This window comes from Pleomorphomonas sp. NRK KF1, assembly GCF_023721755.1.
Taxonomy (GTDB): domain Bacteria; phylum Pseudomonadota; class Alphaproteobacteria; order Rhizobiales; family Pleomorphomonadaceae; genus Pleomorphomonas.
In genome coordinates this window covers 113508-228850 of the sequence record NZ_JAMDLH010000001.1, presented here as the reverse complement: position 1 = coordinate 228850, position 115343 = coordinate 113508, and the positions used below count along the sequence as shown (strand labels likewise).

At 63.5% G+C, this 115343-nt stretch carries 91 protein-coding genes (2 of these 91 cut by a window edge); 32 read left to right on the top strand and 59 right to left on the bottom strand.

Annotated elements, in window-relative coordinates; genetic code table 11:
* The 5 genes from gap to pflA all read left to right on the top strand — a co-directional run.
* A protein-coding gene (gap, locus tag M4J39_RS01000; RefSeq protein ID WP_251725768.1) for a type I glyceraldehyde-3-phosphate dehydrogenase crosses the window boundary here: on the top strand, positions 1-558 show its 3' portion. The gene continues 453 nt to the left of window position 1, outside the view; the window shows 558 of its 1011 coding nt (coding positions 454-1011); its start codon lies beyond the left edge, outside the window; the stop codon is at positions 556-558.
* A 233-nt stretch (positions 559-791) separates the two neighbouring features.
* Complete coding sequence (pyk, locus tag M4J39_RS00995) at positions 792-2255, top strand: pyruvate kinase (protein ID WP_254004737.1); 1464 nt, start codon at positions 792-794, stop codon at positions 2253-2255.
* A gap of 239 nt (positions 2256-2494) precedes the next feature.
* On the top strand, positions 2495-3406 hold the full coding sequence (locus M4J39_RS00990; protein WP_251725766.1) for a formate/nitrite transporter family protein: 912 nt from the start codon (positions 2495-2497) through the stop codon (positions 3404-3406).
* A 562-nt stretch (positions 3407-3968) separates the two neighbouring features.
* The gene (pflB, locus tag M4J39_RS00985; RefSeq protein WP_251725764.1) at positions 3969-6254 is read left to right on the top strand and encodes a formate C-acetyltransferase; all 2286 of its coding nucleotides are present in this window, start codon (positions 3969-3971) and stop codon (positions 6252-6254) included.
* On the top strand, positions 6238-7062 hold the full coding sequence (gene pflA / locus M4J39_RS00980) for a pyruvate formate-lyase-activating protein (RefSeq protein ID WP_251725763.1): 825 nt from the start codon (positions 6238-6240) through the stop codon (positions 7060-7062). The genes pflB and pflA overlap by 17 nt, the downstream gene beginning before the upstream one ends.
* Positions 7063-7141: 79 nt before the next feature.
* Here the strand turns inward: pflA and M4J39_RS00975 are convergent, their stop codons facing one another.
* The 7 genes from M4J39_RS00975 to M4J39_RS00945 form a co-directional block, all read right to left on the bottom strand.
* The gene (locus M4J39_RS00975) at positions 7142-9214 is read right to left on the bottom strand and encodes an elongation factor G (protein ID WP_251725761.1); all 2073 of its coding nucleotides are present in this window, start codon (positions 9212-9214) and stop codon (positions 7142-7144) included.
* 397 nt (positions 9215-9611) lie between these two features.
* Positions 9612-10967: an alpha-glucosidase/alpha-galactosidase gene (locus tag M4J39_RS00970; RefSeq protein WP_251725760.1), complete on the bottom strand. Its 1356-nt coding sequence runs from the start codon at positions 10965-10967 to the stop codon at positions 9612-9614.
* 170 nt (positions 10968-11137) lie between these two features.
* Positions 11138-12802 carry an ABC transporter ATP-binding protein gene (locus M4J39_RS00965; protein ID WP_251725759.1) on the bottom strand — a complete coding sequence of 555 codons (1665 nt, stop codon included), beginning with the start codon at positions 12800-12802 and terminating at the stop codon, positions 11138-11140.
* Positions 12803-12813: 11 nt separating this feature from the next.
* Complete coding sequence (locus tag M4J39_RS00960; protein WP_251725757.1) at positions 12814-13941, bottom strand: ABC transporter permease; 1128 nt, start codon at positions 13939-13941, stop codon at positions 12814-12816.
* Positions 13941-14951, bottom strand: coding sequence for an ABC transporter permease (locus tag M4J39_RS00955; protein WP_251725756.1), 1011 nt, complete (start codon positions 14949-14951; stop codon positions 13941-13943). The genes M4J39_RS00960 and M4J39_RS00955 overlap by 1 nt, the downstream gene beginning before the upstream one ends.
* A 319-nt stretch (positions 14952-15270) precedes the next feature.
* Positions 15271-17337 carry an ABC transporter substrate-binding protein gene (locus M4J39_RS00950; RefSeq protein WP_371875360.1) on the bottom strand — a complete coding sequence of 689 codons (2067 nt, stop codon included), beginning with the start codon at positions 17335-17337 and terminating at the stop codon, positions 15271-15273.
* A gap of 227 nt (positions 17338-17564) precedes the next feature.
* Positions 17565-19025 carry an alpha-glucosidase/alpha-galactosidase gene (locus tag M4J39_RS00945; protein WP_251725754.1) on the bottom strand — a complete coding sequence of 487 codons (1461 nt, stop codon included), beginning with the start codon at positions 19023-19025 and terminating at the stop codon, positions 17565-17567.
* 198 nt (positions 19026-19223) lie between these two features.
* Here M4J39_RS00945 and M4J39_RS00940 point away from each other — a divergent pair, with 198 nt between their 5' ends.
* Positions 19224-20123 carry an AraC family transcriptional regulator gene (locus M4J39_RS00940; protein WP_251725752.1) on the top strand — a complete coding sequence of 300 codons (900 nt, stop codon included), beginning with the start codon at positions 19224-19226 and terminating at the stop codon, positions 20121-20123.
* Between the two features lie 19 nt (positions 20124-20142).
* Here M4J39_RS00940 and M4J39_RS00935 read toward each other — a convergent pair whose 3' ends face one another.
* The 15 genes from M4J39_RS00935 to panC all read right to left on the bottom strand — a co-directional run bounded on the left by M4J39_RS00935 (position 20143) and on the right by panC (position 38580).
* Positions 20143-21336 (bottom strand): urate hydroxylase PuuD, encoded by a 1194-nt coding sequence (locus tag M4J39_RS00935; RefSeq protein WP_251725750.1) that lies wholly within the window; start codon positions 21334-21336, stop codon positions 20143-20145.
* Positions 21337-21561: 225 nt separating this feature from the next.
* Complete coding sequence (locus M4J39_RS00930; protein ID WP_251725749.1) at positions 21562-22632, bottom strand: BMP family ABC transporter substrate-binding protein; 1071 nt, start codon at positions 22630-22632, stop codon at positions 21562-21564.
* Positions 22633-22734: 102 nt separating this feature from the next.
* On the bottom strand, positions 22735-23649 hold the full coding sequence (locus M4J39_RS00925; protein ID WP_251725748.1) for an ABC transporter permease: 915 nt from the start codon (positions 23647-23649) through the stop codon (positions 22735-22737).
* Complete coding sequence (locus tag M4J39_RS00920) at positions 23642-24730, bottom strand: ABC transporter permease (protein WP_251726762.1); 1089 nt, start codon at positions 24728-24730, stop codon at positions 23642-23644. Before M4J39_RS00920 ends, M4J39_RS00925 begins: the two co-directional genes overlap by 8 nt.
* Positions 24730-26274: an ABC transporter ATP-binding protein gene (locus M4J39_RS00915; RefSeq protein ID WP_251725747.1), complete on the bottom strand. Its 1545-nt coding sequence runs from the start codon at positions 26272-26274 to the stop codon at positions 24730-24732. Before M4J39_RS00915 ends, M4J39_RS00920 begins: the two co-directional genes overlap by 1 nt.
* A gap of 121 nt (positions 26275-26395) precedes the next feature.
* Positions 26396-27427 (bottom strand): xanthine dehydrogenase accessory protein XdhC, encoded by a 1032-nt coding sequence (gene xdhC, locus M4J39_RS00910; RefSeq protein WP_251725745.1) that lies wholly within the window; start codon positions 27425-27427, stop codon positions 26396-26398.
* Complete coding sequence (xdhB, locus tag M4J39_RS00905; RefSeq protein ID WP_251725743.1) at positions 27424-29751, bottom strand: xanthine dehydrogenase molybdopterin binding subunit; 2328 nt, start codon at positions 29749-29751, stop codon at positions 27424-27426. The genes xdhC and xdhB overlap by 4 nt, the downstream gene beginning before the upstream one ends.
* On the bottom strand, positions 29751-31241 hold the full coding sequence (gene xdhA / locus M4J39_RS00900) for a xanthine dehydrogenase small subunit (protein WP_251725741.1): 1491 nt from the start codon (positions 31239-31241) through the stop codon (positions 29751-29753). The genes xdhB and xdhA overlap by 1 nt, the downstream gene beginning before the upstream one ends.
* Before the next feature lie 4 nt (positions 31242-31245).
* Positions 31246-31608, bottom strand: coding sequence for a hydroxyisourate hydrolase (gene uraH, locus M4J39_RS00895; RefSeq protein ID WP_251725740.1), 363 nt, complete (start codon positions 31606-31608; stop codon positions 31246-31248).
* A gap of 257 nt (positions 31609-31865) precedes the next feature.
* Positions 31866-32633: an amino acid ABC transporter ATP-binding protein gene (locus M4J39_RS00890; RefSeq protein WP_251725739.1), complete on the bottom strand. Its 768-nt coding sequence runs from the start codon at positions 32631-32633 to the stop codon at positions 31866-31868.
* Between the two features lie 45 nt (positions 32634-32678).
* Entirely contained in the window at positions 32679-33821 is a 1143-nt protein-coding gene (locus tag M4J39_RS00885; RefSeq protein WP_251725738.1) for an amino acid ABC transporter permease, read from the bottom strand.
* A gap of 11 nt (positions 33822-33832) precedes the next feature.
* Positions 33833-35032: an amino acid ABC transporter permease gene (locus M4J39_RS00880; protein ID WP_251725736.1), complete on the bottom strand. Its 1200-nt coding sequence runs from the start codon at positions 35030-35032 to the stop codon at positions 33833-33835.
* Between the two features lie 225 nt (positions 35033-35257).
* Complete coding sequence (locus M4J39_RS00875) at positions 35258-36289, bottom strand: amino acid ABC transporter substrate-binding protein (RefSeq protein ID WP_251725735.1); 1032 nt, start codon at positions 36287-36289, stop codon at positions 35258-35260.
* Positions 36290-36865: 576 nt separating this feature from the next.
* On the bottom strand, positions 36866-37687 hold the full coding sequence (gene panB / locus M4J39_RS00870; RefSeq protein ID WP_251725734.1) for a 3-methyl-2-oxobutanoate hydroxymethyltransferase: 822 nt from the start codon (positions 37685-37687) through the stop codon (positions 36866-36868).
* Between the two features lie 38 nt (positions 37688-37725).
* Positions 37726-38580 (bottom strand): pantoate--beta-alanine ligase, encoded by an 855-nt coding sequence (gene panC / locus M4J39_RS00865; protein WP_251726761.1) that lies wholly within the window; start codon positions 38578-38580, stop codon positions 37726-37728.
* 364 nt (positions 38581-38944) lie between these two features.
* Here panC and M4J39_RS00860 point away from each other — a divergent pair, with 364 nt between their 5' ends.
* Entirely contained in the window at positions 38945-40165 is a 1221-nt protein-coding gene (locus M4J39_RS00860) for a pilus assembly protein TadG-related protein (protein ID WP_251725733.1), read from the top strand.
* 57 nt (positions 40166-40222) lie between these two features.
* Here the strand turns inward: M4J39_RS00860 and M4J39_RS00855 are convergent, their stop codons facing one another.
* The 11 genes from M4J39_RS00855 to proS form a co-directional block, all read right to left on the bottom strand.
* Entirely contained in the window at positions 40223-41854 is a 1632-nt protein-coding gene (locus M4J39_RS00855; RefSeq protein ID WP_251725731.1) for an alpha-D-glucose phosphate-specific phosphoglucomutase, read from the bottom strand.
* A gap of 44 nt (positions 41855-41898) precedes the next feature.
* Positions 41899-44013: a glycogen debranching protein GlgX gene (gene glgX / locus M4J39_RS00850; RefSeq protein WP_251725729.1), complete on the bottom strand. Its 2115-nt coding sequence runs from the start codon at positions 44011-44013 to the stop codon at positions 41899-41901.
* A 6-nt stretch (positions 44014-44019) separates the two neighbouring features.
* Complete coding sequence (gene glgA, locus M4J39_RS00845; RefSeq protein ID WP_251725727.1) at positions 44020-45471, bottom strand: glycogen synthase GlgA; 1452 nt, start codon at positions 45469-45471, stop codon at positions 44020-44022.
* 288 nt (positions 45472-45759) lie between these two features.
* Positions 45760-47028: a glucose-1-phosphate adenylyltransferase gene (glgC, locus tag M4J39_RS00840; protein WP_251725726.1), complete on the bottom strand. Its 1269-nt coding sequence runs from the start codon at positions 47026-47028 to the stop codon at positions 45760-45762.
* A 271-nt stretch (positions 47029-47299) separates the two neighbouring features.
* Complete coding sequence (locus M4J39_RS00835; protein ID WP_371875358.1) at positions 47300-47914, bottom strand: L,D-transpeptidase; 615 nt, start codon at positions 47912-47914, stop codon at positions 47300-47302.
* 178 nt (positions 47915-48092) lie between these two features.
* Entirely contained in the window at positions 48093-49493 is a 1401-nt protein-coding gene (gene hflX, locus M4J39_RS00830; RefSeq protein ID WP_251725724.1) for a GTPase HflX, read from the bottom strand.
* Positions 49494-49601: 108 nt separating this feature from the next.
* Positions 49602-49844, bottom strand: coding sequence for an RNA chaperone Hfq (gene hfq, locus M4J39_RS00825; RefSeq protein WP_026791804.1), 243 nt, complete (start codon positions 49842-49844; stop codon positions 49602-49604).
* Between the two features lie 196 nt (positions 49845-50040).
* On the bottom strand, positions 50041-50904 hold the full coding sequence (locus M4J39_RS00820; protein ID WP_251725722.1) for a D-amino-acid transaminase: 864 nt from the start codon (positions 50902-50904) through the stop codon (positions 50041-50043).
* A gap of 39 nt (positions 50905-50943) precedes the next feature.
* Positions 50944-51657, bottom strand: coding sequence for an ABC transporter ATP-binding protein (locus tag M4J39_RS00815; RefSeq protein WP_251725721.1), 714 nt, complete (start codon positions 51655-51657; stop codon positions 50944-50946).
* A complete protein-coding gene (locus M4J39_RS00810; protein ID WP_251725720.1) occupies positions 51657-52925 on the bottom strand; it encodes a lipoprotein-releasing ABC transporter permease subunit in 1269 nt (422 codons plus the stop codon). The genes M4J39_RS00815 and M4J39_RS00810 overlap by 1 nt, the downstream gene beginning before the upstream one ends.
* 198 nt (positions 52926-53123) lie before the next feature.
* Positions 53124-54446, bottom strand: coding sequence for a proline--tRNA ligase (proS, locus tag M4J39_RS00805; protein WP_251725719.1), 1323 nt, complete (start codon positions 54444-54446; stop codon positions 53124-53126).
* A gap of 676 nt (positions 54447-55122) precedes the next feature.
* On the opposite strand from proS, the gene M4J39_RS00800 reads away from it, so the two are divergent.
* Entirely contained in the window at positions 55123-56046 is a 924-nt protein-coding gene (locus tag M4J39_RS00800; RefSeq protein WP_251725718.1) for a pirin family protein, read from the top strand.
* An 87-nt stretch (positions 56047-56133) separates the two neighbouring features.
* On the opposite strand, the gene rpsI is transcribed toward M4J39_RS00800, so the two are convergent.
* The 4 genes from rpsI to M4J39_RS00780 all read right to left on the bottom strand — a co-directional run bounded on the left by rpsI (position 56134) and on the right by M4J39_RS00780 (position 58691).
* Positions 56134-56610 (bottom strand): 30S ribosomal protein S9, encoded by a 477-nt coding sequence (rpsI, locus tag M4J39_RS00795; protein WP_251725715.1) that lies wholly within the window; start codon positions 56608-56610, stop codon positions 56134-56136.
* A gap of 3 nt (positions 56611-56613) precedes the next feature.
* Entirely contained in the window at positions 56614-57075 is a 462-nt protein-coding gene (rplM, locus tag M4J39_RS00790; RefSeq protein WP_251725712.1) for a 50S ribosomal protein L13, read from the bottom strand.
* Between the two features lie 222 nt (positions 57076-57297).
* Entirely contained in the window at positions 57298-58245 is a 948-nt protein-coding gene (gene fabD, locus M4J39_RS00785) for an ACP S-malonyltransferase (protein ID WP_251725711.1), read from the bottom strand.
* Between the two features lie 92 nt (positions 58246-58337).
* Complete coding sequence (locus M4J39_RS00780; RefSeq protein ID WP_251725709.1) at positions 58338-58691, bottom strand: DUF423 domain-containing protein; 354 nt, start codon at positions 58689-58691, stop codon at positions 58338-58340.
* Between the two features lie 94 nt (positions 58692-58785).
* On the opposite strand from M4J39_RS00780, the gene M4J39_RS00775 reads away from it, so the two are divergent.
* The gene (locus tag M4J39_RS00775) at positions 58786-59589 is read left to right on the top strand and encodes an RNA methyltransferase (protein ID WP_251725707.1); all 804 of its coding nucleotides are present in this window, start codon (positions 58786-58788) and stop codon (positions 59587-59589) included.
* A gap of 76 nt (positions 59590-59665) precedes the next feature.
* Here the strand turns inward: M4J39_RS00775 and M4J39_RS00770 are convergent, their stop codons facing one another.
* The 5 genes from M4J39_RS00770 to M4J39_RS00750 form a co-directional block, all read right to left on the bottom strand.
* Positions 59666-60961 (bottom strand): cyclopropane-fatty-acyl-phospholipid synthase family protein, encoded by a 1296-nt coding sequence (locus tag M4J39_RS00770; protein ID WP_251725704.1) that lies wholly within the window; start codon positions 60959-60961, stop codon positions 59666-59668.
* A gap of 328 nt (positions 60962-61289) precedes the next feature.
* The gene (locus M4J39_RS00765; protein WP_251725702.1) at positions 61290-61457 is read right to left on the bottom strand and encodes a hypothetical protein; all 168 of its coding nucleotides are present in this window, start codon (positions 61455-61457) and stop codon (positions 61290-61292) included.
* 201 nt (positions 61458-61658) lie between these two features.
* On the bottom strand, positions 61659-63476 hold the full coding sequence (locus tag M4J39_RS00760) for a phosphoenolpyruvate carboxykinase (GTP) (RefSeq protein ID WP_251725699.1): 1818 nt from the start codon (positions 63474-63476) through the stop codon (positions 61659-61661).
* Positions 63477-64080: 604 nt separating this feature from the next.
* A complete protein-coding gene (locus M4J39_RS00755; protein ID WP_251725696.1) occupies positions 64081-65685 on the bottom strand; it encodes an ABC-F family ATP-binding cassette domain-containing protein in 1605 nt (534 codons plus the stop codon).
* Positions 65686-65843: 158 nt separating this feature from the next.
* Positions 65844-66752 (bottom strand): LysR family transcriptional regulator, encoded by a 909-nt coding sequence (locus M4J39_RS00750; protein WP_251725694.1) that lies wholly within the window; start codon positions 66750-66752, stop codon positions 65844-65846.
* A 110-nt stretch (positions 66753-66862) separates the two neighbouring features.
* On the opposite strand from M4J39_RS00750, the gene M4J39_RS00745 reads away from it, so the two are divergent.
* Positions 66863-68062 (top strand): MFS transporter, encoded by a 1200-nt coding sequence (locus M4J39_RS00745; RefSeq protein WP_371875388.1) that lies wholly within the window; start codon positions 66863-66865, stop codon positions 68060-68062.
* A 10-nt stretch (positions 68063-68072) separates the two neighbouring features.
* On the opposite strand, the gene M4J39_RS00740 is transcribed toward M4J39_RS00745, so the two are convergent.
* Entirely contained in the window at positions 68073-69050 is a 978-nt protein-coding gene (locus M4J39_RS00740) for a hypothetical protein (RefSeq protein WP_251725691.1), read from the bottom strand.
* A gap of 531 nt (positions 69051-69581) precedes the next feature.
* On the opposite strand from M4J39_RS00740, the gene M4J39_RS00735 reads away from it, so the two are divergent.
* From M4J39_RS00735 to gtfA, 6 genes are all read left to right on the top strand, one after another.
* Positions 69582-70607 carry a LacI family DNA-binding transcriptional regulator gene (locus tag M4J39_RS00735; protein ID WP_251725689.1) on the top strand — a complete coding sequence of 342 codons (1026 nt, stop codon included), beginning with the start codon at positions 69582-69584 and terminating at the stop codon, positions 70605-70607.
* Positions 70608-70697: 90 nt separating this feature from the next.
* Positions 70698-72020, top strand: coding sequence for an ABC transporter substrate-binding protein (locus tag M4J39_RS00730; RefSeq protein ID WP_251725688.1), 1323 nt, complete (start codon positions 70698-70700; stop codon positions 72018-72020).
* A gap of 349 nt (positions 72021-72369) precedes the next feature.
* On the top strand, positions 72370-73488 hold the full coding sequence (locus M4J39_RS00725) for a carbohydrate ABC transporter permease (RefSeq protein ID WP_251725686.1): 1119 nt from the start codon (positions 72370-72372) through the stop codon (positions 73486-73488).
* Positions 73488-74579, top strand: a complete 1092-nt coding sequence (locus tag M4J39_RS00720) for a carbohydrate ABC transporter permease (protein WP_251725683.1) — start codon at positions 73488-73490, stop codon at positions 74577-74579. The genes M4J39_RS00725 and M4J39_RS00720 overlap by 1 nt, the downstream gene beginning before the upstream one ends.
* Before the next feature lie 85 nt (positions 74580-74664).
* The gene (locus tag M4J39_RS00715; protein ID WP_305884111.1) at positions 74665-75762 is read left to right on the top strand and encodes an ABC transporter ATP-binding protein; all 1098 of its coding nucleotides are present in this window, start codon (positions 74665-74667) and stop codon (positions 75760-75762) included.
* A 172-nt stretch (positions 75763-75934) separates the two neighbouring features.
* On the top strand, positions 75935-77398 hold the full coding sequence (gene gtfA / locus M4J39_RS00710; RefSeq protein ID WP_251725681.1) for a sucrose phosphorylase: 1464 nt from the start codon (positions 75935-75937) through the stop codon (positions 77396-77398).
* 73 nt (positions 77399-77471) lie between these two features.
* Here the strand turns inward: gtfA and M4J39_RS00705 are convergent, their stop codons facing one another.
* Positions 77472-78179: a transcriptional regulator gene (locus M4J39_RS00705; RefSeq protein WP_251725679.1), complete on the bottom strand. Its 708-nt coding sequence runs from the start codon at positions 78177-78179 to the stop codon at positions 77472-77474.
* A gap of 416 nt (positions 78180-78595) precedes the next feature.
* On the opposite strand from M4J39_RS00705, the gene M4J39_RS00700 reads away from it, so the two are divergent.
* Positions 78596-80032 carry a tryptophanase gene (locus M4J39_RS00700; protein ID WP_251725676.1) on the top strand — a complete coding sequence of 479 codons (1437 nt, stop codon included), beginning with the start codon at positions 78596-78598 and terminating at the stop codon, positions 80030-80032.
* Positions 80033-80160: 128 nt separating this feature from the next.
* Positions 80161-81525: an amino acid permease gene (locus M4J39_RS00695; RefSeq protein ID WP_251725674.1), complete on the top strand. Its 1365-nt coding sequence runs from the start codon at positions 80161-80163 to the stop codon at positions 81523-81525.
* 74 nt (positions 81526-81599) lie between these two features.
* Here the strand turns inward: M4J39_RS00695 and M4J39_RS00690 are convergent, their stop codons facing one another.
* The 6 genes from M4J39_RS00690 to M4J39_RS00665 form a co-directional block, all read right to left on the bottom strand.
* Positions 81600-82898 (bottom strand): NAD(P)/FAD-dependent oxidoreductase, encoded by a 1299-nt coding sequence (locus tag M4J39_RS00690; protein WP_251725672.1) that lies wholly within the window; start codon positions 82896-82898, stop codon positions 81600-81602.
* 174 nt (positions 82899-83072) lie between these two features.
* Positions 83073-85571, bottom strand: a complete 2499-nt coding sequence (locus tag M4J39_RS00685) for an FAD-dependent oxidoreductase (protein ID WP_251725670.1) — start codon at positions 85569-85571, stop codon at positions 83073-83075.
* A gap of 215 nt (positions 85572-85786) precedes the next feature.
* Positions 85787-86737, bottom strand: a complete 951-nt coding sequence (locus M4J39_RS00680; protein ID WP_251725667.1) for an AEC family transporter — start codon at positions 86735-86737, stop codon at positions 85787-85789.
* A 118-nt stretch (positions 86738-86855) separates the two neighbouring features.
* Positions 86856-87443: an acetate uptake transporter gene (locus M4J39_RS00675; RefSeq protein ID WP_251725664.1), complete on the bottom strand. Its 588-nt coding sequence runs from the start codon at positions 87441-87443 to the stop codon at positions 86856-86858.
* A 140-nt stretch (positions 87444-87583) separates the two neighbouring features.
* Positions 87584-87826 carry a hypothetical protein gene (locus M4J39_RS00670; RefSeq protein ID WP_251725661.1) on the bottom strand — a complete coding sequence of 81 codons (243 nt, stop codon included), beginning with the start codon at positions 87824-87826 and terminating at the stop codon, positions 87584-87586.
* 115 nt (positions 87827-87941) lie between these two features.
* Positions 87942-88886 carry a lysylphosphatidylglycerol synthase domain-containing protein gene (locus M4J39_RS00665; protein ID WP_251725660.1) on the bottom strand — a complete coding sequence of 315 codons (945 nt, stop codon included), beginning with the start codon at positions 88884-88886 and terminating at the stop codon, positions 87942-87944.
* A 224-nt stretch (positions 88887-89110) separates the two neighbouring features.
* Between M4J39_RS00665 and M4J39_RS00660 the strand changes: the two genes are divergently transcribed.
* The 4 genes from M4J39_RS00660 to M4J39_RS00645 all read left to right on the top strand — a co-directional run bounded on the left by M4J39_RS00660 (position 89111) and on the right by M4J39_RS00645 (position 92589).
* Entirely contained in the window at positions 89111-89485 is a 375-nt protein-coding gene (locus M4J39_RS00660; protein WP_251725657.1) for a hypothetical protein, read from the top strand.
* A gap of 40 nt (positions 89486-89525) precedes the next feature.
* Positions 89526-90053, top strand: a complete 528-nt coding sequence (locus tag M4J39_RS00655; protein WP_251725654.1) for a YcnI family protein — start codon at positions 89526-89528, stop codon at positions 90051-90053.
* 49 nt (positions 90054-90102) lie between these two features.
* The gene (locus tag M4J39_RS00650; protein WP_251725653.1) at positions 90103-91686 is read left to right on the top strand and encodes a copper resistance protein CopC; all 1584 of its coding nucleotides are present in this window, start codon (positions 90103-90105) and stop codon (positions 91684-91686) included.
* A 93-nt stretch (positions 91687-91779) separates the two neighbouring features.
* Positions 91780-92589, top strand: coding sequence for a Ku protein (locus M4J39_RS00645; RefSeq protein WP_251725651.1), 810 nt, complete (start codon positions 91780-91782; stop codon positions 92587-92589).
* A gap of 6 nt (positions 92590-92595) precedes the next feature.
* Here the strand turns inward: M4J39_RS00645 and ligD are convergent, their stop codons facing one another.
* The 5 genes from ligD to M4J39_RS00620 form a co-directional block, all read right to left on the bottom strand.
* Positions 92596-95145 carry a DNA ligase D gene (gene ligD, locus M4J39_RS00640; protein WP_251725649.1) on the bottom strand — a complete coding sequence of 850 codons (2550 nt, stop codon included), beginning with the start codon at positions 95143-95145 and terminating at the stop codon, positions 92596-92598.
* 2 nt (positions 95146-95147) lie between these two features.
* Entirely contained in the window at positions 95148-95981 is an 834-nt protein-coding gene (locus M4J39_RS00635) for a Ku protein (protein WP_251725646.1), read from the bottom strand.
* 456 nt (positions 95982-96437) lie between these two features.
* Positions 96438-96917, bottom strand: coding sequence for a GNAT family N-acetyltransferase (locus M4J39_RS00630; protein ID WP_251725644.1), 480 nt, complete (start codon positions 96915-96917; stop codon positions 96438-96440).
* Between the two features lie 220 nt (positions 96918-97137).
* Complete coding sequence (locus tag M4J39_RS00625; protein WP_251725643.1) at positions 97138-97440, bottom strand: hypothetical protein; 303 nt, start codon at positions 97438-97440, stop codon at positions 97138-97140.
* Between the two features lie 328 nt (positions 97441-97768).
* Complete coding sequence (locus M4J39_RS00620; protein ID WP_251725641.1) at positions 97769-101473, bottom strand: vitamin B12-dependent ribonucleotide reductase; 3705 nt, start codon at positions 101471-101473, stop codon at positions 97769-97771.
* Positions 101474-102135: 662 nt separating this feature from the next.
* Between M4J39_RS00620 and M4J39_RS00615 the strand changes: the two genes are divergently transcribed.
* The 4 genes from M4J39_RS00615 (at position 102136) to M4J39_RS00600 (ending at position 105220) form a co-directional block, all read left to right on the top strand.
* Positions 102136-102864 (top strand): PleD family two-component system response regulator, encoded by a 729-nt coding sequence (locus M4J39_RS00615; protein WP_251725639.1) that lies wholly within the window; start codon positions 102136-102138, stop codon positions 102862-102864.
* Between the two features lie 123 nt (positions 102865-102987).
* Positions 102988-103380: an NADH:ubiquinone oxidoreductase subunit NDUFA12 gene (locus M4J39_RS00610; protein ID WP_251726758.1), complete on the top strand. Its 393-nt coding sequence runs from the start codon at positions 102988-102990 to the stop codon at positions 103378-103380.
* 191 nt (positions 103381-103571) lie between these two features.
* Positions 103572-104516, top strand: coding sequence for a nucleoside hydrolase (locus M4J39_RS00605; protein WP_251725637.1), 945 nt, complete (start codon positions 103572-103574; stop codon positions 104514-104516).
* Between the two features lie 98 nt (positions 104517-104614).
* A complete protein-coding gene (locus M4J39_RS00600; protein ID WP_251725636.1) occupies positions 104615-105220 on the top strand; it encodes a DUF2155 domain-containing protein in 606 nt (201 codons plus the stop codon).
* Positions 105221-105311: 91 nt separating this feature from the next.
* On the opposite strand, the gene aat is transcribed toward M4J39_RS00600, so the two are convergent.
* Positions 105312-105995 (bottom strand): leucyl/phenylalanyl-tRNA--protein transferase, encoded by a 684-nt coding sequence (gene aat, locus M4J39_RS00595; RefSeq protein WP_251725633.1) that lies wholly within the window; start codon positions 105993-105995, stop codon positions 105312-105314.
* A 350-nt stretch (positions 105996-106345) separates the two neighbouring features.
* On the opposite strand from aat, the gene M4J39_RS00590 reads away from it, so the two are divergent.
* The 3 genes from M4J39_RS00590 (at position 106346) to M4J39_RS00580 (ending at position 109171) form a co-directional block, all read left to right on the top strand.
* Positions 106346-107218 carry a GNAT family N-acetyltransferase gene (locus M4J39_RS00590; RefSeq protein WP_251725631.1) on the top strand — a complete coding sequence of 291 codons (873 nt, stop codon included), beginning with the start codon at positions 106346-106348 and terminating at the stop codon, positions 107216-107218.
* Between the two features lie 132 nt (positions 107219-107350).
* Positions 107351-107908: a menaquinone-dependent protoporphyrinogen IX dehydrogenase gene (gene hemG, locus M4J39_RS00585; RefSeq protein ID WP_251725628.1), complete on the top strand. Its 558-nt coding sequence runs from the start codon at positions 107351-107353 to the stop codon at positions 107906-107908.
* A gap of 129 nt (positions 107909-108037) precedes the next feature.
* Positions 108038-109171 (top strand): tlde1 domain-containing protein, encoded by a 1134-nt coding sequence (locus M4J39_RS00580; protein WP_251725625.1) that lies wholly within the window; start codon positions 108038-108040, stop codon positions 109169-109171.
* Between the two features lie 21 nt (positions 109172-109192).
* Here the strand turns inward: M4J39_RS00580 and M4J39_RS00575 are convergent, their stop codons facing one another.
* Both M4J39_RS00575 and M4J39_RS00570 read right to left on the bottom strand, forming a co-directional pair.
* On the bottom strand, positions 109193-110062 hold the full coding sequence (locus M4J39_RS00575) for a lipid kinase (RefSeq protein ID WP_251725623.1): 870 nt from the start codon (positions 110060-110062) through the stop codon (positions 109193-109195).
* Positions 110063-110068: 6 nt separating this feature from the next.
* Positions 110069-110695, bottom strand: coding sequence for an exopolysaccharide biosynthesis protein (locus M4J39_RS00570; protein WP_251725622.1), 627 nt, complete (start codon positions 110693-110695; stop codon positions 110069-110071).
* 365 nt (positions 110696-111060) lie between these two features.
* Here M4J39_RS00570 and M4J39_RS00565 point away from each other — a divergent pair, with 365 nt between their 5' ends.
* Together M4J39_RS00565 and M4J39_RS00560 are read left to right on the top strand one after the other, a co-directional pair.
* Entirely contained in the window at positions 111061-112464 is a 1404-nt protein-coding gene (locus M4J39_RS00565) for an amino acid permease (RefSeq protein ID WP_251725620.1), read from the top strand.
* Positions 112465-112575: 111 nt separating this feature from the next.
* A complete protein-coding gene (locus M4J39_RS00560; protein WP_251725618.1) occupies positions 112576-113586 on the top strand; it encodes an LLM class flavin-dependent oxidoreductase in 1011 nt (336 codons plus the stop codon).
* Positions 113587-113595: 9 nt separating this feature from the next.
* On the opposite strand, the gene M4J39_RS00555 is transcribed toward M4J39_RS00560, so the two are convergent.
* Positions 113596-114591 (bottom strand): aldo/keto reductase, encoded by a 996-nt coding sequence (locus M4J39_RS00555; protein WP_251725617.1) that lies wholly within the window; start codon positions 114589-114591, stop codon positions 113596-113598.
* Between the two features lie 191 nt (positions 114592-114782).
* Here M4J39_RS00555 and M4J39_RS00550 point away from each other — a divergent pair, with 191 nt between their 5' ends.
* Positions 114783-115343, top strand: the 5' end (the start) of a protein-coding gene (locus M4J39_RS00550; RefSeq protein ID WP_251725615.1) for an iron-containing alcohol dehydrogenase. 597 nt of this gene lie beyond the right edge of the window; only the first 561 of its 1158 coding nucleotides appear in the window; its start codon is at positions 114783-114785; its stop codon lies beyond the right edge, outside the window.

Genomic DNA, 115343 nt, shown 5'->3' with positions numbered 1-115343 from the left:
TCGTGCACGACCAACTGCCTCAGCCCGGTCGCCAAGGTGCTCAACGACGTCATCGGCATCGACACCGGCTTCATGACGACGATCCACAGCTACACGGGCGATCAGCCGACGCTCGACACGCTGCACAAGGATCTCTACCGCGCCCGCGCCGCCGCCCTCTCCATGATCCCGACCTCCACCGGCGCCGCCAAGGCCGTCGGCCTGGTGCTGCCGGAGCTCAAGGGCAAGCTGGACGGCGTCGCCATCCGCGTGCCGACCCCGAACGTGTCGGTCGTCGACCTGGTCTTCAATGCCAAGCGCGCCACCTCGGTCGCCGAGATCAACGAGGCCATCAAGGCCGCCGCGACCTCCGGTCCGCTCAAGGGCGTCCTCGGCTTCACCGACCAGCCGAACGTCTCGTCCGACTTCAACCACGACCCGCATTCGTCGATCTTCCACCTCGACCAGACCAAGGTCATGAACGGCACCCTCGTCCGTATCCTCTCCTGGTACGACAACGAGTGGGGCTTCTCCAACCGCATGGCCGACACCGCCGTCGCCATCGCAAAGACCCTCTGAAAGATCGGCTGATTTCCAGCCACATGGACCCCGCCCGCAAAGGCGGGGTCTTTTTTTTGCCGCCGTCACGGTTCGCAAAGCAGAGTTGCGACAACACGACGGAAGCGGCGCTTCCCCTCGCCGCGCCCTTGCGTGTATACGAGGGCAACGCTGGCAAGGACTTTTCCTTAGGGCTAAACCCGAGGGATTCTCCGGCCGGACGATTCACGGTCGACAGACGTCAAGGAGCAGACATGAGCGCGCCGGCAACATCGCGAACGGACAGCAATCCCAAGATCCGCCGGCGCCAGACCAAGGTGGTCGCCACGCTTGGCCCCGCCTCCGGGACCATCGACGTGATCCGCGAGCTGGTCGCGGCCGGAGCCGACGTGTTCCGGCTCAACTTCAGCCACGGGACCCATGACGAGCATCGCGCCCGCTTCGACATGCTGCGTCAGGTCGAGGCCGAAACTGGTCGACCGATCGCTGTTATGGCCGACCTCCAGGGGCCGAAGCTGCGCATCTCCACCTTTGCCGACGGCCCGATCGAACTCGTCGAGGGCCAGACCTTTCGTCTCGACCTTTCCACCGAACCCGGCGACGCCAATCGCGTCGGCCTGCCGCATCCGGAAATCTTCGCCGCTCTCAAGCCCAATACCGACGTGCTGCTAGATGACGGCCGCGTCCGCCTGCATGTGGTGAGCTGTGGCAGCGATCATGCCGTCACCACGGTGGTCAGCGGTCGGGCGCTGTCCAACCGCAAGGGCGTCAACGTGCCGGATGTGGTTCTGCCACTTTCCGCCCTGACGCCGAAGGATCGCAAAGATCTAACCTTTGCGCTGAAACTCGGGGTGGACTGGGTCGCCCTTTCGTTCGTTCAGCGGCCGGAAGACCTCATTGAGGCACGCGGGTTGATCGGCGATCGGGCGGCGTTGCTTGCCAAGATCGAGAAACCCCAGGCGATCGACAGCCTGAGTGCCATCATCGAACTCGCCGACGGTGTCATGGTGGCGCGTGGCGATCTCGGCGTCGAGATGCGCCCGGAGGACGTGCCGACGCTGCAGAAGCGCATCGTTCGCGAGGCGCGCCAGGCCGGCAAGCCGGTGATCGTTGCCACGCAGATGCTGGAATCGATGGTCACCAACCCTGCCCCGACCCGCGCCGAGGCCTCCGACGTCGCCACCGCCGTGTTCGATGGCGCCGACGCCGTGATGCTCTCCGCCGAAACCGCCGCCGGCGCCTATCCGGTCGCCGCCGTGTCGATCATGGACAGCATCGCCCAGCGCGTCGAGCACGATCCGCTCTATCGCCAGATCATCGAAGCGCAGCGTCTTCCCTTCGGGCCGGAAAGCTCTTCGGACGCTATCACGCACGCCGCCAAGCAGATCGCCGGCGCGTTGGCCGCAAAGGCGATCATCACCTTCACCGCCACCGGCTCGACCACACTGCGCGTCACGCGCGAGCGACCGGGCGTGCCCGTTCTCTGCGTCACGCCGGACCTCATCAAGACCCGCAAACTGATGCTCGCCTACGGCGTGCTTGTGATTCCGAGCCAGCAACACCGCCGGTTCCAGGACAAGGTCAACAGCGGCGTGGCCCTGGCCCGCGAGCTGGGCATCGCCAAGCTCGGCGATACCCTGGTGGTGACCGCGGGCGAAGGCGTCCCCGGCTCGACCAATCTGCTGCGTATCGTCACGGTCGGCGAAGCGTCCTTCTGATCGACCCAAGACCTTGTTCCGCCCGGTGCGATGCGGCTTGCAACAGCCGACGATCGCCGGGAAAAACGGCCTCACATCCCGCTGGCGTCACGCGCCGCTGGCGGGACGCACGATGTCATTGGCACAGAAGCCGCCGGGCCACCGCCGGCACGACGAAAGCTGCGTAATTCCCTCCTCTTTACATTTGCCCATCTGGCGGTATCGCTGGCGGCGAAAAAGTTGAACCGGAGACACCCCAAATGGCGAACACCGCGCCCGGACAGGCCAACACAATCCTCGGCCTCGATGCCTACGCGCCAGCCGAGATCCAGGACAAGGTCGAGAAGCTCGGCGTCAAGAAAGCGCGCATGCCGGCCCTGGCCAGCGCGGCTCTGGCGGTCGTCGCAGGCGGATCGATCGGACTTGGCGCGGTGTTCTTCGGAGTCGTGCTTGCGGATTCGACGCTCGGCTTTGCCGCCCAGCGCCTTCTCGGCGGCCTCGTCTTCACCCTGGGCCTGGCCTTGGTCATGATCGGCGGCGCGGAGCTGTTCACGGGCAACTGCCTGATCGTCATGGCCTGGGCCAACCGTCAGCTCGGCACCCTTGAGGTGCTTCGCAACTGGGCGATCATCTGGCTCGGCAACCTGGTCGGCGCGCTCGGCCTCGTCTTCCTGATCTACATGGCTCACACATCGGCACTGAACAACGACGGCTTCGGCGCCGGGCTCATCAAGCTGGCCGCCGGCAAGGTGGCGCCCGATGTGGTCACGATCTTCTTCAAGGGCGTGCTCTGCAACATACTGGTCTGCCTTGCCGTCTGGCTCAGCTACGCCGGCCGGTCGGTGACCGACAAGCTGTTCGGCATGGTCCTGCCGGTCACGGCCTTCATCGCCGCCGGATTCGAACACTGCGTCGCCAACATGTTCATCCTGCCTTACGCCTGGATCCTCGTTCAGACCGGCCACGCTCCCGAAGGCGTGGATGCGTCGGTGCTGACCCTCGGCGCGATCGCCCACAACATCATCCCTGCCACGCTCGGCAACATTGTCGGCGGCGCGGCCTTCGTGGGCGGCATCTACTGGCTGGTCTATCGCAAGGCACTGGGCGGCCTGACCCCGCTGCCGAAGGCAGAACCGCGCCGAGTGCAGGGCAGCCCTGCCCGAAACGGATAACCATTTGGAATTGTTCGACCGCGTGGCGCTGCATCGCATGCAACGCTGCTCCGCAGGCCTGCATGGCTCGGACACGACAACAGAATGAACAACGGAAGGCCCCATCGGGGCCTTCTCTTTTTAGTTGTCCACCTCCAGCCTGCGAAAGACGCTCTTGCAGCCACCCCGACTCTATTGCGGATCATTCTCAAGCCCTGAAATTTGGCTGATTTTCTTCATGTTTTCAAAAATCGCACTATTTGGCGATTTTCTAAAAGGTTTCAGTTTCCCAACCCAAGCCGCCCGCCTGCGGTGCGATCAACAGCCGCCGAAACTCGACTGCATCCAGAGCGTGTATGCAGTTCACGAAGGGCTGATCTTCAGGCAACGCGCGCCCGGTCTGGAAGCCCGGCAATAGCGCAGGATTACTTACTTAACCTTCGAACTCATATATTACATGAAGGGTGCGAAGCGCTTGCAAATCACCTTGATTTCGCAGGACTACGTAAGTGATTTATGTTATACGTTCTCGGACGCATAACTTTCCGGCCATCGAGCTGGTGATAAAACTGGAGAGAAAGCCATGAATGTCTATGCGCGCGAACCGTTCGACACGATCGACACGGAACTCTCCGCCCAGGACCCCTGGCGCGGCTTTCTTCCGGGCACCTGGACCCGCGAGATCGACGTCCGCAGCTTCATCATCGCCAACGTGACCCCCTTTGAGGGCGACGCCAGCTTCCTCGCCGGCATCACGCCCCGCACCGCCGACCTTTGGGAGAAGCTGAAGCTTCAGCTCAAGGCCGAGCGCGACAAGGGCGGCGTGCTGGACGTCGACGTTTCCACTCCTTCCTCCATCACCTCGCACAAGGCCGGCTATATCGCCGAGGATCTCGAGCAGATCGTCGGCCTTCAGACCGATGCACCGCTCAAGCGCGCCATCATGCCGTTCGGCGGCTACCGCATGGTCAAGAACGGGTTGGAGGCCTATGGCTTCAAGGCTGACGCTTCCCTCGACAAGGTGTTCCCCAAGCTCCGCAAGACCCACAACGACGCGGTCTTCGACGTCTACACCCCCGAAATGCTCGCCTGCCGCAAGTCCGGCGTTATCACCGGCCTGCCCGACGCCTATGGTCGTGGCCGCATCATCGGCGACTATCGCCGCGTCGCCCTCTACGGTGTCAACCGGCTGATCGAGGACAAGCAGACCCAGCTCAAGAGCTTCGAACTCGCCACCATCGACGAGGACGTGCTGCGCGCTCGCGAGGAGACTGCCGAGCAGATCAAGGCCCTCAAGGAGCTCGTCAAGCTCGGCGAGATCTATGGCTTCGATCTCACCCGCCCGGCCGTCAACGGCCGTGAAGCGGTGCAGTGGACCTATCTCGCCTATCTCGCCGCGGTGAAGGAAGCCAACGGCGCCGCCATGTCGCTCGGCCGCGTCTCCAGCTTCCTCGACATCTTCATCCAGCGCGACATCGCCGAAGGCGAACTCAACGAGGCCGAGGCGCAGGAGCTGTTCGACCACTTCGTCATGAAGCTCCGCATCGTCCGCTTCCTGAGGACGCCGGAGTACGACCAGCTGTTCTCCGGCGACCCGACCTGGGTCACCGAGTCGATCGGCGGCATGGCCATCGACGGCCGCCCGCTGGTGACCAAGTCGTCGTTCCGCATGCTGAACACGCTGAACACGCTGGGACCGGCCCCCGAGCCGAACCTGACCGTGCTTTGGTCCGAGCATCTGCCGAAGGGCTTCCGCGACTTCTGCGCCGAGACCTCCATCAGGACCTCGTCGATCCAGTACGAGAACGACGACCTGATGCGTCCCTACTGGGGCGACGACTACGGAATCGCCTGCTGCGTGTCCGCCATGCGCATCGGCAAGCAGATGCAGTTCTTCGGCGCCCGCGCCAACCTCGCCAAGACCCTGCTCTACGCGATCAACGGCGGTCGCGACGAGAAGAGCGGTGCGCAGGTCGGCCCCACCTTCGCTCCCGTCGTCGGCGAGTACCTCGACTACGAGGACGTCAAGGCCAAGCTCATTCCCATGATGGAGTGGCTCGCCCGCGTCTACGTCAACGCGCTGAACTCCATCCATTACATGCATGACAAGTACATGTACGAGCGGATCGAGATGGCGCTGCACGACCGCGACATCCTGAGGACCATGGCCTGCGGCATCGCCGGCCTGTCGGTCGCCGCCGACAGCCTCAGCGCGATCAAGTACGCCAAGGTCAAGATCATCCGCGACGAGCGCGGCCTTGCCACCGACTTCGAGATCGAGGGCGATTATCCCGCCTTCGGCAACAACGACGACCGTGTCGACGACATCGCCGTCTGGCTGACCGAGACGTTCATGGGCTGCATCCGCAAGCACAAGACCTATCGCAATGCCATGCCGACCCAGTCGATCCTGACGATCACCTCCAACGTCGTCTACGGCAAGAAGACGGGCAACACCCCCGATGGCCGCAAGGCCGGCCAGCCCTTCGCGCCGGGTGCCAACCCGATGCACGGGCGCGACAAGAACGGTGCCGTCGCCTCCATGGCTTCGGTCGCCAAGCTGCCCTATGCCCACGCGCAGGATGGCATCAGCTACACCTTCTCGATCGTGCCGTCCGCTTTGGGCTCCACCGAAGAGGATCGGGTGAACAACCTCGACAACCTGCTCAGCGGCTACTTCCTGCAGGGCGGCCATCACATCAACGTCAACGTGTTCGACCGCGAGACGCTGGTCGACGCCATGGAGCATCCCGAGCTCTATCCGCAGCTGACCATCCGCGTGTCGGGCTACGCGGTGAACTTCATCAAGCTGACGCGCGAGCAGCAGCTCGATGTCATCAGCCGGACCTTCCATGGCGCATCAAACTAACCTTCTCGACATCCGGGACGCCCATGGCGGCGCCCCGGTCCATGCCGACGGCGGGCATGCCCACCCTGCCCGCCGGCCGGTCGCCCACGGCTTCGTTCATTCGAAGGAAGCCGGTGGCGCCGTGGACGGCCCCGGCATCCGCTACGTGCTGTTCGTCTCCGGTTGCCCGCTCCGCTGCCTCTACTGCCATAACCCCGACACCTGGCATATGCGCAAGGGCAAGGAGACCTCGGTCCGCGAGATTGTTGCCGAGATGGCCAGCTATTCCAACTTCCTGAAGCGCGCCAAGGGGGGCATCACCATCACGGGCGGCGAGCCGCTCACGCAGGTTGAGTTCACCGCCGAAATCTTCCACGCCGCCAAGGCGATGGGCCTTCATACGGCGCTCGATACCTCCGGCTTCCTGGGCAAGCGCGTCACCGACGAGATGCTCGAGGACATCGATCTGGTGCTGCTCGACATCAAGGCTTTCACCGAGGAAACCTACTTCGAGGTGACCGGCGCCCAACTGCAGCCAACACTCGACTTTGCCCGCCGCCTGTCGGCCAAGGGCAAGAAGATCTGGCTGCGCTACGTGCTGGTTCCGGGCCTGACCGACAAGCTGGACGAGATCGAGGGGCTGGCAGCCTTCGCCGCCGAACTCGGCGTTGTCGAGCGTGTCGACGTGCTGCCCTTCCACAAGCTCGGCGAGTTCAAGTGGAAGGAATGCGGCCGCGAATACAAGCTGGCCGAGACCGAGCCGCCGTCTGGCGAACTGGTCGAAAAGGTCCGCTCGATCTTTCGTGACCACGGCCTGAAGGCCGGTTGAGACGATTGCAGCTCGTTCTGCTCAAAGACTTTGGGGGCGCCTTGGCGCCCCCCTTCTCGTTACAGTCTCCGATGCCGGCTTACGCAGCGGCAAGTTCCGTCTTGCGCTTGTCGACCACCTTCTGCGCCACCGGGCCGGTGATCTCCTGCAGGTGATCGAAGGCCGCCTCGAAGGTGCCGACGCCGGCCGTCGCCGACCTGAGTTCGACGATCAGCATGCCCATCTCCGCCTGCGGGATCAACGCTTCCGTCACATCCCAGCCCTGCCAGCCTTCGCGGCCGTCGAAGCCGAGCAACTGGCCACGCCGGCCGGTGACGATCTGGTTGATGCGAGCGGTAAACTCGCTCGGCCCGTAGAACTTCACCCTGAGGATCGGCTCCAGCAGCACCGGCGAGCATTGTGGCAGTCCTTCGCGCATGCCGATGCCGGCCGCCGTCTTGAAGGCCATGTCGGAACTATCGACGGGGTGGAACGAACCATCGGACAGCGTCACCTTGACGTCGACCAGCGGGAAGCCGAGGGCACCGCGCTTCAGGCTTTCGACGACGCCTTCTTCGATCGCCGGGAAGTAGTTCTTCGGCACGGCGCCACCGGTAACCACTTCAGCGAAAGCGAAGCCCTCGCCGCGCCCCTGCGGCTCGATCGTCAAGACGCAATCGCCGAACTGACCGTGACCGCCCGATTGCTTCTTGTGGCGGCCGCGCACGGTGATCGACGACTTGATGGTCTCCCGGTAGGGAATAACGGGATCGCGCGTCACCACGGCAACGCCGAACCGGTTCTGCAAGCGTTCGAGCTGAACGCGCAGGTGCATTTCCCCCTGCCCCTCGATCCTTGTCTCCGCCGTATCGGCGTCCTGCACCACGACCAGCGACGGATCTTCCTCAGCGAGACGTCCCAGCGCCGTCGACAACTTGACGTCATCCTTGGCTTCCTTGGGAGCCACCACCATGGAGATGACCGGCGACGGAGGAACGAGCGGCACCAGTTCCTTCGGCGGCGTCTTGCCGGACGACAGCGTCAAGCCGGTCTCGGCGGGATCGACCTTGCCGATGCCGACCACAGAGCCGGCGATCGCCTCGGGCACCTTGCTCGGCGTTCCGGTCCCGAGCGCATATAGGCCGGATACACGGCCCGTAGCGCCATCGGCGGCCGTCAACGCCAGGCCATCGGTCAGCTTGCCGGAAAGCACACGAACGATAGAGAGCTTGCCGGCATGCGACGTCTGCACGGTCTTGGCCACCTGAACGATGGCTTCGGCCCCATCGGCGAGCCCAAGTCGCGCTCGCGTTTCCTCGATGCCGGCGGCGTCATGGCGCAACGCCTTCATAAGGCGGGTGATGCCGTTACCCCGCTCCGCCGAGCCGACGAACACCGGCGTGATCTGCCCGGACCGCATTTCCTTGCGCAGATCCTGGAAGATCTGGCTCCGATCGGGAGCGACGTCGGTCAGCAGCTCTTCCATCAGGTCGTCGTCATAGTCGGCGAGGCGCTCCAGCATCTCATAGCGAGCAGCCAGCTCGTCGGCCTGATGATCGGAGGGAATGGGTACTTCCTGGCTTTCGGCGTGTTCGCGGTAGACCAGCGCCCGTTCGAGGGCCAGCTCGATGGTGCCGATGGCCGCGCCATCCTTCCAGATCGGAATCTGGCGCAACACCAACGGCGTGGTCGATGCCGACTGCATCAGCTTCAGGGTGTCGCGAAGCGTGGCGTCGGCCTTGTCGATCTTGTTGACAAACAGCACGTGGGGAACGCCCGCCGCTTCGAGCTGCCGGAGCACCAGTTGCAAGGCCGGGATCTTCTTCTCGTCTGCCTCGCAGACGACCACCGCCACGTCGGCGACGGCCAGGACCGGCTGCATCTCGAATGAGAACTCAACAAAGCCCGGACAGTCGAGGAAGGTGTAGCGGTCGCCCAGGAACTCGGCGTCAGCGGCGTTGAGGTCTATGCCCATGCCGTGGGCGCGCGCTTCCTTGGAACGGTCGCCAACGCTGCTGCCCGCCGCCACGTTGCCGGCCTTCGGAATTGCCCCCGTCCGCTCGAGGATCGCCTCGAGAAGCGTCGTCTTGCCGCTGCCGTGAGGCCCCACGATGGCAACGCAACGGGGGCCGGCTGCTCTGCCGTCGGTGGTGGTTCCGGTATGTCCTGACATGGCTGACCTCCAGATATGTTTCCGTTATGTTCTCGCCCGTCCAATTCCGCAGCCCCCGATTCCCGGGACTGCGGAGCGCTCACTCTCGGGTCGGACACCCCTCCTGCGATGACCGACAAGGCAAGAATGTGCCTGTTTTCAAGGCTTGGCAATACGGGCAAGCGGCAGCCGGCATGGAACCCGACTAAGGGATGAAGGCGTTGCCGGGCTGGCGAGGGGCGCTGTGTGGAAACATCGGCGGAGGAGATGACGGAGCCAAAAACAAACGCGGGACGCCGATCCCACGATGCCGGCGTCCCGCGTCGCTGGAGCCGCCGCCCGCTTCGGGAGGAACTGAAGCAGGCGGCGGGAAGAGGCTCGGGAGCGGACGGTCTCCGCCCCCGATTGCCGGGCGATCTCAGCCGAGACGGGCCCATGCCGGCAGCATGTCGCCATGAGCGCGGCAGAGATCGTCGACCAGCGACCAGATCTGGTCGAGATCGAGTTCGGCAGCCGTATGCGGGTCCATCATGGCCGCGTGGTAGAGGTGCTCGCGGTTCTCGGTCATCAGCGCCGCCACCGTCAGCTCCTGGACGTTGACGTTGGTGCGGATCAAAGCCGTGAGTTGCGGCGGCAGGTCGCCGATATAGGTCGGCTGAATGCCCGAGGCGTCGACGAGGCAGGGAACCTCAGCGGCGCAATAGTCCGGCAGGGAGGTGATGCAGCCGTTGTTGCGGACATTGCCGTAGATCACCGACGGTTCGCCCGTCCAGACCGAATTGATGATCTGCGAGGCATACTCGTGGCTCTCCTTCACCTCGACGGTATCTGAGGCCTTCAGCGCCTCGAGATCCTTCTCCCAGCGGGCGATCTGCTCGACGCAGCGCTTGGGGTACTCGTCGAGCGGGATGCCGAACTTCTCGATCAGGTCGTCGCGGCCTTCCTTGATGAACCACGGCGTATACTCGGCGAAATGCTCGGAGCTTTCGGTGACGAAGTAGCCGAGCCGCGTCAACATCTCGTAGCGCACCTTGTTGGGGCAGCGCGGGTTCCAGCTCGACGGCTTGGGGTAGCGTCCCTCGCGATAGCCGCGCACCAGATCGGGATAAAGGTTGCGATAGCTGCCGTCCGCCTGCCGGTGCTCGAACTTCAGGTAGAAGGCCATGTGGTTGATGCCGGCCGCCCGGTAGCGGATCTCCGAAATCGGGATTTCCAGGTCGCGCGCCAATTCCTCGGCGGTACCCTGCACCGAGTGGCAGAGGCCGACCTGCCTGATCTTCGGATACTTGGCCGAGATCGCCCAGGTGTTGATCGCCATCGGATTGACGTATTGGAGCAGCACGGCGTTCGGGCAGACCTCCATCATGTCGGCGCAGATCGCCCAGAGATGCGGAACGGTGCGAATGCCGCGCATGATGCCGCCAACGCCCAGCGTGTCGGCGATGGTCTGGCGCAGGCCGTATTTCTTGGGCACTTCGAAGTCGGTGACCGTGGCCGGCTTGTAGCCGCCAATCTGGAAGGCCACGACGACGAAGTCGGCACCATCGAGCGCCTTGCGGCGATCGGTGTAGGTTTCGACCTTCGCCGGCGCATCAAGCAGCTTGACGAGACGGCCGACGACCATCTCGCTTTCCGCCAGACGCTTCTCGTTGACGTCCATCAGGGCGATGGTCGCGCCCTTCAGCGCCGGCCGGTGCAGCACGTCGCCGAGGATGTTCTTCATGAACACCGTCGAACCGGCACCGATGAAGGTGATCTTGGGATTGGCCGCCATTTTCCACTATCCTCCAGGCAAACAGATTTCCCGCACGAACCGGCATCGCCGGTCCGCCATCGGGGACAGGTTTGTTGTTTTCTCGTTCAGGGGCCGCCGCTCTCAACGGTTTGCCCCAGTCGGGCTCCGTCGTGCTCACCAGAGCAAGGCGAAGCCCGGAATTCCGCCGCCTAGGCGGCCACTTCGAAGGCCGCCTTCACCAGCTTTTCTGTATAGGCGGTCTTCGGCTTGAACAGGACCTCCTCGACCGGCCCCTCCTCGACGATCTGCCCATGCTGCATGACGATGACGCGATGGCAGAGCGCCCGGACGACCTTGAGGTCGTGGGAAATGAAGAGATAGCTGAGCCCCCGCTCGTCCTGCAGCTTGCGCAGAAGATCGATGATCTGAGCCTGGACCGACAGGTCGAGCGCCGAGGTCGGCTCGTCGAGCAGAATGAACTCAGGCTCGAGCGCGATGGCGCGGGCGATGGCGATGCGCTGTCTCTGGCCGCCCGAGAACTCGTGCGGGAAACGGGACAGAATGTTGGTCGGCAGACCGGCTGCCGTGAGCGCGTCGCGCACCCGATCGAGCCGCTCGGCCCGATTGGCGCCGATGCCGTTGACGATCAGGCCCTCCTCAATGATCTGGCACACCGACATGCGCGGGTTGAGCGAGGAAAACGGATCCTGGAACACCACCTGCATGCGCGACCTGAGCGGCCTCAGCTCCTCCCGGTTCTTGCCGTGGATGGGCTTGCCATCGAAGTAGATCTCGCCGCCATCGGGGTCGGATAGGCGGATCAGCGCCTGGCCGAAGGTGGTCTTGCCGGAGCCGCTCTCGCCGACGATGCCCAGCGTCTCGTGGCGCCGTAGCGTCAGGCTGAGATTGTCGACGGCGACCAGCTCGTGGAACTCGGCGTTGAAGAATCCGCCTTTCTTGAGCATGAAGGCAACGCGAACGTCCTTGCCCTCAAGCATCACCGGTGACTCCGCCGGCAAGGGGTTGGCGTGGCCACGCGGTTCAGACCCGAGAAGATGGCGGGTGTAGGAGTGCCGAGGATTCTCGAACAGCGCCTCGGTGGTGTTGTGTTCCTTCACCTCCCCCTTCTGCATCACGTAGACGTAGTCGGAGAACTTGCGGACCACCGTGAGATCGTGGGTGATCAGGATCACCGCCATGCCATGGCGCTGCTGCAGGTCGCGGATCAGCTGAAGGATCTGTGCCTGGACCGTCACGTCGAGCGCCGTCGTCGGTTCATCGGCGATCAGCACGTCGGGATTGTTGGCAAGCGCCATGGCGATCATCACGCGCTGGCGCTGACCGCCCGAAAGCTGGTGCGGGTACTGGTTGATGCGCGATTCCGGATCGGGAATATGCACCTCCCGCAAGAGCTCGATCGCCTTCTCGCGCGCCTTGGCCTTCGAGAGCTTCTGATGGATACGGATCGCCTCGACGATCTGCGTGCCGATCGAATAGACCGGATTCAGCGAGGATAGCGGCTCCTGGAATATCATGGAGATGCGGTTGCCGCGCAGCACGCGACGGCGCTGCGAGGACCACTTGAGCACGTCGTCGCCGTTGAAGAGAATGCTGGCTTCAGGGGCAACCCGCGCACGCTTCGACAGAAGCCCCATGATGGTTCGCGCCGTCACCGACTTGCCGGAGCCGCTTTCACCGACGACGGCGATGGTTTCGCCGCGATAAAGCTGCATCGACACGCCGCGCACCGCTTCCACTTCGCCGTCCTCCACCTTGAAGCGAACGGCGACGTTTCGGCAGTCGACAATCGGCTCTCCCTTGCGGCTGTCATGATCGAACCGCACGTCCGGAGCGAGGTTTTCGTCTCTGTCCATGAGCGGCTTCCTCAATAGGGGTCAATGGCGTCGCGCAGACCGTCGCCAAGAGCATTGAAGGCGAAGACGGTCGCGAAGACGAAGGCCACGGGCGCAAGAATCCAGGGATAGGAGCCAATGGCCGAGTAGTTGGAGGTATCCTGCAGCATCAGGCCCCAGGAGATCAGCGGAGGTTTCACGGCGAAGCCGAGGAAGCCGAGGAAGCTTTCCAGCAGCACCACGTTGGGAATGGCCAGTGTTACGGCCACGATGACGTGGCTCATCACGTTGGGGAAGATATGCTGGAAGATGATGCGTCGATCACGGGCGCCGATGGCCATCGCCGCGCGCACGTAGTCGATACGGGCGAGCGCCAGCGTCTTGCCCCGTACTTCGCGAGATAGCTGCGCCCAACCGAGGGCCGACATCACGAAGATGACGAAGGCAAGGAACACCGAGGTTGGCGCCGTCACCGGGATCAGCGAGGTCAGCGCCAGATAGAGCGGCAGTTGCGGGAAGGCCAGGACCAGTTCGACGAAGCGCTGGACCCAGACGTCGAAGCGGCCGCCGAAATAGCCGGAGACCATGCCGACCGTCGTGCCGACCACCGTGACGATCGACACCACGGTAAGAGCGATCATCAGCGAGATGCGCGAGCCGTAGAGGGCGCGCGACAGCACGTCGCGCCCAAACTTGTCGGTTCCGAGAAAATGCACCGGCTTGCCATCGGTGGCACCGAAGAGGTGCCGTTCGGCCGGGATCAGCCAGAGCAGCTTGTAGGGTGCGCCCTTGACGAAGAAGCCGAGGTAGCGGGGATTGTCGTAGTCCGGCCCGATCAGCGGCTGATAGGTGATCGGGTCGAGCTCGGCCCCTTCCACCATGGGATAGACGCGGGGCGTGATCGTCCAGCCGCCATCCTTGTCGGCGAAGGAAATGGTCTCCGGTCGGGAATATCCGACATCGGTGAACTTCGGATCGACCGGCGACAGGAAGTCGGCAAACAAGGCGATGAACACCAGCAGGATGACCATCACGAGGCCGGCCATGCCGGTCCAGGAGCGCTTGAGGCGCCGCCAGACCAGGGAGACATAACTCTCGCTGCCGTGCTTCTCGACGATTTCGCCGGCACCGTTCAGGGTGGATTCGCCAGGAACTAGCATCAGTTGGCTCCTCCACCAAGGCGGATACGGGGATCGAGAAGGGCAAGCAGGATATCGGCGATGATGTTGCCGACGATCAGCGTGGCGGAGAGCACGAGCATGAAGGTGGCCGTGACGTAGACGTCGCCGACGGCCATAGATCCGACAATGGCCGGTCCGACGGTCGGAAGGGCGAAGATGATGGCCGTCTCGATTTCGCCGGTCAGCATGTAGGGCAGCACCACGCCCTGGTACATGACGAGGGGATGCAGCGCATTGGGCACGGCGTGGCGCAGGATCACGACACCTTCCGAAAGCCCCTTGGCCCGTGCCGTCTCGACATACTGGGCGTTGAGCGTGTCGAGCAGATTACCGCGCATCACACGCATGTTGTAGGCGAGGCCGCCAAAGGTGGCGATGGCGACCACCGGCCAGACATGTTGCACGAGATTGACGAACTTGCCCCACGACCACGGCGCGCCGCCGTATTTTGGCGAGAAGAAGCTGTTGATTTCACTGACGTTGAAGTGGAACACCAGGATGTAGACGATCACCAGCGCCATGAGAAATCGTGGGACCGTCATACCCAGGAAGGATATGAAAGACAGGAGGCTGTCGACCCAGGAATACTGCTTCGTCGCCGCTATGATGCCGAAGGATATGCCGATGACCGAAGCCAGCAGATGGCATGTCAGCGCCAACAACAGCGTTCTGGGCAGACGCTCAGCCACCACGTCGGCGACCGGACGATTGTAGAAGAAGCTGCGGCCGAAGTCGCCCTCAGTGACCATGCCGACGATCCAGTTGACGTACTGGACCGGGATCGGCTTATCGAGCCCGTGCGTATGGGCATAGGCCTTGGCCTGGGCATCGGCTTGCTCGAAGGAAGCGCCGCCCTGGTTGATCAGCTGCGAGCGGATGAAGTCGCTGTAGTCGCCGGGAGGCGCCTGAATGATGGCGAAGGTGACGACGCTCAGGATGAAGAGAACCGGGATCGCCGAGGCGATGCGGATGAGCAAGAAGCGGAACATGGATCTGAGACTTCCTGACTCTTTGTCATGGATTTTGAAGGACCCATCTCTCGCGAAATGGGCTGGCTTGGATCGCCATCGGCTGGTGGCCGGTGATGGCTGGAGATCTTAGGCTCCCTCGGACTCCCGGACAATTCTGCGGAGGTCTCGGAAGAAGTGTCCCGGCGGCGGGGGGCACCGCCGGGACGCTGCAGCATCCGCCGATCGGGTTGGACCCGATCGACAAGCGGCTGCTCAGCCAGGGACTCGGAAACACTCTTGTGTTGCCGACCAGATCTTCATCTGGTCGGCGAGTGTCCGGGCCGTTCGAGTGGGAAGATTACTCGACGGGGCCCTTTTCACCCGGCTTGCCGGGCAGAGAGTCCGTGGCCAGCTCGTAGTCGCCCTGCTTGTCGGCGGGGACGTAGAGGCGTTCGCGGAGAACCGTGTCTTCAGCCCAGTTGAACATGAAGATCGGAGTTCCCGGAGGAACGTTGGCAAAGCGCTTGTTGATGATCAGAGCACCGGGATACTCGGTCAGACCGACGCTGTTGACGTTGCTCGTCGCGACCTTGTTGTACTCCTTCATCAGCTCGGCGCGTTCGGCGACGTCCTGAGTGGCGATGAACTTGTTGACGATGTCGACGAGCTGCTGCTCGAAGGGCATCAGGTCAAGCTGTCCGCTCTCCGGGGCGCGATGGAACCACGAGGTCTTCGGGCCGACCGGCGCGAGCTGCTCGGTGTTCTGCACGACGGCCGTCAGTTCCGGACCATGCCTGTTGATCGTCCAGTCGAACTTGCCGCCGTAGTTGGCGTTGTCGCGCTGCTTGCCGTCGAGGGCATTGAGGACGACGCGCAGACCGATCTTCTCCATCTGACCGATCACGCCCTCGGCGAGGTTCTTGTCGGTGGAGTAGTCGGCACTGACCAGCAGCGTGATCTCGACGTCCTTGCCCTTCATCGGGCCGTCCGTGTAGTTCACGACGCCGTTGCCGTCGGTGTCCTTGAGGCCGGCCGCTTCAAGCTCCTTCTTTGCCCCGTCGAGATCGAAGGGATAATAGAAGGTGCTCTCGCGGTCATAGAAGCTCGAACCGGAGGAGATGCCGCCGGGATAGATGGCCGTGAACGGACCCTTCACCAGCGCCTCACCGAGCTTATGCCGGTCGAGACCCATGGTCACGGCCTTGCGGAAGTGCTCGTTGCGGTTCAACTCGCGCACCGCCTGGCCACGCTCGTCCGGACCACCCCAGCCGTTGGCCGAGAAGTTCATGTAGAGGTTGTAGCCGATGAGACGCGGGCCGAACTCGAGGCGAGCCGGCGCGGTAGGCTGAGCGGCGCGCTTGAGCGACTCGACGAAGTTCTCGGGCTGCTCGAGGTTGGAGATGTCGCCGGAACCGGCCACGGCCTGCACGTCGCGGTCCGCCCAAGTCGACAACTTGAAGTGGATCTCGTCAAGATAGGGCAGCTGATTGCCGCTCTCGTCGACCTTCCAGTAGTAGGGATTGCGGCGAAGGACGATGATGTCATCCGGACGGTAGAGAACCGGCGACCAGGCGCCCATCACCGGCCAGTTCATGAAATCCGGTGGGAAGGCATTCTTGTACTGCTCATAGGTATTCTTGGAATACTTGGGATGCTGCGGCTTCAGCATGTGAGCGGGGCCGGGGCAGAAGGTGCCGTAGGCCATGTTGTACAGGTACTGCTTGGGGAAGGCGTCCTTGAACGTCCACTCGATGGTGTAGTCGTCGATCGCCTTCAGGGTCGTACCCTCGCCAAAGGTCGCCGCAGTAGCGCCGTTGGTCGGCGAAACGTTAGGATCGAGGACGTTGTCCTCCCAGTAGAACATGACGTCTTCGGAGGTGAAGGGCTCGCCATCCGACCACTTGGCGCCTTCGATGAGGTGCATGGTCAGCTTGTGACCGTCTTCGGACCATTCCCAGCTCTTGGCGAGGTTGGGAAGCGGCTCCATGTCCTCGGCCTTGATCTGGAACAGCTGCGCGGTACGCGTCAGACACTCGTACATGCCGATGTCGATGCCACCCCAGCCCTGCACCTGTCCGGCCTGGTAATTCCAGCCTTCGGGACGACCGCCGATGACATGGCGGAGCACATCGCCGTAAACGCCGGTGCCGTCGGGCATGTTGCCGGTCTTGAAGACAAGCGGCTCTTTCGGCAGACGATCCTTAACCGGCGGCAAGCGTCCCTTGTCGACGAAGTTCTTGGTGATGTACTCGGGTTCGCTATAGGACGGCAGTGCCTTGTACTCGTAAAGGTCGCTGCGTCCGACGTAGTTGACCTTGCCCTGCCCCTGGAACACCGGGGCCTCCGGCACGGCGGTCAGCTCGGACGCAAAGGCCGCCGTCGCAAAGAACGACGCGCCGAGCATCAGAGCCGACGTCAATTTCATCCGATAAGTCATTCCGTCATGTCCTCCCTCGTAAAACCGGCCACCGGCCACGAGCCGGCGGACGAACAATGCGATGGGCAGCGTCGGAACGCATCCCCCCGCGTCTCTTCCCAAGCCAACCGGCCTCCTCAACCGACCGGTCGACTTCCCCACTGCGGCAGCCCATGGTGCCTGCCGCGTCCGGCGCGGTTGTCCACGCCGGACAATTCTCGATGGCGTGCGATCGCTCAGACCTTGGTGCGCGCCTTCTCCTCTCGGATCTCGTCGATGCCGCGCGCCTCGCGACGGGCCGCTCCCTGCCAGTCGCGGGTCTTGACGGTCGACTTGGCGACCCTTTCCTTGGCCGCGTCGATGGCATGGGCATATTGCGGCAGCCAGCGCGCCTGGGCGACCAGCATTTCGTCGACCATCGCCCACACTTCCTCAGGCGTGCAGATGGCGCCGACCAGCGGATCGTGCAGCATGGCGAGCTTCAGGAGATCGACGTCGCCCGTCACCGCCGCATGCACCGACATGCGCTGCACGTTGACCGACGACAGGCAGGTGGCCGCGCAAGCCTCCGGCAGCGCGATGCCGGCCACCATGTTGATGCCGAAGCGGTCGACGAAGCCGGGCGACTCGATGATGCAATCCTCCGGCAGATTGGTGATGACGCCGCGGTTTTTCTGATTGAAGTGACCGCGATAGACCCTGCCCGTTTCCAGCGCCTCGATGATGTGGCTGGCATGCTCGCTCGAACGTCGCGCCGGGTCGATCTTTTCCTCGGCCTCCTTCAGGAACTCGGGGAACTCCGTCTCGAACCAGTTGCGCTGTTCGGTGGTGAAGCGCAGGTAACCGCCCGTCTCGCCATGGATCCAGTCGGACATGTCGATCCAGTTCATGATCTCGCCGGGCCGCTTGCGATACCAGGGCAGGTACTCCGACAGGTGGCCGTTGCTTTCCGTGGAGTAGACGCCGAAGCGCTTCAGCACGTCGATGCGGACCTTCTCCTGCTTGGAGTAGACGGGATGCGCCTCGAAGGCGGCGACGATCTCGTCCTTGGTCACCTTGCGGCCGCGAACGCGGACGTCGACGTACCAGGTCTGGTGATTGATGCCCGAGCAGATGTAGTCCACCTCGTCGTGGCCGACGCCGAAGATGTCCGCGATCTGCTCGCCGCCGTGCTGGACGCCATGGCAGAGGCCGATGGTGTCGACCTTGCCATACTCGATGGCAGCCCAGGTGTTCATGGCCATGGGGTTGGCGTAGTTCATGAACCTGGCGCCGGGCTCGGCAACCTCGCGGATGTCCTTGCAGAAATCGAGGATCACCGGAATGTTGCGCTGCCCGTAGAGGATGCCGCCGGCGCAGATCGTGTCGCCGACGCACTGGTCGACGCCGTATTTCAGCGGAATGCGGATGTCGTCCTGATAGGCGTCGAGGCCGCCGACGCGGACGCAGGAAATCACATAGCGCGCGCCTTCGAGCGCCTTGCGGCGATCGGTGGTCGCGGTCACCTTGGCCGGGAGCTTGTTGACTTCAACGATCTTTCTCAGGATCGTCGCGATCATCGTCAGATTGTGCTCGGAAATGTCGGTCAGCGCGAACTCGACATCGGCAAACTCCGGTACGCACAGAATGTCGGTAAAGAGCTTCTTGGTGAAGCCGACGCTTCCAGCGCCGATGATCGCAACTTTGAAGGCTGCCATGCTGTCCTCGTTCAATCGCCTAAAACGACCGGATAAGGATACTTCCAGACAATACAAAGGTGTTGCGCAAGCGACACTGTCGCGTTGCGCCTTACATCTTGTCCTTGGGGAAGTCCCTGGCTCCGTCCGTTCCGTTCTTCTTGTTGGCTGCATTAAGACGTAATATGGCTGCCAAGGCCAGACGAGGATTGTGCTTCGATGGGTAATTCTGTGCTCGACAAACTGCGACAAAATGGCCCGGGAATGACGACAATGTCATTGCCGCGGGGGCGCAATCTGCTCCATACGATGCCGACCAGCACTGGCTATGATATTCAAACTTCAAAGGAATATTCCTGGGACGGGCGCAAACGCGGACAAACTCCCTTCACGGTTCTCCAGCACACAATTTCAGGGCATGGAAATTTGCGCTACGAGGACAAGCACTATCGCATCGGCGAGGGCGAGGCGATGCTGGTGCTGGTGCCGCATAACCATCGCTACTGGCTGGAAGACGGCGGCCGCTGGGAGTTCTTCTGGATTTCGATGAACGGTGAGGAGGCGCTGCGGCTGCATCGATCGGTCATGGCCGTGACCGGTCCGGTTCTTCACCTTAAGCCGCGCACGGTGGAAACGCTGGCCGACTGCTCTCTTAGAATGATGGAGGGCGAAGGCGAGACGCCGGGCGCCGCATCGGCCCTGGCCTATCGCGCCGCCATGGCGCTTTACGACGACGTGTTCGCCGGCACCTATTCCGATGCTACCCAGGCAAGCCCGATGGCGCCGGTGATCCGGCACATCCTCAACAACCTGCAAAGCGACCTGTCGGTCGACGAACTGGCCGGCGTCGCGGGTCTCAGCCGAGCCCATTTCAGCCGCGTCTTCACCGCCACCGAAGGGCGGCCGCCATCGGAGTATGTGCTGGCCGAGCGGATGCGCCGCGCCGCGAAGTTGCTGGCGGTCAACACGGAGATCTCGGTCAAGGAGGTGGCAACGCTGACCGGGTTCTCCGACCCCAACTACTTCTCGAAGGTGTTCCGCCGCTTCTTCGGCGCCAGCCCGACCGAGTTCCGCACCACCGGCATGTACGCCACGCAAACCATCGGCACCGACCGATAGCGAACCGGCCGAAAAGTCGTCAGCCGCCGTTGGCAGCGATCCAGGCGCCCAGCGCGTCGCGTTCTTCGCGCGTCATGCCCGTTTCGTTGCCAAGCGGCATGACCTCCGAATCGACCGCCTGCATCTTGATGAGCGGCGCATAGCGGCGAATGTGCTCGACATCGGTAAAGACGAGGCCCTTTGGCGGCTCCGTGAATCCTTCATGAGTCGGCTTGGCGGAATGGCACATCACGCAATGCGTCGCGGCGAGGCGAAGCACGTCCGCATCGGTAACGGTCGAGGCATCCGCGACATCGGCAGAGCGCGGCAACGGCACGGTGGCGATGACAGCCAAGGTCAGAGCAACGGCCGCCCCCGGTAGGGCCCACCAGTACTTCCGGAATGGATCACCCGCCTCGTGGCGGTTGAGAAGGTGGCGTACCATGCCGCCGGTGACGAGAATCAGCGCCACCAGAAGCCAGCCGTGCGGGTGGCCGGTGAGCAGAGGATAGTGGTTGGACACCATCATGAGGAGCACCGGCAACGTCAGGTAGTTGTTGTGGATGGAGCGTTGCCGCCCCTGCAGTCCCAGGGTCGGGTCCGGCCTCTCGCCCGCCATCAGCGCGGCGGCGATTTTCTTCTGGTTGGGGATGATCACCCTGAAGACGTTGGCGGCCATGATGGTGCCGACCAGAGCGCCGACGTGGATGAAGGCGCCGCGCCCTGAGAAGACGTTGCTGAACAGCGCGGCGAAGCCGACGATCATCAGGAAGACGCAGAAGACGACCAGGCCGGGATGATCATCGGTCGTGTGCTTCATGAGTCCGTCGTAGGCCAACCAGCCGAGGAGCAGCGACAGAACCGAAATGGCGATCGCCTGCCATGGCGCGAGATCGGCCACGGAGGGATCGATCAGGTAGGCCCGGGCGTTGAAATAGTAGATTGTCGTCAGCAGCAGGAAGCCGGAGACGAAGGTGAGGTAGGCCTCCCAGCGGTACCAGACGAGATCCTCCGGCAGCTCTTCGGGCGCCACCGCGTATTTCTCGACGTTGTAGAAGCCGCCGCCGTGCACAAGCCAGGCCGTGCCGTAGACGCCCGGATTCATCTTCGTCCGTTTGCGAAGGCTGAGATCGAGGGCGATGAAGAAGAAGCTGGTGCCGATCCATCCGATGCCGACCACGAGATGGAACCAGCGGGCCAGAATATGAAGCCATTCAATGGCAAAGCTCAGCATGTGTAGGGCCTGGCGCCTCGTTGCGGACTTCGCCCGGCCTAGCATGTAGGCATGACGCATCCATACGCATTTAGCCGTAATCTAGCCCTTGGGAGCCGACTTGCGCAAGTCGGCTGGCAGATCGAAATGCCAATATTTCCGGCAGGTTGGCGGCTTTCCACAAAGCAGAGAGGCCGCCCGAAGGCGGCCCCGTGCGAGTTCAGCAACAAACAGAACAGCCGAAGCTTACTGCGGCAGCTTGTCGTCGACGCCCTTGACGTACCAGTTCATGCCCAGGAGATCGGCGTCCGGAGCGACGACGCCGTCGGCATAGCGCTCCTTGCCGTCCTGATCGAAGATCGGACCGGTGAAGGGGTTCCAGCCGCCAACGATCTTGGCCTCGGTCTCCTCGGCGAGCTTCTTGGTCTCGTCGGACATGTTGGTGTACTCGGCCATGTGGACGGTACCGTCCTTGATGCCTTCCCACACGTCATCGGCCTTCCAGGTGCCGTCGAGAACGGCCTTGACCGACTTGATGTAGTGCGGACCCCAGTCATCGACGATGGCGGTCATCTGCGCCTTGGGCGCGAACTTGATCATGTCGGACGACTGGCCGAAGCCTTTAAGGCCACGCTCTTCGGCGACCTGGATGGCAGCCGTCGAGTCGGTGTGCTGGACGATGATGTCGGCACCCTGGTCGAACAGAGCCTTGGCGGCGTCGGCTTCCTTGCCCGGATCGAACCAGGAGTTCACCCAGACGATCTTGACCTTGAAGTCGGGGTTGATCGACTGCGCGCCGAGCATGAAGGCGTTGATGCCCATCACCACTTCCGGGATCGGGAAGGAGACGATGTAGCCGGCGAGGCCCTTCTCCGATTCCTTGGCAGCAATCTGGCCGAGGATGTAGCGGCCCTCGTAGAAGCGAGCGTTGTAGAGGCCCATGTTGGGGGCGCTCTTGTAGCCGGTAGCGTGCTCGAATTTAACGTCCGGGAACTTCTTGGCCACCTTCAGCTCGGGATCCATGAAGCCGAAGGACGTACCGAAGATGATGCCGCAGCCTTCGCGGGCGAAGCGCTCGAAGACGCGCTCGGCATCCGGACCTTCGGCGACGTTCTCGACGTAGGCGGTTTCCACCTTGTCGCCGAGTTCCTTCTCGACCGCGAGACGGCCCTGATCGTGCTGGTAGGAGTAGCCGAAGTCGCCGATCGGGCCGGTGTAGACCCAGCAGGCCTTCAGCTTGTCGGCGGCCGAGGCGCCCGAGACGGCGCCGATGGCGAGCGCCAGGGCCGTACCGGCAAGAAGCGCAAGTTTCTTCATGTTCATTCTCCCCTGGTGTGGGTTTTCCCACGGTCTGTCACGGTCTTGAGTGAGGCGCCGGCCGACCGTATCGCCGACGCTTGTCGATGGCCTCTCCCGCCTTTAGCGGTCGGGCACGAAAGATTTGCCCAGACTGCTGGGCGTATTGAACAAGGTCGCCCGCCGGTTGCCGGAGATGGCGACCAGCACGATCACAGTGGCAAGATACGGCAGCATCGCAAGGAACTGCGACGGAAAACCAATGCCGAGCGCCTGGGTATGCAGCTGCAGCACGGTTACCGCGCCGAACAGGTAGGCGCCGATGGCGGCCCGCCACGGTATCCACGATGCGAACACCACCAGCGCCAATGCGATCCAGCCGCGGCCGGCTGTCATGTTTTCCACCCAGAGCGGCGTGTAGGCGACCGACAGATAGGCGCCGCCGAGACCGGCCATGGCTCCGCCGAAGATGACAGCGAGATAGCGCACGCCGATCACCGAATAGCCGAGGGCGTGCGCGGACGTGTGGTTGTCGCCAACGGCGCGCAGGATCAGGCCGGCGCGCGTCCGGTTGAGGAACCAGGAAACGCCGAACACCGCCGCAAAGGACAGGTAGACCAGGAGGTCCTGCCCGAACAGGATCTTGCCGACGAAGGGCAGATCGGTGAGGCCGGGAACATGGAGGCTCTGGAGCTTGATGCCCGGTTGACCGACGAAACTCTCGCCCATCAGGCCGGAGAGGCCGAGACCGAACAGCGTCAGCGCGAGACCGGACGCCACCTGGTTGGCGACCAGCGTCAGCGTCACGAAGGCGAAGATCAACGACACGAGCATGCCGGCGATGGCGCCGCCAACGATGCCGAGCAAGGGACTGCCGGTGGAGATGGTGACGGCGAAGCCGGCAACGGCGCCCATCACCATCATGCCCTCGACGCCGAGGTTCAGAACGCCGGACTTCTCCACGACCAGCTCACCGGTGGCCGCCAGCAGAAGCGGCGTCGCCGCCGTGATGATGGTGAGGATGATGGCCTCAAGCATGGGCGCCCTCCCCTTCGCGACCGGTAACCAAGCGCACCTTGTAGAGGATCAGGGTGTCGGCAGCCAGCACGAAGAACAGCAGCACGCCCTGAATGACCGTGGCGAGCTTGGAGGACATCTGCAGGGACGTCTGGATGGCCTCACCGCCCAAGTAGGACGAGGCGATGACGAGACCGGCAATCAGGATTCCGACCGGATTGAGACGACCAAGAAAGGCAACGATGATCGCCGTGAAGCCGTAGCCCGGAGATATGACCGGCTGCAGCTTGCCGATCTCGCTCATCACCACCATCATGCCAGCAAGCCCGGCCAGCGCACCCGACAGGGCGAAGGCGAAGGCGGTCATCCGGCGGTTGGAGAAGCCGGCGAAGGCGCCTGCACGTGGGCTCTGTCCGAGAACGCGGATTTCAAAGCCCTTCAGTGTCGAGCGCATGACCACAGCCAGGATTACGACTAGGAGCAAGGCGATCGGCGCGGAGAGGTTGAGATAGATGCCCCCGACGTCGACGGCATTCAGCACCGCCCACTCGTGGAAGTCGACGGTGATTGGGAAGTTGTAGCCCTGGGGGCTGCGCCAAGGGCCGCGGACCATCCAGTCAAGAAACAGGTTGGAGCAGTAGACCAGCATCAGACTGGTCAGGATTTCGTTGGTGCCGAATACGGTCTTGAGCTTGGCCGGGATCAGCGCGAACAACGCGCCGCCGGCCATGGCCATCAACAGCATCAGGGGCAGAACCACCGGGTTGACGAAGTCCGGGAAAAGGATCGGCAGGATCGATCCGACGATGGCGCCAATGGTGAGCTGCCCTTCAGCGCCGATGTTCCAGTTGTTGGAGAGGTAACAGACCGAAAGGCCGAGCGCGATGATGACGAGCGGCGTGGCCTTGGTGATCAGCTGCTCGACGCCCCAGAGCGACGTGATGGGCTCCAGGAAGAAATACCAAATGCCGGTGAGAGGGTTATGTCCCTGCGCGGCAAAGACGATGCCGGCGAACACCACGGTCAGGGCCACGGCGACCACCGGCGACAGCACGCTCATCAGACGGCTTTTCTCGCTCCGCTTGACCAGTTCCAGGCGCATCATGCCGCCGCCGCTCCCTTCTTCTCGGCGCCGCCGGCCATCAGCAGGCCAACCTTTTCCGGCGTCAGAGTGTCGGCGTCTTCCGCCTTGGACAAATGGCCGCGCGAGATGACCGCGATACGATCGGCGATCTCGAAGATCTCGTCGAGATCCTGCGAGATGACGAGGATGGCGGCGCCCTTGCGCGACAGATCGATCAACGACTGCCGGATCACCGCCGCCGCGCCTGCGTCGACGCCCCACGTGGGCTGGGCGACGATCAGGATCTTCGGCGTGCGCTCGACCTCGCGCCCGACGACGAACTTCTGCAGGTTACCGCCCGAAAGCGACCGTGCTTCGGGGTCCAGAACGCCCTTTCGGACGTCGAACAGACTCGTCACCGTCTCGACGATGCGACCGGCTTTGCCGAAGCGGGTGAAGCCGCGCCGGGCGATCCCTTCACCGGTGCCATGGCGAGTGAGCACGACATTCTCGGACAACTTCAGCGCCGGCACGGCGCCATGGCCGAGACGCTCCTCCGGAACGAAAGCCGCGCCAAGCAGGCGACGCTCGTTGATGTCCATCAGGCCGGCGGCTTCGCCGGCGAAGATCACCATGTCTTCCTTTTCGAGCGGCTCCTCGCCCGACAGCGCATCGAACAGTTCCTTCTGGCCGTTGCCGGCGATACCGGCGATGGCGACGATCTCACCGGCGCGGACGGACAGGTCGATGTCCTTGAGCGACACGCCGAAGGCTTCCTGCGAGACCTGCGTCAAACCCTTGAGGAGGATGGCCTCCGGGCCGAGCTTGCCTCTTTCTCGAACGACACGCGTTATTTCGTTGCCGACCATCAGTTGGGCCAGCGTATTCACCGTCTCCCTGGCAGGATCGGTCTCGGCCACCACCTTGGCGCGACGCATGATGGTTGCGTGGTGACAGAGCGCCCTCACCTCTTCCAAGCGGTGCGAGATGTAGAGAATGGCGCAGCCCTCGGCAGCGAGACGCCTGAGGGTCACGAACAACTGGTCGGCCTCCTGCGGCGTCAGCACCGATGTCGGCTCGTCCATGATGATCAGTTCGGGGTTCTGCAGCAGGCAGCGAACGATCTCGACGCGTTGCCGCTCGCCCACCGACAGGTCGGCGATGTGGGCGTTCGGGTCGAGCGGCAAGCCATAATTGGCGGAAACCCGGGCTATCGTGTCGGAAAGCTCGCCCGTCGCCCGGCAGTTGGGAAGCGCCAGGGCGATGTTCTCGGCGACCGTCATCGCCTCGAACAGGGAGAAATGCTGGAACACCATGCCGACGCCGAGCGCACGCGCCTCGGCGGGCGAACCGACCGTCACCGGCCGGCCCTTCCAGAAAATACCGCCGCTGTTGGGCTGCAGCGAACCGTAGATGATCTTGACCAGCGTCGACTTGCCGGCGCCGTTCTCGCCAAGCAGCGCGTGGATCTCGCCCGGCATGATCTTCAGCGATACGGAATCATTTGCGGTAAAGCTGCCGAAACGCTTCGTAACGTGACGAACCTCAAGAAGCGGCGTATCGCCCCCCACCCGGCGGAGCATTTCTCCGGTGCTGTCCCCAGTCCCTTCGCCCATCAGAGCCGTCGTCCCCGTTTCACCGCGCTTTGTCTATTTTCTGTGCAACATAGAAGCACGATTTCGCCCGTCGGACGCGCCAAAAGATTCAGCCGGAATGTCCGAATAAATGGGCAGACTGCTTAATTTCTGAGCTGACGGCCGCCTCACCGGCCGCGAACCCTCCGCCCGGGGTCCTACGAAGTTTCTCGTCGACAATCAACAGCTCTGCGACCACGGAGACAGCGATATGCTCCGGTTCTTTCGAGGTTATCCCCGGCACACCAATCGGGCAGGTGAAAGCCCTGATACGGGCTTCCGAGTGGCCGAGCTCGGCGAGGCGATGCTCGAAGCGGGCGCGCTTGGTGCGCGAGCCGATCAACCCGACATAGGGGAATCGGTCTTCTGACAAGGCGGCATGCAGAATATCGAGATCGAGGCCATGATCGTGGGTCATGATCAATACGAAGGCATCGGCGGAAGCGGTCCTGAGCTCCGCCGGCGGCGTGCCGGTGACCACCCGTTCGAGCCGGGCCAATGGCAGGTCGGGAAAGGCGCTCTGCCGGCCGTCGATCCAGCGGACACGGAAGGGCAACGGTGCCAGCGCCAATACCACGGCCCGGCCCACGTGCCCGGCGCCGAACAGCAGCAGGTCGCGCAAGGGTTCGCCGAAGCTCTCGTCGATCCGGCCATCGTCGATGATCGCGGTTGGCTCACGCCGCTCGACACCGATCACGCGCCGGTCGATCGGGGTGGTGCCGGCCCAGTTGCCGGTGGTCTGGAAAGGCCCCGCCGCCTCGGCTTTGGCAAGTTCGGCGACGGAGGCCAACCGGGACACCGTGAAGGTTTCGATCATCAGGCTGACCGCGCCGCCGCAACACTGGCCAATGGACGGGCCGAGCGCGAGATCGAGCCGTTCGCTGCCGTCGCGCCCCGCATGCAGCGCGGCCATGGCGCGCTCCATCGCGTCGAGTTCCAGCCGGCCGCCACCAATGGTGCCGGAGATGGCGCCGTCGATCGAGACGACCATGCGAGCGCCGGCCTCGCGTGGCGTCGACCCCTTCGCCCCAACGATCGTCACCAGTGCCGCAACGCCGTCGCGGCTCAGGAGACGATGAAGCGGGGCGAAGACGTCTTTCATGCCTCGCCTCGCCGCATGACCGCCACCGCCCGCATGATCGACTCCGGCGTCGCCGGCGCGTCGAGCGGCGGCACGGCGCCCGGTTTCAGGCTGGCGACAGCATCGAAGATCGCCGAGAACACCGAGCAGGCGAGCATCAACGGCGGCTCGCCGACGGCCTTCGAGGAATGGATGGTCTCTTCGCGGTTGGCGCCATCCCACAGGCGAGTGTTGAAGACGGTCGGCACGTCCCCGGCCGTCGGGATCTTGTAGGTGGACGGGGCATGCGTCGAGAGCCGCCCCTTGTCGTCCCAAACCAGTTCCTCGGTGGTCAGCCAACCCATGCCCTGGATGAAGGCGCCTTCGATCTGGCCGATGTCGATGGCCGGATTGAGAGACCGTCCGCAATCGTGGAGGATGTCCACGCGATCGACCTTCATCTCGCCGGTCATGGTGTCAATGGTCACCTCGGCGCAGGCCGCGCCGTAGGCGAAATAGAGGAACGGCCGCCCCTCGGCCTTCTGACGGTCCCAGTGGATCTTCGGCGTGGAATAGAACCCGGAGGCGGACAGCTGAACGCGGCCCTCGTAGCAGGACTTGGCGAGATCTGCAAAGGACAGCGAGCCGCTGGCATGACTGACACGACCGTCGGCGAACACCACGCTCTCAGGCGGCGCATTCGTCGTCGCCGCCAGATGGGCGACCATCCGCGCCTTGATCTCGTCGCAAGCGGCGAGCGCCGCCATGCCGTTGAGGTCGGAGCCGGAGGACGCGGCGGTCGCCGAGGTATTGGGCACCTTGGACGTGTTGGTGGCGGTGATGCGGACCCGGTCGAGCGGTATGCCGAAGGCATCGGCCGCAACCTGCGCCACCTTGGTGTTCAGCCCCTGCCCCATTTCGGTGCCGCCGTGGTTCAGATGAACCGAACCGTCGGCGTAAACGTGCACCAACGCGCCCGCCTGATTGAGGTGGGTCAGGGTGAAGGCAATGCCGAACTTGAGCGGCGTCAGCGCGATGCCCTTGCGAAGAATGCGGTTCTTCGAGTTGAAGGCACGACATTCCTGCCGGCGCTTGGCGTAATCGCAGGAGCGTTCGAGGTCGGCGACCAGCTCCGGAAGGATGTTGTCCTCGACCTTCTGGCCATAGGGCGTCACGTCGCGGCCGGGGCCGTAGAAGTTGCGCTTCCTGACCTCCAGCGGATCGATGCCGGTGACGATGGCGAGCGTATCCATGATGCGCTCGGCGGCGAGGATGCCCTGCGGGCCGCCGAAGCCGCGGAAAGCTGTGTTGGTCACCGTGTTGGTCTTGAGCCGCTCCGATTTAAGAGCGACGTTAGGATAGAAATAGGCGTTGTCGGCGTGAAACAGCGTGCGGTCGTTGACGCCGCCCGAGAGATCGGCCGAGTAGCCGCAACGGGCCATGAAGTCGATGTCGGCGGCCAGGATCTTGCCGGAGCTGTCATAGGCGACGGAAAAGGCCGTCGTCATGTCGTGCCGCTTGCCGGTCATCACCATGTCGTCGTCGCGGTCGAGCCGAAGCTTGCACGGCCGCCCGGTAACGCGCGCGCCCAGCGCGGCAAGACAGGCCCACTGGCTCGCCTGGCTCTCCTTGCCGCCGAAGCCGCCGCCCATGCGACGAACCTCCACGGTCACCATGGCATTCGGCAGCCCGAGCATATGGGCGACGCAGTGCTGGACTTCCGACGGATGCTGGGTCGACGAGTAGACGTGCATGTCGCCCGTCTCGCCGGGGATCGCTAGGGCGACCTGCCCCTCCAGATAGAAATGCTCCTGCCCTCCATTGCGGATGACGCCATCGAACCGCCGCTGGGCGCTGGCAAAGGAGCGCGCCACATCGCCGCGACCATAGCCATAATCGTCGAGCACGCGCAGTCCTTTGGCCTTCGCTTCCTCGATTGCGAGAACCGGCGTTTCCGCCTCGCCCTCGAAGAGAGCCAGCCGTGTGGCGCGACGGGCGGCGTCGCGCGTTTCCGCCACGACGCAGAACAGCACTTCACCCCAGAACTCGACCTCCTTGTCGGCGAGGATCGGATCTCCGCCGGTCGAGGTCGACCAGTCGTTGCGGCCTGGGATATCCGCCGCCGTCAGCACGGCGACGACTCCCGGCGCCTGCCGAACGCGGGACAGATCAATGTCGCGGATGCGGCCGCGCGCCATGTCGGGGCAGAAGCCAGGCGCGAGGTGCAGCGTGCCGGTCGGCTCGACCATGTCGTCGATATAGACGGCGCGGCCGGTGACGTGCAGCACGGCGCTGTCATGGGCGGTCGAGCGATGGACGACCCGCTCGACGGCCGCTTCGGAGATCTCGGATTCGGGCGCGTTCATCAGACAACCTCCGCTTCCGGGGCCTCGCGGCGGCCGATGACGCGGGTGCGGCTCGTCGGCGCGCCGGCACATTCGACCAGAGCCTTGGCAAGCAGCGCCTTCGCCGTTTCCATGCGATAGGCCGCCGACGCCCGCATGTCGGAAATCGGCGCGTAATCCTCGCCAAGCGCCTCGATGGCCGCCCCCCAACTTGCCGCCCGCGCCGGTTGGGCGCCTGTCAGCCGCGCCTCGGCGGTGAGGGCACGCTTGGGCGTCGCCGCCATGCCGCCAAAGGCGATGCGCGCTTCGGTGATGACGCCGTCATCTATGGTGAAGCGGAACGCTCCCATCACCGCCGAAATGTCCTCGTCGAACCGCTTGGAAATCTTGTAGGCGCGGAACACCTGGTTCGGCGCCAGCTTGGGCACCAGGAGACCGGCGACGAACTCGCCCGGCTGGCGATCCTGCTTGCCATAGGCGATGAAGTAATCCTCGAGCGGCAGCGCCCGCCCATCCTCGCCATGGGCAAGTTCGAGTGTGGCGCCCAACGCGATCAGGGCCGGCGGCATATCGCCGATCGGCGAGCCGTTGGCGATGTTGCCGCCGATGGTGCCGACGGCGCGCACCTGGCGCGAGCCAACGCGGCGGATGAGTTCGCCGAGGTCGGGATCGAGGTCGGCGAAGGCGGCGGCGGCGTCCTCGTAGGTCGCACCGGCGCCAAGGATCAATGCATCACCGACATCCTCGATCTGCCGCAGCGCCGAAACGCGACCGACGTGGACCACCTGCGAAATCGGCTGCATCCCCTTGGTCACCTTGAGGCCGACGTCAGTGCCGCCGGCAAGAAGCGTCGCCTCTGGGTATTTCATGACCAGTTGCGCCAAGGCCGAAAGATTGGCCGGCGCGGCGAAGAAAGCACTGTTGGAGCCGATGAACACGTCCTGCCCGTCGGCGAGAAACTGCAAGAGACCGGCGGTCTGCGGCATGGCCTCCGTGAACCGATCGGCCGGCGGCTCGGCCATGGCGGCGAGCGCGGCATCCACGATGGGCCTGTAGCCAGTGCAGCGACAGAGATTGCCGGCCAGCGCCGTGATGATCTCATCGCGTTCCGGCGGACCTTCGCGCCCCTCCTGATGGTAAAGCGCGAACAGGCTCATGACGATGCCCGGCGTACAGAAACCGCATTGCGAGCCGTGGGCGTCGACCATCGCCTGCTGGACGGGATGCAACCGGCCTTCGGGCCAGGCGATATCCTCGACGGTGATGATCTCCTTGCCATCCATGGCGCCGAGGAACTGGATGCAGGAGTTGACCGGACGATAGACGACACGGTCATTCTTCCATTCACCGATGACGACGGTACATGCGCCGCAATCGCCTTCGTTGCAGCCTTCCTTGGTCCCGGTTGCACGCTCCCTGAGGCGCAGATAGTCGAGCAGCGTCTCGGTTGGCCTGATGTCGTCGATTTCGACAATTCGCCCGCGGCGGACGATGCGGATGGAGTCGCGCATGAGGTCAGCTCCCGCGATAGGTTGAGTATCCGTAAGGCGAGATCAGCAGCGGCACATGATAGTGGGCCGAGGCATCGGCGATACCGAAACGGATGGGTACGAGGTCGAGAAAGGCGGGGTCGGCAAGGACATGGCCAGCCGCGCGCAAGTAGTCGCCGGCATGGAAGACCAGTTCGTAGGTACCGACGACGAACGTGATGCCGGAGAGCAGCGCTCCATCGATACGACCATCGTCGTTGGTGATCGCCTCGCGGACAAGGTCACGGGAGCCATCCAGGCGAATAGCCCAGAGTTCGATCCTCAGGCCGGCGGCCGGGCGGCCCGCCGCCGTATCGAGCACATGGGTTGTCAGACGCCCCTCAGCCAACGCACAGTCCTTCCTTGTTGGCGCCGGCGCAAAGCCGGCTTCTGTCGCAGACGTTTTGTCTGGCACGACTTGCCGCCTTTAGGAAGGCCCATTCCCTGAAACGGAGCCGTCGACCATAGCTTTTCCAGACGGAAACGACGATCCGCCCGACAGGAATTAGTATGGGCGACCAAACCCGTCGCGCGACTTTTGAAAGTAAGAGATCAGGATATGGATCGGGCGCCGCGGCACAACAGCCAACGGCGCCCGCGAAAAACTCAGTGCAGGATCTGGCCGAGGAACAGCTTGGTGCGCTCGTGCTTGGGATTGGAGAAGAACTCCTCCGGCTCGTTCTGTTCGACGATCTGGCCCTGGTCCATGAAGATCACCCGATTGGCGACCTGACGCGCAAAACCCATTTCGTGGGTCACGCAGATCATGGTCATGCCTTCCTCGGCGAGTCCGACCATGGTGTCGAGCACCTCCTTGACCATCTCGGGATCAAGGGCCGAGGTCGGCTCGTCGAACAGCATGATCTTCGGTCGCATGCAGAGCGAACGGGCGATGGCGACGCGCTGCTGCTGTCCGCCCGACAACTGGCCGGGGTACTTGTGGGCCTGCTCAGGAATCTTGACGCGGGTGAGGAAGTGCATCGCCACCTCTTCCGCTTCCTTCTTCGGCATTTTGCGCACCCAGATCGGCGCCAGCGTGCAGTTCTCGAGGATGGTCAGGTGCGGAAACAGGTTGAAGTGCTGGAACACCATGCCGACCTCGCGGCGCACCTCGTCGATGCGCTTGAGATCGTTGGTGAGCTCGATGCCGTCGACGATGATCTTGCCCTTCTGGTGTTCCTCAAGGCGATTGATGCAGCGGATGGTCGTCGACTTACCCGAACCGGAGGGACCGCAGATGACGATGCGCTCGCCACGTTTGACCGAGAGATTGACGTCGCGTAGGACATGAAACTCGCCGAACCACTTGTTGACGCCGATCATTTCGACGGCGGTCTCGGACTCGGGGGCGGTGGCTAGGGCAGTATCGGCCATGAATAGGGTCCCTTTGGAAGCAAGCGGGGAGCTGAAAAGCGCGGGTTACCGCTTGTGTCCGGTGTTGAGCTTTCTCTCCATGTACATCGAATAGCGTGACATGGAGAAACAGAAAACCCAGAAAACGGCTGCGGCGAAGATCAGACCCGTCGGAGCGATCGACGGCGTCGACCAGTTGGCGTCGGAAAAGTTGCGCTGGATCGAGCCGAGCAGGTCGTAAAGACCGATGATCATCACCAGAGAGGTATCCTTGAACAGCGAGATGAAGCTGTTGACGATGCCGGGGATGACGATCTTCAGCGCCTGTGGCAGGATGATCAGCCGCATCGACTGCCAGTAGCCGAGACCGAGCGAGGCGGCGCCTTCGTACTGCCCCTTGGGTATGGCCTGCAAACCGCCGCGGATGGTTTCGGCCATATAGGCGCCAGTGAACAGGGCGACGCCGATCAGCGCGCGCAACAGCTTGTCGAAGTTGACGCCGGTGGGCAGGAACAGAGGCAACATCACCGAGGCCATGAACAGCACGGTGATGAGTGGAACGCCGCGCCAGATCTCGATGAACACCACCGATACGATCTTGATGAACGGCAGCTTCGAGCGACGACCGAGCGCAAGCAGGATGCCCAGAGGCAGCGACGCCACGATGCCAGTGATGGCCACGACCAGCGTCACCAGAAGACCACCCCAATTGGACGTCTCGACGATCGGCAAGCCGAAACCACCATAAAGGAGCCAGAAGGTGGCGACCGGGAAGACGGTCAACATCAGCCAAACGCCTTCCCGGCGGCGCGGCATCTTCGGCACCGCGATCCAGAAAAGACCGGCAAAGAAGGCGATCATTACCAATGCCGGTCGCCAGCGCTCGTCGGCGGGGTAGGATCCGAAGGTGAACTGGGCCGCCTTGGCGTTGATGAAGGCCCAGCAGGCGCCGACCGTCTCATCGCCCTTGGGCAGACAGGCATCGCGGTTGTCGCCCGTCCAGACGGCATCGACGAACAACCACTTGAAAAGTGGCGGAATGAACCAAACCAGCAGGAACAGCATGGCAAGGCTGACGACGATGTTGAGCGGCGAAGAGAACAGGTTCTTGCGCGCCCAGCCCGGAAACCCGCCGAGTGAGGCCGGCGGCGCCTCCGGCTCGAGAAAGTCGCGACGGACGAAGACGGTATCGGTTTCGATGCGGCTCATGACCGTCTCCCTCAGCGTTCGACCAGCGCCACGCGGGCGTTGAACCAGTTCATCAGCGCAGCGGTGATGAGGCTCAGGGCAAGGTAGACCGCCATGGTGATGGCGATGACCTCGATGGCGTGGCCGGTGATGTTGAGCGTGGAGCCGGCAAACACGGCGACCAGGTCCGGATAGCCGATGGCCAGCGCCAAGGACGAGTTCTTGGTCAGGTTGAGATACTGGCTGGTGAGCGGTGGAATGATGACGCGCATGGCTTGCGGCACGACGATGAGGCGCATGGTCTGGCGCGGGCGAAGGCCCAGCGAGAACGCGGCTTCGCTCTGTCCGGCCGACACCGCGAGGATGCCGGCTCGCACCGTCTCGGCGATGAAGGTGGCTGTATAAAGCGAGATGCCGAGCAGCATGGCGATCAGTTCGGGATGCACGACCATGCCGCCGGCGAAGTTGAATCCCTTGAGCTCGGGAATCTCGAACGACAGCGGCGCGCCGAGGGCCAGGAAGATCACCAGCGGCAACCCGATGACAATTCCGAGCGACGCACGGAACACCGGAAAAGACTGTCCGGTGGTGGCCTGGCGGTTCCTCGCCCAGCGGGCCACGGCCCATGCCAGGGCGACGGCAACCGGCACCGACCACATGACGAACTCGAAGCCGTCACCGGCGATCGGTCGCGGCATGGTCAGGCCGCGGTTGGACAGATTGATGGAAAACGGCAACGCATAGCCCTGCCGCGGACCGGGTAGCACCGAGAGCACCGCCTTGTACCAGAACAGGAGCTGGAGCAGCAGCGGAACGTTGCGCAGCGTCTCGATGTAAACGGTCGCCGCCCTTGCCAGCAGCCAGTTGCTGGACAGGCGCGAAATGCCGACGACAAACCCGACGATCGTCGCCAGGATGATACCGAGCACCGAGACGATGATGGTGTTGAGAAGACCGACCTTGAAGGCCTGGGCGTGCGAGGAATCCAGCGTGTAGTCGATGGGCTTCTGCGAGATGTCGAAGCCGGCCCGCATGTTGAGGAAGTCGAAGCCGAAGGGAATGTTGGCCGCGCGCAGGTTGGCGGCCGTGTTGTGGATCACCCAGATGGCGAACAGGATAAGGCCCAGCAGAACCAGTCCTTGAAAAACCCAGCCACGGATCGTCGCATCATAGAGGACGGCGCGAACCCAGGATCGAGGCGTTTCGTCAGCCGTCTTGTCTCGGAGCGTCATGTCAGGCCTCGAGAGAGGGCGCCAGGCCGGCGCCAAAAGCACGTTTTGTCACAAGGAAGGAGTGCGCCCCGCGATTGCGCCACGCCCGGCGAGGCAATCTGCCAAGCATGCGCACGCACACCCAGCCGGAAGCAAACCGGCCGGACGCGACGTCAGCCGACGCTTCCCATCAATCCGAAGCTGGGGAAGCGCCCCTATCGGACGCCTCCCCTTTCACCTGTCAGATCAGCGGATCGGCGGGGCGTACTGCAGGCCGCCCTTCGTCCACAGAGCATTGAGGCCGCGAGCGATCTTGAGCGGCGATCCTTCGCCGACGTTCCGCTCGAAGGACTCGCCGTAGTTGCCGACGCCCTTGATGATGTTATAGGCCCAATCCTTGGTGAGGCCGATCGGGGTACCGAAATCGACACCCTCGCCAACGCCGAGCAGGCGCTGAACCTCAGGATTCTCGGACGTCTTCATCTCATCGACGTTGGCTTGGGTGACGCCGAACTCCTCGGCGATCAGCATGGCGTAGTGGCTCCAGCGAACGATGGACTCCCACTGGTCGTCGCCCTGGCGAACGGCCGGCCCGAGCGGCTCCTTGGAGATGATTTCCGGCAGAACGATGCTGTCGTCCGGATTGGTCATCTTGAGGCGGATCGAGTAGAGACCCGAAGCGTCAGTGGTGTAGGCGTCGCAACGGCCGGCGTCATAGGCGGCGTCCGCTTCTTCCTGCTTCTCGAACACGACGGCGTTGAAGGTCATGCCATTCGACTTGAAATAGTCGGCGAGATTGAGCTCGGTGGTGGTGCCGGACTGCACGCAGACGGAAGCGCCGTTGAGATCCTTGGCGGAGGAGACGCCGAGCGCCTTCTTCACCATGAAGCCCTGGCCGTCGTAATAGTTGACGCCGGTGAAGGTGATGCCGAGCTGCGTATCGCGGCTCATGGTGTTTGTCGAGTTGCGGGCCAGCATGTCGATTTCCTTCGACTGCAGGGCCGTGAAGCGCTCCTTGGCGGAAAGGCCGGTATACTTCACCTTGGAGGGATCTCCAAACACCGCAGCGGCGACGGCACGGCAAGCGTCGACATCGAGACCCGTCCAGTTCCCGGCGTCGTCCGGCGCGCCAAAACCGGCGAGACCGGCGCCATTGACACCGCACTGCACAAAGCCCTTGGCCTTGACCTCATCGAGAGTGCCGGCCGAAGCGGCAACAGCGCCAGCTCCGATGAAAGCGGCGCCAAGCAGCAGAGTCTTGAATGTATTGGAACGCATGAATGTCTCCCCTGATGACCAAGAGGCACGGCGTGTGGGTGCTTTTGTTCTTGTCGACACCCGCCTCGATCGTCGAGCGCCCGAAGCGCACCCAATCCACCGAGCCTCGCTCGAAGCAACTCCCGCAGGACATCCCATCGCGAACCAAGCCGAGGGATAGAAACCAATGGCAGCCGCTCCACGCCCGCCAAACCGACGGGCTTCTCAACTACTAGATTACAAATTATGCCGATGGTCAATCGCAAAGCGCCTTAAATTGACCACAAACTACACATGCGCAGATGATAATCAAACTATCGCCCACAAAATATGCAAACAGGTTATTTTTTATCCAGTCGCCAGGTTACTTAAGAAAAGCTGGAGCACCTATTCAACACAGAGCGAAAACCGACCCGCGAAAATCTCCAAAAAGGGTAAGGGATAGCCACGTGTTTCCACGTAGACACTCCTAACCTTGGACTTTTACGAGTTGCCGCGCGCTACACGCGTCGACGTTGCGTCGATAACCGCCGCCGACAGAGCCTCAACCCGGCCGTGGCAACTGAGCCTGGAGCTTATCACTTGGTCCAATCGGGCTCAGGCCTTGGGCTGGAAGGTATGCTCCAAGCCAGGAAAGCTGCGGGCCTTGACGTCCTCGGCGTAGGCGGCAGCTGCCTTCGACACTTCGGCCCCCAGATCGGCGAAGCGCTTCACGTGGCGAGGAATGAACTCGTTGTAGAGGCCGAGCATATCCTCGCTGACCAGGATCTGACCGTCGCATTGGGGCGAGGCGCCGATGCCGATCACGGGGATCGGCGCTTCCGCCGTGATCTCTCGCGCCAGCGGTTCCATGGTTCCTTCAAGCACGAAGCCGAAAGCGCCGGCTTCGGCGACGGTCCGGGCGTCGGCCTTGATCTTGGCAGCCTGGAACTGATTGCGCCCCTGCGTCTTGTAGCCACCGTAGACGTTGACCATCTGCGGCGTCAGGCCGATGTGACCGAGCACCGGCACGCCGCGCTCGGTCAGAAAACGGATGGTCTCGCCCATCTCTTCGCCGCCTTCGAGCTTCACCGCTTGAGCGCCTGTCTCGGCGAGAACGCGCGACGCCGAGCGGAATGCCTGCTCGCGTCCTTCCTGGTAGGAGCCGAAGGGCATGTCGACGACCACAAGCGACGTCGTCGAACCGCGCACCACCGCCGCACCGTGGGCGATCATCAGGTCGAGGGTCACCGGCAGTGTCGTTTCGAACCCATAAACCACCATGCCGAGCGAATCCCCGATCAGCAGGAAGTCGACATGCGGATCCAGCAGCGCCGCCATCGGCGCCGTGTAGGCGGTGAGGCTGACGATGGGACGCACGCCCTTCAGGGCCTTGATGTCGGCGACCGAGGTGCGGCGGGAGCGGACGGGTGCACTCATGTCAATACCTCCGGGACCGAGGTCCGGGCTGTCTCTTTTCAGGGAACGGCGACGACGCGCTGATCGATGAGGCGCGTGCGACCGATGCGGACGGCGATCATCAGAGCAATTGCCGAAGGCGGCGCCTTGGGATCAATCGGCTCAAGCGTGTCCGCCGCTGCGATGGCGACGAGATCCGGGTCGGCCAGCGGCTCGGCGTCCAGGACCCTTCGAATGACCGCTTCGATCTTTCCCGGCTCGACGACGCCGGCGCCGATGGCTTCGGCAGCCGCGGCGAGCGAGCGATTGAGCACGGGCGCGGCAGCGCGCTCTTCGGCGGACAGGTAGACGTTACGCGACGACAGCGCGACACCGTCGGCGTTGCGTACCGTCGGCACGCCGACGATCTCCAACTGAAAGGAGAGATCGGCGACCATGCGACGGATCACCTGAAGCTGCTGGTAGTCCTTTTCGCCGAAGTAGGCGCGGTCCGGCTGGACGATGTTGAACAGCTTGCCGACGACCGTGGCGACGCCGCGGAAATGGCCGGGCCTGCGCTCTCCCTCCATGCAGGCCGAAAGCCCTTCCACCTCGATGTGGGTGGCGATGGGACGCGCATACATTTCCTCGACCGAGGGGGCGAACACGATATCTGCCCCGTGAGCGGCGAGCAGCCTGCGATCGGCATCGAGGTCGCGGGGATAGCGAGCAAAATCCTCGTTGGGGCCGAACTGCAGGGGATTGACGAACACCGACGTCACGACGACTTCGTTCTCCGCCCTTGCCCGATCGACGAGCGTCGCATGGCCGCGATGAAGATAGCCCATGGTCGGGACAAGGCCGATGCTCTTCCCGACCCGCCGCGCCGGTTCCAGTCGTTCACGGAGTTCGGCAATGGTGGTTACGGTCTCCAGCGGCAATCTTCCCTCCAGGGCCTTCGCTTGCTGCGCCCTTTTACTGCCGCCAAAATCGCTTTGTCACCCAAGAATTGGGCAGGCTGGCAAAAACCCGATCACTAGGCTCCTTCTTGCCTGCGGCGCCGTGGAGCCAGCGCTTTTTTTGCGCGAGATTGCGTAAAGTCCTAGTCGTTCGCGGCCAGAATTATTCATCTCGTAACGTTCAAGGTGGCACAAATGGCTTTTCCCGGCGACTTTGTGCGCCTGGTTGATAACGATATCCCCAGGTTGCAGGCCGTCGCCGCGGCAGCTGGGAAATGCATGAGGTAGCACGATGTCCGGTCTGCGCATTCCAGAAGGATCATCCGGTAGGTTTTCAGAAGTGCGAGCGCTGGCAAACGACACTCGCGGTTCGATCGCCGTCATCATGGCGATCGCGCTGGTCGTTCTGATTGTGGCGGTCGGTGCGGCGGTCGACCTCGCCCAGGCCCTGCGCGCAAGAGAGATTCTGCAAGGCGCTCTCGACCAGGCAACCATTCGCGCGGCCTTGACCACCGGTTCGGGCTATGTCGAAGCCGGCCGAGCAACGCTGGCCGCAAACCTGACGAACACCGGCATCGCCGAGGAGAACCTGGGTTTCAGCTTCGTCCGCAACTCTGATGGAAGCGTTTCCGGCACAGCGACCGTCACCGTGCCGCTGTCCTTCATGGGGATCATCGGCAAGAACGACACGTCGGTCGGCGTTTCCGCGAAGGCAACGCCGAAGACGTCCACCACCAGCACGGCGGCCGGAACGGTCTGCATCCTGCTCACCTCGAAGAACTCGCAAGCGCTGCTCGTCAACTCCGGCGCCACCGTCAATGCCACCGCCTGCGAGATACATGTGCAGTCGAGCGCAGGCAGCGCGGCCATCTTCAACAATGGCACGACGATCAACTCGAAAAAGATCTGCATCAAGAGCGCCAGCATCATCGACAATGGCGGTACGCATCCCAACCTGGAAAAGGGCTGCTCGCCGGCGAGCGATCCTTATGCTGGCAAGCTGCCGGCCGTCACGGTGGGTGCCTGCAACTACAACAGCCGCAACATCGACGCCGCCACCTATACTTTCCAGCCGGGCGTGCATTGCGGCGGTGTCAACTTCAACAACTCCAAGACCGTCTCGACATTCAGCCCCGGCCTCTACATCATTAAGGGTGGTGACTGGAATATCCAGGGAACGCTGAAGGGCACCGACGTCACGTTCTACTTCGCCGACACGTCGAAGTTCCAGTTCAACTCGGGTGCCGGAACGTATCTCAAGGCACCGACCACCGGCGATTACGCCAATGTGCTCATGTACGAGACGACGGCCAACGTCAATCCGACGCAGTGGCCGTGGAACGACAGCCCGGGACATGAGCTTTCCGGGCTCATTCATCTGCCCAGCCGGCAACTCACCATGAACTCCGGCATGACGGCCTCGCTCGACAAGGTCACGATCGTCGCGGATTCGCTGATCCTCAATCAGACGACCTGGAATCTGGCGCCCGATGCGACGGCCATTCCCAACGGTTCGACGACGACAACGACCACCACCAGCGGCGTCTTCCTGTCGCATTGACGAAAAAGCCCGGAGCTGCGTGCTCCGGGCCTTTCCATTCAGGAAAATCGCTGTCCCTCAGGTGATGACGTCCGGGGCCTGCCGGCCGGTGCGTGCCTTGATCTCGGCCAGCGTGTCGGCGGCCTCGATCACCTTGGCCAGTGCGGCCTGGGCATCCTGGCCGTGCTTGGCAGCGTCCGGCTCGAAGCTTTCGAGATAGACGCGCAGGGTAGCGCCCTCGGTGCCGGTGCCGGAAAGGCGGAACACCACGCGTTCACCGCCTTTGAACAGAATGCGGATGCCCTGCTTCTTGGTCACCGAGCCGTCGACCGGATCGTTGTAGGCGAAATCGTCGGCGCTCGCGACTTCCAGGCCGGCCACCTTGGTGCCGGGCAGCGTCGGCATCATGTCGCGCAGCCTGTTCACCAGCCCTTCGGCAGCGGCCGTGTCCACGGCCTCATAGTCGTGGCGGGTATAGAAGGTACGGCCATACTCGGCCCAGTGCTTCTCCTGGATGTCCTTCAGGCTCTCGCCGCGCACGGCAAGGATGTTGAGCCACAGGAGAACCGCCCAAAGGCCGTCCTTCTCGCGCACGTGGTCGGAGCCCGTGCCGGCGCTCTCCTCGCCGCACAGCGTCACCTTGCCGGCGTCGAGCAAGTTGCCAAAGAACTTCCAGCCGGTCGGCGTCTCGTAGCAGTCGAGGCCCTTCTTCGCGGCGACGCGGTCGACGGCGCCGGATGTCGGCATGGACCGGGCGACACCGGCGAGGCCTTTGGCATAGCCCTTGGCAAGGTGGGCGTTGGCGGCCAGCAGCGCCAAGCTATCCGAGGGCGTCACGACGGCGCCCCGGCCAATGACGATATTGCGGTCGCCATCGCCATCCGAAGCCGCGCCGAAATCGGTCGCCTCGGACGACGCCATGAAGTCGTAGAGTTCCTTGGCGTAGATGGGGTTCGGATCGGGATGACCGCCACCGAAGTCGGGCAGCGGCACCGCGTTGACGACGCTACCGGGAGCCGCGCCGAGCTTGCCTTCGAGGATCGCCTTGGCGTAGGGCCCGGTGGCCGCATGCATGGCGTCGAAGCGCAGCGTGAAACCGGACCTGATCATCGCGGCAATCTTGTCGAAATCGAACAGCTTCTCCATCAGCTCGACGTAGTCGGCGACCGGATCGACCACTTCGATCTCGGTCTCGCCAGCCTTGGAGACGCCAAGACGGTTGAGATCGATGTCAGGGATGTCGGCGACACTGTATTCGATGATGGTCTTGGTCGCCGCGAAGATGGCGTCGGTGACGTTCTCGGGCGCCGGCCCACCGTTCGAGCCGTTGAACTTGATGCCGAAGTCGCCGTCCTCGCCGCCGGGATTGTGGCTGGCCGACAGGACGATGCCACCGAAGGCGCCGAGCTTGCGAATGACATTGGAGGCAGCCGGCGTCGAGAACAGGCCACCCTTGCCGATCACAAGCTTCCGGGCGCCGTGAGCGGCCGCCATCTTGATGATGGTCTGGATGGCCTTGTCGTTGAAGAACCGACCGTCGCCACCGATCACAAGCACCTTGCCGGTGACGCCACCGACTCCGGCGAAGATCGCTTCGACGTAGTTTTCGAGATAGCCCGGCTGCATGAAGACGCGGGTCTTCTTGCGGAGGCCGGAGGTGCCCGGCTTCTGGCCGTCGATCGGCTTGGTGGCGATTGTCTTGATCTGCATTCCCTGTCACTCCCCGAGAGGCAATGTCATCCTATATCAATTTCTCAGGCCTTTACCTCGACGAAAGCGAGGAAGGTGCGCCCAGGCACCTCAACCGCCTGCCATGCGCGACGCGGCGTTGCGGCGGCGGGACGTCCTGTTGGCATGTCGGACGTCAGAATGGGCTTCCAGCTGTGCTCAGCGCGCGTCGGCGGCAGGTGGAACCGCCGGTTGGCGCGATGAGCGTTCAGCATGAGGTAGACGGCCTCGCCATCCGCCTCGACGTGCGGCAACGCCGAGTCGCGCAACAATACGCCAAACGCCTTGCATTCGCGGCTGTTCCAATCACTGCCCGTCATGGGGCGGCCTGAAACAGCGATCCATTCAACGTCGGACAGCTTGTCTTGCGGCCGCGGCGTGCCGTGCAGGAAGCGCGTCTGCCGGAACACCGGGTGGGATTGCCGCAGGCGGACGACGTAGGCCACGAAGTTTGCCAGTTCCGCGTCGTCGGCCTGGTTCCATGTCACCCAGCCGACCGGATTGTCCTGACAATAGGCATTGTTGTTGCCGAACTGGCTGTTGGCCAGCTCGTCACCGGCCAGCAGCATCGGCGTCCCCTGCGACAGAAGCAGCGTGGCAAGCATGTTGCGCATCTGACGCTTGCGCGTGGCGACGATGACCGGATCGGTCGAAGGTCCTTCGGTTCCGTAGTTGGCGGAATGATTGTCGGAATGACCGTCTCGGTTGTCCTCGAGGTTGGCCTCGTTATGCTTGGCCGCGTAAGAAACCAGGTCTCTCAGCGTGAAACCGTCATGCGCGGTGATGAAGTTGACGGAGGCCGACGGACGACGATTGGAACGATCGAAGCGATCGGGCGATCCCAGCAACCGCGCCGCCAGCTCCGGGGCCACCAGTTCGTCGCCGCGCCAAAAGGCGCGCACCGTATCGCGAAAGCGGTCGTTCCACTCGGAGAAGCCCGGCGGGAAATTACCGAGCTGGTAGCCGCCCGGCCCTATGTCCCAAGGCTCGGCGATCAGTTTCACGGTCGACAACAGCGGGTCCTGTCGCAGGGCCGTCAGGAAGCTCCCCTCGGGGTCGAAGCCTTGCGGTTCGCGGCCCACCGAAGTGGCGAGATCGAAACGGAAGCCGTCGACGCCGATCGCCTCGACCCAGTAGCGCAGCGAGTCGAGGATCATCTGGGTCACGCGCGGATGGCCGGCATTCAGCGTGTTGCCGGTGCCGGTGTCGTTGATGTACCAGCGCGGGCGATCGGGGTTGAGCCGATAGTAGCTGGCGTTGTCGATGCCACGAAAGCTCAGGGTCGGTCCGAACTGATCGACTTCGCCGGTGTGATTGTACACGACGTCGAGAAGCACCTCGATGCCCGCCTCGTGCAACGCGCGCACCATGTCGCGCACGCGATCGATGATCGAGACGTCGCGCGCACCGTGATCGTAACGCGGTTCCGGTGCGAAATAGCAGAGCGGCGAGTAGCCCCAGTAGTTGACCAGCCCCTTGCGGGTCAGAAAACCGTCGTCAAGGAAGGCCTGGATGGGCATAAGCTCGATCGCCGTTATGCCGAGCTTGGTGAGATGCTCGATGGTCTCCGGTGCTCCAAGCCCTTCATAGGTACCGGCCTTGGCGCGAGGCAGCCGCGGCATCTGCATGGTCAACCCGCGAACGTGGGCCTCGTAGATGACCGTGTCGCGCCACGGACGTTCCGGTCGGAAGCTGACGCAGGGCGGCACCTTGGAGTCCGTGACCAGCGCCTTCGGCACGACGCGGGCGCTGTCACGGGTGTCGAAGCTGGCATCGTCGAGCGTCACCGGCTGATAGCCGGCCATGAGATCGTTCGAGCGCAACCGTCCGGTCAGGACCTTGGCATAGGGATCGATCACCAGCTTGTGCGGATTGAACCGATGCCCGCGCTCCGGATCGTAGGGACCATGAACGCGGAAGCCATAGGCGGTGCCGATGCCGATGCCGGAAACATAGCCGTGAAAAACCTCGTCGGTACACGCGGGCAGCGTCAGGCGCGCATGCTCGAAACCGGTGAGCGGTTCGAACAGGCAGACGTCGACGCGTGTCGCATTAGCCGAGAAAATGGCGAAATTGACGCCATCCCCGTCGAACTGCGCACCAAGGGGATACGGCCGCCCGGACCGGATCGTCACCGTCATGGGACCTCAGACACCCTCGGTCGTCAGCTCGCGGTAAAGCGCGACATAGTCGGGCGCCGAGTCTTCCCAGCCAACGGGATGGGCCATTGCCCGCGACTGCAGCGCTCGCCAGACTTTCTTGTTGTGGAAGAGATCGAACAGGCGCTCGATGGCGAACCCAAGACCACCGGCAGAAACCGGGGCGAACTGAATGCCGGTCGCGGTCCCCGCCCGGACCGAAGCGTCGTTGGCGTCGATCACCGTATCGGCGAGGCCGCCCGTCCGCGCCACCACCGGAATGGTGCCATAGCGAAGGCCATAAAGCTGCGTAAGGCCACAGGGCTCGAAGCGCGACGGGACGAGGATCGCGTCGGCGCCGGCCTGCATGGCGTGGCTGAGCGGTTCGCTATAGCCGATATGGACGGCGACGGAGCCCGGATTGGCGGCAGCAGCGTCGACGAAGGCGCGCTCCATGCTCTGCTCGCCGGCACCGAGGATGGCAAGCTGCCCGCCGCGGCGCAGGATGCCCTCCAGATTGGGCAGCAGCATGTCCAGCCCCTTCTGGCCGGTCAACCGGCTCACCACGATCATCAGCGGCGCGTCCGGATCGACGCGAAGCCCCATGCGGGTTTGCAGCTCGGTCTTGCAGACCGCCTTGCCGGCCATCTTGCGCGCGCTGTAGTTGGAAGCAATCAGCGGATCGGTCGCCGGATCCCAGCTCTTCGTGTCGATCCCGTTGACGATGCCGCTCAGCACGTTGGCGCGCTCGTTGAGCACGCCTTCCATACCGAAGCCGAACTCCTGCGTGCGGAGTTCGCGCGCGTAGGTCGGACTGACCGTGGTCAAGCGATCGGAGAAAACGAGACCGCCCTTCAGGAAGGAGCAATAGCCGTAATACTCGAGGCCGGCCGGCGTGTAGAAGCTCGACGGCAATCCGAAGGTGTCGAAATCGGCGCGACCGCAGATGCCCTGGAAGGCGACGTTATGAATGGTGAACACGGTCTTCGGTCGCCCCTCGGCCGGTCCGGCCAGAAGGTAGGGGGCCACGAGACCGGCCTGCCAGTCATGACAATGGACGATGGCCGGTTTCCAGTCGCCCACGCCCGATCGGCCCACCGCGGCGCCAATCGCCGACAGCGCGGCGAAGCGGCGGGTGTTGTCCCACCAGTCGTTGCCATCCGGCCCTAGGTAGGGATTGCCGGGGCGGTCATAGAGATGGCCGGCATCAAGCGCCAGCACTTTCAGACCGTCCGCCGTCTCGCCCGCCAGCAGGCGGCCCGGGCCGCCGAAAACATCCGGATAGACGGCGACTTCTTCAACGCCTTGAAGATGGCCGACCACGCCGGGATAGGCGGGCATCAGCACGCGGACGTCACACCCCAGTCCGGCGAGTGCCAGCGGCAGCGCGCCCGCGACATCGGCGAGGCCGCCCGTCTTGATCAGCGGATAGCATTCGGAGGCAACGAATAGGACGCGCACTTGATCACCCCGACAGGTTATGCCAACTCGCCAAGATGCTGACGCATCCGCTCGTTGAAGTCATCACGATTTTCTCATGCCCTTGGCTGGGATGAAAAATCCGGGACAGGAACACCGAGCGCCAGCCTGAGCGATGCCCGATCATGTCCGCGCAAGGCGGAGCGGATTTCGACCGATCCTTTTCGCAAGGAGGCGCCGCCTTCGGCTACGTGCCGGCGGCGACACCATTCCCGAGATCGGATCGGGCGCGGGTTTTGCCACGCCGCCGAGTTGTTTTCAACGCCGCGATCAGAGCTTCAGTCGATCGATCATGTCCTGGGTGATCAGGCAGACGCCACCTTCGCTCCGACGGAAGCGGCTGGCGTCCAACTCCGGATCCTCGCCCACGACGAGACCGTTCGGAATGATCACCCCCTTGTCGACCACGCACTTGGTCAGGCGAGCACCCCGGCAGACAGAAACGTAAGGAAGGACGACGCAATGCTCCACTTCCGAGTAGGAATGGGCATGCACGCCGGTAAACAGCAAGGACTTGTCGACGCGGGCACCTGAAATGATGCAGCCACCCGAGACCAGCGAACTGGTCGCAGTGCCGCGCCGGCCATCTTCGTCGTGGATGAACTTGGCAGGCGGCGTCAGTTCCGTATAGGTCCAGATCGGCCACTTCTTGTCGTAGAGATCGAGTGCCGGCACGAAGTCGGTCAGGTCGATATTGGCTTCCCAGAAGGCGTCGATGGTTCCCACGTCGCGCCAGTAGGGCTCGGCTTCCGACGACGAGCGGACGCAGCTGTCCGAGAACTTGTGGGCGATCGCCTTTCCACCCTTCACGATGGCCGGAATGATATCCTTGCCGAAGTCGTGGCTGGAATTTGGGTCGTCCTGATCCTGACGCAGCAGGTCGATCAGGAAGCTGGTCTTGAAGACATAGATGCCCATGGAGGCGAGCGCGAGGTCCGGATGACCGGGCATGGGCGGCGGGTCGGCCGGCTTTTCGACGAAGTCGATGATCCGGGCGTTCTCGTCGATCGCCATCACGCCGAAGCCGGTGGCTTCCATGCGTGGCACCTCGATGCAGCCGACGGTGACATCGGCGCCGGACGAGACATGCTGGTCGAGCATGATCTCGTAGTCCTGCTTGTAGATGTGATCGCCGGCCAGAATGATGATGTATTCGATGTTGTGCGCTTCGATGATGTCGATGTTCTGCGTCACCGCATCGGCGGTTCCGACATACCACTTGTCCTCGGCGACACGCTGCGAGGCAGGAAGGATGTCGAAGCTTTCGTTGCGTTCCTGACGGAAGAAGTTCCAGCCGTACTGCAGGTGCCGGATGAGGCTGTGCGCCTTGTACTGGGTCGCCACGGATATGCGGCGAATGCCCGAGTTGAGCGCATTGGACAGCGCGAAATCGATGATGCGGCTCTTTCCGCCGAAGTAGACCGCGGGCTTGGCCCTGCGATCGGTCAGTTCCTTGAGGCGGCTGCCCCGCCCACCGGCCAGCACGAACGCCATCGCTTCGCGCGCCAACCGTCGATTAGTGTGAGAATTGTCAATCATGCTGTCCTCCCGACTTCTCCGCCGTCGGCCCGGTTCCGTCGATGGCGCAGCCGGCATTGCCAGCCCGGAACGGAACCAGAGGCGAATCGGCCGGCGCTTCTTCCCCGCCCGCCCGCTCGCCATGATGGCTCGACGCAGAGGTACTATGGCGCGGCAAGGTTAATTTGTCTTCCCCCTATTTCGGCTGCGAAGGAATTCAAACCCTTGATGAAACAGCACTACGACGATTTGCGGACGGCCGCCCCGCATTCGGTGCGAGGCGGCACATGACTCAGACGACGGGCGCCGCCGGACGTTCCAAGACCTTGACGATGGTGCCAACCGGCACGCGTTCGAACAGGTCCATGACATCCTGATTGATGAGGCGAATGCAGCCCGAGGACACGTTGCTGCCGATCGTCCAGGGCTCCACTGTGCCATGAATGCGGTAGAGGGTGTCGACATTGCCCTTGTAAAGATAGTGAGCGCGGGCGCCGAGCGGATTGTCAGGGCCTCCGGGCATGCCACCGGCCCATTTCCGCGCCTTGGGATCGCGCGCCTGCATTTCCACCGGCGGGTGCCAGGACGGCCACTTCGCCTTGCGGCGAATGATCGCGCTGCCGGACCAGGCAAAGCCTTCGCGACCGACGCCGATGCCATAGCGCATGGCCCTGCCGTTGCCGAGCACGAGATAGAGATAGCGAGCCGGGGTATCGATGATGATGGTTCCGGCCGGTTCGTCTGTCGTGTAGCTGACCTCACGACGCAGGAAGGCTGGGTTGACCTGGGTCAGGTCGACAGCCGGGACGGTGAACCTGCCGTCCTGAACCTCGCTGTACATCGCCACGTATTCGGCGGACGGCCGAGGATAGCGTTTCGGCTTGGTCGGGTCGATGAGCGGCGGCATCGCCGGTGTCCCCGGAGCGGAAACGCAAGCAGCGAGAGCGAGGGGAAGCGCGGCGAGAAAGGCTCGCCTGGACGGTAGGTTCATAATCTCCACTTTCTGTCGATTCGGCGGTGACACCTCAGGCAACCCGATGAAAGCGAACTATTCCAGCCGGGTTGATAAACTTATCCAGCACATATCAGTTTTCCGGGATCGGGTGCAGGATCCGCTCGCCGTATCGCCTGTGAAAGGCCGTCATCGACTTGTCGGCAACCCGCACCGTGAGCCGCAGCGTGCCATCCTCGTCATCGTGACGCTCCAGCACCTCACCGTGATCGTAGAGCCAGGCAAGTCCCGCCCCGTCAGATGAATCAAGGGTCAGCTCGTGCACCGGCCGACCGCCGAGGAGTCGCGCCTCGATGACGGCAAGCAACTCGGGAAGACCTTCGCCGGTGACCGCCGAGACCACGCGTCGTTCCTGCCCTCCCGGCGTCTCGGTGTTGGCCTGGGCGAGCAGAACATCTCTCCGCCCCTCGTCGACGAGGTCGATCTTGTTCCAGACCTCGATGATCCGGTCGCGATCCGACGGATCGAGGCCGAGTTGCTTGAGCACCTCGGCCACGTCGCTGGCCTGGGCCTCGGTGTCCTTATGCGAGATGTCGCGCACATGCAGGATGATCGAAGCCTCGATGACCTCTTCGAGCGTCGCCCGGAACGCCGCGACGAGATGGGTCGGCAGGTTTGAAATGAAGCCCACGGTGTCGGACAGTATGGCGTCGGTGCCGTGCGGCAGCTTGATGCGACGCAGTGTCGGATCGAGCGTCGCGAACAACAGATCCTTGGCGAAGACGTCCGCTTCGGTCAGCCGGTTGAACAGTGTCGACTTGCCGGCGTTGGTGTAGCCGACCAGCGCCACGACCGGATGAGGCACCTTGCGGCGCTGGCGTCGGTGCAGGTCGCGCGTGCGCTTCACCTGCTCCAGATCGGCCTCGATGCGGGTGATCTTTTCCTGAAGCTGCCGGCGGTCCGCCTCGATCTGCGTTTCACCGGGACCGCCGAGAAAGCCGAAGCCACCGCGCTGCCGTTCAAGGTGAGTCCACGAGCGGACGAGGCGCGACTTCTGGTACTTGAGGTGGGCAAGTTCCACCTGGAGCCGGCCTTCGCGCGTGCGGGCGCGCTCGCCAAAGATCTCCAGAATGAGACCTGTACGGTCTATGACCTTGGTCTTCCAGGCCTTCTCCAGGTTGCGCTGCTGGATGGGGGTCAGGGCGTGATCGACGATGGCGAGGTCGATCTCCTGTTCCCTCACCGTCTCGCCGATCTCCTCGACCTTTCCGGCTCCGAACAAGGTCGCCGGCTTGGGCTGGCTGACCGGCACGGGAATGGTTGCGTGAACGTCGAGATCGATGGCCTGCGCAAGACCCGAAGCCTCTTCGAGACGCGCCTCAAGATCGCGTTGGGTCGTTGCGGCAGCCTCTTCCCTGGCGCCCCGCTGACGCAAATCCGGGACAAGGACCAATGCCCTTGCCGGCTCTTCGACGCGATCGACACCCTTCTTGCGAGGACGGCCACCCCCTTCAAGATCCTGCTCGTCGTTCACTGCGCCTCCCGAAACCGCGCCGCTGGCGGCCAAAATACGATGGTTTCCGTGGACAGCCCGCCCGAGAGGCGAACCTCCACGGGCGGACACCTACGGAACAAACCGAACTCAGTTCGGTTCCTCGCTACCCTCGAAAAGGGCCAGAGGCTGAGCCGGCATGATGGTGGAAATGGCGTGCTTGTAGACGAGCTGGGAATGCCCATCGCGCCGCAAGAGGACGCAGAAGTTGTCAAACCAGGTGACCACGCCCTGCAGCTTGACGCCGTTAATCAGAAAAATCGTCAGCGAAATCTTGTTCTTACGGACGTGATTGAGGAAAGTGTCCTGAAGGTTCTGGGCTTTGTCCGCCATTTTTTTCGGCCTTTTCGACTTCGTTTTTTTGTGAGGGGCAAACGCCACACCGACGCCACGCGTCGCCCGAACTAATGGTTACGCCGGGCGCGTCCGAAATTACCAGTCCATTTCGGGCCCGCGTCGCCATCGACAGGCTCGTGCTATCCGTGTTTCGACTGGGATGTGACAATTTTGCCAAGCGAGATGCCGGCCGTCAAATCGGCGTGCGTTCCGCGAGGTCATGGAAGCGCTGCCGCAGACGGGCTGCAACACTTCCGGGAACGCCGTTGGCCACCGCCTCGCCGTCCACGCTGACGACCGGACAGAGAATCGCACCCGCTGAAGTCAGGAAAACCTCGCGCGCCGCCTTCATTTCTGCGACGGTGAAACGCCGTTCCACCACCGCCACGCCCTCGGCAGCCGCCACGTCCATCAGCACCGAGCGGGTGATGCCCCGGAGAATGCCGCGATCGGCCGGACGGGTGACGAGCCGCCCTTCCCCGTCGAGCAGCCAGACGTTGGCGGACGAACCTTCGGTCACAAACCCCTCCGCGTCAACGAAGATCGCTTCGAAAGCCCCCGCTTCACGCGCCGCCTGCTTGGCAAGCGCGTTGGGCAGAAGGCCGACAGTCTTGATGTCCACCCGCTCCCAGCGGTTGTCGGGCAGCGTGATGACCGGCACGCCCTTTTCATAGCGAAGCGCCGCGGCAGCGACGTCGAGCGGCTTGGCCGTCGCCGTGAAGGTCGGGTTCACGCCAACGGGGAAGGCATGGTCGCGCGACGCGGCCCCTCGGGAGATCTGCCAGTAGACATAGCCGTTCTCCACCCGGTTGCGTCGGGCGACTTCGCGCAGAACGTGGGTCATGGCCGCCCGGCTCATGGGCGAGGCGATCCTGAGCTCGGCCAGCGATCGGTCGAGCCGGTCGAGATGACGGCGAAGATCGATGATGGCTCCGTCCTTGATCTGGCAAGCCTCATAGACCGCATCGGCGAACTGGTTGCCGCGATCCTCGACGCTGACGACGGCTTCCCTGGACGGAACATAGCGTCCGTTGACGTAAGTGATGCGGGACGTCATGGCCGGATCTCCAGGAACAATGCGACGGGCGATCGCGAACTACTCCAGTTCGACGATCCGCCCTTCATCAAGGGTAATGCGCCGGTCCATGCGTTCGGCCAGCGCCATGTTGTGCGTGGCTATGATCGCGGCGAGGCCGGTAGCTCTGACCAGGGCGGCCAGAGCGTCGAACACGTAGTGCGAGGTCTTGGGATCGAGATTGCCGGTCGGCTCGTCGGCCAGCAGCACCTTCGGTGCGTTGGCAACGGCGCGAGCGATGGCAACGCGTTGCCGCTCACCGCCCGAAAGCTGCGATGGCAGATGGGTTCCGCGTTTCTCGAGGCGCATATAAGCCAAGAGGTCGTTGCCGCGCTTGGCAGCTTCCTTCTTGTCGAGGCCTGCGATCATCTGCGGAATCATCAGGTTCTCGAGGGCGGAGAACTCCGGCAGAAGATGGTGAAACTGGTAGACGAAGCCGATCTCCGTGCGGCGGAGCCGCGTGCGGACCGTATCGTCGAGCTTGCCGCAGGCCCTGCCTCCGATGACCACGTCGCCGGCATCGGGCTTCTCCAGAAGACCGGTGATGTGCAGCAGCGTCGACTTGCCGGCACCGGAGGGAGCGACCAGCGCCGTCAATTCGCCGGCGAACAGGTTGAAGTCGCAGCCACGCAGGATAGGCAGCGTGCCCGAGCCTTCCTTGTAGGACTTCTCGATGCCGACCAGCTTCAGAACCGGGTCTTCGACGCCGGTGATGAGGGTTTCGATAGCCGGCATCACTCGTACCTCAGCGCGTCGACGGGATCGAGACGGGCCGCCTTCCAGGCAGGATAGACGGTAGCGGCGAACGACAACACCAGCGCCATGATGAGCACGGTGACCGTTTCGTGCATCTGCATGTCGGCGGGCAACTGACTGAGATAGTAAAGTTCAGGCGAGAACAGCTCGGTCGAGGTCAGCCAGGACACGAACTGCCGGATCTTCTCGACGTTGAGGCAGACGACGAGGCCGAGGACGAAACCGGCAAGGGTACCGGCGACGCCGATCGCCGAACCAGTGATCAGGAAGACACGCAGGATGGCGCCGCGGCTTGCACCCATTGTCCTGAGAATGGCGATATCGTGGCTCTTGTCCTTCACCAGCATGGTCATGCCGGAGACGATGTTGAGCGCCGCCACCAGCACGATCAGCGTCAAGATCATGAACATGACGTTGCGCTCGACCTCCAGCGCCGAGAAGAAGGTGACGTTGCGCTGCCGCCAGTCGGTGATCAGCACCGGCCGTCCCGCGTCGATCGTCAGCTTTTCCTTGATGGCTCCGATGTCGTCGGGGTTGTTGACGAAGACGTCGATCGCGGTGACCTTGTCCTCCATCATGAAATACTTCTGCGCCTCGGCGATCGGCATGAACACGAAGGTACCGTCGTACTCGCTCATGCCGATCTTGAAGATGGCGGCAACCGGATAGGCCTTGACGCGCGGCGTCGTGCCGAGAGCGGTAACGTTACCCTTGGGGCTGACCAGCGTCACCTTGTCGCCGACCGTAACACCAAGACTCTCGGCGAGCCGCTGACCGATGGCGATGCCGATGCCGTCGTCGAACTTGTCGAAGGAGCCGACCTGGACGGTATCGTAGACGAGGGGCAGCTTCTGGAGGTCGGCGCTGCGCACGCCGCGCACCAGAACGCCAAATGCACCGGACGGGCCGGAGGCCAGGACCTGCCCCTCAACGAAGGGCATGGCGAGCCTGACGCCATCGACGCCGGCAAGGCGATCGGCGACGGAGGCATAATCGGTGAGCGGGCTGTCGATGGGCTGGACCACGGCGTGACCGTTGATGCCGAGGATCTTGTCCATCAACTGGCCGCGAAAACCGTTCATCACCGCCATGACGATGATCAGCGTGGCGACGCCCAGCATGATGCCGACGAAGGAGAAGCCGGCAATCACCGAAATGAAGGCTTCCTTGCGACGGGACCTCAGATAACGGCCGGCCAGTTTCCACTCGAAGGGGGCGAAGGGCCGCCCCGCTTTCGCCTCGCTCATCCAAAGACCTCCAAACGCCGGCCAAACTTAGGAACGCCACACCACCGCCGCGAAGACCGGTGGCCGACTCGGGCGCCACCGGACGGCGACGCGTGAGACTAGCAAATTCCGTCCGCCGACAAGCTGTCCTTTCCGTTTTTTCCAAACGGAATCGGGCAGCCGCAGGGGCGGCATGCGACCGCCCCTCTTCAGCGACAATCAGGCCTTTTCTGTGACGCGGGCGATCGCCGACTCCAGCGACACCAGTTCCTTGTCGCCAGTGGCGCGGCGTTTCAGCTCGACGACACCGTCGGCAAGCCCCTTCGGACCGATGATGATCTGCCAAGGCAGGCCGATCAGATCCATTGAGGCGAACTTGGCGCCCGGCCGGGCGGCGGTGTCGTCGTAGAGCGGATCCTTGCCGGCGGCGGCGAGCTTCGCATAGGCGTCTTCGCAGGCAGCCGTCACGGCCGCGTCGTCCGGGCGAAGGCTGATCACGCCGGCGCCGAAGGGCGCGACGCTCTCCGGCCAGATGATACCGGCGTCGTCATGGCTCGCCTCGATGATGGCGCCGATGAGGCGCGACACGCCGATGCCATAGGAGCCCATGATCACCGGCTGCTCGCTGCCGTCCGCCATGGCCACCTTGGCACCCATCGGCTCGGAATACTTGGTGCCGAAGGAGAAGATGTGGCCGACCTCGATGCCACGCGCCGACACGCGTCGCTCTTCGGGAAGAGCCGCAAAGGCAGCTTCGTCATGCATCTCGTCGGTGGCGGCGTAGCGGCTGGTGAACATGTCGACAACGGGCGAGAGATCGCCATCGAAGTCGACATCCTCTCCGGGAACCGGAAGATCGAGCAGATCCTTGTCGCAGAACACGGCGCTCTCGCCGGTGGAGGCGAGAATGATGAACTCATGGCTGAGCTTGCCGCCGATCGGACCGGTGTCGGCGCGCATCGGAATAGCAGTAAGACCGAGCCGCTTGTAGGTCCTGAGATAGGCGACGAACATCTTGTGGTAGGCGCGCAGCGCACCCGCCTGATCGACATCGAAGGAATAGGCGTCCTTCATCAGGAACTCGCGGCCACGCATCACGCCGAAGCGCGGACGCACCTCGTCGCGGAACTTCCACTGGATGTTGTAGAGATTGAGCGGCAGGTCGCGGTAGGAACGCACGTAGGTGCGGAAGATGTCGGTGACCACCTCCTCGGCGGTCGGGCCATAGAGCATCTCGCGCTCATGGCGATCGACGATGCGCAGCATCTCCTTGCCATAGGCGTCGTAGCGGCCGCTCTCGCGCCAGAGATCGGCAGGCTGGATCGAAGGCATCAGGATCTCGACGGCACCGGACCGGTCCTGTTCCTCGCGGACGATGGCCTCGATCTTCTTCAGGACCTTCAGTCCCAGTGGCAGCCACGAGTAGATGCCGGCGTTTTGCTGGCGCATCATGCCAGCGCGCAGCATCAGGCGATGCGAGACGATCTCCGCCTCCTTGGGCGCCTCTTTTAGAATGGGCAGGAAATACCGGCTGAGACGCATGGAATCCTCTCGGGCGTTGGATGAGCGCGCTACTCAAAGCGCATCGACCCTGAAAAAACAAGACCGATCGGTCACCGATCACCCGAAAGCAACGCGGCGGCACTCCATTCGCTATGACTTTAGTCTATGGGGCAAATCACGGATGAAGCTCCAATTCGGAACCGCTCCAGAACCCTCCGACAACCCATTGATATGGCGATATTTCCCGATCCAGATCGTAAAGTCGGCGAACGAAACGCCCTATGCCGAACAAGCATGCAGCCTATGCACAAATGGATGACAAACCAAAAAACGCAGTGTATGGTACCCGCCATAAATAAGGATGGCACGGCCAAAAGACGAAATGCTTCAGTAAATGAAGCCGTCAAAATAGGCAAAAGTAGAATGCCCTCCAGTTATCGCGGTCTGAGTCTTGGGAGGGAAAACCCATATAGGCGCGGAAAACGCTGCCGCCAGCGGATGGATTGGGAGGTCTTTCTATCTGTAGGCTTTATGGGCTGACACGCGGAACTAGAAAGCAGGGCTTCGGCCCTGCTTTTTTATTTCCTCCTTCAGATGATCCTGCCTGATCTTGGAAACCTCAGTGCGTTCAAGATGAAAACACCGTTCAACAAACGGCTGCTACCGCTCATCCGCAGAAGCCCTTATCCTGTCCGTCAGCAAGAAAGGACGGATCATGAGCATTCCCGGCAAGGGCGGCAACGACCGCATCGAGGAGATCATTCTTCCGAACGTCCGCGACCTCGGCGGCTTCAAGGTACGCCGCGCCCTGCCATCGGCGCAGCGCCGCATGGTCGGGCCGTTCATCTTCTTCGACCAGATGGGGCCGGTCATGTTTGGCGCCGGAGAGGCCGAGGATGTGCGACCACATCCGCACATCGGGCTCTCCACCCTCACCTATCTGTTCGACGGCGAGATGGTCCATCGTGACAGCGCCGGCCACAAGGAAACGATCCGGGCCGGCGAGGTGAACTGGATGACGGCCGGAAACGGCATCGTCCATTCGGAGCGCTTTCCCGCTGCGGTGCATGCCGCCGGAGGCAACCTGTTCGGAACCCAGATCTGGGTGGCGCTCCCCAAGGCGAGCGAGGAGATCGCCCCTCTCTTCAGCCATCACGATAAAGCGGTGCTTCCCGTTTTCTCCGATACCGGCATGCGGATGACGCTGGTGGCCGGTGAAGGCTTCGGCGTACGCTCGCCGGTACCGGTCTATTCCGACCTGATGTATGCCGACGTCCATCTCGAGGCCGGCGCACGCTTCAAGGTACCACCCGATCATGTCGAGCGGGCCGCCTACGTCATCAGCGGCGGCGTCGGCATCGAGGGGCAGGACGGCGTCTTTCCGCCGAACCAGCTCGTCATCTTCCGTCCCGGCGCCGAGGTGATCCTGGCCGCGACGGAGCCGACGCGTCTGGTGCTCATCGGCGGTGAGCCCTTCCCCGAGAAGCGCCACATCTACTGGAACTTCGTGTCATCATCCAAGGAGCGCATCGAGGCGGCCAAGGCCGACTGGCGCGCCCGGCACTTTCCGGAGATCGCCGGCGAGACGGAGTTCATCCCGCTGCCGCCCGACCCGGTGGGGCTGCGGATCAAGGACTGACAGCAGCAGCTTCCCAAGCTGAATACCAAAAGGAAAAGGGCGGCGCCAACGGCACCGCCCTTTCCATATCCCAAATCCGAAACCGGATCAGCGCTTCGAGAACTGGAAGCTCCGGCGCGCCTTGCGCTTGCCGTACTTCTTGCGCTCGACGACGCGGCTGTCGCGGGTCAGGAAGCCGAGCTTCTTGAGCACGCCGCGCAGGCCCGGCTCGTAATAGGTCAGAGCCTTCGAGATGCCATGACGCAGCGCACCGGCCTGGCCCGAGAGACCGCCGCCGGCAACCGTGGCGATGATGTCGAACTGGCCGTCGCGAGCAGCGGCGTAGATCGGCTGCTGGACGATCATCTGGAGCACCGGGCGACCGAAGTAGGCGGTGAACTCCTTGCCGTTCACGACGATCTTGCCGGAACCCGGCTTGACCCAGACGCGAGCGATGGCGTTCTTGCGCTTGCCGGTGGCATAGGCGCGGCCGAACTTGTCGAGCTTCTGAACGTGCACCGGGGCCTCGGCCACCGGAGCGACGTCGGCAGCGCCGAGTTCAGCGAGGGAGGAGAGCTCAGCCATGGATCAAGGCCTCGTGTTCATCTTGTTCATCGACTTGACGTCGAGGACTTCCGGCTGCTGGGCGGCATGGGGATGCTCGGCACCGGCGTAGACGCGGAGGTTGGAAAGCTGGCGACGGCCGAGCGGGCCCTCGGGGATCATGCGCTCGACGGCCTTCTCGAGCACTCGCTCGGGGAAGCGACCTTCGAGGATCTGGCGCGCCTTGCGCTCCTTGATGCCGCCGATATAGCCGGTGTGCCAGTAGTAGGTCTTGTCGGTGTACTTGCGGCCCGTCAGAACCACCTTGTCCGCGTTGATGACGACGACATTATCTCCGTCATCCATGTGCGGGGTGTAGGTGGCCTTATGCTTGCCGCGGAGGCGCATCGCGATCACAGTCGCGAGGCGGCCGACCACGAGGCCTTCGGCGTCGATCAAGACCCACTTCTTCTCGATGTTCGCCGGCTTCGCCGTATAGGTCGTCATGGGCGTTACCGTCTTCCGTTTGGGCCACCCGAAAGGCGGCCGGTTCGTCTTCTCTTCCGCACCGTTGCCGACACGAAAGGGCGGCTCCCGTCGCCGGATGCCGCCGTCGCGTTTGCAATATGGAAATGCCGCCCGTTTGTCAAGCAGACGGAGCGGCATCCAAACAAGCAAAAACAATGACTTATATCATACGGTATTATTATACCGCATGATTTTGACCAATCAGGCCAGACCGAGCAGGGCCTTGACGTCGGCAATGTCGGAGGGCTTGCCGAAATCGATCACGCCCTCGCCCGGCGCAATCCGCTTGATGAGTCCGGACAGGACCTTGCCGGCGCCGATTTCCACGAACTTGTCGACGCCGGCGCCGGCCATGGCCGACACGCTCTCGCGCCAGCGCACGGTGCCGGTCACCTGGGCGACGAGCTGCTGGCGGATCGCCTCGGGATCGGACGTCGGCGCCGCCGTGACATTGGCGAAGATCGGAACGATCGGCGCGTTGATGGTGGCTGAGGCCAGTGCCTCGGCCATGGCGTCGGCCGCCGGCTGCATCAGCCGGCAATGGAAGGGGGCGGAGACGTTGAGCAGCATGGCCCGCTTGGCGCCCTTGCCCTTGGCGATATCCACGGCGCGGATGACGGCGAGCTTGGCGCCCGACACGACGACCTGGCCGGGAGCGTTGTCATTGGCCGCCTCGCAAACATCGCCCTGCGCGGCCTCCTTGGCGACGGCCACAGCCGTTTCGAAATCGAGACCGAGCAGAGCGGCCATGGCGCCCTCGCCCACCGGCACCGCCTTCTGCATGGCGTTGCCGCGCGTCCGAAGCAGACGGGCGGCGTCGGTCACGGACAGCGCACCGGCGGCGGCCAAGGCCGAGTACTCGCCGAGCGAGTGACCGGCAACGAAGGACGCGTTCTGCTTGATGGTGATGCCTTCCGCCTCTAGGGCGCGCAGCGCGGCGAGGCTGACGGCCATCAGCGCCGGCTGGGTGTTGGCGGTCAGGGTCAAATGGTCTTCCGGACCGTTGAAGATGACGTCGGAGAGCTTCTCGCCGAGAGCCTCGTCCACCTCCTCGAACACCGCCCGCGAAGCGGCGTAATGATCGGCAAGGGCCTTGCCCATGCCGATGGCCTGACTGCCCTGACCGGGGAACACGAAGGCGTTGGTCATTTGTTGGCTTTCCTCAATGGTTTTCGGGCGGACACGACCATCTGGCCGCGCAAGAGTCAAGGCCGCGCCACAGGAATCCGGGGAAGACGACGCTACGGCCGCCGTGGCATCAGAGCCCCGACGGCGACCGACAGCCAGCCGAGGATCAGCGCGACACCGCCCGAGGGCGCCGCCATGGGAAACAGGCTCCTCGCCATCGCCGCCTTGAAGACCAGATCGCCCGAGAACAGGAGGCAGCCAGCCACGAACAACAGCGCCGACAGTCCTCTCAGCCGCTGCACGTCGCCATTGGCCAGCGCCAGCAGCGCCGCCGCGTGAAACAGGAGAATGCTTCCGGCAACGTCGAGGTTGGCGCCGGTGACGGCATGGGCGCCGACGGCCAACGTCGCCACGCCGACGGCACCGAGAACTCCGGCAGACAATCCGATCAGTCGTTGATGAGACATCTCGCAATCCTTTGGACGTGCCCCTCTGGAATCCGGGCCTCGCAGCTAATAACGGTGTCCCATGTTCCCCCGTCAAGAAGCGGAAGACAAAGCCATGATCATTCCGGTCACCGATCCGGCCGATCCGCGCCTCGCGCCGTTCATGAACGTCCGCGATCGCGACCTTCGACAGGCCCATGGAGACGCTTTCATCGCCGAGGGGGAAAGCGTGCTCGCCGTTTTCCTGTCCAAGGGCTCGCGCTTTCGGCCGGAAGCCCTTCTGATCGCCCGCAACCGTATCGAAACCGCCCAGGCCTGGTCGCCACCTGACGACTTGCCGATTTTCGTCGCCGACCAAGAGGTGATGGACACGGTTGTCGGCTTTCACATCCATCGCGGCCTCCTGGGCCTCGGCCGGCGCGCGCCCTCCCCGCCGCTCGTCGACCTGCTGGCCGAGCGGCCGCGCGTCGTGGTCGGTCTTGTTGGCATAGCCAATCACGACAATATGGGCGGCATTTTCCGAAATGCCGCCGCCTTCGGCGCGGGCGCGGTGGTGCTCGACGCGACGTCATGCGATCCGCTCTATCGGAAGGCGATCCGCGTGTCGGTCGGCGGCGTTCTGAACGTGCCGTTCACGCGGCTCGACGCAGATACGAGCGTCGCCACCGCCCTCACCGATCTTGGTTATCGAGCCCTGGCGCTGTCACCACGGGGTGCCATGCGGCTCCATGAGGTTCCGACCGATCGGCCGGTGGCCTTGCTCCTGGGGACGGAAGGGCCCGGCCTGCCGGATATCGAAATGGCCAGCGCCGAAACGGTGCGCATCGACATGGCCGGCGGATTCGACAGCCTCAACGTCTCAACAACCAGCGGCATCGCGCTCTACGAGCTGACGCGCAGGATAGCGGCGAAGGATTGAGCGCGTTGAGCGCGCCGGACCTGCCCAACCTCGCTTCCCGAGAAATAGGCTGGACAAGACATAAAGCGACGCCGGCCTATCCGGCCGAGATGACCGTGGCCATGTCCCGCCAGGAGCGCGCCGCCGTCGGCTCGCCCAGCGCCTTCTCGCGAGCGAACAGGGCAGCTTCCCGCTCGGCGATATAATCGCGGGTGATCGGCACAACGTCGTTCCGGTGGGTGAGCTGGAACTGGTAGACGACGACATCGAGGAAGCGGAAAGCCGCTTCGCACATGGCCAGATAGCACTCCCACATCCGGCAGAAGCGTTCGTCGTAGAGCGACAGCGCCTTGTCGCGCCGAGCCATGAAACGAGAACGCCACTCGCGAAGGGTGTCGGCATAGTGATGACGCAGCACTTCCACGTCGGCCATCATCAGTCCGGATTTCTCGACGGCGGTCACCACCTCTGACAAAGCCGGCAAGTGACCGCCCGGGAAGATGTACTTGGTGATCCAGCCGTTGGTCAGCCCCGGCGTCGATGTATGGCCGATGGTGTGCATCATGAACACGCCGTCGTCGGCCAGAAGATCGGCCGCCTTGCGGAAATAGGTGTCGTAGTTCTGGGGCCCGACATGCTCGAACATGCCGACCGAAATGATGCGGTCGAAGGTCCCGCGCGTGTTGCGGTAGTCTTCGAGCTCGAACTTCACATGGTCGTAGCCCTTGTCGCCGGCGCGTTTTCTGGCAATCGCCAGTTGCTCGTCGGACAGCGTGACGCCCTTGACGCGACCAGCCTGCCCGACCTCGGCGAGGTAGAGTCCGAGCCCGCCCCAGCCGGAGCCGATGTCGAGCACGCTCATGCCCGGATCGATCAGGAGCTTGGCGGCGAGGTGCCGGCACTTGGCGCGCTGGGCCTCCTCGAGCGTCATGTCCGGAGCGGCATAGTAGGCGCAGGAATACTGGCGATCGGTATCCAGGAACAGATCGTAAAAGGCTGCGTTGAGGTCGTAGTGATGGACGACGTTGCGGCGCGACCGAAGCAACGTGTTGCGCCCGACCAGTAGGTGCCGGATCTTGCGCGCCATCAGGAACAGCCTGCGACCGGTGAACTGGCGCATGCCCACGCCATGCTGCAGCAACAGCTCGAGAAGCTCGTAGAGCGTGCCTTCCACGATATCGAGCCGACCGTCCATATAGAGTTCGCCGAACCGGACCTCAGGGTCGCGGATCAGCTCAGCCGCGACCTTCCGGTCGGCGATGCGAACCACGACGCGCTTGCCGCTTCCATCGCCGAAGGTCCAGCGCGCTCCGTTGTAGAGTTCAACTTCAAATGAACCCCGCGTCACCAGCTTGTTCAGCAGGCCGCGGAGAATATTTTCCGCCCAGACCATCGCATGGTCCCCCACCTACGTTATCGCGGCGGCATCGGTTCCACGGTCTTCAACAAGGCCGAAATCGCAAACGTCCGATGGCGCCAACTGAAACTGCAACCGAGGCCGGAGAGGATCGTCGCCAATGAAATGAAGTCCGGTCCGGAGCCGGGGTCCGCCAGAGGCGGACGACGGCCCCTTTCGGCGGCCCGTACATAAGTATGATTGAAACCCGAAAAGGTTCCAGAAAAATCCTGAGGTCGTGCTAATTATTGCGATCACGACTGCGCGATCTATCTACTTGATCGATCAGAGATCCACATGAGCAGGATCTCGGAAGCCGCGCGGTTCACCCCTTCCGGTCGGCCGTCTTGTGAAGCGCCAATTGATCGGGAACCGGCAAACCGCGATCGACGAACAGGCGGATCACTCCGGCCGGCATGGCGCGACAGGGACAGTTCGCCGCGTGGCCGGCATGCCAGGCCATGCGCTGCTCAGGCGTCGGATTCTTCGGCATGGGGTTTGCCTCATGCCACGCGCGGTTAAGAATACTCACATCTGCCTCCGTTTGCTTGCCTTATCTGTGCGCCCGGCGATGACAGCAAGCGTCAGCAGGCGATGACATCGGGATTGCGACGTAGGCCATAAAGCAGAACGGCCCCCGTTGCCGAGGGCCGTCCTTCATGTCGTCAGCAAAGCCTAGGGCTTACCGGATAGATCAGTCCTTGAGGGACCAAACGGCCGGCGAACGCTCGAGGCGGGCGACCAGCAGCTGGCGCTCCAGCTCCATTTCCTTGGGCAGGCGATCGCCGAACTTGGCGAAGTGCGATACCTGGTCCTCGGCCTCGGCCAGACCCTTTTCCTTCTCGACCTTGACGATCTCGTCGTACTTGGCCTTCGGGAAATCGACGCCTTCCATGTTCAGGTCCGAGTAGCGCGGAACGAGACCATAGGGGCTCTCGACAGCGGCAGCCGTGCCCTTGACGCGTCCGACGATCCACTCGAGGGCGCGCATGTTCTCGCCGTAGCCCGGCCACATGAACTTGCCGTTCTCGTCCTTGCGGAACCAGTTGACGCGGAAGATGCCCGGGGCAGCCGGCAGCTTGCGGCCGAGGTTCAGCCAGTGCGCCCAATAGTCGGCCATGTTGTAGCCGCAGAACGGCAGCATGGCGAACGGGTCGCGGCGCATGGCGGCCTGACCGACGGCGGCGGCGGTCGCTTCCGAACCCATGGTGGCGGCGAGATAGACGCCGTGGCTCCACGAGAAGGACTGCATGACCAGCGGGAAGGCCTTGGAGACGCGACCACCGACGATGAAGGCGGAGATCGGAACACCAGCAGGATCTTCCCAGGCGGCGTCGATCGACGGAACCTGGCTGGCCGGAGCGGTGAAGCGGCTGTTCGCATGGGCGGCGGGACGGCCGCAATCCGGGGTCCAGTCCTTGCCGGTCCAGTCGATCAGGTGCTTCGGGGTCTCGCCGTCGAGGCCTTCCCACCACACGTCACCGTCGTCGGTCAGGGCGACGTTGGTGAAGATGCAGTTGGCCTTGAGGGTGGCAAGCGCGTTCGGGTTCGACACTTCGTTGGTGCCGGGGGCAACGCCGAACAGGCCGTTCTCGGGGTTGATGGCGCGCAGTTCGCCGTTGGCGTCCGGCTTGATCCAAGCGATGTCGTCACCGATGGTGGTGACTTCCCAGCCCTTGTAGGCCTTCGGCGGGATCAGCATGGCGAAGTTGGTCTTGCCGCAGGCCGACGGGAAGGCAGCAGCGACGTAGGACTTCTCGCCCTTGGGGTTCTTGACGCCGAGGATGAGCATATGCTCGGCCAGCCAGCCCTCATCGCGGGCCATGACCGAAGCGATGCGCAGGGCCAGACACTTCTTGCCGAGCAGGGCGTTGCCGCCGTAGCCCGAACCGAAGGACATGATCTCGCGGGTTTCAGGGAAGTGGACGATGTACTTGGTGTCGTTGCAGGGCCAGGCGACGTCCTTCTGGCCGGGCTCGAGCGGAGCGCCGACCGAGTGGATGCACGGCACGAACTCGTCGTTACCCAGCACGTCCAGCACCTTCTGGCCCATGCGGGTCATGATGCGCATGTGGACGGCGACATAGGCGCTGTCGGTCAGTTCGACGCCGATCTGGGCAATCTTCGAACCGAGCGGCCCCATGGAGAAGGGGATCACGTACATGGTACGGCCCTTCATGCAGCCCTTGAACAGGCCGTTCATGGTGGCGCGCATCTCGGCCGGATCGGCCCAGTTGTTGGTCGGACCAGCTTCTTCCTTGGTCTTGGAGCAGATGTAGGTACGGTCCTCGACGCGAGCGACGTCCGACGGATTGGAACGGGCGAGGAAGCTGTTGGGGCGCTTGGCGGGGTTCAGGCGCGTGAAGGTGCCGCCGTCGACCAGCTCCTGGCAGAGACGATCATATTCTTCCTGCGAACCATCGCACCAATAGACGCGGTCCGGGGTCGTCAGCTTGGCGACTTCTTCAACCCAGGCGATAAGCTTGGCATTCTTGGTAGGAGCTTGTGACATCAGCTTTTCTCCGATGGACATATCGCCGCCCGTTCCGGTCTCATTTGCGTAGAGAGGACTTATGAGACGATGCGCCGATAGGGGTGGGTAAGGTTCGCAGCCTGAAGAAAGAGACGTCCGCCGTGGCGGCTACACCACAAAAGAGTAGCATCGGGAACCTCTCGGCCCCATCAGACAACCCCATGACGATCAACTCTCCTACCAGTCTCTCCAACGCCCGGCACCCATAACCGAGCGGCCCGGATTAGCGTTCCTGAAAAAGACAATACCGACTGAAGTATGAGGGATCAATCGTTGTAAGACCGTACGAGGCGATAGATACCAGACGCAAAATAATAGAACAAAATATGAACATTTCACTCAAATCGGTCCAGTCAACTGAGCATTTCGGCTAATTTCCGGGCTTTTTCCTGCATCAAACGATCCGGTTACCGGTTTCGCCCAAAGTTCTACGTGCCACTACGTATTAAATACGTAGTTTGTACTATGAAGTTCGAAATAGCGCTCCATGGAAGGCACCAGAGTCGCGACTCCAATCCAAAAACGCCCGGATCGACGGCTTTCAATCGATTATGATTCCCATACCGAGCAAGTTCGGTGGAGGTTAAGCCATCCGAGTCCCACCCTCTGCCGAGGCGAGTTCGATGCGCCGGCCGATGGAGATGGCATTGAGAAAGGCCTCGTCGTGGCTCACAACCAGAAGTGCTCCATCATAGGCCCGAAGCCCGGCTTCCACGGTCTCGATCGACTCGACATCGAGATGGTTGGTGGGTTCGTCCAGAATAAGGAGTTGGGGTGGCTTGGCGCGGCCGAGCACGCAGGCCAGCCCGGCCCTGAGACGCTCGCCTCCCGACAGGCTTCCAACCGTCCTGAGCGCGGCATCGGCCCGGAACTTGAACCTGGCAAGACTCGCCCGGCAGGCTTCCTCGCTGGCTCCAGGGTCGAGACGGCGATAGGCATCGCGGATCGTCTCGCCCTCGTCGAGAAGCGAGACCCGCTGATCGAGAAAGGCGAAGTCGACGCGCCTGTCCGCCCGTCCCGACAGCGGCGGACGGTCGCCGATGATCGCCCTCAGAAGCGTGGACTTACCCGATCCGTTCGGTCCGGTGATCGCAACACGTTCCGGTCCCCGGACTTCCAGCGACAGGTCGCGGACGAGCGCCTTGTCGCCGTAGCCGACCGAGACCGCATCCAGCCGCAGAACGAGGCGATCGTCAACGAGACCGGATGGCGGCAAACTGACCGAGAAAGGAGCGAGAACCTCAAGCTTGCCACGGGCCTCCTCCACGGCCGAAGCGGCGGCGGCCATGCGGCGCTCGCCAAGCCGGGCGTCGGCGGCGCGCGTCTCTTCCGCTTTCCGCGCGAGGCCACCGGCCACGATCTTGGGCATGTCACCTTTCTTGGCCTTGCGCACCCCCACCCCGGCCCGTCGCGCCTGCTTTTCGGCCTGAATCTGGACCGACTGTTTCTCGCCGACGAGCCGCCGCTCGGCATCGTCGAGATCGTGCCGCGCCGCGGCAAGTTCGATGGCCTTGCGCGCCCGGTAGGCGCTCCAGCCGCCACCATATCGCCCGGCGCCGAGCGACGTCAGCTCGACAATGGCATCCATGGTCTCCAGCAGTTCCCGGTCGTGGCTGATCACCACCGCGCCGCCTCTCCAGCCGGCGAGAAGATCGATCACCGCCCGGCGCCCGTCGCGATCGAGATTGTTGGTGGGTTCGTCGAGCAGCAGCATGTCCGGCTCGCCGAAAGTGAGTGCTGCCAAGGCGGCTCGCGTCGCCTCACCACCAGACAATGCCGTAAGGAACGTCGCCGGTCGGACAGCGAGACCGAGCCGGGAGAGCGCGGCCTCGAGGCGCGTCGGAAGGGTCCAGTCGGCTTCGGCCAGTTCGGTGAGGCTTGCCTCGCCCGCCTCGGCGCGCTCAAGCAGCATCAAATCGTCTGCGACACCAAACAGGTCGGCGACGGTCATGTCCGCAGGCGGCGCCACGATCTGCCGCAACACGGCGAGGCGCCCGCCGACGGCGATGGTGCCCGAGCGAGGCGCCAGTTCGCCGGAGATCAAGCGAAGAAGCGTCGACTTTCCCACGCCGTTGCGCCCGACGAGACCGGTGCGCTCGGCGTTGAAGGCGATGCTGAGGTTGTCGAATAGAAGACGGCCGTCAGGCGTAGAATAGCTGAGACCGGAAAGCGTGATGGAAACGGGCATGAATGAGAGTCCTGATGGCAGGGAAAACGAGATCTGCGATCAGGCTGTCGTTCATTGCAGTCATTCCATTTGATACGGGCGGTTGCTGCCCGAGCGGCGGGGTATAGGCCGCTAGATCACGGCAAGCAAGGGGATGGTTCGGAAAAATCCGCCGTTTTTTACCCTTCGTCAACCAATGTCGAAGCGCCCTTCTTCTGTTCGAGGTGCGATTTTAGCGCCTCGACGAACAATCGCGCCTTTGGCGGCACCAATCGCGCTGTCGGGTAAACAGCCCAGATAGCGAGCCCTTCCGGTTCGCCGTCCTCGAGCGGCAATGCGACCAGACGACCGGCGGCGACATCGTCGGCAGCGTTCCATTCTGCGAGCAGCGTAATGCCCACTCCCCGCTGGCAAGCCTCGTGAAGAGCTTCGATTGAATTGCTGGAATAGCGGCCCGCGACGCGCAGGCGTCGCGTTCGGTCGCCGACGGCGAATGCCCAATGGGTCGCACCGGAAAGGACCAGGCACTGATGCTTTTCAAGATCGGCAAGCCGACGCGGCATGCCGGCGAACGCCAGGTACTCGGGAGAAGCGTACAGGCGGCGCGGGCTGTCGGCAAGGCGGCGCGCCACCAGCGAGCTGTCACGCAAAGGCGCGATACGGATGGCGACGTCCATGCCGGCGGCCACGATGTCGACGAGATCGTCGGTGAGCAGCAGGTCGACGCGAAGATCGGGGTTGGCAGCGAGAAACGCCGGCAGCATCTCACCAATCACCTTGCGGCCGAAGGGCTCGGAGGCTGTGAGGCGCAGCAGACCTGCAACGCCCGATGCCGACGGTCGGAGGGCAGCGCGCGCGTTGGCGGCATCCTCGATCATCGCCTCCGCATATGGCAGAAAGGCTTCGCCCTCGGCGGTCAGCGCCAGCGCCCGCGTCGTCCGATGAACCAATCGAACACCGAGTTCGGCCTCCAGGGCGGCGAGCCGGCGTGAGGCTGCCATGGGCACCAAGCCGAGTTCACGCGCGGCGGCGGCCAGACTGCCGGTTCGCGTAGCCTCGACGAAAACGGCAACGCAATCAATGTTCATTCTAACGATATCCGTTATACGGCCCTATCTCTTGGCCGCACTATACGCCAACTCGTTATGATTTGTACTATGCCCTCATGATCGACCATTCCAACGAGCCGCCCAGCGGCATGGAGCCCGCCGTGACCACGCCAGCCTCCGAGGGCAACCTTCCCGTCCTGTCCCGCGGACTCACATTGGCGATGGCCGCCGCCGCCGGCCTTGCCGTTGCCAACATCTACTACAATCAGCCGCTGCTGGGCGTGATGCAGAGCGACCTCGGCAGTCCGCTCACCGCCTACATTCCGACCGCCACCCAGCTTGGATACGCGGCAGGCCTGTTCCTGATGGTGCCGCTCGGCGACATCCTGGAGCGGCGGGCGCTGATCGTTGCGCAGTTCGTCATGCTGGCGATCTCGCTCGCGGCCACGGCGATGGCCCCGGGCGCCGCGACGGTGCTCACCGCTTCCTTCGCCGTCGGCCTCGCCGCCACGGTTGCCCAGCAGGTGGTGCCGCTGGCCGCCCATCTGGCCCCGCCGGAGCGACGAGGGGCGACGGTCGGAACGGTGATGGCAGGCTTGTTCGCCGGCATCCTGCTGAGCCGCACCGTGGCCGGCTTCGTCGGCGAGCATGCCGGATGGCGATCCATGTTCTGGCTCGGCGTTCCCGTCGCATCTGGCGCCGCCCTCTGGATGGGACTGCGCCTGCCAAGAAGCCACCCCGGCAACGGCCTCGGCTACGGCCGCCTGATGGTCTCTCTCATCCACCTGTTCCGCGAGTTTGCCGAGTTGCGTCTGGCTGCCGCCACGCAGGCGCTTCTGTTCGCGGCCTTTTCGGCCTTCTGGACGGCCCTGGCGCTTCGCCTCGAAGATCCGCGCTTCGGCCTCGGCGCCGATGTGGCTGGCCTCTTCGGCGTCGTCGGGCTCGTCGGCATTCTCGCAGCCCCGTTGGCGGGCCGGATTGCCGACCAGCGCGGTCCGCATGGGGTCATCGCTCTCGGCGCGGCGTTGACGCTCCTGTCATGGACCGTCTTCGCTCTCTGGTCGTCGATCATCGGCCTTGTCGTCGGCGTCATTGTCCTCGACTTCGCGGTGCAAAGCGCCCTGATCTCCAACCAGCACATCATCTACGCACTCCGACCGGAAGCGCGAGCCCGCATCAACACGCTGTTCATGGGGCTGATGTTCCTGGGAGGCGCAGCGGGCTCGGCACTGGCCGGTGCGGCCTGGCCACATGGTGGATGGCCCGCGGTGGCAGCGCTCGGCGCGGCCTTCGGGCTCCTCGCAACGCTGCTGCAGGTCGGCAGTCTCCTCCGGCGAACCGCCGGATGAGATGAAGGCTTCACAGTCTGGCAACGCCGCGTCGACGCAGAAGGTCGATGACACGCTGGGGCTCCTTGAAACAAGGAATGCCAAGGCGCTGCTGCTCCAAGATCAGTTCCAGAATCATGAAGTGACCTAGTGCGTTGTCCGGCGGTGCTTGCACGCGGAATCCGCGCACCGACGCCAGACCAACATAAGTCTTGCGATAGGCGTAATGGGCGAAAAATCTCCGCCGCATCGGCACCTCGCGATCGACGATCACGAGCTCGCTTCCCGACAGCAGGATCAACAGGCCGGTCGTGACGCGTCGGCGGTTCTGAGCGTTGCGGCAGGTTTTTCCGGGCGGCTCGAAATGGATCGGCAGCATGAACTGGCCGCCGTGGCGCTCCTCGGCCAGCATCGCGTTGAAGAAGAAATCCTCGAACTCCTCGGCCTCGTTGGCGAAAGCCGGACCAAAGTCGTCCGGCTCCATGAGTTGCTGTCGGACAAAGCCGACAACGCGAGCCATGAGATCGGCGGAGACGGAGTTGTAGGGCACCGTCAGTGCATCGCCCTCTTTCAGCAACAGTTCGAACTCGGCACGGAGAAGATTACTCACCAGACGTACGGCGGCCACTTCGTCCCAGGCCAGATATCGTCGGGCGAAGCCATCGGCGCCGTCAGTGGCCGTCAGCAGCGTGAAGCCGTCGACATCCAGTGCAAAGACAGCGTCGTAAAGGTCGGCCCCGGGAAATGCGTCGCGCCGGTCGATCGAGCGAGGGATCTTGATCAGGTGATCGGCATGCTTCAGCCCGCCGTAGGTCGATCGGAATCGCGGGGGCATCTCGGCCTCCGACCCGATCTGCAAAAGCCAGGGCCCGAAGGCATCGTACTCCCGAAGATCATCGGCATCGGCGCCGATCCGGCTCCATGCCGGGCGCTGCGGCGAACGTCTTCTGAAAGGTCCGAACACCCTGCCCCCCTTCACTGCCCGCACGCAGGCATCGATGAAGCCCATCCCGGTGCCACCATCAACGAAGCCAGCGGCACCTCAGGGTTGATCTCCATCCATCGGCTTCCGATTGTCAGGCTCATCAAACTCTACCACCAGGCGGCATCGCGTTTGAAGCGCCACTTTCGCCGCCTCTCCCGACGAAGGCGATGTGGTCGCCTCTCCTAGAGCCATTTCTGCCAACGTTTCAAATTCACAAAAAACCGCTGGTGCGCAAATCGGGTTCGGTGCGCTAGCGAAAACGCGGACAAGACACCCTTTGTCTTGAGCTGAAAGCGCTTTAAATCGGGGCAACTCGGCGGGAAAATTCCACTTTCCCTAAGTACAAACCCAAGGTGAGCTTGCATCTGACCCCGGAATGGGCCTAGACCTTTAGTCGTATCGTTTTCGTTGGCGTCATCAAAGAATGCCGCGTTTTCAACGAACCCAGGACAGGAGACCGCCAGCCTTCCGAAACGACCCCTTGGACATAAGTCGACGTTGCGTCTATTGCTCAACGCACTCTCCTGTGATACTCCATGGAAACGCTTCCACAACATGTTTGCTCACATGCGCCCGACGATCAAGGACATAGCAGAGAGAGCTGGGGTTGGCCTCGGCACCGTCTCGCGGGTGCTGAACGACCATCCGCGCGTCTCCGAAACGACGCGCGCCAAAGTCATGGGTGCGGTCCGCGATCTTGATTATGTTCCTAATCTGGCGGCGCGTGGCCTCTCGATGGGCAAGACGCAAAGCATCGCGGTCATCGCTCCTTTCTTTACGCGCTCGGTTTTCGTCGAACGTCTCCACGGCATCGAGGAAACGACTTCGGCAAACGGCTACGACGTCGTCATCTACAATGTCGACGCGGTCGAGAAGCGGGATCGCTATTTCCGGACCGTCCCGGATCCACGCCGGGTAGATGGGGTCATCGTCATCTCCCTGCCGCCGACGCCTCCGGACGTCGCACGCTTCCAGCGCTCGACCGTTCCGGTTGTCTTCGTCGATGTCGGCAATCCGATTTGCGAGCCGTTCGATCGTATCGTTATCAACGACGTGGCCGGTGGACGGAAGGCCACTCGCCACCTTATCGATCTCGGACATCGTCGGATCGGGTATATCGGCGACATCCCCCAGCCCGGCTTCAACTTCACCGCCGGCGAAGACCGTTTCGAAGGCTACCGGCGCGCACTGATCGAGGCGTCGATTGGAATCCGGCCCGAGTATCATCTCGATGGCCGCTTCGGGCGTGAAGTGGCGAGGGATCTCGCCACCCGGATGCTTAGCCTCAGCGAACCGCCGACGGCGATCTTCGCCTCCAACGACACCCAGGCGCTGGGCGTACTGGAAGCGGCGCGCGACCTGGGGCTCGATGTTCCCGGCGACCTGTCGGTGGTCGGCTACGACGATATTGAAATGTCTGACTATCTGGGGCTGACGACCGTTCGCCAGCTTCTTTTCGAATCCGGGCGTCGCAGCGTCGAGGCCCTTCTCAGGCGAATTGAGGAGCCGGAGAAGGGGCCGTCCTGCGATACGCTGCCCGTCGAGCTCATCGTGCGTCGGACGACTGCTCCGCCACGCTGATGACGCCGCCGCTTTCCGTCGAGGGGGAGGCGTCAAGATTGCGCGAGTTGCGCGATCGTTCTTTAGGAAGACCCGATTTGGGAGGTTTGTATGAAACTGAAATCGCTTAATGCCTGCCTGATGGCGTCGGCTTTCGCCGCTTTCGCCGCCGTCACGGCCGCCGCCGCGGCGGACAATGCCCCGTCGGAACTGGCCGACGCCTTCGCCGGCAAGTTCAAGGGCACCAAGGTCACCGCCTTCGGCCCCTTCACCGCCGGTGACGAGGTCCGCTTCAACGACACCATCAAGGCGTTCGAGGAAGCCACCGGCATCGACATTCAGTACGAAGGTTCGAAGCAGTTCGAAGCGACGATCGCCACGCGTTCCGACGCCGGCAATCCGCCCGACATCGCCGACTTCCCGCAGCCCGGTCTGCTCGCCAACTTCGCCAAGGCCGGCAAGCTGGTCGATCTGTCCAACAACAAGGACTACTACCTGCAGCAGTACATCCCGAGCTGGGTGGACATGGCGACCAAGGAAGGCAAGGACGGCAAGCCCGGTCTTTACGGCGTGTGGGAGCGCGTGAACGTCAAGAGCCTGGTTTGGTATCCGAAGAAGGCCTTCGACGACGCCGGCTACAAGGTGCCGACGACGTGGGCGGAGCTTCAGGCCCTTCAGGACCAGATCGTGGCCGATGGCGACACGCCCTGGTGCGTCGGCATCGAGTCCGGTGCGGCCACGGGCTGGCCGGCGACCGACTGGCTCGAGGAGTTCATGCTCCGCACGACCTCGCTCGAGAACTACGACAAGTGGACCGAGGGCAAGCTGCCGTTCGCCTCGCCCGAGGTGAAGCACGCCGCCGAAACCCTCGGCAAGATCTGGCTCGACGAGAAGTACGTCTACGGTGGCCGCAAGGGCATCGTGTCGACCAGCTTCGGTGACTCGCCGGTGAACATGTTCACCGACCCGCCGAAGTGCTGGCTGCACAAGCAGGGCAACTTCATCACCGCCTTCTTCCCGGAGAAGGCCAAGGCCGGTGTCGACTACTCGTTCTTCTATCTGCCGGGTATCGATGAAGCCTATGGCAAGCCGGTTCTCGTCGGCGGCGACATCTGGGGCGCCTTCAACGACCGTCCGGAAGTCAGGGCCGTCATGCAGTACTTCGCCAAGGCCGAGCATCTGAAGGCCTGGCTCGCCGTCGGCGGCGCCATCGCTCCGCAGAAGGACGCCGATCTCGCCTGGTACGAGAACGAAGTCGACAAGGGCGTCGCCGCCATTCTGGCCGGCGCGACCGCCGTCCGCTTCGACGGTTCGGACCTGATGCCGGGTGAAGTCGGCGCCGGTTCGTTCTGGAAGCAGATGACCGCCTGGGTGTCCGGTACCGCCGATCTCGACACGGCCCTCAAGGACATCGACGCCTCTTGGCCGAAGTAAGGCCTCGACTTAATCCGACTGTTCAACGAGGTTGACTTTCGGTTAAGACTTACGACAAGCGTGCCCCCACCTTCAACCGGTGGGGGCCGCAAACAGAAAAGGCGGACCGGAACATGGTGATGCTTGCAGAAAGCGTCTTCCTCCAGACCGACCTTTCACGCGGATCCACCGGGACGAAGCACCGCTTCCTGCCCGAACGGCACCGGCTTGAAGCCGACTGCTTGATGAGGATCCGCCAATCGGGTCGACACCGGGTCGGGAAGGCTCGGTCGAAGCACCCGGTTTTTTCAAACGCCGCTGTGCATATGAAAGAGCCGGCCGTCACGGGGTCGCGCTCCGGGGGACAGACATGACGCTTCTCAATCCCGACGCGGACGAGCACTCCGCGGAACTAGCGCGCGCCCGTAGACGGCGAAATCGCGCGATCTTCACCCTTTTGAGCGGCATTGTCGCGGCGCTCGTGCTGTTCGAGGGCTTCTTCGTGCTGCGCGACAGCCAGGCGCCAAAGCTGGTCACCGCCCTGTTCGCCATGATCTGGGGCGGCGGCGGCATGGCGATCCTCTACCTGATCGCCAATCAGCTGGTGGAGTTTACGCCGTCCAAATGGCAGCGTCGCCTGACGCCGGTCGTGTTTGTCCTGCCCGCCATCGCCTTCGTCGTCTACTTCCTGGCCCTGCCGGCCGTCCGCACCTTCATCGCCAGTCTGTTCGATCGTGACGGCTCCAGTTTTGTTGGCCTCGCCAACTACATCACGGTGTTCACCGAACCGTTCATGCTGGTCACGTTTCGCAACAACGTGCTGTGGATCGTGTTCGGCGCCAGCTTCACCATCATCTTCGGCCTGCTCGTCGCCGCGCTCGCCGACCGCAGCAAGTTCGAAAACCTTGCCAAGGCCATCATCTTCATGCCGATGGCCATTTCGCTCGTCGGCGCCGGCGTCATCTGGAAGTTCATCTACGCCGTTCGCGATCCCAGCGACGTTCAGATCGGTCTGCTCAATGCCATAGTCGTCGCCCTCGGCGGCGAACCGCAGGCCTGGGTCGCCATGCTGCAGCCCTGGAACAACCTGTTCCTGATCGTCATCGTCGTCTGGATGCAGACCGGCTACGCCATGGTGCTGTTCTCGGCCGCCATCAAGGCGGTGCCGACCGACATCATCGAAGCGGCCCGCGTCGACGGCGCCGGCGAGTTCAAGATCTTCTTCTCGATCATCATCCCGTCGATCATGGGCACCATCGTCACGGTGTCGGCCACCGTCATCATCTTCACGCTGAAGATCTTCGACGTGGTTCTCGTGATGACCGGCGGCCAGTTCGGCACCGACGTGATCGCCACCCAGTTCTACAACCAGTATTTCGTCAACCGGAACGCCGGTCTGGGCTCGGCCATCGCCATCGTTCTGCTTCTGACCGTCATTCCCGTGATGGTCTACAACCTGCGCCAGTTCAACAAGAGGGAGACCCTGTGATGGCCAAGTCAAAGGGCAACCCCTTCCCCCGCGTCTTCGTCAACACCACGCTGGTGATCATCTGCCTTCTGTGGCTGATCCCGACGCTCGGCCTGTTCGTTTCCTCCTTCCGCCCGCGCGACGACATCATGTCGTCGGGCTGGTGGACCGTCCTGCCACATCGCGTGTGGGTGACGACCGAGCAGTTCAAGCCCGATCCCTCCATCGACCGCAATGGCGTCATGACCTTCGAGGGTGCTACCGGCACCTTCGAAGAGTTGCGCCAGGGCGTGGAGTCCCCTGACGGCAAGCGCGTCATTTGGATTGGCAACAAGCGCGCCGGCACTATTCAGGTTCAGGAGCAGAAGTGGAGCGGCCTGCCGGCCACCACGCTGCAGAACTATCATGACGTGCTGGCCGGCAAGGACGTGACGATCTCGGGCAATGCCGAGGAGGCGGCCCGAAAGGGCGAGGACATGTCCGACGCCTTCATCAACTCGATGGCCGTCACCTTCCCCGCTGTGGTCATCCCCATCCTGATGGCCGCCTTCGCTGCCTATGGCTTCGCCTGGATGCGCTTCCCCGGCCGCAAGCTGGTGTTCGCGCTGATGGTGGCGCTTCTCGTGGTGCCCTTGCAGATCGCGCTGGTGCCGGTGCTCAGCGACTACGTTCACCTGAAGCTCAACGGCACCTACATGTCGGTCTGGCTGGCCCATACCGGCTTCGGTCTGCCGCTCGCGGTGTTCCTGCTCTACAACTACATCTCGACGCTTCCACGCGAGATCATGGAGGCGGCGATCGTCGATGGCGCGTCGCACTTCAAGATATTCTGGCGCCTGGTGTTGCCGCTGTCGACGCCGGCGCTCGCCTCCTTTGCCATCTTCCAGTTCCTCTGGGTCTGGAACGACTATCTGGTGGCGTTGATCTTCATCGGCAACGTGCCGGGCGTGCAGGTTCTGACCATGCGGCTTGCCGACATGGTGGGCTCGCGCGGTTCCGACTGGCATCTGCTCACCGCCGGCGGCTTCATATCGATGCTCTTGCCGCTGATCGTCTTCTTCTCGCTCCAGCGTTACTTCGTCCGCGGCCTGACGGCCGGCTCGGTGAAGTGATCGGCTGAACACAGGACAGCAACCCCGTGCGTGCGGTTCCGGGAAAGCGGAACCCGCCGGGCCTCAGGAAACAAGGGAGTAGGTTATGGCGAGCCTCACGATGCGCAATGTGCGCAAGAGCTTTGGGCGGGTCGAGATCATCAAGGGTGTCGACATGGACATCGGCGACGGAGAGTTCGTCGTCTTCGTCGGTCCGTCCGGCTGCGGCAAGTCGACGTTGCTGCGCATGGTCGCCGGTCTCGAGGAGATCACCTCCGGCGAGATCCTGATCGATGACAAGCTGTGCAACGACATCGCCCCCAAGGACCGTGGCATCGCCATGGTGTTCCAGTCCTACGCGCTCTATCCGCACAAGTCGGTCTACGCCAACATGGCCTTCGCGCTGGAGATAGCCGGCTTCTCCAAGGCCGAGATCGCCGAGAAGGTCGACAAGGCCGCGAAGATCCTCCACATCGAGCATCTTCTGGACCGCAAGCCCGGCCAGCTCTCGGGCGGTCAGCGCCAGCGCGTCGCCATCGGCCGCGCCATCGTTCGCGAACCGAAGATCTTCCTGTTCGACGAGCCGCTCTCCAACCTCGACGCCGCCCTGCGCGTCTCGACCCGGGCCGAGATCGCCAAGCTGCACGAGGATCTCGGTTCGACCATGATCTACGTCACTCACGACCAGGTCGAGGCCATGACGCTGGCCGACAAGATCGTCGTGCTGGAGGCCGGCAACGTCCGGCAGGTGGGCGCACCGCTCGAACTCTATCACCGGCCGCAGAACCTGTTCGTCGCCGGCTTCATCGGCTCGCCGAAGATGAACTTCCTGAAGGTGAAGGCCAGCGCGGTCGATGCCGACGGCATCACGGTGGCCGGCGACGGCGTTCCGACCCTCAAGGTCGCCGTGGACTCCACCGGCGCCAGCGTCGGCGAGGACCTGACGCTCGGCATCCGTCCCGAGCACATCAAGCTCGGCACTGAAGGTGGGTTGCCGGTCACCGTCACGTTCGTGGAACGCCTCGGCCATCAGACCATCGTCCAGGCCCATCGCGGCGACGACGAGACCTCGCTGATCGCCGTGCTCGACGGAGACGTTCCGGTCAAGGCCGGCGAACAGCGCCAGTTCCTCTTCTCCGGGACCGACTGCCACCTGTTCAACGCACAGGGCAACGCCTTCGCGCGCGGCTTCATTCCCGAGTGATCCTTGCCGTCGCCACAGGCGACGGCCCACCCGTTCCATCACTTCCGGGACGCCCCGGAAGTGATTTTCGTTTCTTCTCCGGGGCGCCCGCCGTCAGCCGATCCGGTTTGACCGGACGTCGACGCCCCGGCAATCCACAACAAGGCCGGACGGCTCCCTGGGAGACATGACCGTGAAGAACCAAGTCCAGCTCATCACCTATGTCGACCGGCTGACCGCCGGCGGTTTTTCCGATCTCAAGACGCTGGTGGATGGTCCCCTCAAGGGCGTCATCGGCGGCGTCCACCCCCTGCCCTTCTTCGATCCGATCGACGGCGCCGATGCCGGGTTCGATCCGATCGACCATACCCTCGTCGATCCGCGCCTCGGTGACTGGAACGACGTCAAGGCGCTGTCGGCGTCCGTCGACATCATGGCCGACATGATCGTCAATCACGTCTCGGCCGACGCGCCGGCCTTCAAGGACTTCCTGGCCAAGGGCGAAGCCTCCGAATTCGCCGACATGTTCCTCACCTTCGGCAAGGTGTTCCCCAATGGCGCCACCGAGGACGACCTCATCGCCATCTACCGGCCGCGCCCAGGCTTCCCGTTCAACAAGATGACCTTCGGCGACGGCTCGAAGCGCCTCATCTGGACCACTTTCACGCCGAAGCAAATTGACATCGACGTCTTCTCACGGCATGGCGCCGCCTATCTCGATGCCATCCTCGCCCGCTTCAAGGAAGGCGGCGTCACGGCGATCCGACTCGACGCGGCTGGCTATGCCGTCAAGAAGCCGGGAACGAGTTCGTTCATGATCCCGGAGACCTATGCCTTCCTCGGCGAACTGGCGGACAAGGCCAGGACGCTCGGCATGGAGGTGCTGGTCGAGATCCACAGCTACTATCGCGACCAGATCGAGATCGCCAGGAAGGTCGACCGCGTCTACGATTTCGCGCTGCCACCCCTGGTGCTGCATGCCCTGTTCACGGGCGAGGCCGGCCCGCTCTGTGAATGGCTGAAGATCTCTCCGCGCAACGCCATCACCGTGCTCGACACCCACGACGGCATCGGCGTCATCGACGTCGGCGCGGCCACCGACGGCCGGCCGGGTCTCCTGGCGCCGGCGGCCCTCGACGCGCTGGTGGAAACCATGCACGACCGCTCCGGTGGCGAAAGTCGGCAGGCGACGGGCGCCGCCGCGTCCAACCTCGATCTCTATCAGGTCAACTGCACCTACTACGACGCGCTCGGCAAGCGCGATGGCGAGTATCTGATCGCCCGCGCCATTCAGTTCTTCGCGCCCGGCATCCCGCAGGTCTACTACGTTGGCCTGCTCGGAGGCACCAACGACATGGAGCTTCTCCACCGCACCAAGGTCGGCCGCGACATCAATCGCCACTACTACACGCCGGAGGAAGTTACCGCTTCGCTCGACAAGCCGATGGTGAGCAAGCTCTTCGATCTCGCCCGCTTCCGCAACAGCCACCCCGCCTTCGATGGCAAATTCGCTGTAGAACAGCCGTCAGCCAATCGGCTGGTTCTCAACTGGACCAAGGGTAGCGAGCGGGCGACGTTGGACGTCGACTTCAAGGCGATGACCGCGACCGTCACCCACAAGGGGGCCGGCGACGACGGTCAGTTCGCAATCGGGTAACGCCCATCGGGCAGCTGAAATCAGGGATATGCGGAGCGGACGGTCCAACAAGCGGACCCCGCTCCGTTTGCGTTCAGGCTTCGCTCTCGTTCGAACCGTTCATCCGGTTGAGATAGCGGTAAATCGTCGTCTGGGAGCAGCCGAGCTTGTCGGCTACGTACTTGACGGCGCCCTTCATCATGAAGATGCCCTTGGCGTTGAGAATCTCCACAAGGGCCAGCTTGTCGCGGTGGTTCAGTCGCTCGCCATTGGCCTCACGGGAGCGCAGCTCTTCATCGAGCAGATGGTCGGTAAGCTCGGTCAGCGAGTTGGGAAAGCTCTCGCTGTTCTCGGCCGGTGGCGGGGTTGCCTGTACCGCCGCCGCTTCCTCATTGTAGGCGAAGTTCGTCTCGACGAAGATGTCGGGATGGCGCAGCTTCAGGATGCGATCGGACAGTTCCCTATAGCGACTGTCGTCGAAGTTGATGCAGAGCATGCCGACAAGACGTCCCTCCTCGTCTTTCACGAAAAAGGTAGACGATCTGAGCAGCTTGGTGCCGGCGACGCCGACATAGTTGAGGCGATAGTCCTGCGTCTCGTAGGAGTGATTGATGATCGACTGCAAGGCCACCGAGGTCAGCGGCGCACCGATGGTGCGGCCGCTGACGTGGCCGTTGGCGATGGCGATGATCGACTTGTCGGCGTCGCCAAGATCATGCAGCACCACTTCATAATCCGGTCCGAGCACGGACCCCAGAAACTCCGTCAGTTTCATGTAGCGCTGGATCCAACCGCCCGGCATCGGCACGTCTCCCTTCCGGACTTTCTCCGGCCTTCTTGCCTGACTTGCGGCGGTCGCATCGGTTTTGTCAATCCGGGTTCTCGGCCTGACTGAGCGAGCCGATTCTTCGTACATTTCCCGACAGTCTCCATTTACGACGCAATTGTTGGAAAGTCTCAGGTCATCCAGACGCAACACAATTTCCACCACCCGCGCCAATTGCAAAAATATCCACACATTCATTCCCGGAAATCCGAGGAAACCCTACCGTAATGTGAATTAATTGACATTTTTGCGGCGCGATGCCACAGATGTAAGTGCATGAGCTGCAAATCTTACGCTCATGTGGAAAAATGTTTGCAGATTCCTAGAGACGCTGTCCGCCAGTCGCTCGCGACGACCGGGGTGCCCAATGGTCTGTAGGAGGTAACGGACAAATGGCTATCAAGTATTTCCCCGAACCGTTCCGGATCAAGGCGGTGGAGCCGCTTCGTATGCTGACCGCAGAGGAGCGGGCAGCAAAGATCGCGGCGGCTCACTACAACCTCTTCAATCTGGCCGGCGAGGATTGCTACATCGATCTCCTGACCGACAGCGGCACCGGCGCCATGAGCCAGGAGCAGTGGGCCGGTGTGATGCGCGGTGACGAGGCCTATGCCGGCGCGTCGAGCTATTACAAGCTGCTCGAGGCGGGCAAGGACATCTTCAATTACGGCTACATCCAGCCGGTCCACCAGGGCCGCGCCGCCGAGAAGGTGCTGTTCCCGATCCTGCTCGGCAAGGGCAAGTTCGCCATCTCCAACATGTTCTTCGATACGACGCGCGCCCACGTCGAGCTGACCGGCGCCCGCTGCGTCGACTGCGTCGTCGCGGTCGCCAAGGACCCGTCGCATCGCGCGCCCTTCAAGGGCAACATGGACGTCGAGAAGCTCAAGAAGACCATCGCCGAACTGGGCGCCGAGAACGTCGGCCTGATCGTCATGACGATCACCAACAACTCGGCCGGCGGTCAGCCGGTGTCGATGCAGAACATGCGCGAAGTGGCCGAGGTCGCCAAGGCCAACGGCATTCCGCTCAACATCGACGCGGCCCGCTATGCCGAGAACGCCTATTTCGTGCAGCGTGACGAGCCGGGCTACCAGGACAAGTCGATCAAGGACATCATCCGCGAGATGTTTTCCTACGGCGACATGTTCACGATGTCGGCCAAGAAGGACGCCATCGTCAACATCGGCGGCATGCTCGGCGTCAAGGATGCGGACTCGCCGCTGATCCTGAAGATCAAGGCCAACTGCATCTCCTACGAGGGCTTCTTCACCTACGGCGGTCTTGCCGGTCGTGACCTCGAGGCGCTGGCCATCGGTCTCTACGAAGGCATCGACAACGACTATCTGCGCTACCGCATCGGCCAGGTCGAGTATCTCGCCGCCCGTCTCGACGACGCCGGCATCGGTTACCAGACCCCGGCCGGCGGCCACGGCGTGTTCGTCGATGCCCGGGCCATGCTCCCGCACATTCCCTACAACGAGTTCCCCGGCCAGGTCCTGGCCATCGAGCTCTACAAGGAAGCGGGCATCCGGTCCTGCGACATCGGTTCCTACATGCTGGGCAATCACCCGGACACGGGCAAGCAGCTCAAGGCCGATTTCGAGTTCACCCGTCTCGCCATTCCGCGCCGGGTCTACACGCAGGCTCACATCGACATCATGGCCGAAGCCCTGATCGAGATCAAGAAACGCGCCCATACCATCAAGCGCGGTTATCGCATCACCTGGGAGCCGCCGATCCTCAGGCACTTCCAGGCCCACCTTGAGCCGATCGCCAACGAAGTCGAGCGGACCAGGGAAGAAGAGTACACGGTCGCCGCCCAGTAATGGCGAACTGACCGGACCAATCAGGCGGGCGCCGCTATCCGAGGAGGGAACGGCGCTCGCCCCGACGGGGGACAACCGGATATCCGGCCGCCTTTGGCCCGTGCTATCCGGCTCAACGGGAGGACATCATGTCGTCAGACACGCAATCGCATCTCGCGCGCGGCCTCAAAAACCGCCACATCCAGATGATCGCCCTCGGCGGGGCGATCGGCACGGGCCTGTTCTACGGCTCGGCCGCCTCGATCCAGCTTGTGGGACCGGGCATCATCGTTTCCTACATCATCGGCGGCTTCGTGATGTATCTCATCATGCGCATGCTCGGTGAGATGTCGACCGAAGAACCGGTGGCAGGCGCCTTCAGCCACTTCGCCTACAAATACTGGGGCGAGTTCGCCGGTTTCCTGGCCGGCTGGAACTACTGGTTCCTCTACATTCTCGTTTCCATGGCCGAGTTGACCGTGGTCGGCATCTATGTCGCCTACTGGTTCCCGGATTTCCCGGCCTGGCTGACATCGTTGATCGTTCTGGTGACGATCACGGCGGTCAACCTGATCAACGTGCGCCTCTATGGTGAAGCCGAGTTCTGGTTCGCCATCATCAAGGTGCTGGCGGTGATCGGCATGATCGCTCTCGGCCTGGTACTGATCGTCTTCGGCCTTGGCGGCGAGGCGACGGGCCTCTCCAATCTCTGGGTCCACGGCGGATTCTTCCCCAACGGCATGTGGGGCCTTCTCCTGTCGCTGGTCGTCGTCATGTTCTCCTTCGGTGGTACCGAGCTGATCGGCATCACCGCCGGCGAGGCCGACGATCCCAAGAAGTCCATCCCGCAGGCCATCCGCCAGGTCATGTGGCGTATCCTGATCTTCTACATCGGCGCCCTCACGGTGATGATGATCATCTTCCCGTGGAACCAGGTCGGCATGGAAGGCAGCCCGTTCGTGACGATCTTCTCCAAGCTCGGCATCGGCTCGGCCGCCCATATCCTGAACTTCGTGGTGCTGACGGCGGCGATCTCGGTCTACAACTCCGGCATCTACTCCAACGGCCGCATGCTCTACAGCCTCGCCGAGCAGGGTAACGCGCCGAAGTTCTTCACCAAGCTTGGCGCCAACAAGGTTCCCTATGTGGCGATCCTGTTCTCGTCGGCCTGCACCCTGGTCGTCGTCGCCATCAACTACCTGATCCCCGAAGGCGCCTTCATGCAGGTGATGGCCGTCGCCACCACCGCCGCCACCATCACCTGGGTGATGATCGTGCTGGTTCACATGAAGTTCCGCAAGGCGCATGCCGCAGAGGCCGGCAAGCTGACCTTCCCGGCGCCCTTCTACCCGATCGCCAACTACTTCTGCGTCGGCTTCATGGCCGTGATCCTCGTGATGATGACGCAGATGCCGGACATGCGCCTGTCGGTGCTCGTGCTGCCGGTCTGGCTGATCGTCCTCTACATCGGCTTCCTGTTCCGCGGCAACGCCCGTACGGCCGCCGCCGAATAACCGGCAGGAACTACAAGAAACACGAAACGGCGCGGTCCTCATGGGCCGCGCCGCTTTGCTTATCGGTGAGAGAGTCAAGCGGCGGCGTTGTCGTCGAACTTGATAGAGCGCAGCTTGTCGACGCCAATGACCTGCAAGGCCAGTTTCTCGTAGAAGGGCTCGGATTGGCCGGTCCGGATCTTCCTCAGGAAGTATTTCTCGAAGCCGACCTTGGCGACGTGCACCCAATAGCCTGACGACGACCAGTTGACGTTGCGTGGCGGAATCTGCGGTTGGGCGACGAAGGCGACGCCGTTGTCGCCGAAGTCGGCGAGACAGATGGCGTTCCACGATGCCTCGGCGTTGGGCGCCTTGCCTTCGATCATTCGCTCGATGTTGTGGGCGGTAGCGGTCACCATCGATTCGATCATGAACCCGGTCTTGGGGACGCCGACCGGTACAGCCGTCTTGCCCATCGGCGGGATGGCGACGCAAACGCCGATGGCGAACACGTTCGGGAAGGTCTGGTTCTGCTGGTGGCGGTCAATGGTGACAAAGCCGCGCGGATTGACGATGCCGGTGGCGGATCGCACGGCGCCGACGCCACGGAAGGCCGGCAGGATCATGGAGAAGGCGAAAGGCAGGTCGTGTTTGGCCTTGTGTGCGCCTTCCTCGGTCAACTCCTCGACATGCATCACGTCGGCATCCACCGTTTCGATGCGTGCATTGGTGATCCACTTGATGTGATGGCTGCGCAACTGGCTTTCGAGCAGGCCCTTGGTGTCACCGACGCCGTCCAGGCCAAGATGGCCGATGTAGGGTTCCGGCGTTACGAAGGTCATCGGCACACGATCGCGGACCTTGGCGTCGCGCAGGGCCTTGTCCAACACGAAAGCGAACTCGTAGGCCGGGCCGAAGCACGACGCCCCCTGCGCCGCGCCGATGATGACCGGACCGGGGTTGGCGATCAGTCGATCGACGGCCGCCTTGGCCTCGACGGCATGACCAACCTGGCAGATCGACTGCGTATGGCCTTCGGGACCGAGGCCGGGGACCTCGTCGAAGGCGAGTTCCGGACCGGTGGCTATGACGAGGTAGTCATAAGAAACACTCTCCCCGTTGGGAAGCTCGATAAGGTTTTCTTCCGGGACCAATCTCTCGGCGCCCTCCGGACGAAGGGCAATGCCGGCTTTCGAGAAGACCGGCACCAGATCGACCTCCACCGAGGCCGGATCGCGCCAGCCGACCGCAACCCAAGGATTCGACGGGACGAACGAGTAGGTTGCTCCCCGGTTGACGACGGTTATCTGATGCTCGCGGCCGAGAACCTTGCGAAGTTCGTAGGCCATGATCGTTCCGCCCAGTCCTGCCCCCAGCACCACGACATGCGACATGTTCGCTCTCCCATGGCCAACGCGGCCATTCCAGTAATTTAGTATTTCATTATATACCGCGCTCAGAATAAACGCCGATGCGACTTTGGTCATGGCGTAAAGGCTCTCGGAGCCATCAAAAAGGGCCGTCACGCGCGTGACGGCCCTTCCCGGTTCTCCAGTGTTTATGTCGGCTCAGATGAACAGCGTGGCCGCCGACTGCTGCGCCTCGCCCAGGAAGGTCGCAACGCCGCCGATCTCGACGCCGTCGATCAACTCTTCGCGGCGGATGCCCATGACATCCATCGACATTTGGCAGGCCACCAGGGTGGCGCCGCCTTCGACGAGAGAGGCGAGCAGGCTCGCCGGCGTGTCGACGTTCTTGTCCCCCATCACCTTGCGCATCAGCCGACCGCCGAGGCCACCGAAGTTCATGTTGGAGAGATGGTTGAGCCGACGCGCGCCCTTGGGAAGCATGAAGCCGAAGGCGGCGTCGATCATCGGCTTGCGCGGGCTCGGCGCATCGGGCTTCCTCAGAACGTTGAGCCCCCAGAAGGTGAAGAACAACGTCACCTTCGAGCCCATGGCGAGCGCGCCGTTGGCGATGATCAGCGAGGCCATGACCTTGTCCAGATCGCCGGAGAAGACCACCAGCGTCGTACCGTCGCGAGGCGCCGCCGGCGTTCCCTCGGTCGGCGCCGGTTTCACCGCCACCTTGCGGATCCTTGCGGTGACGATGCCCTTTTCGGTTCCAACGCCGAGCAACTGGTTGCCGGTCTTGTCGGCCCAGGCGCGGATGTCGCGACCGAAGGCGGGGTCGGAGGCTTTCACCTCGAGAAGCTCGCCCGTCTCCATCGCCTCGATGGCGCGGAAGGTCTTGAGGATTGGACCGGGGCACTGCAACCCGGTGGCATCGAGCATCTGCACGTTGCCCGAGACGGCCACGCGGCAAGACCCCTTCTGGGCTTCCATCTCCGAGGGATCGCGGCGGCGAATACTCTCGTAATCGAAGAGGTCAGGGCTTTCCTGTTTCTCGGTCGCCCAGGCATAGGTCTTGAAGCCGCCGGTCAGGTTGCGCACATCCTTGAAGCCTTCCTGCTTCAGAACGCGATAGGCGAGATAGCCGCGCAGGCCGACCTGGCAGAAAACGATAACCGGCTTCTCCCGATCGATCTCGCCGATCCGTTCGCGCAAGTGGTCGAGCTCGATGTTTCGGGCGCCCGGCAGCGTCTGGATCGAGAACTCCTCAGGAGTCCGCACATCGACAAGCTGGGCGGAGGCGGGATCGTCCCGCAGGAGGTCTCTCAGCTCGCGCCAGCCGATGATCTCGTGGCTGCCGTTCAGCACGTTCTCGGCGACATAGCCGGCGACGTTGACCGGATCCTTGGCCGAGCCGAAGGGCGGCGCATAGGCCAGCTCCAGTTCGGTGAGCTCGGTCACCTTGAGACCGGCGCGGATGGCGGTGGCGATGACGTCGATGCGCTTGTCGGCACCGTCGACGCCCACCGCCTGGGCGCCCAGGATGGTGCCGTCGAGGCCGTAAACGAGCTTCAGGCTGATCTGCTGGCTGCCGGGATAATAGGACGCATGCGAACCGGAATGGGTGATGCTGGCCCGGTAGGGAATGCCGAGCGCCCTGACAGCCGTTTCGTTGAGGCCGGTGCAAGCGGCAGCGAGATCGAACACCTTGAGAATGGCGGTGCCGAGCGTGCCGCCATAGCTGCGGTAGCTCGCCTGATCGGCCGAGAGCATGTTGTCGGCGACGATACGCGCCTGCCGGTTGGCCGGGCCCGCCAGCGGGATCAGCGCCATGCGGCCGGCCACCTTGTTCATCACCTCGATGGCGTCGCCAACCGCGAAGATATCGGGATCGGAGGTGGCAAGGTGTTCGTCGACCTTGATACCGCCGACGCCGCCGAGTTCCAGGCCGGCGTCGCGAGCCAGCTTCACCTCCGGCCGCACACCGATCGCCAGCACCACGATATCGGCCTGGATGCGCTTGCCGGACGCCAGGAAGACGATGGTGTGGTCGGGACGGTCCTCGAAATGCTCGACCTTGTCGTCGAGGTGGAGCTCGATCTCCTTGTCGCGCATATGAGCATGGACGATGGCCGCCATCTCGTCGTCAAAGGGGGCGAGCACGTGCGGCGCGCCTTCGACGACGGTGGTGAACAGACCGCGCTCGTGGAAGTTCTCGGCAACCTCAAGGCCGATGTAACCGCCGCCGATCACCACGGCCCGGCGCGGCTGGTTCTCGGAGAGTGAAGTCATGATGCGGTCGAGATCGGGGATGTTGCGCAGCGTGAAGATGCGCGGCGAGGTGATGCCGGGGATCGGCGGCTTCAGCACTTCGGCGCCGGGCGACAGCAACAGCCGGTCGTAGCTCTCGGCCGTCTCCTCGCCGCTGTCGAGGTTGCGCAAGATCACCGTCTTGGCGGCGCGATCGATGGAGAGGGCCTCGGTGTGCGAGCGGACGTCGACATGATAGCGCGCCTCGAACATCGCCTCGGAAGTGACCAGCAGCTTGTCGCGCTCGGCGATGGCGCCGGAGATGTGATAGGGCAGCCCGCAGTTGGCGAAACTGATGTAGGGGCCACGTTCGACGAGAACGATTTCCGCCCGCTCGTCGAGACGACGCAGACGAGCCGCCGCCGTGGCGCCGCCGGCAACACCACCGATGATGATGATCTTCATGCTCAACTCCATTTCTTGAAGTTGTTATATACGCACGTACTAATCTACAAAAGTCGTAGGAAGACGGATGACATCGGTCATCCCCATAGGGGAGATGGCGGCAAGGCTTGTCGCATGCCCTTGTACGGAAAAGTCCTGAAGCGCGCCGGTCGGCACCGATCCTCGCCGGCCCACACCGCTTCTCTTGGCGAGCTGCGTCGCGCCCTGCCCCCGTATCAGTCGAAGGAAGGAAAGACGGCGATGATGCCGGCAAAGATCGCCAGGGACACAAGCGTGTGGACCGTCAGCACCTGCATGATCAGGGGGCGCTCGGCCGCCGCACGCGTGTCACCGGGCATGAACAACGGCACGATGAAGGGCGGCGGAAGGATCATCAGTGTGAACAGCGCCACCTGGTAACGCAGTTCGAAGCCGAGCAAGTGACCGAGAACCAGAAAGGCGGCGATACAGGCCAGCGGCAGTTGCACCAGCGCCCGGGCGCCCATGACCCGCACGATCTTTCGACCATCGACCGCCTCGAAGCGGAGGCCGTAGCCAACGACGATCAGAACCGCCGGAACCACCATGGGCGCCAGGAAGCGCAGGCTGTGGACGATTGCGTCGAGTCCGGGAATGGTTTCGAGTGTCGCCGTCCGAAGGCCGAGACCATTGAGCAGGAGGCCGGCGAGGATCGCCACCGTCACCGGATTGCGGACAAAGCCAAGAAGCAGGTCGCCCGGACGGGCCGAACCGTCGCGGGCGGCGATCAGCAAGGCGAAGAACACGAACCAGATGAAGAGTTCGTGGCCCAGCGCCACCACGGCAATCGACGGCAGCGCGCTCGCGCCGTAGGCGCCAACGAAGAGGCTGACGCCAAGCATGCCGAACTCATAGCCGCCGGCCAGGAAGGGCGTGAAGCGATCGGCCGGGTAGAGCCGTCTGATCAACATCCACGCCAATGCCAGACCGAGGCAGCACGTCAGAAACACCACCGCGATCAGAGACAGGTGGCCAACCGACAGGTTCATGTCGACGAACGACAGGAACAGCACCGACGGCAGCACCATGCGCACCACGATCTGGCGCAGGCCGTCGATGGCCTCGTCGGACAGCCAACCGAAACGGCGACTGGCGACGCCGAGGGCGATCAAAAGAAAGATCGGAAGAATCTGGCCGACGAGCGACATGGCGGTCCCCATGAGTCTGGAAAGCCAGTATCGCCCGAGCGGCCAGCACTCTGAATAGTCGTAGGAATCTCTAGACGGCGAGAGGCGGCGAATGCCCCTCTCACCGTCGTCCGACAAATCAGAGGCGCACCGGGCCAATCGGCCAGACCGTGCGGCCATAGACCTCGTTCAGGACCTGCGCCAGGCCGGCATAGATGGCCGAAGCGCCACAGAACAACCCTTCCCAGCCGGCAAGGCGGGTGATGGCTTCATTGCCGGTGGCATCGCCGATGGCGAGCAAGGCGAACAACACGGTCAGCGAGCCGAACACCACCTGCAGGGCGCGGTTCAGACGCAGCGTTCCGATGAACAGGATGGCGGTAAACACGCCCCACATGCCGAGGAAGGCCGGCATGGCGGCATCGGGCGACGGACCGGCGATGCCGAGCGAGGTCTTCTGCAGGACGATGAGGCCAACCAGCGCCAGCCAGAACATGCCGTAGCTGGTGAAGGCGGTGGCGGCAAAGGTGTTGCCCTTCTTCCACTCCATGATGCCGGCGATCATCTGTGCGAGACCACCGTAGAAGATGCCCATGGCCAGGATCATCGTATCCATCGGATAGAAGCCGGCATTGTGGAAGTTGAGAAGCACAGTGGTCATGCCGAAGCCCATCAGCCCCAGCGGAGCGGGGTTGGCGGTGGCGTCGGTCGAGTGGGCGGAACTCATCGGGATCAATCCAGGCAGGAGAGGCAAACGACCGGCGCCTGCCGGCGTCTCTCAACGCCCGCAACGGATTCCGGCGGCGCCATCCCTAGAGAAGATGCCCGGAAAAACGAGTTGGGAAAGACGCATATCGGCCGAGGCTATCAGTCGTCATCGCGCAGGAACATCACCGCGAAGCCCATCTGCACGCTGGAAAAGGTGAGCCCCACCGAAAAGGTCAGGATGGCCAGCGCCAGCCCCGCCGAAGAGGAGGCGAAAATCAGCTTGGCGATGCCGCCAATGTCGAAAGCCAGCAGCAACCCGACGAACAGTATGGCCACGCCGAAGCCGATCGCGGCATGGCGGATCAGGAAGCGAACCAGAAGCGGCAGGCTGGAGATGGTCATCGTCTCGCGTCCTTCGTTCGGCGCCACGGCGGTTGATCGGAGAAGCCGATACTAGCGCATTCCCGGCAAGAAGACGAGAAACCTGAAAATAACCGTCATGTTCCAGTGACTGACGTCATGCCTCTTCGGATGCTCGCTCCGAACGGAAGCGCGAGCGCTCGAACAGCAGCACCACCACCAACGCCATGATGAAGGGAATGATGAGATAGAACAGACGGAACACCAGCAGTGCGGCGATCACGTCGGCGTCGGCCATATCCGGCAGCCCCATGACGAAGACCAGCTCGAGTACGCCAAGACCGCCCGGAACGTGCGAGATCAGCGCTGCAGAGAAGGACATCAGAAAAATGCCGAGCACGATGAAATAGCCGGGATTCCCGGCTTCCGGCAGCGCGAAGTAGATGATGCCCGCCGCTCCCAACAGTTCGCATACCCCGACGGCAAGCTGCGACAGGGTCACGTGCAGCGACGGATAGACGACTGCCAGCGGGCCGATGTTCAGCGGTTTGAACCGCATCACGCTGCCGAGAACATAGAGCGCCACCAGCAGCAGCAGGAAAGCGCCGGTCGCCCGCGATGCCGTCAGGGGAAGGAGATCACCGAAGCGCAGCGTGATGTCGGGATCGAGCACCAACACGAGGCCGATCAGCGTCACCATGCCGAGGATGAAGGTGAACGAGCAAAAGGCGACAAGCAGGCCGATCTCGGCCGGCGACAATCCCTTGGTGGAATAGGCGCGGTAGCGAACGACACCGCCCGACACCACCGACGCGCCGATGTTGTGCGACAGCGCATAGGTGGTGAAGGAGCAGACGGTGATGAACAGCCAGCTGATTCGCTTGCCGAGCTGGAGAAGCGCCACCCGATCGTAGCCGGCCAGCGCCGCGTAGGCGACCAGGGTGCAAAGGCCGGCCAGAACCCAATGAAGCGCGGGGATCGCCGCCAGGCTGTCGCTGACCTTTGCCAAGGAAAGTCCGCGAAGCTCCCGCAAAAGAAGCCAGACGGACAGAACAATCGTCGCCGTCGCCACCATCGGCCAGAAATAACGCTTCAGCTTCATTCGCTCCGGCCGCTTAGAGGCACCTCGTATCGACAAGAGGCCCGAAGACCCCGGCGAAGCATTCAGTCTACGGGGGGCGATGCGACTGGATCAATCCTCAAGATTGGCCACTGAAGATGTGCCTTGTGCCATCGGCGATAAAGTTGAGTTTGCGAGAAAGCAAAGAAGCCCCTAGCGTCCCGTGACAGATTGCGAGCTGTTTGCAACTGGGGCGGGGACGCAGCGTGGGCTTGTGGGTGGGAAAAGCGAGGAGTCTGGCAGCGCTGGCGGCAGCCTTCGCCCTGGCGCTTCAGCTCGTCTTGCCGACACCACCACCTGCGACGGCGGCCGTCACCGACGTCACCCTCTGCCATTCTGAGCCCGCGCCGTCTCATCATGGCGACAGGCAGGATGCGCCGTCCGGCAAGGCAGGCTGCGACTGGTGCATGCTTTGCGGCAAGCTCGGTACGGCGGTCGGGCCTCTCGACCGGGTCGCCGATCTGCCGCAGCGCAGCGAAGCGCCGGTAGCGGTCCTTTCCGGCCCAATCGAGCTCGGCCATACCGTCGTTCGCGCACGGACAGGCCCCGTCGGAGCGAGGGCACCGCCAGACATCGCATGATCGGACCGAAACCATCATTCGATTCTGAAGGACCATCATCATGACCAGGACCAAACTGGCTGCTCTCGGAGCCGCCGTGCTGCTGCTCGCCCCCGCCTCCGCCCTTGCCCACGTCACCCTGGAGACACCCCAGGCGACGGCCGGCACCACCTACAAGGCGGTGCTGCGCGTGCCCCATGGGTGCGCCGGGGCCGCGACGCTGAAGGTGCGCGTGCAGATTCCCGAGGGCTTCATTGCCGTGAAGCCGATGCCCAAGGCGGGCTGGACGATCGACATCGTCAGAGGCAAGTACGAAGGCAGCTACGAGTTGCACGGCGGCAAGATCACCGAGGGCGCAAAAGAGCTCTCGTGGACCGGCAACCTGCCCGACGACTATTATGACGAGTTCGTCTTCCGTGGCACCCTGACCAAGACCTTTGCCGCCGGTTCCACCGTCTACTTCCCCGTGGTTCAAGAGTGCGAGGGCGGCACGGCCGAACGCTGGATCGAAATTCCTGCCGACGGCAAGAGTGCCGACGACTACGAGGCACCGGCGCCCGGCGTCAGGATCGTCGCGCCCGCCAACTGACGGAGCGGCGGCGCGGGAGACTGCGCCGCCCTTTTCGGGAATGCCCTCGATGCTGCGCTTCGTCACAAGCCTCGCCCTGGTCGTCATCGGCTGCGTCATGCTGGCGAGCCCCTGCCTTGCGCACGCCACTCTGGTCGGTAGCGAGCCCACCGAGGGCGGCATCGTTGCCGTCTCGCCGGAAAAGATCAGGCTTTCCTTCAACGAACCAGTCACCCCGCTGACCCTCCGTTTGTTCGATCCGGGCGGCCAGAGCACCGAGATCGCGGCGACGGCGGAGGGCAACGATCTAGTCGTCGCGGAGCTTCCCGCCGCCTACGATGGAACCTATGCGCTGAGCTGGCGCGTCGCGTCGGCCGACGGGCACCCGATCGGCGGAACCCTGACCTTTTCCGTCGGCCACGCCAGCCAACGCAGCGTCGCGGCCGACCCGTCGCGATCACCGGCCATTTCGTTCCTTATCTGGCTCATGCGCATCGGCGTCTACGTCGGCTGGATCGGTGGCGTCGGCGGCGCTTTTTTCCTGACGGCTGTCGCCCGACAACGCCCTGCCCTCGCCGATCGCTCGATTCTCGCGCTCATCGGTCTCGGAGCTGCCGCGTCCGTTGTCTCCTTCGGTCTGCAAGGGCTCGATGAGCGCGATGGCGGTCTTGCCGATCTCGCCGGCCTTGCCCCCTGGTTCGCCGGCCTGCAATCCCGCTACGGCGGGACGCTCGGCCTCGGCGGTGCGGCGCTCGTTGTTGCGGCTTGTGCCCTTTGCTGCCCGAGACGCAGGATGGCGACCAGTCTCGGCATGACATCGCTTCTCATGGTGGCCTTCGCGTTGACGCTGAGCGGCCACGCCAGCACCGCCGCGCCCGCCTGGATATCGCGCCCCGCCCTCGCCTTGCACGGGGCCGCCGCGGCACTGTGGGGCGGGTCGCTCCTTCCCTTGCTGATCCTCGTTGCGACGCGCCAGGACAACGCGGGCCGGGCCGCGCTGCGCCTGTCGGCCCTTCTGCTGCCGACCGTTGTTGTGCTGGCACTGTCCGGCTTCACCCTCGCCGTCATGCAAGGGGTCGGACCTGAGAGCCTGATCGGGACGGACTATGGCCGCCTGCTGACCGGCAAGCTGCTGCTGGTGTTCGTCATGCTCGGCCTCGGCGCGTTGAACCGTCGCCTTCTGGTTCCGAAGGCGGCAACGGGCGGCGACGTCCATCTTCGCCCCCTGGGCCGGGTGCTCGCCGTGGACGTCTGCCTGCTGGTCCTGGTGCTTGCCGTCGTCGCCGGCTGGCGCTTCACGCCGCCACCACGCAGCATTGCCGCCGCCGAGGCGGCGCTTCGTCACCGCCAGCTGCTGCATATCCACACGGACCGCGGCATGGCGATGATCCAGTTTGGCCAGCGCGGCAGCCTCGACATACGGCTGAGCGGTGCCGGCGGCCGTGCTTTGGCGGCGCGCGAAGTCCGCGTCAGCCTCGCCAATCCAGCCGCCGGCCTGGAGCCGATGCTGCGGCAGGCGACACGGGTGGAGGATGGGCATTGGCGCGTCGACGGGCTGGCGTTTCCGGTCGGCGGCGCCTGGACCCTGCGGCTCGGCATTCTTGTCGGCGACTTTGAAAGCCTGTCGCTGGAAGGAACCATGGCGGTTCCATGACCTCCCACCCGGCACGCCATTGAATGAACGCCATGTCGGGCGGAACCGCGCCTGTCCTCCGTTGGTTTCATCCGGCAGCCGGAGGACCGCTCAATGGCGTCTCACACGTTTTGGAAGGGCTACCTGAAGCTGTCGCTCGTCACCTGCCCGGTGACCATGCGGCCGGCCACCAGCGAAGCCGACAAGGTGCGCTTTCACGTGCTCAACGCGAAGACGGGCAACCGGGTGATCAGCCGCTATGTCGATGCGGAAACCGGCAAGCCGGTCGACGAGGACGATGAGGTCAAGGGGTATCCTGTCGACGAGGACGGCAAGCACGTGCTTCTCGAAGGCGAGGAGATCGAGGCGGTGGCCCTCGAAAGCACCCACACCCTTGATATCGACATGTTCGTTCCCTCCGATTCCGCGCCCTGGGTCTATTACGACAAGCCGCACTATCTCGTGCCGAGCGACCCGGTCGGCGAGGAGGCCTTCGCGGTGATCCGGGAGGCCATGGCTTCCACCGGGACGGTCGGCATCTCTCGCCTCGTGCTTTACAGGCGGGAACGGGCGGTGCTGCTGGAGCCGCGCGGCAAGGGCATCGTCTTGTGGACGCTTCGCTACGGCGACGAGGTTCGGCCCGAGAAGGACTATTTCGGCAAGATCGACAGCGACAAGGTCGAGCCGGAATCGATGAAACTGGTCAAGGAGCTGATCGACAAGAAGACCGTTCCCTGGGATCCCGACATGGTGTCCGACCCCGTGCAGGAGAAACTCCTGGACATCATCTCGGCCAAGAAGAAGAAGCGGGAGCGTCCGGCAACGGCCAAGACGAAGGCCGGTGAAAAGCCCAGCAATGTCGTCAACATCATGGACGCGCTCAGGAAGAGCGTGGCGTCTGAAAAGAGGAGCAAGGCCCGGTAGGGCGCCTTACTTGCCCTTGCCTCGCCTCCTTTTCCGTTCGACGAGCGGCACCGCCGCCGCGCGGAGGTCCTCCCATGGATCCGCCCGCATCGCCGCAAGGCGTGCCGGCAGGTTCGAAACCGTGAAATGGGCGGGGCCGATGCCGGGTTCCAGTTCCTCCCAAGTGATCGACGTCGAAACCGCCGCGCCGGGCCGGGCTCTCGTCGAATAGGGCGCAACCGCGGTGGAGCCGCGCTGATTGCGCAAGTAGTCGACCAGGATTTTGCCCCGGCGCTTGGATTTCGAGATCGTCGCCACGAAACGGTCCGGACTGTCGGCCGCCATGGCTTCGGCCAGCGACTTGGTAAAGGCCTTGACCTCCGGCCACTCGGCCGACGGCTTCAGCGGCGCGACGACATGCAGGCCCTTGCCGCCCGAGGTCTTCACGAACGGGGCGAGACCGGCATCGACAAGACGCTGACGCACCTCCTGCGCCGCGTCGATCACCGCCTGCCAGGGCACGCCCTCGCCGGGGTCGAGATCCAGGATGATGATGTCAGGCCGCTCCCAGTCGGCGACCGTCGAGCCCCAGGAGTGGACTTCCAGTGCGGCCGACTGAACGAGTCCCATCATGCCTTCGAGGTCGTTGATGCTGACCCAGGGATCTTCATCCGGATCCGCCGGGTCGGGAACGGTGACGATGTTGGCGTTCAGGCCCTTCCAGGCGTGCTTCTGGAAAAAGCGCTCGCCGTTGATACCGCTGGGGCAGCGAAGAAGGGCCAGCGGACGACCGACGACATAGGGAGCCATGAGCCTCCATACGTCGGCGTAGTAGTTTGCGAGGCCTTCCTTGGTAATGCCCTCCCCGGGCCAGTAGAGCCTGTCGGGATGGGTGAGCTTGACGGTCCGACGCTGGGGCTTCGGCGCCTTGGCGTCGGTCTTGGGCGCCTCACGGACGATCTCCTGCGGCGGTTTGTCTTCACGCAGGCCTCGGAACGAGGCGTGGCGGAGATGGCCGTCGGCCGTCCAGGCCCGGAACTCGACCTCCGCCACCAGTTCGGGTCGCACGTACCTGACGCCTCGCCGCTCGTCGGCCGTCATGGCATTGTCGAACGGCTTGTCGTCGGTGCGCAGCCTCTCCAGCCGGGTCTGAAGGTGCTCGGCGACCTCCGCGCCAAAGCCGGTTCCGACCCGGCCGACGTGCTGGAGCTTGCCCTCCTCATAGACCCCAAGCGCCAGCGAGCCGACGGCCTTGCGGGAGACCGTCGACGGCACGTAACCGCCGATGACGAACTCCTGGCGCGCCGAGCATTTCGACTTGACCCAGGTCTTTCCCCGGCCCGGACGATAGGGCGCATCGCGCCGCTTGCTGACGATGCCTTCGAGGCTCAGGCGGCAGGCATGCTGCAGCACCATGGCGCCGCTTTCGTCGAGATGGCCGCTGAAGCGAACCATGCCGCCTTCCGGGGGAACGAGTTTTTCAAGCAGGGTCTTGCGTTCGATCAGCGGCAAGCCGCGGAGATCAAAGCCATCGAGATAGAGAAGGTCGAAGACGTAAAAGACGAAGCGATCGGTTCGTTCGGCGCTGAGGTCGGCCTGAAGCGCCGAGAAGTCGGTGGCCCCGGAGGCGGTTTCGACAACGAGTTCGCCGTCGATAACGGCCGAACCCATCGGCAGGTCCTGCAGCGCCGCCAGAACGCCCTTCCCGAACTTCCTGGTCCAGTCGAGACCGCTGCGTGTCAGCAGCTTGACCCGCCCGGCCTCGATATGCGCCAGAAGGCGGTAGCCGTCGAACTTGATCTCATGCAGCCATTTCTCGCCGGTCGGAGCGGAGGGCACCGGCGTCGCCAGCATCGGTTCGACGACATCGGGCATGGGTGCCTTCTTCGCGCCCTTGATGGCGGCGGGATCCGGAACCTCGGGGCCGCCGTCGCCGTCCGGCTTGGAGGAATCCGGTTTGGTAGCAGCCTTGGCTTTTCTGGACTTGCGCGCCTTGGTCCGCCTGGCAGGCGCGTCTTCCGCAACCTCTTTGAGGTCACGCCCGGTCTTCACGGACTCAGGCCGCTCTTCGAGGATGTCGGTGTCCGTCTCCTCGCGGGCGAACTCGTCGTCGCCCTTGATGAGCAGCCAGTTCTCGCGCTTCTCGCCCGGCTTGCCATGCATGCGCACGAGATGCCAGCGCCCGGTGAGTTTCTCGCCGGACAGCTCGAACTCAAGGTGCCCCTTGGCGTAACCCTTGCGAGCGTCGCCGATCGGCGACCAGGTGCCCCGATCCCAGAGAACGACCGTGCCGCCGCCATACTGCCCCTTGGGGATGGTGCCTTCAAAATCGCCGTAGTCCAGGGGATGGTCCTCGACATGGACGGCGAGCCGCTTGTCGCCGGGAACGAGGCTCGGCCCCTTGGTCACCGCCCAGCTTTTCAGGACACCGTCCATCTCCAGGCGGAAGTCGTAGTGCAGGCGCGTGGCGTCGTGCTTCTGGACAACGAAAGCCTTGCCCTCGCCCACCGTGAGCTTGCCCTCGGGCTCGGGCGTCGATTTGAAGTTGCGCTTCTGGCGGTAGGTTTCGAGGGCCATGGTCAGCCTGCCTTCCTGCGCGAGCCGGACCGCGACGCCGAGCCGGTCTTGCCCTTGGACTTGCCCACCCGAGCGCTCTCGCGAAGCGCGGCCATGAGGTCGATGACCTTCTCTTCCTTGGGCGCCTTGCGCGGCTTGATCTTCCTGCCCTCGATCTTCGCCTTCACCACTTCGGCCAGCTCCGCCTCGTAGCGGTCGTCGAACCTGCTGATGTCGAACTCGCCCATCTTGGTGTCGATGATGTGCTCGGCAAGTTCCAGCATCTCTCCCTTGATCTTCAGGTCGGGAATCTCCCGAAACTCGTCGGCGGCCGCGCGGACCTCGTAGTCGAAGTTGAGCGTCGTGGCGATCAGCCCGTCTCCATGCGGCCGGATCAAGAGGGTGCGAACGCGGCGAAACAGCAGGGTGCGGGCGATGGCCGCGACCTTCTTCTCCCTGAGACCGTCCCGGACGATGGCATAGGCTTCCTGAGCCACCCGATCCGACGGCGCGAGATAGTAGGGCTTGTCGAAGTAGACGTCGTCAACCTCGCCGCAGCCGATGAAGGCGGACACCGCCAGCGTCTTGTCGCTCTCCGGCACGGCGGCCTTCACCTCATCGGGTGTCAGCTCGATATAGTTGCCCTCGCTCACCTCGTAGCCCTTGACCTGATCCTCGCGGTCGACCGGCTTCTCGGTTTCGGTGTCGATGTACTGGCGCTCGACGCGGTGGCCGGTAGCGCGGTTGAGGGTATGGAAGACGATGCGCTCGGAGGTGGACGCCGCCGTGTAGAGCGACACGGGGCACATGACCTCCGCGATCTTCAGCACGCCCTTCCAGTTCGCCCGTGGTGCCATCGGTCTCGTCCCGCTTTCGGGGGGCGGCGCTCATCGCCGTCATCCGTCGAAGCAAGAACTCACGGGCGGGAATGGTGGTTCCGGATGGTGACCGGCTCGATCAACCGCAGGCCGCCGTTTTGGAGTCCGTCGCGGGGGCCTCTCGATCCTGCGCTTGCGTGTCGACCGGCAAGGCCGACGAAAGGCGTGAACATGCTGCGTGGTCGCCCGGTTCAAGACCATAGCCCGGGGACAGTTCATGCAGAAAGCATGGCGGAGACGCGTATTCCCCGGCTTCCCAACGGTCTTCCGGTTCACCAGACATCGCAAAACTCCTGTCCGTTGCTGCAGTATGCATCTGCAAGATCATGAATCCTGCGCTGCATGAGGCTCCAATGCAAACAGAACTGGGCGCTGCGAGCGATTGAGAGCGCGCAGCTTCGTAGAGGAAGGTTGGCGATCGGCCGGCTAACTGCGTTATTGCAGAGTTTTTTCCATCGTGACGCAGGCCATTGCGATGCCATTTCCCAAGATATGTTCTCCGCGCTGCCTAACCGAGTAACCCAAGCGCATGTAGAAGGCTTCGGCGGTAAGGGATGAATCGACCCAAAGCCTTAGCACGCCTCTTGAGCGGGCTATCTGCTCAAGCTCGGCAACTATTTGCCGCCCTATCCCCTTTCGAGCGAACCCGGGCACGACGTAGCACGCCCGAAGCTCGGACAGCTCTGGGGCGACCTCTCCAACTCCCGCGACTTCCCCGTCGCTTAGAGCAAGAATTCTCTCGCCCGTCAGGTCAGCTTTTACGTGTTCGATGTGGGCTGCCTGGATGACGGGAGCCCAAGCGTTGATGATCGAGGCGGAATAATCGTTGGCCGCGATACCACGAACCGCCGCATGATGAACGCGCAGGAACACTTCGGCGTCACCGGGGTTGAAAGGACGAATGCTTATCGACATCTTGAGCCACCTGGATGGCATGAGTAGGCTCAGCGATAGGTGGACCGATGCGCGAAACCCGGATGGAATGCTCCGGGGTTTTAGGTATCTACATCTTTAGCTGCGTATCACATCAATTACAGCCGATCGTCGAGCCGCAGGGTCTCGCACGTCAGGCAGGTGCCGTTGCGGACCATGGTGAAGTTGCCGCACTCCCAGCAGGACTTGCCTTCGCAGTCATTCACGCGGGCGACGCCGGTCGCGTAGTTGCGCTGGGCCCGCGTGGAGCCGAGGACAACGGCACCAAGGCCTCCTGGGCGTTGCGGCGTAAAGCCGTTTCGACCGAGCCTTCCGGAAGATTCCGCAACGTCTCGACCGTTGCCAGAAGCGCTCTGACGATCACCTGGCGGCCGATATTCTGCTTGATCTCCATGTGACGGCAGACTTCCAGAAGGTCTCCGTAGGCCGCCCCGAAGCGAAGCCCCTCATCAGTGGGGATGGCTTCTGCCACTTGCACCACAGGATTGAGCAATGAGGCTTGCATTTTATGACATCTCCCGAACAAACGCCGCCTTTGCGGACCCGATGAGGCGATCCTGACAAAGCGCAGAACGGCGCCCGCCCTCCTCAGCTAATCGCCGCACCGAGTTACAAACAACTCGCCAGGTCGATGGTTCCAGGGTTTCGACTAGTTTTTCCAAAACAAGTACAAGTACTTACATAGTCAGCTCTGGCGCACGCGCCCTTCTCTACTGCCACAGCCGTACCTACCAGATTGTCATGATCGAGGCTTGGTCCGAGCCGACATGAAAGAAGCCCCGGATCGATCGATCCGGGGCTCCCAACTGTACTGCCTGTTCAAAGACGTCCGATCAGCTGCAGCCGCTCGTCGAGCCACAGGTGTCGCACTTCAGGCAGGTGCCGTTGCGGACCATGGTGAAGTTGCCGCACTCCGAGCACGACTCGCCTTCGTAGCCCTTCATGCGGGCGTGGGCGACGCGGGTGGCGTAGTCGGGCTGGGCCTGCGTCGAGCCGACCGACGACGGCGCGGGGGCTTCTTCGGCATCGCGGCGGAAGGCGGTGGCGGCAGAGCCGCCGACGCCGGTCACCGCCGCGCTGGCGCGGGCCGAGGCAAAGGCCGAGACGTTGGCGCCGGTCGCGCCGGCACCGGCCGAACCCTTGGGATCGGGCGTGGCGGAGACGAGCTTCAGTTGCTTGCCGCGCACGAGGCCCTTGGAGACCACCGCATCGCCACCGCGACCACTGGTGTCCCTGCCCTCGCCACCCGACGGCTTGAGATCGTCCGGCACCACATGCGCCAGCTCGTAGCGGCCGAGGTAGGACACGGCGAGTTCGCGGAACACGTAGTCGAGGATCGACGTGGCGTTCTTGATCATCTCGTTGCCCTGCACCATGCCCGCCGGCTCGAAGCGGGTGAAGGTGAAGGCGTCGACATACTCTTCGAGCGGCACGCCCCACTGCAGGCCGAGCGACACCGAGATGGCGAAGTTGTTGAGGAGGGCCCGGAGCGCCGAACCTTCCTTGTTCATGTCGATGAAGATCTCGCCGAGGCGGCCGTCATCATACTCGCCGGTGCGCAGGAACAGCGTGTGACCGCCGATCTTGGCCTTCTGGGTGTAGCCCTTGCGACGGGTCGGCAGCTTCTCCTGTTCGCGGTCGCGCACGTGCTTCTCGACGATACGCTCGACGATCTTCTCGGAGATCAGCGCCGCGCGGGCAGCGGCCGGCAGGGCGGCCAGCGCCTCGGCGGCATCCTCGGCCTCGTCGTCGTCATCGGCGAGCAGCTGCGAGTTCAGCGGCTGGCTGAGCTTGGAGCCGTCGCGATAGAGCGCGTTGGCCTTGAGCGCCAGACGCCAGGACAGCATGTAGGCTTCCTTGCAGTCCTCGACGGTGGCGTCGTTCGGCATGTTGATGGTCTTGGAGATGGCACCCGAGATGAACGGCTGGGCGGCCGCCATCATGCGGATGTGGCTCTCGACCGACAGGAAACGCTTGCCGATGCGGCCGCAGGGGTTGGCGCAGTCGAACACCGGCAGGTGCTCGGCCTTGAGGTGCGGTGCGCCTTCCAGCGTCATGGCGCCGCAGACATGCGTGTTGGCGGCCTCGATGTCGGCCTTGGAGAAACCGAGATGGGCGAGCAGCTCGAAGGCCGGATCATTCATCTGGGCGTCGCTGACGCCGAGCTTCTTCATCTCGTCGTCGCCGAGCGTCCAGCGGTTGAACACGAACTTGATGTCGAAGGCGCTCTTGAGGCTGCCCTTCACCTTGTCGATGGCGGCGTCCGACATGCCCTTGGCGCGCAGCGAGCCGGGGTTGACCGCCGGCGCCTGATCGATGGAGGCATGTCCGACGGCATAGGCCTCGATCTCGGCAATCTGGCTTTCCGAATAGCCGAGCGTGCGCAGGGCTTCCGGCACGGCGCGGTTGATGATCTTGAAGTAGCCGCCGCCGGCCAGCTTCTTGAACTTCACCAGCGCGAAGTCGGGCTCGATGCCGGTGGTGTCGCAGTCCATGACCAGACCGATGGTGCCCGTCGGGGCGATCACCGAGACCTGAGCGTTTCGATAGCCGTGCTTCTCGCCGAGGGCGAGCGCGGAATCCCAGGAGGCGACCGCAGCGTCGAGCAGCGGCTTGTCCTTGATCGAACCATGGTCGAGCGGCACCGGCAGCGTGTTGAGCTTCTCGTAGCCGGTCGCCTTGCCGTGGGCGGCGAGGCGATGGTTGCGGATGACGCGCAGCATGTCCTGGGCGTTCTTCTTGTAGCCCGGGAACGGCCCAAGCTCCTTGGCCATCTCGGCCGAGGTGGCATAGGCGACACCGGTCATCACGGCGCTGATGGCGCCGCAGATGGCGCGGCCCTCGGCGCTGTCATAGGGGATTCCGGAGGACATCAGGAGGCCGCCAATGTTGGCGTAGCCGAGGCCCAGGGTGCGGAACTCGTAGGAGAGCTGGGCGATCTGGCGCGAGGGGAACTGCGCCATGGTCACCGACGTCTCGAGGACGACCGTCCAAAGGCGGCAGACATGCTTGAAGCCCTCGACGTCGAAGCTCTTGTCGGCGTTGAGGAAGGGCAACAGGTTGACGGAGGCGAGATTGCAGGCCGTGTCGTCCAGGAACATGTATTCCGAGCACGGATTGGAAGCGCGGATCTCACCCGACTGCGGGCAGGTATGCCAGTCGTTGATGGTCGTGTGATACTGGATGCCCGGATCGGCGGACGCCCAGGCAGCGTAGCCAACCTTTTCCCAGAGGTCCGACGCTTCGAGCGTCTTGACGGTGCGGCCGTCCTTGCGGGCGGTCAGGTTCCACTTGCCGCCGGTCTCGACCGCGCGGAGGAAGGCGTCGGTGACGCGCACCGAGTTGTTGGAGTTCTGGCCGGCGACGGTCAGATAGGCCTCGGAATCCCAGTCGGTGTCGTAGACCGGGAACTCGATCGAGGTATAGCCCTGCTTGGCGAACTGGATGACGCGGCGGATGTAGTTCTCCGGCACCAGCGCCCTCTTGGCGGCGCGCAGCTCGCGCTTCAGGGCGTGGTTCTTCAGCGGGTCGAAGCGGTCGTCGCCCGATGCTTCCTCGGCGGTGATCGCCGCCATGATCGCGGTCAGGTGCTTGGAGCAGATCTTGGAGCCGGTGACCAGCGCCGCGACCTTCTGCTCTTCCTTGACCTTCCAGTTGATGTACTGCTCGATATCCGGATGGTCGATGTCGACCACCACCATCTTGGCGGCGCGGCGCGTCGTGCCGCCCGACTTGATGGCACCGGCGGCGCGGTCGCCGATCTTCAGGAAGCTCATCAGGCCCGACGACTTGCCGCCGCCGGCCAGCTTCTCGCCCTCGCCCCTCAGCTTGGAGAAGTTGGAGCCGGTGCCGGAGCCGTATTTGAAGAGACGCGCTTCGCGAACCCAAAGGTCCATGATGCCGCTTTCGTTGACGAGATCGTCCTCGACCGACTGGATGAAGCAGGCATGCGGCTGGGGATGCTCGTAGGCGGTTGCCGAGCGCACGAGCTTGCCGGTCTTGAAGTCGACGTAATAGTGGCCCTGGCTCGGACCGTCGATGCCGTAGGCCCAGTGAAGGCCGGTGTTGAACCACTGCGGCGAGTTCGGAGCGACGCGCTGGGTGGCGAGCATGTAGCGAAGTTCGTCGTGGAAGGCGTGCGCCGCCTCTTCCGACGAGAAGTGGCCGGCCTTCCAGCCCCAATAGGTCCAGGTGCCGGCAAGGCGGTCGAACACCTGCCGCGCGTCGGTTTCGCCGATGATGCGCTCGCCCTCCGGCAGCTTGGCGAGCGCCTCTTCGTCGGGCACGGAGCGCCACAGCCACGAGGGAACGGAGTTCTCCTCGACGCGCTTCAGCACCGCCGGCACGCCGGCCTTGCGGAAATACTTCTGGGCGAGGATGTCGCTCGCCACCTGACTCCAGGCGGCGGGCACGTGGATATCGGCGGCGCGGAAGACGACGGACCCGTCGGGATTGCGGATCTCGCTGACCGCCACGCGGAACTCGATTCCGTCGTATGGCGAGTGCCCTTCCTTGGTAAAGCGCCGCTCGAACAACATTGGTTAGCCCCTTGAAATTTGCTGGAAACACACCTCCGGGGCGCGCTCCGTCGATCCTATTCGGTCCATTTTACGTCCGCGCACACCATTTGCCGAATGGCGCGGGATTCCGGTCATTCGCCGGCCCCGCACTTCATCTAGTGTCCGCATCCATCAACTGGCCCCTACATGTAGGGTTCCGCCGATTCCGTAAATTAAGTGTTAATGCGTTTTCCCCAAACTTCGGAAGCTTTCAACAGGCTTCGGCAACCAGTTCGGTTTTCACGCACCGATGAGTGATTCCGTCTTGACGGAGCTTTGCCGGCAACCGATTCGCCGAGCATCCGAAGGCCGACTCTCGCGGGCACTCGCCCGACGAACAGACACGCGGCGCGCCTTTCGATCCTGCTCGAAAAGCCAAGACGGACTCACCATGGCCACCAAAAGATGGTAGGCCAATCATACGCACATGACAACATCATGTAGCGCAGAATTGATATGCACATACCATATATAGAAAACCCGGATTTTTCCCTCGACTTGGAAAGGAGGGATTCAGACGGCCTCAACCATATCGATTCAAGGGTTCTTGAGGCTTTTGTGGTCTGCTCGTCGCACTGAAAATTCGGCCACGCATCCTGACAACGCGCGCCGACACATACGAGTTCCGGAGCCGACGCGACATGCCTCACCACGCCACCTATGCCGTTCCCAACGAGCTGCTGGATGTCGCGGTCATCGACGATTCCAAGACCATGCAGGGCATCGTTCGCTCCATGCTGAACGCCATGAAGGTGCGGCGCGTCCGGCTGTTCGACAGTACCGAGACAGCGTTGCACGCCATGCTGCACGAGCCGCCCAATCTCATCATCTGCGAATGGAAGGCGGGCCTCGTCAGCGGGCACCAGTTGCTTCGCATGGTGCGCGCCCGTTTCATGGAGCCACTCTGCTACGTCCCGGTCATCATCCTGACTGCCACGCCGACGCGAGCCGTCATCGACAGGGCGATGGGCGCGGGCGCCAACCTGATCGTGGTCAAGCCCATCTCGCCGGCGGTACTGCAAGAACGCATCAGCTGGCTGCAGCGCGACCAGCGCGAGCTGGTTCTGGGCCCGCGCGGCGCCTTCGAGATCGAAGGGGTCCGCGAAACCATGATGGCGCAAAAGGAGCGGGCCGCCGCCGTGCGCAAGGCGGCGACGACCAAGCCGGTTCGCAAGCCGGACGGCGCACCGCCCCCCGCCGCTCCGCCGGCGGCGGCCGAGAACGGCAACATGCCCGCCGACCAGTGGCAGGCTTTCCTGCGCACCAAAGAACAGCTCGAGCGCAAGGCCGGCCTCAAGCCGACCGAGGGTGAAGGCGAGCGGAAGCCGGCGGCGGTCAGTCCGGCCTGGACGGCTCTCCGCCGAGGTTGATCAACGCCGCTCCCAAAAAGCCCCCTTCCGGCTCTGGACAAGACCCCGCCGCCTCGCCATAGTCCGCGCAACTACGTGGATGGCGAGACCGTCGGTCGCGCCGGTGCGATGGGTTCGAAGATCATGACCTTCAAGGAACTGCTGACCGAAGTCTTCACCTGGTGGAACGGGCAGACCCTCGGTACCCGCTTCTACACCTGGCGGAAGGGCCAGCGCGTCGGCGAGGACGAGTTCGGCAACATCTACTATCAGACCAAGGGCGGCGCGCGTCGCTGGGTGATCTACAAGGGCGAAGCCGACGCCTCGAAAATCACCGCCGACTGGCATGGCTGGATGCATCACCGTGTCGACACGCCGCCGACCGCCGAGTCTTATCGTCGGCGCGATTGGCAGAAGCCTCACAAGCCCAACATGACCGGAACGGCCGCGGCCTATCGCCCCAAGGGATCGCTTGCCTCGGCCGAAGGGCGCCCCGTCGTCAGCGGCGATTACGACGCCTGGACACCCGGCTCCTGACAGGTGCTCGAGGACAGCAGCGGATCGACGACGGGACGGATTGCTCCGTCCCGTTTTTCATTGGGCGGCGGAAAAGCCACCCGGTGGAACCGACGCCGTTGGACTCCCCCAGTCGATGCGGATAAGGTCGCGATTCAAAGAGGTTAGAACAACCGCTACTTCGGTTGGCGGTGAACGGAGGAATGGTTCGGATGTCTCCACGCTCGATCATCATCGATACGGATCCCGGTCAGGACGATGCCGTCGCCTTCATGCTGGCGCTCGCCTTTCCGCAAGAGATCGACGTGCTGGGCATCACCACCGTCGCCGGCAACGTCGGCCTTGCCAAGACGTCGACCAATGCGCTGAAGCTCCTCGAACTCATCGGTCGTACCGACGTGCCGGTATTCGCCGGCGCATCGGCTCCGTTCGCGGTCAAGCTCGAGACGGCCGAGTACGTTCACGGCGAGACCGGACTCAACGGCTGGACCTTTCCTGATCCCGTGACGCCGCTTCGTCCCGAGTTCGCGCCGGACTTCATCGTCGAGACGGTGATGAGCCGGCCGGAGAAGTCGGTGACCCTGGTGCCGCTCGGCCCACTCACCAACGTCGCCCTGGCGATCGCCCGGGAGCCGCGCATCGCGACCCGGCTCGACAAGATCGTGCTGATGGGCGGCGCCAACATCGAAGGCGGCAACTCGACGCCCGCCGCCGAGTTCAACATCTGGGTCGATCCCCACGCGGCCCAGCGCGTGTTCCGTTCGGGCGCCGAAATCGTGGTGATGTCGCTCGACGTCACCCATCAGGCTCTGATCCGCAAGTCCTGGCTTGCCGACCTCGCAGCGCTGAAGCGCAAGGCCGCCGAAGCGTTCGTCGGACTCCTGTCGTTCTATGAGCGCTTCGACGAGCAGAAATACGGCTCGGACGGCGGTCCGCTGCATGATCCGACCACCATCGCCTACCTGCTCAAGCCCGAGTTGTTCGAAGGCAAGTTCGTCAACGTCGAGATCGAAACCACGCCCGGCCTGTGCTTTGGCCAGACCGTGGTCGATCGCTGGTCGGTGACCGGGCGCGAGAAGAACGCCACCTGGATCACCAAAATCGACGCCGACGGCTTTTTCGAGTTGATTCTGGAAGCATTCCGACGCCTGCCCTGATAAGGGATGCCCAGAGCTTGCCGCATTTGGCGTGTTGGGTGCCGCAAGGCCCCGCACCATCGCGGCAAGTCCCCAGCCCACGCCAGCAGACGCCATCCATGACGATCAAGTTTCTTCTCCCGCTTGCCGCCTTCGGGCTGACGACCGCCCTCGCCGGCCCGGCCGCCGCCGAGAAGATCGCCAACAAGGTGGCCGTCTTCACCGGGCTCGACAAGATCACCGGTCGGACGATCGATTTCGACGTCTACGTCGACGAGACCGTCCGCTTTGGTACGCTGCGCGTGACACCGAAGGTCTGTTACAGCCGCCCGGCCACCGAGGCCGCGGAGACCGACGGTTTCGTGGAAGTGGACGAGATCACTCTCGACAACGAGATCAAGCGGATCTTCTCCGGCTGGATGTTTGCCGCGAGCCCCGGTCTCAATGCGGTCGAGCATCCGGTCTACGATGTCTGGCTGATCGGCTGTCGCATGGACAGCGACATTCCGCCACCAGTAGCCAACAGCGTCGAGGTTCGCGTCGCGGTCTCGAACCAGACGGCTGGCGGCGCCGGCAACGTCGATGACGGAGCGCCGGTGGTGCTGACCTTCGTGGGCGGGATCCCACTTCCGCCGGACAAGCCCAGCATGCCCACCATGATGATGGAAGAAGCCGCTCCGGAACCGCCCGCCGAAGCAGGGACGGACGGCCAGATCCTCGACTGAGGCTTACGTTAGCTAAAGTCCCTTTGAACGAATCAAAACGGCTATTTGCGCCAGTTTTTGAAAGTACCCTGTGAAGTGCCGGTTCGCGCCGTCACGCCTCGCTTTGCTCTGGCCTCGGCAGCCAGCGGAGTGCTTCCTCGCCCGAAACCGATGGCCCCAATGCGTGGAAGTCGCCCTGTGCGGCGAGTGCCGCCGACAGGCGTTGGCCATAGATGCGCTTGGGGACCTCAATGGTGCCGAAACGGGCGAGATGATCGGTAACGAACTGCGTATCGAGCAGCGTGTAGCCACCGGCCCTCAGTCGCGCAACCAGATGCACCAAGGCGACCTTCGAAGCGTCGGTGACCGTCGAGAACATGCTCTCGCCGAAGAAGGCGCCAGCGACCGACACGCCGTAAAGCCCGCCAACCAAGCGCCCGTCCAGCCAGCTTTCGACGGTGTGGCAGTGGCCGCGCCGGAACAGCTCACCATAGAGCTTGCGGATGGTGGCGTTGATCCAGGTCTTCTCGCGACCCGGCGCCGGCGCGGCGCACCCATCGACCACGCCGAGGAAATCGGTATCGATCCTCATCTCGAAGCCGCCCCGCCTCACGGTGCGGGCAAGGCGCCGCGAGACACGGAAGTCATCGAGCGGAATGACGCCACGCCACTCCGGTTCGATCCAGAACAGGTTGGGATCGTCAGCGCTCTCGGCCATGGGGAACATGCCCACGGCATAGGCCTTGAGCAGAATATCCGCCGTGAGCGTCGGCACGCTCGAAGTCCGATCCGCCATGTCCGCGCGTTCCTCCCTCGTCGCAACCGGCTGTGACCGTTGCGTTTATAAACCCTTTGGTCAGTTGTATAACTTATTCTATCGCCTACTGCATCGGGTAGCACAGCGGGGACGAGATGGGCGGCTTGTCAGGATACGAGATCTCAGTACTCTCGGATAAAGCTGCCATTGTCTCTCTGCTCGCCACCCCCGGCCTCGAGCGGACTCCCTTTCAAACGCCTGCCTGGCTCGACGCCTGGTTTGCCATACTCCAGCCATCGGGATTCGACTGCTGCGTCGCCGTCATCCGCAAGTCAGAGGGCGGACAGCCGCTATTCGCGCTACCTCTCGTCCGCGAGCGATGCTACGGAATGACCGTGCTGACCCTGCCCGATCGTGGGGTCAGCGACTACCATTCGGCTCTCGTCAGTCCGGAGTTCACGCCGGATCGGGAGACGATGGACCGCCTGTGGGGCGCTCTCGTGGCAATGTTGCCGCCGGCCGACATTCTGTCGATCGAGCGCGTACTGCCCGAAAGCGCGGCGCGCATGGGGATCGCTCACCTTATGCGCCCATCGCGCTACTCGGCTCACGCCCTTCCGATCGACGCGGACTTTCCGACGATCCGGGAGCGCCGGTTCGATCCGTCCACCGGCCGTCGGCTCACCAAGAACCGACGCAAGCTGGAGCACAAGGGGCGGCTGGAGTTTGATTTCGTCACCGGCCCCGCAGCGCTTCCGGAGCTCGACCATCTGCTCGAATGGCGCCGCCAGCGCTTTCAGGACGTGAACGACGACAAGGAGACCGCCGCCCAACTCGCCTTCTATCGGCACCTGGTCGAAAATGGCAAGCTGGCACGGATCGGCCGGCTGCGCCTTGATGACGAGCTGATCGGAGGCTGCCTCGGTCTCATCGAGGGAGGGCGCATTCTGCTTCTGGCGGTCGCCTATAACAAAGCCTTCGCCAACTGGGCACCCGGCCTGCTGACACTGGAAAGCTGCCTCGCCGCCGCCGAAGAGATGGGCCTTGCAGTCTTCGATCTGACGATCGGTGACGAGACTTACAAGCAGTTCTTCGGAGCCGACACCGTTGGCCTTCTTGAGCTGCATCGCCCCCTGTCTCTCAGCGGTCGTCTCGCGCTCGCCATTGTCGCCCTCAAGCCGAAGCTGAAACGCTTTCTCGAAAAGGCTGGCCTCTTCGAGCTCGTACAGCGCCTCAGGGGCAGGACACCGGCAAAAAGCTGAATGTGCCCGGAAGGAATCCAACATATAAACAAAGGCTTGGGTAAAACTGCGGTCCAGCTGGCTCTTGTTTTGTTCTAGGCTTCATCCGGCGGGCAGCGAGTCGAGCCCGGAACGACAGGCGGAACGCAAGCCATGATGCCGGAGCGGCCCAGAGTTGCCCTTTACTATGCGAGCCACGACGGGCAGACGCGCAAGATCGTGGACCGCCTTGCCGGGCACCTCGCCGCGCATGGCGTCGATACCTTCATCACCGACCTCTCGGCCAACCCGGCTCCGGCGATCGATACCGAGGCGGACCTGGTGCTGCTTGCGGCCGCCATTCGCTATGGCTTCCACTTGCCAGCCGCGCGACGCTTCCTCAGCCGCCTGCGGGTCGAGATACCCGACGAGCGCATCGCCGTGGTCTCGGTCAACCTGACCGCCCGCAAGCCCGGACGACAGACGGCGGACGGCAACGTCTATTTGCGCAACTGGCTGAAGCGGACCGACCTTCGCCCACTCTTCGCGGCGGCGGTGGCCGGCAAGCTCGACTATCCCGCCTATCGCTGGTTCGACAGGATGATGATCCAGGCGATCATGACCATCTCCGGCGGCCCAACCGACCCCTCGACCGTCATCGAGTATACCGACTGGGCGGCCGTCGAAGCGCTGGCCGAGGAGCTGGCCATGCTCGTCAAGCCGACGCCGTAAAGACTTTCCTTACCATAACTTGCGATCCTGAGCTCGGAACGGAGCTTTTCCGCGCGTTTGCACCCTTGGGTTATAGGGGCAGCCGACGCGCCGATGCTTCGCCAGGGTAAGCGTTGAGTGAGTTTTGGCATGGCGACGTTGACAGCCTATTCAAGCGGTTACGAGCCGATTTCCTTCAGTTTGCCGTTTCGCTTTCGAGGCCTGCCGGTCGTTGCCGGCGTTGTCGCGGTGACCGCCGCTGCGACCGTCTGGATCGGGCTCAGCCTGACCGCGGTCGGCACTGTCAGCGAAAACCTCTCGGCCGCCCGCCAGTCGATCTACGACTCCGGTCTCTCCGTTCGCCCATTGCCGGCCACGCTGGCGCCGGCGAGAAAGCCTACCAAGTTCGACAAGCTTCCGGCCATTGTGGAGCCTGCCTCGGCCGATCTTTCCGCCGATGCCATCCTGCTGTCTCGACAGAACAAGGCCACCGCCGCCGTCGCCATGCGCCTGGCGGAAGCGGCGGCAGGGCTGAGGCAGAGGCAGTTCGAGGCGAGGTTCCGCTCCACCGCCTCCCCCACCACCCGCACCGCGCTTGCCATCCGGCATGACGAACTTGCCACGCCCGACGCCGGCCCGCGCGTGCCGATGATGCTTGCCGAAGCACCCCTGCCCGTACCGCGCCCACCTGCGCCCGCCAAACCGGTGGAGGCTGTCCCGGAAGCTCCGAAGGTCGCAATCGCGACACCCGCAGTTGCCGCCACGTCGACCGCGCCGGAGAAGAAGGAAAAGCCGGCCGTCGCCCTCGTCGATCCGAAACCGAGAACGGAGGTGGCCGTTGCTGCCCCGCTTCGGCGGCCGGGCGTCGCAGTCTACGACATCACCGCGGGCATCGTCCACATGCCCAATGGCGAGAAGCTTGAGGCTCACTCCGGTCTCGGCGCCTACATGGACGATGTGCGCTACGTCCACGTCAAGATGCGCGGTCCGACGCCGCCCGGAACGTACAAGCTGACCATGCGCGAGAGCCTGTTCCACGGCGTCGAGGCGATCCGCCTCACCCCCGTCGATGGAAAGAAGCCGTTCGGGCGCGACGGCCTGCTGGCCCACACCTACATGCTGCGCAAGCCCGGCGAGTCCAACGGTTGCGTCTCGTTCCGCGATTACGCACGCTTCCTTGCCGCCTTCAAACGCGGCGAGGTCAAGCAGATGGTCGTCGTTCCCAGGCTGGCCACCAAGGACGAGCCCAAGGTCGCCTCGCTGTTCTCGTGGTTCGGGGGCTGATCGGCACGGGTCCGACGTACCTCACGGAACGAAAACTCGGATCGCACCCGGAAGAACGCGGAAGACAGCCGGCGTCCGGGTGACGATCTCACCATCGGCATTGACCGGCATCGGCCGGCGGGTCCGGATCTCGAAGCGGGTGCCGTTCATCGTCCGTACGTCGTCGGCAAGGCCGTGCCGACCCTTGCGGAAGGCAAGCGCCATGAAGGGCAGCTTCCAGATATCCCTGAACTCAAGCGAATAAAGATCGAGACGGCCGTCGTCGATTTCGGCCGTTTCCTCGACGATCATCCCGCCTCCGTAGTGTCGGCCGTTGCCAACGGCGATCTGGAGTGAGCGGACGGCAACCTCCTCGCCGTCATCGGGACGGATGACGGCGCCAAATCGGCGGGCTTCGATCAGTACCTCGGTCGCGGTCAGAGCGTAGGCGAGCCGCCCCCAGCGCCGCTTGGTCTCACGGGTCAGCCGGTCGGCGAGCCTGGCGCTCATGCCGAGGCTGGCGACATTGAAGAACGGCTTGCCGTTGACCTCGCCGACATCGATCGCCCGAATGCGTCCGGCGGCGATTACCTTGGCCGCCCCGACCATGTCGAGCGGCAGGCCAAGGGTCCGGGCGAGATCGTTGGCGGTCCCTCCCGGCAGGATGCCGAGTGGCAAGCCGCTCTCGATCAGCGCCGGCGCCGCGGCGTTGAGACTGCCGTCGCCGCCAGCGATTACCACGAAATCGACCCTGTCGCCGCACCGATCAATGGTCGCGGAAAACGACTCTCCCTCGCGCCAGGCAGGCCTCAGCACGTCGATGCCAGCCTTGTGCAGCTCGGCGACGGCGGCGTCGACACCGACACCGGCGGAGCGACTGTGCGGATTGGCGAGGATGAGGGCTCGTTCCATTTGGTCTCAGATAAAGAGGTTGCCGAGGTAGGCTGCGACATGGGCACCGGCAAAGATCAGCACACCCGTCCAGGCAAAGGTCGCCAGGGCCAGTACGAGACCGACCATGAGAGCGAGGCCGTCACGGGCCACAAGCGACAAGCCGATGACCAGAAGACTGACAACCGGGCCGACGTTGCCGAAGGGAATGGGCAACGCCAGCACCACGGCGAGAAGCAACACGGGAATGCCAACGAGCACATGGCTCGAAGGCCCCGTCAACGAGCGCCATCGCCCGTGCCTGACCATGGCCTCGAACCGCCTAATCCAAGGCAAAGCACGCATGATGACCGCTGTCACGCCACCGGCCGCGAGATGGCGCTCGGCGAGAAATCGAGGCAAGGCGAGTCGTTGCCAGCCAAGCAGCATCTGAAAGGCGATCAGCACGAGGCAACTGCCGGTCACCATGCCGAACGGCCCGGGGATGGGGATCATCGCCGGAAGAGCCAATGCAATCAGCGCCAGACCGAACCCGCTTGGTCCCAGGTGATGCAACAGTTCACCAAACGACACTCGATCGCGACTGGAGATTTCGGCGGCAATGCGATGAAGCACCGACGAGGCGTAACCGCGGGCCTGCCTGCCAGCCGTCATTTGATCGGATCTCCTTCCCCCGGGGGCATCTCGGCTCCGACCGTGGTGGCGCCGCTCCTGCCATATTGGGATGCCGGTAGGTATATTCAATTACAGCGCCACTGGAACGACGGCCCGCTTCCGAAACCCGAGACGGGCGCGAACGCCGATGTCGAACGCCGGAAAAGCCAACGGGTTCCAAATGAGACTTTCGGACGGCTCTTCGAGAAATCTTGCGAAATCGGCGAGGCCAAAACGCTTCTAGTTATTTCCCCGATCTTTCTTGACCGTCCGGTAAAGATAATAGCGAGGGCTCCTGGGCTGAGACCCACTTTCCGCCGCAGCACGCAGGCGGACAAGCAAGAACCAAATATCTGGGGGCTGGATTGAACCTCTCGAGAAAGAAAAGCATCGCCGACCTGATGGCGCAGGCGGGCGGCAAGGCCTTGCCGCGCACGCTCGGCGCCTTCGACCTGTTCATGATGGGCATCGGCGTCATCATCGGCACCGGCATCTTCGTCATGACCGGCGTCGCCGCCGCCACCTACGCAGGTCCGGGCATTATCCTGTCATTTGCCTTTTCGGCAGTGGCCTGCGCCTTCATCTGCCTGGCCTATTCCGAGCTCGCCGCCGCGCTTCCCGCCGCCGGCAGCTCCTACGCCTATAGCTATGCCGCCGCCGGCGAGTTCGTTGCCTGGCTGGTCGGCTGGAACCTGATCCTCGAGTACACGGTGGGCGCCTCGGCGGTCGCGGCCGGATGGTCGGCCTACTTCGTCGGTATTCTCAAGGCCGGTGGCATCGAACTGCCGCACGCACTGACCGCCGTGCCGCACGACGGCGGCATCATCAACCTGCCGGCCGTGTTGATCATCGCCTTCCTGACCTTGCTGCTGGTGCTGGGCGTCAGGGAAAGCATCCGCCTGTCGCGCATCCTCGTCTTTATCAAGCTCGGGGCCATCTTCCTGTTCCTGCTGCTGGCGACACCGGCAGTCACGCCGCAGAACTGGGTGCCGTTCCTGCCCTTCGGCATGAAGGGCATCACGGCCGGCGCGGCGATCATCTTCCTCGCCTACATCGGCTTCGACTCGCTGGCGACGGCGGCCGAGGAAACGAAGAACCCGCAGCGCAACATGCCGATCGGCATCATCGCCTCGCTGGTTGCCTGTACCGTGCTCTACATGGCCGTCTCGGCGGTACTGACCGGCGTCGCGCCCTACACCGAGCTCAACAACGCCGAGCCGGTCACCTACGTGCTGCGCAAGATCGGCTACAACTTCGGCTCGGCCATCGTCGGCGTCGGTGCCATTGCCGGCCTGACCACCGTCTGTCTGGTGCTGATCTACGCCCAGACGCGGGCCTTCTTCGCCATGGCTCGCGACGGATTGATCCCCGAGGGCATCTGCAAGGTGCATCCGAAGTTCGGCACGCCGCACATCGCGACGATCCTGGTCGGTACGGTGATCGCGCTGATCTCGGGGTTCACGCCGATCGGCCTCGTCGCCGAGATGTGCAACATCGGCACGCTGTTCGCGTTCATCATCACCTCCGCCTGCGTGCTGATCCTGCGCAAGACCCACCCGGACCTCAAGCGGCCCTTCCGCTGCCCGGCTGCCTGGGTGGTCGCGCCGCTCGCCATCATCTGCAGCCTGGTCATCATGTTCAGCCTGCCGGGCGCGACCTGGGTGCGCTTCCTCGTGTGGAGCGTCATCGGCGGCGTGGTCTACCTCATCTACGGCGCTCGCCACAGCAAGCTGGGCACCGCCGACGTCGTCGCCGCTCCGGCGGAGTAAGACTCGATCGCCGATGACCGCTCGCGCGATTGTCATCGGCGATAACGCCTCTTCTCCTTGATGCGAATGAGAGGCGGCGGCACATAGGAGGATCACCGCACGGAGACCTCCATGCCGCCGCTTTCGATTCTCGAACTCGCCCGCGTCACCGAAGACACCGATGCGAAGGGCGCACTCGACAACGCCCGCGACCTCGCCCGCCATGCCGAGGGCCTCGGCTATCGGCGCATCTGGGTTGCCGAACACCACAACATGCGCGGTATCGCCAGCGCCGCCACATCGGTCGTGATCGCCCACATCGCCGGGGGCACGTCGACCATCCGCGTGGGCGCCGGTGGCATCATGCTGCCCAACCACGCCCCCTACATCATCGCCGAACAATTCGGCACGCTGGCCCGCCTCTATGGTGACCGCATCGACCTTGGACTAGGGCGAGCGCCCGGCACCGACCAGATGACGCTCCGCGCCATCCGCCGGCCGCCCGAGGCGGCCGAAAACTTCCCCGAGGACGTCATCGAGCTTCAGGCCTATTTCGAGCCGGCCGCCGAGGGACAGCGGCTGGAAGCGGTGCCCGCCGCCGGTACGCGCGTGCCGCTCTGGATTCTCGGATCGAGCCATTTCGGCGCCATGCTGGCCGCCGAGCTCGGCCTGCCCTACGCCTTCGCCTCGCATTTCGCGCCCGACCTGCTGCTGCCGGCGCTCGACATCTACCGCAGCCGTTTCAAGCCGTCGGCGACACTCGAACGCCCCTATGCCATGGTCGGCGTCAACATCATCGCCGCCGACAGCGACGAGGAAGCAAGGCGTCTGTTCACGACGCAGCAGATGTCGTTCGCGGGCATCCGGCGTGGCGCCCGCAGTCTGGCCAAGCCGCCGATCGACGACATCGACAGCTTCTGGACGCCGGAGGAAAAAGCCGTCGTCGAGCGCATGTTGGCCCGTTCCATCGTCGGTTCGGTCCAAACGGTGCGACGCGGCCTCGACGATCTCGTCGGCGAGACCGGGGCCGACGAGATCATGCTGGTGTCCGATGTCTACGACCACGCCAAGCGGCTGAAATCCATCGCTCTCATCGCCGAGGCAGCCGGCCTGACGGTTGATGCCACCTCAGCGGTTCTTTGACGCTCCGCCTCAGTTGAACCCCGCCACGGCGTGCGGCACGTAAGGACCCTCGAGGGCGGCGATCTCGTCGGCCGTCAGGCGAACGTCGAGCGCCGCCACGGCATCGTCGATCTGCCCTGGCTTCGACGCGCCGACGATGGGGGCCGATACCTCGGACTTCTGAAGTACCCAGGCGAGCGCCACCTGCGCACGCGGCAGGCCGCGCGCCGCGGCTATGGAAGCGACAGCTTCGACGACCTGACGGTCGGACTCCTCGGTGCCGTGGTAGAGGGTCTTGCCGAAGGCATCGAGCTCCTGCCGCCGGGAAACACTGTCCCAGTCGCGCGTCAGACGACCGCGCGCCAGCGGGCTCCAGGGAATGACGCCGATCCCCTCGTCGCGGCAAAGGGGCAGCATCTCGCGCTCTTCCTCGCGATAGAGCAGGTTCAGGTGGTTCTGCATGGTGACGAAGCGCGTCCAGCCGTTCTTCTCGGCGACATGCAGCGCCTTGGCGAACTGCCAGGCGAACATCGATGACGCCCCGATATAGCGGGCCTTGCCGGCCTTCACCACGTCGTGCAGCGCTTCCATCGTCTCCTCGATCGGCGTGCCGTAGTCCCAACGATGGATCTGGTAGAGGTCGACGTAGTCGGTACCGAGCCGCTTGAGGCTGGCGTCGATGCCGGCGAAGATCGCCTTGCGGGAGAGGCCGGAGGCGTTCGGAACCTTGCGCGCCTCGTTGAAAGCCAGCGGGAAGTAGATCTTGGTCGCCAGCACGATCTCGTCGCGGCGGGCGAAATCCTTGAGCGCCCGTCCCAGAATCTCCTCCGAGGTGCCGTCGGAATAGCTGTTGGCGGTGTCGAAGAAGTTGATGCCGGCTTCGATGGCCTGCTTGATCAGCGGCCGGCTCTGGTCTTCCGGCAAGGTCCAGGGATGGGCGCCCCGCTCTGGAACGCCGTAGGTCATGCAGCCGAGGCAGATGCGCGAGATGTCGAGGCCGGTACGGCCGAGCTTGGTGTAGTCCATCGGAATCCCCTCGATCCATGTCGTTTGCAGCGAGCCTAGCAGGTTCGACGTCGATCGAAAAAGCGCTGGTCGGCAGGTCAGCCGTGCGTGGGAAGCTCATCGGTGGCATAGACCGGAATCATCGGCAATGGCGATTTGTCGAGCGGCTCGCACCGCGATAAAACCGGCGTGTCAGATCGTTCGAGGGCGCCATGCAAAGCTTCACCTACTGGAACACCACCCGTATTCATTTCGGCAAAGGGCAGATCGCCCAGATCTCCGAGGAAGTGCCGGCCGATGCCCGCGTGCTCGTCACCTATGGTGGCGGCTCGGTGCTGAAGAACGGCGTGATGGATCAGGTGCGGGCGGCGCTGACCGGCCGAACGGTGTTCGAGTTCGGCGGCATCGAGGCCAACCCGCATTTCGAGACGCTGGTCAAGGTGGCTGATCTCGCCCGTGCCGAGAAGATAGACTTCCTTCTCGCCGTCGGCGGCGGATCGGTGGCCGACGGCACCAAGTTCGTCGCCGCCGCCGCCCTGTTCGAGGGCGACCCGTGGGACATTCTGGTGGAACGGGGCACCAACGTCAGGGCCGCGTTGCCGGTCGGCTGCGTCATGACGCTGCCGGCCACCGGCTCGGAGATGAACCGCAACGCCGTCATCACCCGCGCCAGCACGCAGGACAAGTTGCCGATGAACTCGGTGCATGTGATGCCGCGCTTCTCGGTGCTCGACCCGGAGACCACCTTTTCGCTGCCGCCGCGCCAGACGGCC

Excerpts from the sequence above, each read along its gene's own strand:
- pyk (WP_254004737.1), top strand. The coding sequence starts at position 792 with ATGAGCGCGCCGGCAACATCGCGAACGGACAGCAATCCCAAGATCCGC.
- M4J39_RS00990 (WP_251725766.1), top strand. The coding sequence starts at position 2,495 with ATGGCGAACACCGCGCCCGGACAGGCCAACACAATCCTCGGCCTCGAT.
- pflB (WP_251725764.1), top strand. The coding sequence starts at position 3,969 with ATGAATGTCTATGCGCGCGAACCGTTCGACACGATCGACACGGAACTC.
- pflA (WP_251725763.1), top strand. The coding sequence starts at position 6,238 with ATGGCGCATCAAACTAACCTTCTCGACATCCGGGACGCCCATGGCGGC.
- M4J39_RS00975 (WP_251725761.1), bottom strand. The coding sequence starts at position 9,214 with ATGTCAGGACATACCGGAACCACCACCGACGGCAGAGCAGCCGGCCCC.
- M4J39_RS00970 (WP_251725760.1), bottom strand. The coding sequence starts at position 10,967 with ATGGCGGCCAATCCCAAGATCACCTTCATCGGTGCCGGTTCGACGGTG.
- M4J39_RS00965 (WP_251725759.1), bottom strand. The coding sequence starts at position 12,802 with ATGGACAGAGACGAAAACCTCGCTCCGGACGTGCGGTTCGATCATGAC.
- M4J39_RS00960 (WP_251725757.1), bottom strand. The coding sequence starts at position 13,941 with ATGCTAGTTCCTGGCGAATCCACCCTGAACGGTGCCGGCGAAATCGTC.
- M4J39_RS00955 (WP_251725756.1), bottom strand. The coding sequence starts at position 14,951 with ATGTTCCGCTTCTTGCTCATCCGCATCGCCTCGGCGATCCCGGTTCTC.
- M4J39_RS00950 (WP_371875360.1), bottom strand. The coding sequence starts at position 17,337 with ATGAAATTGACGTCGGCTCTGATGCTCGGCGCGTCGTTCTTTGCGACG.
- M4J39_RS00945 (WP_251725754.1), bottom strand. The coding sequence starts at position 19,025 with ATGGCAGCCTTCAAAGTTGCGATCATCGGCGCTGGAAGCGTCGGCTTC.
- M4J39_RS00940 (WP_251725752.1), top strand. The coding sequence starts at position 19,224 with ATGGGTAATTCTGTGCTCGACAAACTGCGACAAAATGGCCCGGGAATG.
- M4J39_RS00935 (WP_251725750.1), bottom strand. The coding sequence starts at position 21,336 with ATGCTGAGCTTTGCCATTGAATGGCTTCATATTCTGGCCCGCTGGTTC.
- M4J39_RS00930 (WP_251725749.1), bottom strand. The coding sequence starts at position 22,632 with ATGAAGAAACTTGCGCTTCTTGCCGGTACGGCCCTGGCGCTCGCCATC.
- M4J39_RS00925 (WP_251725748.1), bottom strand. The coding sequence starts at position 23,649 with ATGCTTGAGGCCATCATCCTCACCATCATCACGGCGGCGACGCCGCTT.
- M4J39_RS00920 (WP_251726762.1), bottom strand. The coding sequence starts at position 24,730 with ATGCGCCTGGAACTGGTCAAGCGGAGCGAGAAAAGCCGTCTGATGAGC.
- M4J39_RS00915 (WP_251725747.1), bottom strand. The coding sequence starts at position 26,274 with ATGCTCCGCCGGGTGGGGGGCGATACGCCGCTTCTTGAGGTTCGTCAC.
- xdhC (WP_251725745.1), bottom strand. The coding sequence starts at position 27,427 with ATGAAAGACGTCTTCGCCCCGCTTCATCGTCTCCTGAGCCGCGACGGC.
- xdhB (WP_251725743.1), bottom strand. The coding sequence starts at position 29,751 with ATGAACGCGCCCGAATCCGAGATCTCCGAAGCGGCCGTCGAGCGGGTC.
- xdhA (WP_251725741.1), bottom strand. The coding sequence starts at position 31,241 with ATGCGCGACTCCATCCGCATCGTCCGCCGCGGGCGAATTGTCGAAATC.
- M4J39_RS00890 (WP_251725739.1), bottom strand. The coding sequence starts at position 32,633 with ATGGCCGATACTGCCCTAGCCACCGCCCCCGAGTCCGAGACCGCCGTC.
- M4J39_RS00885 (WP_251725738.1), bottom strand. The coding sequence starts at position 33,821 with ATGAGCCGCATCGAAACCGATACCGTCTTCGTCCGTCGCGACTTTCTC.
- M4J39_RS00880 (WP_251725736.1), bottom strand. The coding sequence starts at position 35,032 with ATGACGCTCCGAGACAAGACGGCTGACGAAACGCCTCGATCCTGGGTT.
- M4J39_RS00875 (WP_251725735.1), bottom strand. The coding sequence starts at position 36,289 with ATGCGTTCCAATACATTCAAGACTCTGCTGCTTGGCGCCGCTTTCATC.
- panB (WP_251725734.1), bottom strand. The coding sequence starts at position 37,687 with ATGAGTGCACCCGTCCGCTCCCGCCGCACCTCGGTCGCCGACATCAAG.
- M4J39_RS00855 (WP_251725731.1), bottom strand. The coding sequence starts at position 41,854 with ATGCAGATCAAGACAATCGCCACCAAGCCGATCGACGGCCAGAAGCCG.
- glgX (WP_251725729.1), bottom strand. The coding sequence starts at position 44,013 with ATGACGGTGACGATCCGGTCCGGGCGGCCGTATCCCCTTGGTGCGCAG.
- glgC (WP_251725726.1), bottom strand. The coding sequence starts at position 47,028 with ATGATTGACAATTCTCACACTAATCGACGGTTGGCGCGCGAAGCGATG.
- M4J39_RS00835 (WP_371875358.1), bottom strand. The coding sequence starts at position 47,914 with ATGCCGCCGCTCATCGACCCGACCAAGCCGAAACGCTATCCTCGGCCG.
- hfq (WP_026791804.1), bottom strand. The coding sequence starts at position 49,844 with ATGGCGGACAAAGCCCAGAACCTTCAGGACACTTTCCTCAATCACGTC.
- M4J39_RS00820 (WP_251725722.1), bottom strand. The coding sequence starts at position 50,904 with ATGACGTCCCGCATCACTTACGTCAACGGACGCTATGTTCCGTCCAGG.
- M4J39_RS00815 (WP_251725721.1), bottom strand. The coding sequence starts at position 51,657 with ATGCCGGCTATCGAAACCCTCATCACCGGCGTCGAAGACCCGGTTCTG.
- M4J39_RS00810 (WP_251725720.1), bottom strand. The coding sequence starts at position 52,925 with ATGAGCGAGGCGAAAGCGGGGCGGCCCTTCGCCCCCTTCGAGTGGAAA.
- proS (WP_251725719.1), bottom strand. The coding sequence starts at position 54,446 with ATGCGTCTCAGCCGGTATTTCCTGCCCATTCTAAAAGAGGCGCCCAAG.
- M4J39_RS00800 (WP_251725718.1), top strand. The coding sequence starts at position 55,123 with ATGAGCATTCCCGGCAAGGGCGGCAACGACCGCATCGAGGAGATCATT.
- rpsI (WP_251725715.1), bottom strand. The coding sequence starts at position 56,610 with ATGGCTGAGCTCTCCTCCCTCGCTGAACTCGGCGCTGCCGACGTCGCT.
- rplM (WP_251725712.1), bottom strand. The coding sequence starts at position 57,075 with ATGACGACCTATACGGCGAAGCCGGCGAACATCGAGAAGAAGTGGGTC.
- fabD (WP_251725711.1), bottom strand. The coding sequence starts at position 58,245 with ATGACCAACGCCTTCGTGTTCCCCGGTCAGGGCAGTCAGGCCATCGGC.
- M4J39_RS00780 (WP_251725709.1), bottom strand. The coding sequence starts at position 58,691 with ATGTCTCATCAACGACTGATCGGATTGTCTGCCGGAGTTCTCGGTGCC.
- M4J39_RS00775 (WP_251725707.1), top strand. The coding sequence starts at position 58,786 with ATGATCATTCCGGTCACCGATCCGGCCGATCCGCGCCTCGCGCCGTTC.
- M4J39_RS00770 (WP_251725704.1), bottom strand. The coding sequence starts at position 60,961 with ATGGTCTGGGCGGAAAATATTCTCCGCGGCCTGCTGAACAAGCTGGTG.
- M4J39_RS00765 (WP_251725702.1), bottom strand. The coding sequence starts at position 61,457 with ATGCCGAAGAATCCGACGCCTGAGCAGCGCATGGCCTGGCATGCCGGC.
- M4J39_RS00760 (WP_251725699.1), bottom strand. The coding sequence starts at position 63,476 with ATGTCACAAGCTCCTACCAAGAATGCCAAGCTTATCGCCTGGGTTGAA.
- M4J39_RS00755 (WP_251725696.1), bottom strand. The coding sequence starts at position 65,685 with ATGCCCGTTTCCATCACGCTTTCCGGTCTCAGCTATTCTACGCCTGAC.
- M4J39_RS00750 (WP_251725694.1), bottom strand. The coding sequence starts at position 66,752 with ATGAACATTGATTGCGTTGCCGTTTTCGTCGAGGCTACGCGAACCGGC.
- M4J39_RS00745 (WP_371875388.1), top strand. The coding sequence starts at position 66,863 with ATGGAGCCCGCCGTGACCACGCCAGCCTCCGAGGGCAACCTTCCCGTC.
- M4J39_RS00740 (WP_251725691.1), bottom strand. The coding sequence starts at position 69,050 with ATGGGCTTCATCGATGCCTGCGTGCGGGCAGTGAAGGGGGGCAGGGTG.
- M4J39_RS00735 (WP_251725689.1), top strand. The coding sequence starts at position 69,582 with ATGTTTGCTCACATGCGCCCGACGATCAAGGACATAGCAGAGAGAGCT.
- M4J39_RS00730 (WP_251725688.1), top strand. The coding sequence starts at position 70,698 with ATGAAACTGAAATCGCTTAATGCCTGCCTGATGGCGTCGGCTTTCGCC.
- M4J39_RS00725 (WP_251725686.1), top strand. The coding sequence starts at position 72,370 with ATGACGCTTCTCAATCCCGACGCGGACGAGCACTCCGCGGAACTAGCG.
- M4J39_RS00720 (WP_251725683.1), top strand. The coding sequence starts at position 73,488 with ATGGCCAAGTCAAAGGGCAACCCCTTCCCCCGCGTCTTCGTCAACACC.
- M4J39_RS00715 (WP_305884111.1), top strand. The coding sequence starts at position 74,665 with ATGGCGAGCCTCACGATGCGCAATGTGCGCAAGAGCTTTGGGCGGGTC.
- M4J39_RS00705 (WP_251725679.1), bottom strand. The coding sequence starts at position 78,179 with ATGCCGGGCGGTTGGATCCAGCGCTACATGAAACTGACGGAGTTTCTG.
- M4J39_RS00700 (WP_251725676.1), top strand. The coding sequence starts at position 78,596 with ATGGCTATCAAGTATTTCCCCGAACCGTTCCGGATCAAGGCGGTGGAG.
- M4J39_RS00695 (WP_251725674.1), top strand. The coding sequence starts at position 80,161 with ATGTCGTCAGACACGCAATCGCATCTCGCGCGCGGCCTCAAAAACCGC.
- M4J39_RS00690 (WP_251725672.1), bottom strand. The coding sequence starts at position 82,898 with ATGTCGCATGTCGTGGTGCTGGGGGCAGGACTGGGCGGAACGATCATG.
- M4J39_RS00685 (WP_251725670.1), bottom strand. The coding sequence starts at position 85,571 with ATGAAGATCATCATCATCGGTGGTGTTGCCGGCGGCGCCACGGCGGCG.
- M4J39_RS00680 (WP_251725667.1), bottom strand. The coding sequence starts at position 86,737 with ATGTCGCTCGTCGGCCAGATTCTTCCGATCTTTCTTTTGATCGCCCTC.
- M4J39_RS00675 (WP_251725664.1), bottom strand. The coding sequence starts at position 87,443 with ATGAGTTCCGCCCACTCGACCGACGCCACCGCCAACCCCGCTCCGCTG.
- M4J39_RS00670 (WP_251725661.1), bottom strand. The coding sequence starts at position 87,826 with ATGACCATCTCCAGCCTGCCGCTTCTGGTTCGCTTCCTGATCCGCCAT.
- M4J39_RS00665 (WP_251725660.1), bottom strand. The coding sequence starts at position 88,886 with ATGAAGCTGAAGCGTTATTTCTGGCCGATGGTGGCGACGGCGACGATT.
- M4J39_RS00655 (WP_251725654.1), top strand. The coding sequence starts at position 89,526 with ATGACCAGGACCAAACTGGCTGCTCTCGGAGCCGCCGTGCTGCTGCTC.
- M4J39_RS00650 (WP_251725653.1), top strand. The coding sequence starts at position 90,103 with ATGCTGCGCTTCGTCACAAGCCTCGCCCTGGTCGTCATCGGCTGCGTC.
- M4J39_RS00645 (WP_251725651.1), top strand. The coding sequence starts at position 91,780 with ATGGCGTCTCACACGTTTTGGAAGGGCTACCTGAAGCTGTCGCTCGTC.
- ligD (WP_251725649.1), bottom strand. The coding sequence starts at position 95,145 with ATGGCCCTCGAAACCTACCGCCAGAAGCGCAACTTCAAATCGACGCCC.
- M4J39_RS00635 (WP_251725646.1), bottom strand. The coding sequence starts at position 95,981 with ATGGCACCACGGGCGAACTGGAAGGGCGTGCTGAAGATCGCGGAGGTC.
- M4J39_RS00630 (WP_251725644.1), bottom strand. The coding sequence starts at position 96,917 with ATGTCGATAAGCATTCGTCCTTTCAACCCCGGTGACGCCGAAGTGTTC.
- M4J39_RS00625 (WP_251725643.1), bottom strand. The coding sequence starts at position 97,440 with ATGCAAGCCTCATTGCTCAATCCTGTGGTGCAAGTGGCAGAAGCCATC.
- M4J39_RS00620 (WP_251725641.1), bottom strand. The coding sequence starts at position 101,473 with ATGTTGTTCGAGCGGCGCTTTACCAAGGAAGGGCACTCGCCATACGAC.
- M4J39_RS00615 (WP_251725639.1), top strand. The coding sequence starts at position 102,136 with ATGCCTCACCACGCCACCTATGCCGTTCCCAACGAGCTGCTGGATGTC.
- M4J39_RS00610 (WP_251726758.1), top strand. The coding sequence starts at position 102,988 with ATGACCTTCAAGGAACTGCTGACCGAAGTCTTCACCTGGTGGAACGGG.
- M4J39_RS00605 (WP_251725637.1), top strand. The coding sequence starts at position 103,572 with ATGTCTCCACGCTCGATCATCATCGATACGGATCCCGGTCAGGACGAT.
- M4J39_RS00600 (WP_251725636.1), top strand. The coding sequence starts at position 104,615 with ATGACGATCAAGTTTCTTCTCCCGCTTGCCGCCTTCGGGCTGACGACC.
- aat (WP_251725633.1), bottom strand. The coding sequence starts at position 105,995 with ATGGCGGATCGGACTTCGAGCGTGCCGACGCTCACGGCGGATATTCTG.
- M4J39_RS00590 (WP_251725631.1), top strand. The coding sequence starts at position 106,346 with ATGACCGTGCTGACCCTGCCCGATCGTGGGGTCAGCGACTACCATTCG.
- hemG (WP_251725628.1), top strand. The coding sequence starts at position 107,351 with ATGATGCCGGAGCGGCCCAGAGTTGCCCTTTACTATGCGAGCCACGAC.
- M4J39_RS00580 (WP_251725625.1), top strand. The coding sequence starts at position 108,038 with ATGGCGACGTTGACAGCCTATTCAAGCGGTTACGAGCCGATTTCCTTC.
- M4J39_RS00575 (WP_251725623.1), bottom strand. The coding sequence starts at position 110,062 with ATGGAACGAGCCCTCATCCTCGCCAATCCGCACAGTCGCTCCGCCGGT.
- M4J39_RS00570 (WP_251725622.1), bottom strand. The coding sequence starts at position 110,695 with ATGACGGCTGGCAGGCAGGCCCGCGGTTACGCCTCGTCGGTGCTTCAT.
- M4J39_RS00560 (WP_251725618.1), top strand. The coding sequence starts at position 112,576 with ATGCCGCCGCTTTCGATTCTCGAACTCGCCCGCGTCACCGAAGACACC.
- M4J39_RS00555 (WP_251725617.1), bottom strand. The coding sequence starts at position 114,591 with ATGGACTACACCAAGCTCGGCCGTACCGGCCTCGACATCTCGCGCATC.